Origin of the sequence: Moraxella sp. CTOTU48841, assembly GCF_032061225.1 — a bacterium.
In the GTDB taxonomy this organism is placed as follows: Bacteria; Pseudomonadota; Gammaproteobacteria; order Pseudomonadales; family Moraxellaceae; genus Faucicola; species Faucicola cinerea.
Genome location: NZ_DAMBFQ010000006.1, coordinates 1 through 115343 on the forward strand (window position 1 = coordinate 1; position 115343 = coordinate 115343).

Genomic DNA, 115343 nt, shown 5'->3' on the forward strand with positions numbered 1-115343 from the left:
TAGATTTTAGTTTATTCATGTGGCTATGATACTATATTTTCTGGGTTTGGTATTAGTTTTATTCTTTTTATATGCTGCATTAATAACCTACTTGTTACATAGCTTTACGCATTTTCACACTGTAAATTTTTGAATCCTATATACTAACTACATCAATGTCGATCCTTTTTTAACCTTAGGTGAACATTTGATGTTTTCTAAAAAATTACAAATATAATTAAATATCTAGGATAAAAGATGACACAAAAGCCCGTTAAACCAGAGCCAAATATGAATGTTCAGCAAGGCAATGCTGGTGAAACTCATCAGCAGGCTGATAATAATTCAACCAATTTAACTACGCAGCAAGGTATTGTTATTGCAGATAATCAGAATTCGCTAAAGGCAGGTCGCCGGGGTCCTGCATTGCTGGAAGATTTTATTTTACGCGAGAAAATTACCCATTTTGACCATGAACGTATTCCTGAGCGTGTTGTACATGCTCGTGGTACGGCAGCCCATGGTTATTTTGAATTAACTAAATCATTAGAGCAATTTACCACAGCTAAGGTATTAACAGAGGTGGGCAAACAAACCCCATTATTTACTCGTTTTTCAACGGTAGCCGGTGGTGCGGGATCGATTGATACGCCGCGTGATATTCGCGGTTTTGCCGTCAAAATCTATACAGAGGAAGGTAACTGGGATTTAGTGGGTAACAACACCCCTGTGTTCTTTATCCAAGATGCGATTAAATTTCCCGATATTATTCATGCTGTAAAAATGGAGCCTGATCGTGGTTTCCCACAAGCGGCATCAGCGCATGATACCTTTTATGATTTTATCTCGTTAAACCCTGAAACCTTACATAACTACCTATGGGCGATGAGTGATCGCGCTATTCCTCGCAGTTTACGCATGATTGAGGGCTTTGGTATCCATAGCTATCGCTTTATTAATGCCCAAGGCGAAAGTGTGTTCTTCCGTTATCACTGGCGTCCACGTTTGCAGCTTCAATCACATGTGTGGGATGAAGCTGTGAAAGTTGCCGGTGCTGATCCAGACTATCATCGTCGTGATTTATTTGAAACCTTGTTTGAAAATGGTGACGAAGTTGTTTGGGAATTTGGTGTGCAGATCTTTACCCAAGAACAAGCAGAAAAATTCCCATTTGATCATTTGGATGCAACCAAATTAATTCCAGAAGAATTAGTCCCTGTTGAAATCGTAGGTAAAATGGTATTAAACCGTTATCCCGATAACTTCTTTGCGGAAACAGAGCAAGTGGCTTTCTGCCCAGCAAACATCGTCCCAGGTATCGACTTTAGTAATGATCCGTTGCTACAAGGTCGTTTATTTAGTTACCTTGATACCCAGTTGTCACGTTTGGGCTCACCAAATTTTGCCCAGCTGCCAATTAATGCGCCAAAATGTCCATTCCATAATATGCAACGTGATGGCCATATGCAGATGCAAATTCCTAAAGGTCGCGTCGCTTATGAACCACAAAGTTTAGAACCAGAAAAACCGCGTGAAAATCCCACAGTAGGCTTTAAATCATTTGCTGAGGATTTAAGCCAAGGCAATGATACAGTTAAAGGTCGTATCCGTTCTGAAAGCTTTGCAGACTTTTATAGTCAACCACGTATGTTCTATCGTAGTCAAACCCCCATTGAGCAGGCGCATATTGCTTCAGCGATTGTGTTTGAGCTTTCAAAAGTTGAGACACCCTATATCCGTGAACGCATGGTTGCACAGCTGCTAACGGTTGATGAAACATTGGGTAAACGCGTTGCCGATGGGTTAGGCATGAAACCAGTGCCAAAACCGATTGAGCCGATTGTTCCGGTGCAAGATTTGCCATTATCTCCAGCTTTACAGTTGATTGGCAAAGCTAAACCAACGCTTGAAGGTCGTAAAGTCGCTATTTTAGTCGCAGATGATTCAAATGCAGAAATGCTTGAAAAATATAAAGCGGCGATTACCGCAGCCAAGGCAATTCCCTTTATTGTAGCGCCAAAAATTAGTATTACCTTAAACAATGGTGAAACCATTGCAGCTGACGGTCAATTAGCGGGCTCGCCTTCTGTCTTATTTGATGCAATCGTGAGTATCATTATGCCAGAGCAAGCGAAAAAACTAGCCAAAGTGAGTGAAGCGATTGCGTGGTTTAAAGATGCGCATGCCCATCTAAAAGCGATTGCTTATTGCGGTGCGACGGATGAATTTATTCTAATTCCCCAGCATATTGACAAAGACGCCAGTGTGGTCGCTTTAAAGGAAATAGATACCTTTATCGAGAAGGCCAAATCGCGTGAATGGGAACGTGAACCTAATGTGCGTGATTTAGCGTAATTCATCAACCCAGCAATAAAAAAGCTAGCTTAATAATAAGCTAGCTTTTTATTTGTTTGGCGGAAACGGAGGGATTCGAACCCTCGATACGCTATTAACGTATACACACTTTCCAGGCGTGCGCTTTCGACCACTCAGCCACGTTTCCAATCGAGTTGCAATTCCAAAATATAGGTAATCGCAAAACGGACGCCTATTTTACCCAAAATAATGCCAAATGTCATGTATAATTAATCAATTTTCATCGATGGCTAGAGTTGGTAAGTTATAGCGTATGAGTGGTTATCAGCGTTTTTCCCACAAATCACTGTCACAGACACTAGTAGTGATAGCTTTATCCTTATTGCCCTTATGGGCACATTCTAGCAGCTCTTTAGATTATCGCAAACAGCACCTCAATCAATGCGGCAATACCTATGCTAACCAACAAAGTCCGCAGCCTCTCTCGAATCCACCACTTGAGATTTATTATCTATGTCTAAATGGCTTTGCTGTGGGGTATTCGTCACTGAGTAAAACCGCCTTGTGGTCAGCGGAGTATTTGACGCGAGCGCGTATTGAAAAAGCGAGTGAACTATCTAGGGTTGATAATTTTCACGAAGAAAGTCAGCTGCCTAATCGGGTTAAAGGCTATTTAGCTGATTATCGCAACGTACCTTATGATCGTGGACATCTAGCGCCGAATGCAGATATGAGTACGCTTGAATCACAATATGATAGTTTTAGCCTTGCCAACATTGTACCGCAAAATCCCGTCAATAATCGTAGCACTTGGCGAGACATTGAGTCCCGTACCCGTTATCTAGCGATTAAACACAGCCGTATCTATGTGGTGACAGGGGTGGCTTTTATCGGTAATCGGGTTAAGAAAATCAATAATAATATATTAGTACCTAGTCATCTGTACAAAGCGATTTATATTCCAAGTCTACAACAAGCAGGGGTCTATTTTGCACCTAATGATGATAGTCAGCGAGTGGAAATCATTAGTCTGGATGAACTTGCGGTAAGAATAGGCGTGGATGCCATGCCAGGGTTATCAGGGAAGGTACAAAAAACGGCAATGACGCTGCCTATTGATGATTATTCACCAGCTACAAAAAATAAAAACACGCCAAAATCAGAGCCCGATAACCAGCAAATTTTATTAGTCTTAGTTAATTTAGTTTTGACCATTTTTGAATGGATAATCAGCCTATTTAAGTCCTAAAAATAGTAATTATACACAAATGACTGATTAGTCAGTTTAAGCTTTTGGAATTTTTTAAAAAAATAATTACTTAAAAATCAGTAAGTTAAAATTAAAAAAGCGGATAATTTTACCCTGTAAGGATGTAGAAAACTATTAGAAACTTTTGCGTATCAAAAAATATCTTTACCTCAAAACCATTTTGGCTATAATGATTGTCAATGGCACTGCATCTCACTTCCCTTACTTTTTTGCAGTGCGCTACAGAAGGAACTGTTATGAAAATTTCTCTTAAATCAATCAGCGTTGGTGTTGCTCTTTCTACTTTAAGTGTTGCTGCTATGGCTGCCGATCCAATCGTGGGTACTTGGCAAACTTATGAAGACAATCAACCAAAAGCGCAAGTTCAAATCTCACAAACAGGTGCTACTTTCACCGGTAAAATCGTTGCGGGCAATACTGAAAAAGCAAAATCTTTTGTTGGTAAAACTGTGTTAACAAACGTGAAAGCGAAAGGTAATGGCAAATATGCAGGTAAAGCAAAAGACCCACGTTGGGGTCTTGGATTAGGTGCAGATATTTCATTAAGCGGTTCAACCTTAACTTTATCTGTTCCAGTCAAAGGCAGCCAAACTTGGAAAAAAATTAAATAATCGCCCATGATTTGAAAGCCCAAAAAAGCTAGATATTAATATCTAGCTTTTTTATTTGTCCAATCGCAAGTTTTGTAGAGTCTTTTAGTATGCTTATATAAAAAAATAGGCTGATTGAATCAGCCTATGTTTATCATTCTTTGTCTATTCGATACGTTCGCCATGTACGGCTAAGTCAAGACCGGTGTATTCATCTTCATCAGTGACACGTAAGCCCATGGTTAATTGAATCACTTTAGCAATAATGAAAGTCACAATCGCGCAGTAGATGATAACCGCAAACACGCCTTCTAATTGCACCCACACTTGACCCATAGTCGATAAAGCCAGGGGTTTGCCAGTGATAGCAGGACTCACAAAGACACCTGTCAATATGGCGCCGACGATGCCACCAACGCCATGCAATCCAAACGCATCCAAGCTATCATCGATTTTTAACAGACGTTTGAGATAGTTGACTGCATAAAAGCAAACCAATGAAGTGATGATACCAATCGCTAATGCGCCTGCTACCGTCACAAAACCTGCCGCTGGGGTAATACCGACTAAACCTGCTACTGCACCTGATGCACCGCCCAATACAGAGGCTTTACCACGCACTAATTTTTCGATAGCAAACCAAGTCAATGCCCCTGCCGCTGCCGCTACTTGCGTGACGAGTAGCGCATTACCTGCCAATGCATTTGCTGCTAACGCACTACCGCCATTGAAGCCAAACCAACCTACCCAAATCAAACCCGTACCAATTAACGTTAAAGCCAAGTTTGAAGGTGCCATCGGGTCACGGTTATAGCCATTACGTTTACCTAAAACCGCCGCCAACACAATACCTGCTACACCTGCATTAATGTGCACGACCGTGCCGCCTGCAAAGTCTAGCGCACCATCTGCCATCAACCAGCCGCCGCCCCAAACCCAGTGGCAAATCGGTGCATACACCAATAATACCCAAAGGGCAGTAAAAACCATAAAGCTACTGAATTTAATACGTTCAGCAATCGAGCCTGCTAAGATTGCCACAGTGATAATGGCAAAGGTCATTTGAAAAGTGACAAATAACAGGGTGGGCACGGTACCCGTTAAATCACTTAGCCCAATATTAGATAACAATGCATTATCAAAACCGCCAACAAATTGATTAAAATCGCTGCTACCAAACGCCAGCGAATAACCTAACACTATCCAAACAATAGATACTAATGCTGTGGCACCATAACTGTGCGCCATCGTCCCTAAAATATTCTTTTTGCGCACCATACCTGAGTAAAACAACGCCAACCCTGGAATAGTCATTAGGAGCACTAATGCGGTAGAAATTAATACCCAAGCGGTGTCGCCTGCATTTAGCGTAGGCGTGTCAGCAGCATGAGCCACCAATGGAGATAACAACAATAATGATAAAATTGATTTAGTAGATACTAGTGGCTGTAAAAATTTGGCAAAAGCTGCCCTTGTAATGACGGCATTCATCGTAACCCCCTTAAAATTATTTGAGATAGTCGTTAAGCGGCTTGATAGGTCTGCGTTAATGTTTAAAGGATGGTCGACTTTAAAAGTTAACAAGCGTTGCCACAACGACAGTCATGATAGTGTTAGATAGCGTTAGCGCCTGTTTCACCAGTACGGATACGAATCACTTGTTCTAATGGTGATACAAAGATTTTGCCATCACCAATTTTGCCCGTGCTAGCCACGCGAGTGATAGCTTCAATCGCTGCATCAACCATTTCGTCAGTCACTGCAATTTCTAACTTAACCTTTGGTAAGAAATCAACCACATACTCAGCACCACGATACAATTCAGTATGACCTTTTTGACGGCCAAAACCTTTTACTTCGGTAACAGTGATACCTTGAACACCAATCTCAGAGAGTGACTCACGTACATCATCTAGTTTGAACGGTTTTAAGATAGCCGTAATTAATTTCATAATAATTTCCTTTTAAGTGCCGCTTATGGTTGAGTTAGTTACTATCTGCTGTAGTGGCTTAATAGCGGTTACCCTAAACAGCATTCGTATAGCGTGTTGAAAATGGTAGTTTCGATAATTCAAAAGCTATGCCAACTTTCAGAAATGTCCTATTTTTAAGGGGGTAAAAAATATAACCTATTGAAAATAAAGCAAAAACTTTTTTATGGTTTCAATGCGACCATCACACAGAAAGCGAAATTTTATTATAACCAAAAAATAAAAATTCCTCTAATGTAAATCAGTCATTGCACCAAAAAGGTTATTTGGGTGCCATTAACGATTTTGTAGATAATTTTTAGAATTATTTTAATGATTAGCGATAAAAATAAAATAATTGCACCAAAAAAGTGCATTTTACTGGCTAAAATCGTTAAATTTGTTGGGTAACACAGATACAAAGTATATCTTCATGGCAAAAATCGTAGCATTTAAACCGCCTTTTATTGCGGTCACTACAAAACATGAAAACTCACATTTAATCGCAAAACTTTTTGTCATAAAATGGTATGATAGAAAACGTTTTTAGCTTATGCTGCAAGTATTGTTATTGCCTTAGTTAGCGGTACCCTTATTTAAGTGCTACAAGTTTAAGTATTACAAGTCTAAGTGTTACAAGGAATTCTCGTGAGTCAACTCTCTGCCACTCAATCAGCCGTTTCAGCTGCTTCAACCAACCAAAGCATGCCATCAGCATCGAGCATGATTCAACGTGGCAATGGCTTACAAGTGGTGGTTGGACTTGGCAAATCAGGCTTGTCGGCAGTCAACTATTTACACGCGCTTGGCTACCCCGTAGCTGTCACCGATGCCGGTCTGCCCAAACTTGCCGAGCATTTGCCAACCAATATAGTGACCAAGTTTGGCGCATTAGATGGCGAGCTGTTGTCAGTGGCAGATCGCATTATCATCAGTCCTGGTATCGACCCTTATTTGCCGGTGTTTGATGGCGCGCGTGCGAAAAAAATCGCGATTGTCAGTGATATTCAATTGTTCCATGAGGTAGCTAAACAGCGACATATTCCGATTATTGCAATTACCGGCTCTAATGCCAAAAGCACCGTCACCACACTGGTTGGCGAGATGGTCAAAAATGCGGGATTTAAAGTCGGTGTCGGTGGTAACTTGGGAACGCCCGCGCTTGATTTGCTACTTGAGCCTATACAGATGGCGGTGCTTGAGTTATCCAGTTTTCAACTACAGACCACCACCAATTTGGCTGCCAAAGTGGCCACCGTGCTTAACATGTCGCCTGACCATCTAGATCGCCATGGCAATATGCTCGGCTATCACCAAGCCAAACACCGAATATTCCAAGGCGTGCAATCCATTGTGGTCAACCGCGAGGACTTGCTTAGTCGCCCGTTAGTAGCCGATGATATGCCCACCCTTACCTTTGGTAGTAACGCACCGGATATGAATCAGTACGGATTGATAAAAGATAGCGATGGTGAAATCTGGTTAGCCCGGGGTCGCGAGCGGTTACTCAATGAAAAAGACGTGCCGATCAAAGGTGAGCATAATTTGATGAATGCGCTGTCAGCCTTAGCAATTGGCGAGTTGGCGGGTCTGCCGCTAGACAGTATGTTAACAACATTAAAAAACTTTGTCGGGCTGCCACATCGCTGTGAATTTATCACAACTACCCACCAGCTCGATTGTTTTGACGACTCCAAAGGCACTAACATTGGCTCGACCATCGCAGCAATTTTGGGGCTAGGTAAAGTATATGCGCCCAAAGGCAAAAAACTCGCGGTGATTTTGGGCGGGCAAGGTAAGGGTCAAAACTTTGCTGAACTGGCAAAACCCTTGATGGATTATGCGCAAGTGGTGTACTTTATCGGTGAAGATGCCGATAAAATCGCGGCTGATTTGGCATCAGCGGGGTTAGATACTCACAATCCTGCAGGAATTGTGTTAACCCAATGCCAAACCTTAGAACAAGCGGTCAATCAAGCTTGGCAAGACCAGTCAACATTCCCCGCTTTAGGCGTATTATTGCTATCACCTGCTTGTGCAAGTTTTGATCAGTTTAGTGGCTATGTGGAACGTGGACAAGTTTTTCAACGCTTAGTCAAACCCCAATAATCATTCGCTAGTGTATTTTTAATATTTAGGTTGTGTTATGCCCGCGCCCCATTCGACTTCTTCGTCACTTTCTTCATCCCTCTCAGCTAACAGTGTTTCTGCTAAGAAAAGCCGCCAGTGGATTCCGCCCATTAATTCGGTGCTATTGACCACGGTGGCAACCATCATGGTATTTAGTCTGTTGATGGTGGCGTCCGCGTCAATACCTTTTGCACAAACCAAAAAACTGGGTGATTTTTACTTTTTTTATCACCAATTAGCGTACATGGGAATCGGTGCAGTTCTGGGTTTACTGGTGTATTTTATCCCGCTTCGCAAGACGTTTCGCTTAGATTTTATTATGTATGCGCTACTGGCTTGTCTGTTGCTGATTATTTATACCCTAATCGGTGGGTCAGTGATTAACGGCAGCAAACGCTGGATTGAATTGGGTGGTATCAATTTTCAGCCCTCTGAATTGGCAAAATTGTTGATGATTTTGTACACCTCAGATTATCTGGTGCGCCGATCAGAAGAGATTCGCAACCATTGGAAAGGCTTTTTGCGGCTAACACTGATAGCCATGGGGTTGACCTTGTTTATCATGTTGCAGCCTGACTTTGGCTCGGTGGTGATTATTGCAACCTGTATTGCGGCGATGATTTTTGTCGGCGGGTTACCCATGCGCCAGTTTTTTATCATCATGGGTGCCATGTTTTTGGCAGGTACCATGGCGATTATGGGGGCAAGTTACCGACTAAAGCGGGTAACCTCGTTTTTAGATCCGTTTGATGACTTAAAAAATAGTGACTATCAGCTAGGTCGCAGTATTGTAGCCTTTGCCCGCGGTGAATGGTTTGGTGTCGGTTATGGGGAAAGTATCCAAAAACTCTCACATTTACCGGAGGCGCATACCGACTTTTTGCTAGCGATTACCGGTGAAGAGTTAGGCTTGGTGGGTGTGTCATTTTTACTGGTGTTACAAATTATTTTGGTCACCACGGTTATGCGCATTAGCTACCAAGCGCTAGCACGGCACCAAACACGCTTAAGCTATTTTGCGTTTGGGGTTGGGATTTTGTTCTTTGGGCAAATTTTTGTTAATGCCGGCATGACCATGGGGATGCTACCTACCAAAGGGTTGACCATGCCATTTTTTAGCTATGGGGGTTCTTCTATGGTGGTCAATCTGATTATCGTCGGATTGTTGATGCGCATTATCAAAGAAAGCCCAACAATTCCTGCCAATCAATGTCGTTATTATTAACAGGTTGCCAAAAGATTTTGTAAGCTATCGACTTCAATATGCTGTTTGCCTTGTAGCGGCGTATGATCCCATTGGCAAACCGCTTGTTCGAGCATTGTGGTCGGTTTATCCATATCAATCGGCGGCTGTTGCAATAATTGTAGTGCCGTTTTGATAAGTTGGGGTGCAGGGTAGGCGTGAATCGGCTCTGCTAGCGTTTGTTTAGACAGTTTTTGCCCTTGTGCATTCACCAAAATGGGTAAGTGATAATACTGCTTGATAGGCTGAAAATTTAAATAATCGGCAATGACCATTTGCGGTATCGTCAATGGCAAGATATCCAGACCTCGCACGATTTGATTGACACTCTGTTGCGCGTCATCAATTACTACCGCAAGCATATAATTAATCATGCCTTTGCTGGCTGTTTGAACCTTTGAAAAAGACGGTTCAATGCGCCGCCTTCTGACCACAATATCACCCTGTTCTCGTTGCGGATTGCCTGAAATCACCCCTTGCAGCTGATCAAAAAAAAGCATTGGGTTATCTGGCATTACTAAGCGTATGGCATAATCGCGCGATAACCGCTTATGGACACAGATTCTAGGATAAGGGTATTGGGTATTGGGGTGGGCGAGTTGATAAGTTTGCAGGGATTTACGACTGCAATCACAGCCATAACTTACTGCTTTTAGTTGCTCATCCAATAACGCGTGATATGTGTTTAGGTGTTGCGACTGGTAGCGAATGTTACCATCCCAGTGCAAGCCTAATCGATCCAAATCTGCTAAAATTAAATCGCTAAATTTTGGATGACAGCGCTCAGTATCGGTATCTTCAATGCGTACTAGCCACTTGCCTTGCGCTTGCTTAGCGATACAGTAACTGGCAATCGCAGTCACCAGTGACCCCAAATGCAAAGCTCCCGTCGGAGAGGGAGCAAAGCGACCAATAACAGGAGATGTTGATAAATTAAGCATGACCCCATGCTTGTTTTTCTTTAATCTCTGATAAGGTTTTACAGTCGATACATTGGGTTGCGGTTGGACGGGCTTCTAAACGACGCACACCAATCTCTACACCACAAGTCTCACAAAAACCGTAGTCGCCACTATCAATTTCAGCAATCGATTTATCAATCTTGCGAATCAGTTTACGCTCACGGTCACGCGTGCGCAGAGCCAACGCAAACTCTTCTTCTTGGGTGGCGCGGTCATTAATATCAGGCATCGCCGTTGATTCATCTTGAATATAAGATTTGGTTGATTCAGCTTCGCTAATTAACTGCTCTTTCCAATCTAATAAAATTTTTCTAAAATGCGCAAGTTGTGCGTCATTCATATATTCTTCTTCAGCCGCTGGCTGATATGGGGTAAAGCTTAATTCACGTTCATTTTGGGCAGATGCCATAGCTAATTCCTTTAAAAACCGATAGTGATACAATTTTAAGTTTACAATTTCATTACGAGTTCAGCACTTAAGCCAATGACATCGCGTTATTAACGCTTTAAACACTGCAATTCGCCAGTATATGAAATCAAACTAAAATAAACGCTAAAACCTTAATAAACAAGCTAACCAAACTTTCACGACATTAAGTTTATGAACATAAGTTCAACAACCATGAAAAATTAGTCAGATAGTATCTGTTCTTTTGATACCAGTTGCAAGTAACCCATTGTTATATAAATTTATCCAACGTAAACCAGGGGCAATTTCGTCAATGGTATAATCTTTACACAAGGGTTTAAACTGTAGATTGGTCGATGGGCAGCCAAATACAGATGTCCTATAAGTAATCTTATGCATTTCTTGGTGTATATGACCGACAAATATAGCTTTAATGCGGTCTAGATACGGCATTACCACTTCCCAAAAACGCTCAGAATTTATTATAGTGTACTTATCGAGCCATGCTGAATCGATTAATACCATGGGATGATGACAGAAAATTGCACAAGGCCGATCGGCATTCGCTAACTGTTGCGCCAGCCACCGCAATGACTGCTCGTCAATTTTGCCATGACTGTGCCCCTCACAAGAAGAGTCTAATAACAATAAGTCCCAATAATCGGTGGCAATACTATAGCGGGTTTGCAGGCGAGAATCTGCTTTGACTGGCAAATGACGGCGTTGGGCAAAGGGTAAATGACTATCCAGCTCTAGGGTCACATCATGATTGCCCGGGATAGCTACAAAAGGAATATTGATGTCGTCTAAGGCTGAAAATAAACGGTCATAATTTTGCTGAGTAGGTTCTTGACATAAATCCCCCGTCAGTACCAACAAATCAACATTATCGCGCTGTTGTTTGACCAAGGATAATACCGATTCAAATGTGTCTGCGGTATTAACACCATTCATTAACTTATTAGGGTCATCAAAGAGATGCAGATCACTTAATTCAATAATTGAAAAATAATCGGCATGGTGTTGTGATATCGAACTTGGCAGTAACGTCACTCAGTTATCCTTAGAATAATGACGGTAATCGTGGCAGTACAACTTTATCAAACAACGGTTAATTAAATAAGGCATGTTTTATATCACAAATACTCATAATTGACAAACACAATAGCAAAATAATTTTTAGCCTATCTTCATTCAAATAATTGGATAAAATAGGGCACTATTGGCAGCGCTCACAAACACCTGAAAGCTCAATAATACTCGATTGGGTGGCAAAGTTGGTCGATTGCTCAACCTCAGTTAGCATGGTCTGGATAGATGGATGGCTAAACTCTTGTACCTCGCCACAGCATCGACAGACCAAAAAAGCGGCAACATGGCGATCAGTGGGCTGAGAACAAGCAAAAAATGCCTTGCTGGAATTTAATTGATGAACCAAACCATGCCTAAGCAAAAACTCCAAACTACGATATACGGTTGGCGGTGCGACGACTTTTTCGCTCGCTGCCTGCAGCAAATCCAATAATTCATACGCACCAATGGGTTGGGCGGCAAGTAAAATTAAACGATACACCTGCTCTCGCAATGCCGTAAAACGTAAACCTTGCGCTTGGCAATCTTGTTTTATCTGGGCAATCTGTACTTCAATCTGCTCGGCGGTCATTTGTTGCATACACATGGACATAGATAGGTGGCGACAATTTGCGTCGTAACTATTGGCTGATTGAATAGAACTTCCAGCTGATTGAATAGAAGGTTGGGTCATATCACATAAAATCATCAATAACTATCAAATTACTTTAGCATGAAAACCGCATAATTTGTCTGAGAGATTAGCAGTTTGGCTATAAAACTAGCAGAAAAAATAAAAAGCCTAATAACAGGCTATTCATAATATCTTGCTAGTTAAAATCAGCATAGATAAAACAACCTTTAGCCAAATTTTTAATCAAGATTCTGCTATACTAATTTCATCATTCCTGCCCACAATCAGCTACCCCTTATTTTGCTATGTCAAAACCTGCCAAGCCATTTGACCCACAGTCTATCCAACAATCCATCAACAAGCAGTCATGGCTGGTACTTGGGCTGGTTGCCATCGGGATTGTATGGGATGTTTGGCAAGGCAATAGCCAGTATACCGTGAGTAAAAATCTGCTAGCCGGTAGTGTGCTAGGGTGGGTGAGTCAAATCATCTTTGCTAAAATTTCCCTGAGCAAATCGGGCTATCAGCAGCGTCGTCAAATTGTTCATCGTTTTTACCAAGCGCATATGGCAAAGTGGGTGTTGACCATTATTGGATTTGCACTGATTTTTCTGCTGTTAAAACCGCTAAACGCCATTGCGGTATTCGCGGGCTACTTAATTTTGCAAATGAGTTACCTCATTATCACTTACCGAAATCCTTGGTAAAAAAAGGCTATTTACAATTATTTGGTAATAAAAGAAATAACCTAAACTAAATCACAAATAAATCCATTTAATCCTTTACAAAAAGGTAACAGTTGAATTAATATAGTGAAAATTTTTTAAAGGTGCGATTGCGCAGCGCTAATTGGCTAAAAAGAATTAGTTTTCAAGCAATTGCATATATGTTTTACTGATGACCCACTTATTTGAGTCAAGCAAAACACAGTAGGTCGATAGCCTATATTATTACGTTGATAAACAATCCGTTTATTCACGGTTCATCACCTTAGTTAAGCAGATTGCTTAAACGCCTCGATGTGCCTTTGACGTCATGTTTGCACTTCTCATTGAGTATCATCAGCTCAGTTAGATACGATTATAGTGTTAAGTTACAAATTTTTGTGATTAGACGAAATATCTGACGCTAACTCCCTCTATTATCAGCTCAATATAAAAAAGAAGTTAAGATTATGGCAGAAGCAAACGCAGAAATTACTTCAAATGAGTATATCAATCACCACTTGACAAACTGGACTTTCGGTAATCACCCAACAGAAGGTTGGATAGTTGCCGAAACCAAACAGCAAGCTTCTGAAATGGGTTTCAATGCGATTCATTTAGACTCAATGCTGTGGTCGATTGGTTTAGGGGTGCTTTTTTGTGCCATTTTTTATATGGTGGCAAAAAAAGCAACCTCGGGTGTACCCGGCAAAATGCAAGCTTTTATTGAAATGATTGTGGAGTTTGTTGATAGTAACGTTCGTGATACTTATCATGGCACATCAAAGGTTATTGCGCCATTAGCACTGACTATTTTTGTGTGGATTTTCTTGATGAACTTCATGGATCTTCTGCCAGTTGATTATTTGCCTGTAATTGCACAAAAAATTGGTGGTTTGCTAGGACATAACCCACACCATGTTTACATGAAAGTCGTACCAAGTACTGACCCAAATGTGACGCTTGGTATGTCGTTCTCAGTATTTGCACTGATCATTTTTTATAGTATTAAAGAAAAAGGTTTTGGCGGTTTTATTGGTGAATTAACCCTTCATCCATTTAGCGCAAAAAACCCAATCGCTAAAATCTTATTGATTCCAGTGAACTTTATCCTAGAGTTTGTAACTCTAATCGCAAAACCTATCTCACTTGGCTTACGACTATTCGGTAACATGTATGCAGGTGAATTAATTTTTGTGTTAATCGCCCTTATGCCATTTTGGATTCAATGGGTGTTATCAGTACCGTGGGCAATCTTCCACATTTTAGTAATCACTTTGCAAGCGTTCGTTTTCATGATGCTAACCATTGTCTATCTTAGCCTTGCATCACAAACTGAACATTAATTTCAAAACAGTAATGAGGATACATCAATGACTCTAGAAGGTATGACCGTTCTTGCCGTTGCTTTGCTAATCGGTTTAGGTGCACTAGGCACAGGTATTGGCTTTGCAATCTTAGGTGGCAAATTCTTAGAGGGCGTCGCTCGTCAACCAGAACTAGGTTCACAATTGCAAACTCGTATGTTCATCGTGGCAGGTCTTCTTGACGCCGTACCGATGATCGGTGTTGGTATTGCAATGTTATTGTTATTCGCAAATCCTTTAGCAGGTTAATAGGTACACTATCAGTACAATGTCCACATCATCTTATGTGGACAAGGATTGAAGAAACTTAATTAACGAGGGATTCTAAGTGAATATCAATGCAACCCTAATTGGACAATCGATTGCATTCGCCATCTTCGTGATGTTTTGCATGAAGTTTGTGTGGCCGCCTTTGGTTGCTGCTATTTCGGATCGCCAACGTAAAATCGCAGATGGCCTAAATGCTGCCGAAAAAGCCAAAGCAGACTTAGCAACTGCATCACAAGCTGCAGAGCAAGAGCTTATCGCAGCAAAAGCAAAAGCCGCTTCACTCATTGACCAAGCGAACAAAAGCGCTAATCAAATGATTGAAGATGCCAGAGTGCAAGCACAAGTGGAAGGCGAACGTATTCGTCAGCAAGCGCGTGAAGCAATTGATCAAGAAATTAATAAAGCCCGTGAAGGTTTACGCGCGCAGGTTGCAGAACTTGCCGTACTCGGTGCTGAAAAAATCTTACAAGAAAAGGTCAATCCAGAAACTCATGCCAATATGTTAAACCAATTGGCAGCCAAGTTATAAGTAGCAATAGTACAGTGAGGATATGATGGCTGATTTATCAACCTTAGCAAGACCCTATGCAAAAGCAGCATTTGATTATGCTAAAGAGCATCACGCTGTCAATGAGTGGCAAGATTACTTAAACGTGATGAATGCCATCGTTAGTGATAAAGCATTTGCCGATTATATCAATAATCCAGCAGTTGCTGCACAAGCTAAAGTCGCTACTTTAAAAGACCTTTATAACCAAAGTTCACCTGAAGATAGCAATACTGTGTTTAAAACTTTAAGCACCGCTATTGAGGGTGGGGCACAAGCAGATTCCAATGCTTTTGTTAATTTTTTGACGCAACTTGCAGAGCAAGATCGTTTGGCATTATTACCCAGTATCAATGAGCGTTTTGGTTTATTAAAAGCCGCTGATGCAAAAGAAGTTCATGCGTATGTCACGTCGGCATATCCATTAACGCAAGTGCAAGAGCAACTCATTGAACACCGACTGGCTACCTCCCTAGGCGCGAAGGTCGTACTACATGTCAATGTAGACCCTGCCCTAATTGCAGGTGTGACGATTAAGGTCGGTGACAAAGTAATCGATGACTCTGTACGTGGCAAATTAAAACAGTTAAAAACACAGCTGACGGCATAAATTTCAACAAAATTGATTCTAGTCAGTAAAATTTAAGGAACAGTGCAATGCAACAATTGAATCCAGCGGAAATCAGTAATCTGATTAAGCAGCGAATTCAAGACCTGACTGCGGGTGCCACAGCAAAGAACGAAGGCACTATTGTCATGGTATCTGACGGTATCGTACAGATTCATGGTCTTGAAGATGCCATGTACGGCGAAATGATTGAGTTTGAAGGTGGCGTATATGGTATGGCGCTAAACCTTGAACAAGACTCAGTCGGCGCGGTTGTTCTAGGTGAATACTTGAATCTCCAAGAAGGACAAAAAGCTTACTGTACTGGTCGTATTTTAGAAGTACCAGTTGGACCCGAGCTTTTAGGTCGTGTGGTAGATGCACTGGGTAATCCTATCGATGGTAAAGGCCCAATTAACGCCAAATTAACGGATAAAGTTGAAAAAATCGCCCCAGGCGTTATCGACCGTCAATCAGTTGATGAGCCAGTGATGACAGGTTATAAAGCTGTTGATACCATGATTCCAATCGGACGTGGTCAACGTGAGCTTATCATTGGTGACCGCCAAACTGGTAAAACAGCCATGGCAATCGATGCGATCATCGCGCAAAAACACTCGGGCATTAAATGTGTATACGTAGCCGTTGGTCAAAAACGTTCAACCATCGCAAACGTGGTACGTAAACTAGAAGAAACAGGCGCACTAGCTTATACAACGGTTGTGGTTGCATCTGCTTCTGAACCTGCAGCGCTGCAGTACATCGCGCCATATTCTGGTTGTACTATGGGTGAATACTTCCGTGACCGCGGTGAAGATGCGCTAATCATTTATGATGACTTATCAAAACAAGCCGTAGCCTATCGTCAAATTTCATTGCTTTTACGTCGTCCACCAGGACGTGAAGCTTACCCAGGTGACGTATTCTACCTTCACTCACGCCTATTAGAGCGCGCTTCACGCGTAAACGCTGAGTATGTAGAAAAATTCACCAACGGTGCTGTAACAGGTAAAACAGGTTCGTTAACTGCCTTGCCAATTATTGAAACCCAAGCAGGTGACGTATCAGCATTCGTACCAACCAACGTGATTTCAATTACGGACGGTCAGATCTTCCTAGAGTCAAGCTTATTTAACTCAGGTATCCGTCCAGCGGTGAATGCGGGTATTTCAGTTTCTCGTGTGGGTGGTGCAGCGCAGACTAAAATCATCAAAAAACTGTCAGGTGGTATCCGTACCGCATTAGCACAGTATCGTGAATTGGCTGCATTTGCACAGTTTGCTTCTGACTTAGATGACGCGACACGTAAACAGCTTGACCATGGTCAACGTGTGACTGAATTGATGAAACAAAATCAATATGCACCGATGTCAATTGCTGAACAAGCTGCGGTAATTTATGCCTCTAACGAAGGCTATCTAGCTGATGTCCCAGTGAACAAAGTGGGTGCATTTGAAGCAGGTTTGTTACGTTACCTACGTGACCAACATGGTGATTTTATGGCAGACATTGATAACACTGCCAACTATAATGATGATATCGCAAACCAATTCAAATCAGCGATTGAAAACTATAAGCAAAATCATTCATTCTAAGATTTACTGAAATTTTAGAACTGCATTGTCATAGAACAAATGAACAAAGGAGTTATGATTACTTTGTTCATTTTTCCAAATTTCGTCCATGTTACATCAATGGGCGTGGACTGAAACTAAACATGGCTGTATGGATTATTTATGGCAAGTTTAAAAGAAATTCGAGCAAAAGTTGCTAGTATTAAAAGTACCCAGAAAATTACTCGCGCCATGCAAATGGTTGCAGCGAGTAAGATGCGACGTGCCCAAGAACGTATGCAACTAGGTCGTCCTTATGCTGATAGCATGCGTCGAGTGGTTTCTCATCTAGTTAAAGCTTCACCAGACTACAAACATCCTTACCTAGTGCCTCGTGCGGTTAATCGTGTTGGCTATATTGTAGTCAGTTCTGACCGTGGTCTTGCAGGTGGTTTGAATATCAACTTATTCAAAAAATTGATGCAGCACGTTAAACAACAAAAAAGCCAATCGGTTGAAACCCGTTTTGCGGTGATTGGTCAAAAAGGCGTTAGCTTCTTTAAAACATTTGGTGGTACGGTGATTGCTGCGGAAACTCACTACGGTGACAACCCAAGCTTTGAGCAACTTAGTGTGCCAGTTCAAGTGATGCTTGATGCGTATAATCGTGGCGAAATTGATGAGATTTACATGGTATATAACGAATTCGTGAATGCCATGACCCAGAATCCTAGTGTGCAACGCTTAGTACCGATTGCGGCTGAGTCTTTGGTTGATGAAACGATGGCAAATCGTGAACACAGCTGGGATTACATCTATGAGCCAACTACCAAAGAGCTGCTTGATGGTTTGATGGGACGTTATGTTGAATCAATCGTCTATCAAGGTGTGGTAGAAAATATTGCTTCTGAACAGTCTGCACGTATGGTTGCTATGAAAGCAGCAACGGATAACGCAGGTAACTTAATTAACGAATTACAATTGGTTTACAACAAGCTGCGTCAAGCGGCGATTACCCGAGAAATTTCGGAAATCGTTGGCGGTGCTGCTGCTGTTTCATAATTGACCTACATTCAAGGAGAGCGTAATGAGTAGCGGTCGTATTGTACAGATTATTGGCGCGGTTATTGACGTTGAATTTGACCGTCAAAGCGTACCAAAAATTTATGATGCCTTAAAAGTTGAAGGCACAGAAACTACATTAGAAGTACAACAACAATTGGGTGATGGTATCGTACGTACTATTGCCATGGGTTCTACTGAGGGTCTAAAACGTGGTCTACCAGTTAGCAACTCTGGTGCACCAATCTCTGTGCCAGTGGGTAAAGGTACCCTAGGTCGTATCATGGACGTTTTAGGACGTCCAATCGACGAAGCAGGTCCGGTAGAGCATAGCAACACTTGGGCTATTCACCGTGAAGCGCCAAGCTACGACGAACAATCAAACTCTACTGAACTTTTAGAAACCGGTATTAAAGTAATTGACTTATTATGCCCATTTGCTAAAGGCGGTAAAGTCGGTCTGTTCGGTGGCGCGGGTGTTGGTAAAACCGTTAACATGATGGAACTTATCAATAACATCGCAAAAGCACACTCAGGTTTATCGGTATTTGCTGGGGTAGGTGAGCGTACCCGTGAAGGTAATGACTTCTACCACGAGATGAAAGACTCAAACGTACTTGATAAAGTTGCGATGGTGTATGGTCAGATGAATGAGCCGCCAGGAAACCGTTTACGTGTTGCCTTGACCGGTTTGACCATGGCGGAATACTTCCGTGACGAAAAAGATGAGAACGGTAAGGGTCGTGACGTATTATTGTTTGTTGACAATATTTATCGTTATACACTAGCGGGTACCGAAGTATCAGCATTATTAGGTCGTATGCCATCTGCGGTAGGTTATCAGCCAACGCTTGCAGAAGAGATGGGTGTATTACAAGAACGTATTACTTCAACCCAATCAGGTTCTATTACTTCTGTTCAAGCGGTATATGTTCCTGCCGATGACTTGACTGACCCATCACCTGCGACAACCTTTGCTCACTTAGACGCAACAGTGGTATTGAGCCGTGATATTGCTTCACAAGGTATTTACCCAGCGGTTGACCCACTAGACTCAACGTCACGTCAGTTAGACCCACTGGTCATTGGTGAAGAGCACTATGCTGTTGCTCGTGGTGTCCAAGAAGTGTTACAACGCTTTAAAGAGTTGAAAGACATTATTGCGATTTTGGGTATGGACGAATTATCAGAAGATGATAAATTAGTGGTATACCGTGCACGTAAAATCCAACGTTTCTTGTCACAACCTTTCCACGTTGCAGAGGTATTCACTGGCTCACCAGGGAAATACGTACCAATCCGTGAAACCATTCAAAGCTTTAAAGCAATCTTGAATGGTGAGTATGATGACTTGCCAGAACAAGCATTCTACATGAAAGGTGGTATTGAAGAAGTGGTTGCTGCAGCAGAAAAACTACGCGGCTAATTTCTCAATCAAACCCTGTTAGTTTAAAATAAAGTAACAGGGTTTTATCAACCTAATTTTGCAATACCATAGGAGAGAACTGTGGCAACTTTACAATGTAATGTCGTCAGTGCGAAAGAAACTATCTACTCTGGTGAGATTAGTATGTTAATTGCTACTGGGGTAGAAGGTGAAGTCGGTATTTTGCCAGGACATATTCCTTTTATTACGCTATTAAAGCCGGGCACCATGCAGATCAAAACCAGCAATGGCAATGATGAAATGGTGTATGTATCAGGTGGTGTTTTAGAAGTACAACCGCATTTAGTGACGGTATTGGCAGATACGGCAGTACGTGCGAATGACTTAGATGAAGCCAAAATTTTGGAAGCACGTCGTCATGCAGAACAAAGCTTGCAAAATCAAAAAGCCGATATCGACACCTCTGCGGCTTTGGCAGCATTGGCAGAATCTTTGGCACAATTGCAAACCTTACAAAAATTCAAAAACCGTGCCTAATTTTGATGGTACTATGTTTAAAGACAGTGGCTATGACCACTGTTTTTTTTATGGGTGATTGAAAATATAAGTGCTTAAAAAAAGCGTGATTAAAAAAGGGTACTTAAAAATTTGCTAATTATCTTTTAAACCAAAGGTAGCAAAAAATTTTATCCGTTACCAAACAGATAACCTTATATCGTATGTTTTTAAAGCTTATTATATGTGGTATTTATACTTTTTTTATGTTTAGTTACGTTTTAACAATATTAAATTGGCTATTTTTTCGCTAAATTAATTCAATTATATTGTAGTAGTACAGGTAATGCGTAAACTTTCATTACCTATTGCTGATAGATAAATAAAGATATATTCTGATATAAGTATTAAGAGTATGTATAAAATTTTTTGGAGGAAATTATGTCAGAAGAAGAGTTGATACCCCGAGTATTGATTGTAGAGGATGATGAGCGTCTTGCAACCTTAACCCAAGATTATTTGCGTAAAAATGGTCTAGATGTGGCAATTGAAACTGATGGTAACCGTGCGATTCGTCGTATTGTCGCTGAGCAGCCTGATATGGTGGTGCTTGATGTGATGTTGCCAGGTAGTGACGGTTTGACGGTATGCCGTGAAGTACGTCCTCATTTTCATAACCCTATCTTAATGCTAACCGCGCGTACCGAAGATATGGACCAAGTATTAGGTCTAGAAATGGGTGCGGACGACTATGTGGCAAAACCCGTTCAGCCGCGTGTGTTATTAGCGCGCATTCGTGCACTATTGCGCCGCTCTGATACCGCGCCAACCGATGAAGTGCCACAGCGTCTTGAATTTGGCGATTTGGTTATTGATAACGGCGGTCGTTCGGTTACTTTGAATGATGAGCTTGTTGACTTTACCAGTGCGGAATATGATTTGTTGTGGTTGTTGGCATCAAATGCAGGTCGTATCTTATCGCGTGAAGATATTTTTGAACGTCTGCGTGGTATCGAGTATGATGGTCAAGACCGCTCGATTGACGTACGTATTTCTCGTATCCGTCCAAAAATTGGTGATGATCCAGAAAACCCAAAACGTATCAAAACCGTTCGCAGTAAAGGCTATCTGTTTGTCAAAGAAAACTAACATAGTATTGATAAACACAGTATTGAAAAAAGTCAGCATCAAGCTGGCTTTTTTTATCGCTATCACTGGTAACTTTGCTACCTAGTAATTGGTAGATTTAGCACAACAATTTGCTACGTTACTAGACAATCGCTTCATGAATTTTACATTGTAATATTAATTTTGCTAGGTAATAATACGGCTATTATCTTTCGACCTTAACCCTAGATTTTTATGCCACTATTATCCTCCTTAAACCAATCTATCTTTCTGCGGATTTATGCAGGTCTGTTACTTATCTGTTTGTTGGTTGCGTTGTTTGCGCAATTACTTATCACCACTATCAACGCAGAGCGCGTACAGACTTATCGCGAGGATATGGCATCAGCGGCATTTTATCTCATTGACTCAGGATTGTCGCGCCAAGTAACGGCGCAAGAGCGTAATTTTTGGCTCTCTGATGTCAGTACCTTATTTGATACTAAGTTTGAAATCGAACCGACCTCAAAAGCGGATTTTAAAACCAGCGAAATTAATCGACTCAACAAACAACAAGCCGTAGTACGTTTTAATGGCGATACCAATACCGCAGAGATTTATCATAAAGTCTCGGGTGAGAACAACGTCTTGCATGTCAGCGTCAATAAACTCAATGAGCAACAAATTAAAGGGATAGGCGTGTTGCTGCTCGATGATTTGTCTTACTATCGCACCTTGGCAGAAAAACAGCAACGCTTGCAACAAATTCAAAAATTTTTCCCTTTTAAGCTCACCTTGCAATCCGTTAATAAACTGCAACTTGATACCGACCAAAAAGCGCGACTGTATCGCAAAGATATCGTGATTATGTTCCGTGACAATACCAGTGTAGAGAATTCATCGATTCGGGTACTAGCACCGACTGAACTCCAAGATACTGTGGTGGATTTGGGACCCATTCCACTGTTTAACTGGTTTCCGCTTAATCTGATTATTAGTATCACGCTCATTAGTATGTTCTTAATCAGTCTAGGGGTGTATGCGCTGATTTTCCCATTAGAGCGTAAACTGCAGCTCATTCAAAGCGGTATCACCAAAGTGCGCGAAGGTAAGCTCAATACCAAAGTAAAAGTCGTGGGTGAAGATGAAATTGCTCATCTAGCGGCAACCTTTAATAGTATGACTGAGCACATCCGCCGTTTGATTGAATCACAGCGCGAGTTGACCCGTGCCGTATCCCATGAGTTGCGTACCCCAGTAGCACGTATTCGCTTTGCCGTGGATATGTTGGCTGATACGGATGATTATGACGATCGCATGAGTCAGCGTGATTATATCGATCAGGATATCGAATCGCTCAATGGCTTGATTGATGAGATTTTGACCTATGCCAAGCTTGAAGAAGGCTCACCTAAAATGGACTGGGAAGATGTCGATTTGCAAGAACTCGTTTCACAGATTGTCCGCGAGACCAATGCGCTTGGTAAACCTGTCACCGTCAAAGTAGGTAAGGTGCAAAAAGGTGCGTTTGCACAAGCCGATAGACGCTATTTACACCGCGTGTTGCAAAACTTGGCAGGTAATGCCACCCGTTATGCCGAAAGCACCATTATCATCTCAGCAGGCTTAGAAAAAAATGAAGCCTTTATCAGTGTGGAAGATGATGGGCAGGGTATTCCAGAAAAAGACCGTGAAAAAGTCTTTATCCCGTTTGCGCGTCTGGATGATAGTCGTACTCGTGCCTCGGGTGGTTATGGTCTTGGCTTATCAATCGTGTCTCGAATTGCGTTTTGGTTTAATGGGCGCATGTCAGTGGATGAAAGCCCGACCTTGGGTGGGGCGCGATTTATCATGAAATGGCCGAAAAGCCAGCTAGCTTCAAGTATTGAAGCCGATGAAATTACCCAAAAAAGTAGCGAGAAAAAATACACGGATGAGCAAGGGTCATAAGCTCGTTACGAGTAACGATTGCAAATTTGCTCAGACTGGGCTAAATTTTAGTGAGTTATGCAATAGTTTAGCGAAATTTGCGCACATCAATTAACCGATGAGCGGAATAATCACAAGCGAGGATGGCATGCGTTACCTGTTTTTAGCCTTGGTGGTACTCAACATGGCTGTTTTTGGTTATTATAGTTTTTTGCGCAAACCTACTGAAAGCCAGTCCGTCTCACAGGCGCGCGCAGCATTGGTTCACCCTGTCACAGCCACCAATGTGTCAAGTGAATTACCCCCCATGATTGGTACTAAAAAGTAAAAATGGCTACCCAAACCAAAGCTATCAACACCAAAGTTACTAAGGAATCATGGTTAGCCTAACCTATTAAGCAACCAATTAGTCTTTTGTTAGCTTTATTCTATAATCGGAATATTCACCACCACTACTAAACCGCCGCCATTGGGCTGATTACGAGCGATGACATTACCATTGTGCAGGTGAGTAATGCGGCTTACAATCGCAAGTCCAAGTCCACTCCCTTGCGTGGTACGTGCCGTTTCGCCCCGCTCAAATGGCTGCATAATCCGCTCAAGCTGATCTTCGGCAACACCTTGCCCTTCATCGCTAACTTTAATGGTTAAATATTTTTGTCTAGGGGTTATCTCTGGCGTTAGATTTTCATCGGTGACCACTTGCTCAGTAGGCTGTAGACCATCATCAATGCCAATCTCAATATGAATGGGCGGCTGACCATAGCGACAAGCATTATTGACCAAATTAACGATCAGACGCTTAATGGATAAGGGTCGCAATGGCACACTGGGCAGATCGTCTTGGATATCGATAATAAATGGGGTGGGGGCAAACTGCACCACAATCTCGTTAATGATGGGGCGTAGATTAGTCAATCGCACTGCTTCATCTGAGCCATCTTTCATAAATGAAATAAACTGCTCCAAAATCGCGTCCATGTCCTCAATGTCATACACTAGCCCTTCCCGCAAAAACTCATCAGGTAGCATCTCAGCTGTGAGTCGCATCCGCGTCAGGGGTGTGCGCAAATCATGGGAAATACCAGCGAGCATAATATTGCGTTCTTTTTGGGTTTGGGTCAGGTTATGAAACAGTCGGTTAAATGCCAAATTCACCTGACGAATCTCTGTTGAGCCTCCATTGGTCGTCAAATTGTTAGCATGCCCAAGCGTGATGTAATCAATCGCCACTTTTTGTAGGCGTTTGAGCGGGCGATTTAATTGTCTGACCAAAAACAAAATAGTCAGCAACGTGGCAAGCGGAATCCCCAATAAGAAAAAATAAATCGACGTTGGGCTATATTTGGCATAAAACTTGACAGGCTCTTGCAGCCAAACATCTGGATGAGCGCTGTCTTGAATATACAAAATCGGTACGGGTTTGAATTTAAAATTGACTGATACAGGGCGCTGCATCACGCTTTCCATCTGTGTTGCCATCCGCTGGGTAAAGTAATCCACCAAGGTTTTTTCTTGAAAAGAAGGTATCTGTTGTGGGTCAGTAATCACGTTAATATGCGAGGCGTCAATAATCCAATTTTTAAGCTCGGGATTGTTTTTAAAATCTTTATCCGCTTTATCAATCATCAACAGCTGATGGGCAAGATAAGTCGCATGGTTTTGTAGCTCTGGTAAATACAGACTGCGCCAAAAAAACCACAGCGACAACGCCACGCTCACCAGTACCATCAACATCACCATCAAGGTGGTTTGCCAAGTGTGGCTATAGCCTTTGAGTTTGGGTAAATGCGGTTTCATGCTGGGGTATCCTGATGGTGGGTTTACAGCTGAGCCAAAACGGGCAACGGCACTTGCATCCTGTTATAATACGCAGATAGCTTGGCAAAATTAAAGGGGCAATCATGCAGTTTTCAAAGTTTGGTGAAAAGTTTACCAAAAATAGCGGTATTTTGCAGTTAATGGATGATTTGGGCAATGCGCTTAACAGTGAGCAACCGATTAATATGCTCGGTGGTGGCAATCCAGCACGTATTGATACAGTTAACCAAACCTATTGGTCGGTGTTTAAAACCCTAGCCGAAGGTGAGATGGGCTCAATGGCCATCGAAAATATCGGAAACTATTCAACGCCGCAGGGCGATGCCAAGTTTATTGCAGCATTGGTAGATTTTTTTAATCGCCATTATAACTGGGGACTTACCACAGACAATATCGCCCTGACCAATGGCTCACAAAACGCATTTTTTTATTTATTTAACTTGTTTGGTGGGCAGTTTGACGATACTACACAAGGCAGCATGGATAAAAAAATTCTATTACCACTTGCTCCAGAATATGTGGGTTATGCCGATGCCCATGTGGATGGGCAGCATTTTATCGCAGTGCCACCCAGCATTGACTTTGTGCAACATCAAGGTGAAGACGGCTTTTTTAAATACCGAGTCGATTTTGACACCCTAGAAAATTTGGCTGAATTGCACAACGGCGAAATCGGGGCAATTTGTTGCTCACGCCCCACCAACCCAACAGGCAACGTGCTGACCGATGACGAAATGGCGCGCCTTGAAGCGATTGCTAAGCGTTTTGATATCCCACTGATTATTGACAATGCGTATGGGATGCCATTCCCCAATATCATCTATAGCCAAGCCACGCTCAATTGGAATGAGCAAATTATTTTGTGCTTTAGCCTATCAAAAATCGGTTTGCCTGGGGTGCGTACAGGGATTGTGGTCGCCAATCCGCAGGTGGTCAAAGCGATTAGCAGTCTAAATGCGATTGTTAATTTAGCGCCGACCCGTTTTGGCGCGGCGATTGCTACGCCACTGCTGCAAGATGATCGTCTAAAAGATTTGTCAGACAATCATATTCGTCCGTTTTATCAAGGACAAGCCAAATTAGCCGTGCAGCTGCTAAAACAAGAACTGGGCGACTTGCCAAGCCCCTATAACAATGCGATGAAAATCCACAAGCCTGAAGGCGCGATTTTCTTGTGGGTATGGTTTAAAGATTTGCCGATAACCACGGTGGAATTATATGAGCGATTAAAAGCCAAAGGCACATTGATTATTCCTAGCGAGCATTTCTTTGTTGGCGTGGATACTGAAAACTTTAAACACGCCCATGAGTGCATCCGCTTAAGCATCGCGCAAGATGATGACACGCTGAAAAAAGGGATTGCCACGATTGGGGAAGTGGTGAGAGCGGTTTATGCCAAGCAATAAAAACAAGCAATAAAAAAAGGGCGCACATCGCGCCCTTTTACTGTTGTTTTGAACAACTAAATTTTCCACTCTACAAAATTCTTCAATAGCTGCAACCCTGCGGTATGGCTTTTTTCGGGGTGGAACTGGGTCGCAAATAAATTATCTTTAATCACGCTGGCACAAAACTCGACGCCATAATCACAGGTTGCCGCCACAATTGAGGTATCAGACGGCACACAATAAAAACTATGCACAAAATAAAAGTGGGTATTATCTTCAATCCCTTGCCAGAGCGGATGCGCCAAATCCATATGGGTGATAGTATTCCAGCCCATATGCGGCACTTTAATGCGTTCGTTTTTGTCATCTAGCCAATGATCATCAAAGCGTTTGACGTCACCACCCAATACCCCTAGACAGTTTACCCCATCATTTTCTTCTGAGCGCTCAAACAATGCCTGCATACCAACACAAATCGCCATCACAGGCTTATTAAATACAGCCGTTTTGACGGCATCAGCGATACCTGCTGCCTGCATCTCTGCCATACAGTCGCGCATTGCCCCTACGCCAGGGAAGACGATTTTGTCCGCTGCCGCAATCACCGCAGGGTCACGCGTGATCGACACATCAGCGCCCACTGCCGTCAAGGCTTTACCCGCCGAATGTAAATTACCCATGCCATAATCTAACAATGCAACCTTTGTCATCTCGTATCCTGTTGTCAAAAAAAGCCCAAAACCGCGATTAAGCGCTGATATCACTTGGCGCTAATCTATCGTCAATTACCAAAGAAGTTTTGAAAAATACCAAAATAGCCATTATATTAATATCATCACATTGCTGCGCAAATAGCACTATTTGCAAAATTTTAAGGACAATAATAATGGCAGAAAAAAACTATTATGACATTTTAGGCGTCGATAAAAAAGCCAGTGAAGCAGATATTAAAAAAGCCTATCGCAAACTGGTGCGACAATACCACCCTGATATCAACGACTCACCCGATGCCGATGCCAAAATGGGTGAAATCAATAATGCCTATGAAACGCTCAAGGACGCTGAAAAACGCGCCCAATACGACATGATGCTCGACAACCCTTATATGGGTCAAGGCTTTGGCGGTATGGGGGGTGGCATGGGCGGCGGTCAGGGCTTTAATGCCAATATGAGCCAAGCAGATTTGGATGAAATCCTCCGTCAGTTTGGCGGTGGGGCGGGCGGTCGTCAGTCGCAAGGCGCGGGTGGCTTTAGATTTGATGATATTTTCTCAACATTTGGGGGCAGTGCAGGCGGTTTTTCAGACGGATTTGGTGGTAGACAGTCGCAACGCTCGAGCAAAGGCGACGATCAGCACGCCGAATTATCAATTGATTTAAAAGCCACTTATGAAGGCGATACCCGTAAAATCAGCCTAAATTTACCTGTACAAACCGCGACAGGGCTGGATTATCAAACCAAAACCATTGAAGTCAAAATCCCCAAAGGTATTGCCGAAGGACAACAAATTCGCTTGGCAAAACAAGGCAATCCAAGCCCGTATGGCGGTGATAATGGCGATTTGTACCTAAAAATTAAATTTAATCACCCAGACAATATCCGTGTAGAAGGCAAAGACGTTTTTCAAACGGTAGACGTTGCGCCTTGGGAAGCAGCCATGGGCGGTCAAATCACGGTCAACACGCCTGCTGGCAAGGTCAATGTCAATGTACCAAAAAATAGCCGCACGGGTACCAATCTTCGCCTTAAAGGTAAAGGTATCCCAGCCAAAGAAGCAGGTGATTTATATTTAAGCTTAAATATCGTGTTGCCAAAAATCGATACAGACGCAGACAGCCAAGCGTTTGAAGCGTTCAAGTCGGCATTTGCTTCATTTGTCCCAACGCGCTAATCTATTGATAATTAAGCTCTATTGATAACTAAGCAATAAAATAGGCAATACAATAAAAAAAATGACAAATAGGCAACAAACATAACTATAACTAGACAAAAGGAGTGCAACATGGCTCAAACCACCCATATGGATTTATCGTTACGGTTAACCTTAGATGATTTGATTACGGCGAGTAGTTGGGATAAAAGCTGGGTATTAGCGCTAATGGATGAAGATATTATTTATGCTGAAACGCCTGCCATCGACAGCCAGCCCTATTTTAATAGCGCACAATTGACAACGGTGCGCCTTGCCTCACGCCTACGCCGTGATTTTGATGCCAGTCCGCAAGCGATTGGCTTGATACTATCGCTGCTTGACGAGCTAAGACCGCTTCGGCAGTTACAGCGGCAAATCACGCTCACGCGAATGGTTCATGATGTGGATGACAGCTAGCAGACATCAAGTTAGCCAACATCAATTAAGTGAATTTAATGCTAAAAAAGGGCGGGTTATAGTGTGATAATCCGCCCTTTTTGTTTGCTACAGTAAACGATTATTGGGCATAACCGTGGTTACGAAGCCAATTTTGTAGCAGTTGAATTTCGGCTTGTTGGGTATCGATTAGGGTATTGGTAAGGCTACGCACCTTGTCATCGTTACCATATTTGGCAACCACTTGTGAGAACGCAATCGCGCCTTTATGATGAATCAGCACGGTTTGGGCAAATGCTTGGTCGGCATTTTTAGTCATGACCGTGTCCACCATTTCTTGCTGCATATCATCGATAATGCTATCGATTTCTTGCTGGGCTGCCACACTATCTGCCATCGGCTGATTAGGGTCCGCGGTGTTTTGAATCAGTTGCATGGCAAGCCAATTCTGTAATATTTGTGATTCATTTTGGCGTGAGCTGATAATATCTCGGGCTAAACCTAGCAGTTCAGGATTTTTGCCGTATCGCTGCTCAATACTGGCAAGCGCGATGGTTTCATCAAAATGACTCAGCATAGCTTTGACAAAAATCATATCAGGCGAGATGGGTATATAGTCAAATTGATTGAGGGCAGTTGGCTCACTGGCTGCAACCGCATCGATACTCGGCTGCTTGATGACAGTAAAATACGCTTCTTGATAGTCATTGATGGTACTTGAGGCAGGCATCACATAACCTTGTGCCAGTTGACTGATGGTGAGCATGTTTTTATTGATTGCCTGGGTGTCTAATACTTGGGGCAATGGTTTATCATCAAATTCTTGGGGCGCGCTCACGGCGGCAGCGGTCGGGGGGGCTGGCTGCTGAGAATCAGATTGCTCACAACCAATCAGGCTGATAACTGCGATGACAAGCAAGATTGGTGGTGCGGTGTTGGCCATGTATCGGCTCCCATGCCTTAATTTTTATATGGTGTGTTTTGAAATGATGATTGTAAGCATTAACTGTAAGCGTTGACTGTCAGCATTGATGATCAGTCTTAGGCAAGAGTATAAAGTAGGGCAAGCACAGTGACTATATCAATTGTGTCATGGCAGGTTACTTATCATTTGCTAACTGCTGATTGTGCTAGCTGTCGATTGTGCTAGCTGCCGCTTGCGGGCAATATCCCTGCCAAGGTAAAAAATGCGCGATAAGCGGCTACTTTTTTCTCCAAGCTTTGCGGGTAAGCGCGCGAGGTGGATGGCAACCGATAAATACCAAATGTTCGCCCAAAAGCGTTAACTTCAAGAAACTGATTGGTTTTTGGTAGTTTATAGGGTGTTTGGCTGGGGTTAAAATAGGGTGAAGCGGGGTCACTGATACTTTGGTTGACCAGCGCTATCAGCACTTCTGTGGCTTTGCCACCTGTGGTATAAATCCACTTGACCTGCTCAAGTTGTGCCAAAACTTTACCCAAATCAACCGTAGCAACCACGGTCAAATGTTCGTCAGCCGCATTGCCTTTTTCACGGATGACATGAGTGACTGAGGGACATTCACCGATTTTATAAGTTTGTAAAAATGCTTTAATTTTTTCGGCATCAAAGCGTTTTTCGTCACCAACTCGAAAATAATCGATATCATCAAAAAACACCTTGCCCATGATACGCCACATATCATTATAAAAATTGGGATAATGAAATGCCATGCACCATTTGTCAGGCGTGGGCGGCATGGTACCCATCATCAAAACTTTGGTATCAGCAAAAAAGAAATTACCAAACGGATGGGCTTCGACACGCGGGTCAGTCAATAAATCAGCAGACATATCAGTTTTTATTTCTAATTAAATACACGCCAAGCGCGGCACTGGCAATAATCGGTAACAGCACCATAAAAAACGGTGAAAATCCCGTGCTTAGACTGACAAACCCGACCAAATCTTGCAGATAACTAAATACCAAGCCAAAGAGCAGAGCAATCACAATGCGATAGCCCAAGCTTTGGTTACGCAAGGAGCCAAATACAAATGAACAAGCAACCAACACTAGCGATAGCATGGCAAAAGGCGACAATAGTTTTTTCCAAAAGGCAACTTCATGCTCAAGCGAGCGGCGTTTGTCTTTGGCTAGCAGCTGTTGGTGCTGCCATAATTCGGTCACTGACATGTTATCAGGGCTGCGTGTTAACAGATAAATCGCTGATGGCTCAATGGGTAATTGCAGCGTCATAGTCGGGATGGTAGTCAACTGACTGTGCCCATCGGCGGAAATGGTTAATTGTTTGATTTGTTGCAGCTGCCAGCCCGATGTCTTATCGGCGGTGTTTTGACTGACAAAGCTGCCAGTATCGGCTTGCAGCACTTGCTGGATATGGGCAGTGTCGTCTAGCTGCCAAACTTTGATATTTTTGAGCTCGCCTTTGGTATTGGCATAGTCAATATTGATGATACGGTTGGCTTGTTTGTCCCAATAACCGTTGATGGCACTTGATAGCAAAGGCTTGTCATGTTTGACTTGGTGCGCTAACTGATTGCTAGTTGGCACTACATACTGGCCAAGTAATAGACCGATAATGACAAAAAGAATCGCTGGTTGCATCACCCAACCGACTATTTTAAAGCGGCTGATACCTGCTGCTTGAATCACCGTCAACTCACTGGTGTTGGCAAGCAAGCCTAGACCTACCACTGCGCCTAATAGCGTGCCAAATGGCATATAGTCGAGTAAATCACTGGGTGCACTATAGGCAATAAAACGCAAGGCATCTAAATAATTGTAATGATCATTGAGATCCTGCAACTCTGCCAGATAATCAAAGACGACTTTAAGTAGCCAAAGACCAATGATAGCCCCTGTCATGGCAAAAAGCGCTTGTTTTTTAACGTAACGAGATAAAATCATGGCTGACCGCCTGCGGGCAACTGACGACTTTGGCGACGATAGCGGACACGATGTACCACGCGGCTTTGCCAATTTAACAACAATGCAAATGCGATAAAACCAACGATTAGCCAAATATACGCGTACTCACTAATGCTTTCTTTACCAATGGCAGTGCGTAGCGAAATGATACTAATCGCACAGCTAGCAAATATGAGCACGGAAGGTAACAGACGAAGCCAGCGTCCTTGACGGGGGCGTACCTGTGCAAGCGGGGTAGCAAGCATCGCCGCAATGATAATCAGCCACGGCATGGTAAAGCGATAGCCCAGCTCGGCTTTGACTTCGGGTTTTTGGGTATTGGCGAGCAGTTTGGCAGTAGTTTGGGTTTCGACATTGGTTTCGGTAATTTTTTCACTGGCAGGTTTTTCTAGGGTAATGCGATATTTTTCAAAACTGGCTTGGTTATAGTTGGCCTGATTGGTGCCAAGCTCATAGCGACGACCTTGAAACAAATCCAGCTGCATTGAGCTATCCGTGTCTTTACTGGGTACTTGATAGGCGCGCGTGGCGGTAATGATAACATCGTTTTTGGCGATTTTACCGCTTTTGTCGGTTTGCTGTTGCACCACGTATAGATTTTTGAGTTCACGTTTTTCTTTATCAAATTCATCGACATACAGGTGATAGTTGCCACTGCTGATAAAGGTTTTTGGACGGACTAAATCGAGCAAACTACCGAGCGACTGGGTCTGCCAAATCTGCTCACTGTTAGACAGTCCCCATGGTTTTGCCAAAAGACTAATTCCCATTTGAAATATAAATAACCCAGTAATCAGCGGAATCATCAAACGTGTCAAACGACCACGACTGATGCCACTGGCAAACAGGACGCTCATCTCCTGATCCACGTACATACGACCGAGCACGAGCATCAGTGCGATAAAAAATGACAGCGGTAAAATCAGCTCAAGAAAGGTTGGAATGTTATAGCCAATAATGGCGAACAGCAAACCAACATCCAGCCTGCCTTCTGCAGCGATACCAAAATAGCGGATTAAGCGACCGCCCAGCATTAGCGCCATCAGAAATAACAGCACAATCGCAGTATTAGCGGCGACTTGTTGCGTCATATAGCGTCGTAATATCACAAGTAACCACCTAATATTACTCAAAAATTAATCAATTCAAACAGCTAGGGAAGTAAATGCCAATATTGTACGACATCATACCATTCGGCGCATCTGTTAATCGGCTATTTTAGCGCGTCACCGAGAGATTATGAATATGAATACTGTAAGGTAACATTTCACAATGATTTTTCACCACCACTTTTTACAGCCGCTTTATCAAAGCCATTTTTTACAAAGACTTTTTACAACCGCATTTTACCCTACACAATGACGCCTGCTATCCCATCCCCCAATGTGATAACCCAAATACGATAATAGGTATGCTATGATAATAGTTATTTCTTGATGACAATAATTAAGGAGCTTAAATGAGTTTGACGTTGACACTAGCGACCGCGCTTAAAAAAACGGTCAAGAATAGCTATCACGTGGTATTGGTAGATGACAATAGCCAAACTATGGGGCAACTAACGAGTGAGCTACAAACCGCTGTCAGTAGCCTAATTGAAGCAAGTCGTTTTAAGGGTAAGCTTGCCGACACCGCTATCAGTTATGGCACAGATAACAATACGGGTCTGTTATTGGTTGGCGTGGGTAGTCAAGACAAATTAAATGGCGGTAGCCTGCAAAAAATTGCCAAAGCGATTTATGCAAGTTTGAGCCGTCTTACCAAATCTGCCGTGATTAGTTTAGGCGATAGTATGGATGAAGTGAGTTTTGGTCAGCTAGCATTAGCCCTGTTGAATCAAAGCTATACCTTTGATATTTATAAATCGCAAAAAGCGGATAAACCGACGCTAAAAGACGTGACCTTATTGGTCAGCGCAGACAAACAAGCCGAGTTTGACACCCTGCTACAGCTGCAGCAGGCGACTGCGCAAGGTCAATCACTCACCAAAGATTTGGCAAATCAGCCACCGAATGTATGTTTCCCTGCCTATCTTGCAGAGCAAGCGCAAAGCTTGGCAAATCAATACCCAGAGCTATTGACGGTCAAGGTATTGGGTGAAAAAGACATGCAGCAATTAGGGATGAACTGCTTTTTGGCAGTCGCTCGCGGCTCAGCGCATGAAGCTAAGCTAGTATTACTTGAGTACAATGGCAAAGCCGCCAAAAAAGACAAAAACAGCAAAACCAAAGGCAAAAAATCAAGCCTAGAGCAACCGATTGTACTTGTAGGCAAAGGCATCACCTTTGACAGTGGTGGTATCTCACTCAAACCAGGTCTAGGTATGGGGGAGATGAAATACGACATGGGCGGTGCAGCTGCAGTCATGGGGATGATTAAAGCGCTATGTGAAGCGCGTCTACCGCTGCAAGTCGTTGGCGTACTCGCTTGTGCGGAGAATATGCCATCAGGAACAGCGACTCGCCCTGGCGATATCGTCACCGCCATGAATGGTAAAACCGTGGAAATCCTCAATACTGATGCAGAAGGTCGTTTGGTACTTTGCGACACCTTGGTATATGTACAGCGCTATCAGCCAAAAGTGATTATCGACATGGCAACCTTGACTGGGGCGTGTATCGTGGCGCTGGGTTATGTGCGCTCAGGTCTATACAGTAACAATGAAGATGTGATTTTTGAACTTGAACAAGCTAGCGAATCAGCGTATGACCGTGTTTGGCACATGCCACTAGATGATGACTACCAAGAGCAGCTTAAATCCAACATGGCAGATATGCAAAACATTGGCGGTATGCCGGCAGGGTCAGTCACAGCGGCGTGTTTTTTATCGAAATTTGTGGAAGATATTCCTTGGGCGCACTTGGATATTGCGGGAACGGCATGGCAGTCGGGCAAAGAGCCAACCGCAACCGGTCGTCCAGTACCGCTATTGATGCATTATCTTTATCGCCAAGCTGCCCAAGATGCAGTCTAGGTGATAGGACGCTGACCACCCTATGACGGCATCGCAAATTAGTTTTTATATTTTATCCCCGCAAAAAAAACAGCTGGCGTTCGTCTGCCAGCTGATTTCAACTGTGCTGACCAAAAGCGAGGATAGCATTATCGTGGTGGCAGCGTCCGAGCTATTACCCTCACTTGATGACCGATTATGGTCATTGAGTGATGTGGCGTTTATTCCCCACCAAATTATCCAGCAACTTGATGCTTTTCATCATCAAAAAATCCCTGCCAGTGTGGTACTCACCGATAATATCGAACTTGTCACCCAATTTGATGGCGTCGTTATCAATCTCACTAACGAAGCAATTGTAGATACCCAAGCTAGCCGCCTGCTAGAGGTCATCGACGCCGCCCCCGAACAGGTTGAAAGTGGTCGCCACAAATACCGCGTTTATCAAGCACAATTACAAGCCCTAGCAACTAGCAGCGTACCTGCCATCCAAGTTTTTCAAATCCGATAACCTCTCTACCCAACACTTTGATAACTTTAAATTGACAAGTTGGCGATTTTAAAAATAATTTATGCAAATTGTTAAAAAATGTTAATATATCAGCCATTTTTGCGGTGAAATATTAAGAGGTTATTATGTTAAAACTTATCCAAGCATATCAGCGCGTGGGGTTGGTGCCTTTGATTGTGATAGGGCTGATACTGGGTATCTTAGTCGGTTCATTAGCCAATCCGACTATCATCGGCGGTTTATCCATGAGTGTGGCGCAAACCATCTCAATTTTGGGTGCGTTGTTTGTTGGTGCGTTAAAAGCGATTGCACCGTTGTTGGTGTTTATCTTAATTATTGCCGCTATTAGTCAGCATAAATCAGGCACTCAGGTCAATGTCCGATCAACCTTGGTGCTGTATATGGCAGGTACGTTCTTGGCAGCTTTGACCGCCGTCATGGCAAGTTTTTTATTCCCAACCGAATTGATTTTAAAAGCCGGTGAAGTCAGTCAGACGCCACCGTCATCCTTAGCAGAAGTGATAAAAGTACTCTTGACCAACATGGTGGAAAATCCTGTCAAATCGATCGTCAATGCCAACTACATGGGCGTGTTATCTTGGGCAGCGATTTTAGGTCTTGCCTTGCGCCATGCCTCAGACCATACCAAGCAAATGATTAACGATTTGGCGGAAGCGGTCTCAAGCGTGGTCAAATGGGTGATTTGGTTTGCGCCATTGGGCGTGTTTGGCTTGGTGACACAAACCATCGCTGAAACGGGCCTGTCGGTGTTATTAAGTTATGCCCGTTTGTTAGCGGTATTGGTCGGCTCTATGGCATTTATCGCGTTGGTTGTAAACCCATTGATTGTATTTGTCAAAACCCGCAAAAATCCCTATCCATTGGTATTTACGTGTCTTAAAGAAAGTGGCATCACTGCCTTCTTTACTCGCAGTTCAGCCGCCAATATTCCTGTGAATCTAAACCTTGCGCATAAGTTGGGTTTGCATGAAGATACCTATTCAATCACTATTCCACTAGGTGCCACCATTAATATGGCAGGGGCGGCGATTACCATCAATGTCATGACATTGGCGGCGGCCCATACGTTAGGTATTCACGTGGACTTTGGGTCTGCGCTGTTGTTAGCGGTGGTATCTACCTTAGCTGCGGCGGGGGCATCGGGTGTTGCAGGGGGGTCATTGCTATTGATACCATTGGCCTGTAGTTTCTTTAATATTCCTGACACCATTGCCATGCAGGTAGTCGCGATTGGCTTTATTATTGGGGTAATACAAGACTCGGTTGAAACAGCACTCAACTCATCAACGGACGTGTTATTCACTGCGGCCGCGGATCCCAAATATGCTTATCATCGCTAAAGGTTGCTAAAGATTTTGAGTCATATAACAATAAAAAAAGGTATTCAGATTGTCTTTTTTATTGACCAAATAATCAATCCACTAATTAGCCACAAAAAAAGATGCCACGCAGGCATCTTTTTTTATAAAAATCGTTTAACAATTAACGATTATGGGTTTACTACAACGGGCACGGTCTGTACGTCAACGGGTACGGTCGTCGTTGTTGAGGCAATCGCTGTATTGTCATCAACCGGTTGCACGGTGACCGATTGAACCGCAGGACCTGTTTGGGTAACTTGCGCTACTGGTACCACCCTAGGATTTGACTGGGCATTTCTAGGCGCAGCGGGCGCAACAGATTTGTTGCTGCTTTCGTCGATTTTTAGTTCAGCTGGGATATCAATGTTTACTTCGCTCGTTCTTTTAGTCGCTTTGCTGCCTTTTTTAGCCGTGGCTGAAGCTTTTGCGCTGTGCTTATTTTTTGATGCTTTTGTTGATTTTTGAGTGGTGGCTTTTTGTGGTTTTGCTTTTGCCGTGGCTACATTTTTGTGTGTGGTCGTCGATTTGGTCGTAGTCGTTACTTTGGTCGCTGCTTGGGCACTCACGGTAAGACCTGTTGCTATGACTAATGCAGTAAGTGTTGTGGCTAACTTTTTCATAATTTTTTCCTCATTGTTGATTGCTATACTTGTGTCTATAGTTATATAGGTAGTTAGTATAATTCCCAAATATGACAGTATTATAAAGAGAATCACTGTTAAGGGAATACTAAAAGCCTAGATGCCATTATAAAACAATCATCGGCAGCAACAATGTAAGGATTAGGGACAAAATGTTGAGAATACGTAAACAAATCCTAATGCCATTAAGGAAGTCACTCGGTGGCGTTAACAATCAGTGAGATTGTCAATGCAAGCTACAGCTACATTAACACAGCATTGCAATACTTACTAATGCTTACCAGAAGCATGAACATCATTAACCATGCATGGTTTTTTTTTGCACTTTGTTATACACAGGCTATGAGAAAGCCACAAACCTTACAAAAGTGCTCGTTACAACGCTATAGAATTATTTTAATATGTACTCATGCAATAAAGCATAGGTTAACAGGCTTTAACTAAAACTAAAATGTAAAGTGTTTAAAGTATCTAAATGCAAAATGTCTAACTGCAGCGCATGACATTTAAAACAATAAAAAAAAGGAGAGTTATCATGTTTCGTTGGGCTATTATTTTTGCGGTAATCGCACTCATTGCGAGTTTCTTAGGTTTTGGTGGTGTTGCAGGTTTATCGGCAAACTTGGCATATGTGTTCTTGGCAGTAGCGGTAATTTTATTTATCATCGCCTTTATTAGCCGAAAAGTTTAAATCCGACGTTGCAAAATCGCAAAGTTTTACAACGTTTTAATAAGTTAAGATAGGTCGATTTAACTAAGTATGGTTTTATCGAATACGCTTAAAATAACCTTTTAATATATTAAAACACGTTTGTTTGATGCAAAGTGTTAAAAATTAAAAGGTTATTTTTTTTTATCAGAATTTTCATTCAAATATAGCTTTGCCTCGTACGCCAGCAATGCCAGTAAGGCAACCAAAAATGGCATGATGTAATACAGTAATCTAAAAATCAATAATACCGCCAGCATCTGCGTCCGATCGACTTTTGGCAAAGCCGTAATCATGACCACTTCAAATACGCCCAATCCCCCAGGGACATGACTTAAGATGCCAATTGCCATGGATTGAATAAACGCAGAAAAGGTCGCCCAATAGCTGATATGCTCAGAAGGCGGCAACAGTAAGTACAGTACCAACGCCACGGTACTTAAATCTAAAATGGCAATCGCAATCTGTTGCAGCACAATTTTGGCGGGCGGTAAGTCAAAGCGCCAACCGCGAATCACCACATGTTTGCCTTGCTTGCCAGCATATACAATAATCGCAGCAATCATACTTAACATGGTGATGCCAAGCATCCGTACATATAAAGTATGATCAAAGATGCCAAGCGATTTATCCAGTTCAGACAATAGTTGAATGGTAATCTCAGGATGGCTAGTCAAAGACGCCCCAATCAACGTGGTAATGCCAAAGGTAAACGCCATCGACACCATCCAGACGATGTTGGCAATTTCATTATGAGTCAGATTAAAACGGCGATAGTTACGATAACGGATACCACTCGCGGTGACAAGATTGAGTCCAATGGTGTGACTAATGGCATAAGCGGTAAAAGAGGTGAGGGCGACATGGCGGTAATCAAGTTTTTTGCCGATTTGGCGGAGCGCAATAAAATCATAAATGGTGAGTACTAAATAACCAAAAGCCACCACGATGGCGGCGATAATAAGATGGAAGGTAGGAATATGCGCGATAGCGTCTAGAACGTCTTGATAGTGCACAGTTTTGGTCAAATGATAAAGCGCACGAATTGCCATAAAGAAAATCAATACCGTAATCGCTGTTAATGCAAGTCGCCAAACCTGCTTAAACCAAGAGCTATTCATGCATTCAACCTAATATTTTTTAGTAGACATTACAATCATTTAATCAATTAATCGTCAACATTACTTTCATTATCTTCAAACAATGTTAAATTCAGCTCGTCATCTTGCGCAGTAGGGGTTTGGTGCGCCAAACGCTGAGCACGCAGTCGTTTGAGTCTTCGAATAGTCAATAACTTAAGTACTTGCCGCTTTTGCGAGTCATTCATCATTAGCCAAAGGTCACGCTCGGTACGATTGCGCAAACAGCCTTTACAATACCCTTGTTTATCTAGCTCGCAGACTTGAATACAAGGACTGGCAATCTCAAATAACTCTTGCTGCTCCATCGCGGTGATAACTCCTGACGACGCCATGCAAATGGACGAGTAATCCACCTATGCAGAGATAGGGTTAACTGGGCGGAAAATCAAATAATAGCGGCAAAAACGTACCATCAACTACGGCTATCTAACTAACACGACAAATTTTAACGTGTTGAAACCTGGCACCATGGCTATTTTAGCCAAGCAATGCTAAGATTAAATGTTGGCCAAATCAACCACAGTCGATATGATAATTTACTATAATTAAAAAATAGCGAGAAAACCATGCAAATTGTGTATATTCACGGACTTGATAGTAATCCAAACGCCGAAAAAGCGCAAAAACTCAAAGATTTTTGTGCCAAAAATTTCCCACAAATCAAGGTTGTTGCGCCCGACTTGAATCGTTCACCCAATGAGTCGATTGCTTTAATCCAAGAAATTATTGCCAAAGACCCGAATACAGGTTTGGTCGGTAGTTCGCTGGGTGGATTTTATGGCAATATTTTGGCAAATTTGACAGGTAAAAAAACGGTATTGCTCAATCCAAGTGTGCACAGTGGCACAAGTCTCAAGCGTTTTTTTGGGGAAGATTTTGACAGTTTACCCGATGACTATGTCGGTCACGTCACCCCCGATGGCTGGCATATTAGCAAAAAAGATATTGAGTGGCTGGTAGCAAATCGCCCCGAACAATCGCTCAATCCGCAAAATTTATTGGTAATTTTGAAAAAAGGCGATGAGTTGCTCAATTTCCAAGATGCGGTCAATTATTTTAGTCAAAGCGCTTTGGAAAAAAGCAATGCCCAAAGCCATATCATCGTGGAAGAGGGTGGCGACCATGTGATGAGTGATTTTGAAACCAAATTACCGCAAATTGTGCAATTTTTGTTTGGCTTGCCGTTGATTCAATAAAAAATGTTGGTCAAATTAAAGTTTAGTGTTATTTAATGGGAAAAAAATGAGCAATTATACATCCACCTCACTTGAAGTATTAGAAGGTCTTGACCCGGTCCGCCGTCGTCCTGGCATGTACACTGATACCACCCGCCCCAACCACCTGGCACAAGAAGTCATCGACAACTCAGTGGACGAAGCCCTTGCAGGTCACGCCAAAAACATTACTGTCATTCTACACACCGACGGTTCGTTGTCAGTCGAAGATGACGGACGCGGCATGCCCACCGACATTCACCCCGAATTTAAGCAATCGGGCATTGAACTGATTTTGACACGCCTACACGCAGGCGGTAAATTTTCTACCGACAACTACCAAGTCTCAGGCGGTCTGCATGGGGTGGGGATTTCAGTCGTCAATGCTTTGTCGCACAAAGTCGATGTCACTGTGTGGCGAAATGGCGAAGTGTTCACCATGCAATTTGTCGATGGCAATGCCGTTGCTCCGCTGGCGGTTGCGCCGTCTTCTAACAAGAAAAAACGCGGTACGTTGGTGCGGTTTTGGGTCAATGAAACATACTTTGATTCACCAAAATTTAACATTAAACAACTCAAACATCATCTTAAAGCTAAAGCCGTGTTATCGGCAGGGCTAACCATCACTTTTATCAATGAAATTGACGGCGATAAAGACGTTTGGCAATTTACCGATGGGCTATCGCAATATCTCACCGAGCAACTGGTCGAAGAAATCACCCTCCCAGAACAGCCATTCGTGTTTAATTACGACGCCAAAAAAGGCGAACGAGCAGGGTTAAGTTTTGCCATTTGTTGGCTTAGCGAGGGTGGTACGCCTGTGCAAGAAAGCTACGTTAACTTGATTCCTACAGCACAAGGTGGCACGCACGTCAATGGACTACGCACAGGCATTACTGACGCGTTAAAAGAATTTTGTGAACTGCACAATCTACTGCCGCGCAACGTCAAACTCGCTCCTGAAGATGTGTGGGATGGGGTCAATTATATTTTATCGCTAAAATTCTCCGAACCGCAATTTAGCGGACAGACCAAAGAGCGCCTATCGAGCCGAGAAGCGGCAGGCGTGGTGCAAGCCTTTGCCAAAGATGGCTTTAGCTTGTGGCTCAATCAAAACTCAGAGATTGCCAAACAAATCGCTGAATTGGCGATTAATAAAGCAGGCAAACGGCTAAAATCTGCCAAAAAAGTTGAGCGTAAAAAAATCACCCAAGGACCGGCACTGCCAGGCAAATTGGCGGATTGTCGCGGTGATTTGCGAGATGGGGCGGAGCTGTTTTTGGTGGAAGGGGACTCGGCAGGTGGCTCGGCAAAACAGGCACGTGACCGTCACTTCCAAGCGATTATGCCCCTGCGAGGCAAGATTTTGAACACGTGGGAAGTATCGCCCGATACGGTGCTTGCCAGTGAAGAAATCCACAACATCGCCATTGCCATTGGTGTTGACCCCGATTCGGACGATTTGAGCGAACTGCGTTATGATAAAATCTGTATTTTGGCAGATGCCGATTCGGATGGACTGCATATTGCCACGCTGCTGTGTGCGCTGTTTGTCAAACACTTTAAAGCAGTCGTTGATGCAGGGCATTTGTATGTCGCTATGCCACCGCTATACCGCATTGATATTGGTAAAGAGGTGGAGTACGCCCTTGATAATGACGAGCTTGAGCAAATCTTGAAAAAAGTGGCAAAAAATAAAAAGCCGCAAATTACCCGATTTAAGGGCTTGGGCGAGATGAGTGCCGAACAGCTACGTGAAACCACGATGAATCCTGATACGCGACGTTTGGTGCAGCTAGACCTTGATGACCCAACTGCAACCGATAGCGTGATGGATATGCTGCTTGCCAAAAAACGCGCCAGCGACCGTAAAACATGGCTTGAGCAAAAAGGCGATTTGGCGGAAATTGGGGTTTAATGGCTACGCAAAAATGATTGACGTTAAGCCTACACTGATAGCGTGTACTTTTGAAAGTGCAGGGCTATCAGCTACGTTTAAACATTATCAAGTAGATAAATCCTATGACGCTTTAGAGTTTTCAAAAGAAAGTGACGCTCGTTATATGATTTATCAATTTTCCCCTTCTGCCTAACATCTAACATGGGGCAAATCCGCGAATATGACTAAATTGTTGATTACCCTGCTTTTATTCTTTATTACCGCCATTGCCGAGATTGTCAGTTGCTATCTTGGCTATCTGATGCTCAAACAGCACAAACCGCTTTGGCTCATTGTACCTATGACCATCACGCTCGCCCTGTTCGTATGGTTATTGACCCTTCATCCCACAGCGACAGGGCGAGTGTATGCCGCATATGGTGGCATATATATCGCGACGGCTTTGGTATGGCTGAAATTTGTCGATGGTGTTTCTCTGACGCACTGGGACAGCATTGGCGGTTTGGTAATATTGTTGGGTGCAAGTATTATCATCCTTCAGCCCAAAAGTTTGTTATAAATCTCTCCAATCAACAAATTTGCTAATTTCAGTGAACTAATGTAAACTGAAAATTTTAGCCTAGTATTTTAATTCAATCTAGTATCTCAAAGAGTATATTCATGGATATCAACCAAACGCCAGTAGACCCTAGACAATTTGGGTCTAACGTGCCGCGCCGTCATGACCCAAAAATCGCCAAACTTGCCGCAAAATATTTACAAATAACAGGTTGGCAAGTGGTCGGTGACGTACCTGATGTCAAACAACTGGTGATGCTCGCTGCCCCGCACACCTCCAATGAAGATGGCTGGAATGCGGTCATGGGCATTTTATCGGTTGGCATTGATTTTAAATTGATGGGTAAAAAAGAGCTATTTCGTCTCCCCCTCATCGGGTCTTTCTTAAAATGGGGCGGGATGATTTCGATTGACCGTCAGAAAAAAGGTTCAACTTTGCAGGCCGCCATTGAGCAGTTTAACCAACAAGAGCAGCTTTGGTTAGGGTTGGCACCTGAAGGGACACGCAGTTATACCGAAAAATGGAAAACAGGGTTTTATCATATTGCTGTAGGCGCAGGCGTACCCATTTTACCGATTGCGATGGACTATAACACCAAACAAATGCGCTTTATGCCCTTGTTTTACCCGACAGGCGACTATGACGCCGATTTACCGAAAATTTTAGAAAATTATCGCGGCGTTTTGGGTAAGCATTTTGAAAAAATGTCACAGCCGTTGCAAGATTTGCACCGTTAATAAAATGCCTTGATGACTTATCAAGGCATTTTTTTCAGTGTGGCTATGCACAAAATAACTATGATTTAGGGTTTAAATCATCGCTACTAAAGGTGCTGGTAGGTTGAATAGTCACTTGCTGTGTTTGGGTCGTGTCAGCGGTATCGACGCTTTCAGCCAAATTGTTAAGTGCGGTATGCAATGATGTGGTGGTATCGACAGTGGCTGTTTTGTTGTCAATCCCCGACGCCATGCCTGAACCAATCGGACGCTCAACGCTACCGGTTTGTGTAGGTGCGTACTGAGTGGCAACATCTGTTTCAAACCCTGTCAATTTAGTTGGTTCTTTGACGGGTTGGTTCATCATGTTTGCCAAACCTGAAGTTTGACCTTCCGCTTTGTCTTGGATGTTTTTTAGAAAACGTGCCGCCGCTTCGCGACCACCTAGACCAAAGGCTAGGGCAAACGCAACCGCGACTGCGCCTAAAGTCAAGCCAAATGCCATATTGACAATCGAGTCAGCAATACCCATCGCACGTAAGCCCATCGCAAGCACCAGACCCATGATGAGAACACGCACAAGGTTGGCTAAAAATGCCGTACCGTTTGGTGAGCGTTGTACCGCACTGGCAAGTATGTTTGCCAACCAAAAACCCACCGCCAAAATGACCGCACCCAAAATCACTTGTGAGCCAAAGGCGATAAACACAGTAATCAAGTTACTAACCTGCGTTAAGTTGAGTACTTTTGCGGCTTCCATGACGGCAAATAGCATCACGAAAAATACAATCAAATAACCCACAACGTCTGACACTTTGGCAGAACCTAGCACATTTTGCAGACCAAGTTTGCTTGGCAAAATATTGACGCCAGAATTGTCCAATAAGTTTTTTACAATATCTGCAATAAGCTTTGATACAAAATACGCACCACCCAAAATGACTACAGCGTAAATGATATTTGGTATCGCTAACATGATTTCGTTGAGCATATTGGTCGCAGGACCAGAAATGGCTTGGATATTAAGCACATTTAAACCCATGATAATCGCAGTAATCATTACTACCAAGTAAACTAACGTACCTGCAATATTAGCGATTTGAGTTTGATTACTGATACCCGCCTTGCCTGCTAGGCTTTGAATGTTTAAGCTGGTCACGATGTTGGTGACAATACCACGCAGGATTTTGGCAATGACAAAACCGACAAAAATAATCACACCCGCGCCGATTAAGTTAGGAATGTAAGATAACGCTTTGCTAATCATGCCATTAATCGGGGCTAACAGACCTGTGACGCCCAGTTGTTGCAATACCATAGGTAAGAACATCAACAGAATAAACCAGTAAACCAAATTGGCGATGCTATCACTCATGTGCGGTACGCCTGCTTCACTTGATAGTTTTTCATCAACTGACGTGCGGCTGAGCACGTTTGACAGCGCAGAGCGCGCGACCGTTGCCAGTACCCAACCTAGTAGCGCAAGTAAGCCTGCAGCAATTAGATTTGGAATAAATAACAATACGCTATTGACCATGTTGGCAAAAGGTACTGAAATCGCATCTAGGTGCAAGTAACTTAATGCCGCAGAAATACCGATGATAAACACAAACCAAAAAGCAATACGTGATAATAAATGCGCCAAATCATAGGTTTTACCCGTTGACGCATTCATCTTTTGATTGATACTCAGTTTTTCTAATAATTTGTGTACCACAGAACCGATAATACCGGCGATAATCCAACCAAGAATAAAAATAATCAGTGCGCTAATCATGGTCATCATGGATGAACCGAGCGTTTGGTTAAAGTTGATGAAAAAATTGTCCATGCTACCTCCTACAATTTGATTATATTATTGATGTGGTTGATAAAGGTTGTTAAATACTCGAAAATTGCTAACCATATGCTACTCCATACTATTATTTGTCTATCATCCGTCTAGATAAGCCAATGTTATGCTTATAATTATCATTGTTGTGTGTATATTTAATTAAATAAAGTGCTACAAATACCTTTCAAGTGTTTGCAAATGTTACTGTAGCATTGAAGCTCAACAAGATGACAGTATAAAAAGGTTGTGCAACTAGCTTTTTAGCGCATGAATTGTTAAGAAAAGTATATTAATGTAAAGCCAGTTTTACTATCGCCCAATTTTTTGTTTGGCTATACGTTCACCTCACGATGCCATAGGTTTTACAAACTATTTCTGCTATGATAGCTACAATTTTGAGACGATTTTTTAGTAGTTATTAGACCTTAATTGGATATATCAGATAGGAAATTTTATGAGCAATAATACAGTTCCCGTATTGGCAGCAGTTGTGTTAGGTGCTTTGGCATTATCACCCGTTTTTATCAAAAGTTTTGGCAACGACCCACAAGTAGCCGCCATCGGTAGCCGTCAGTTGGCGGGTAATTCAGCCGCTATCAATGCCCAAAGCAGTGAAGTGGCAAAAGTAGGTTATAGCCTAGGTTATATGATGGGTCAAAACGTCAAAAAAGATGCCAAAGACCTCAATCCTGCTGATATCAATCAAGGTATTAATGACGGTTTTAATGGTAAAGAAGCGACCATGACCCGTGAAGAAATGATTAAAGCGGTACAAACCTATGAGCAAAACCAAATCCAAAAACGCCTACAAGACAACCAAGCCAAAGGCGAGGCTTTCCTAGCGCAAAACGCTAAAAAAGCAGGGGTCAAAACTACTGCGTCTGGCTTACAGTATGAAGTGCTCAAAGAAGGTACCGGCGCGCAGCCAAAAGCCACAGATATCGTAGCGGTACAATATGAAGGTAAATTGCTAGACGGTAAAGTGTTTGATAGCACCGCACAGCATGGCGGTCAGCCCGCGGTATTCCCGCTTAACCAAGTTATCCCGGGTTGGACCGAAGGCTTACAGTTAATGAAAGAAGGCGGCAAATATCGCTTCTACATTCCATCAAAACTCGCTTACGGTGAGCAAGGTGCCCCTCAAGGTGGTATTGAGCCAAATAGTGTGCTCATCTTCGATGTTGATTTGCTAAAAGTCAATCCACCGGCTGATGCTGCACAGCCTGCCGCAGCAGATATCCAAGCCCAACTACAACAACAAATTGAATCCATGCAGTCAGCTTCTCAACCTGCTCAATAGGTGGGGTTGGCGTCGGATAGGTGATCTCAATCAGCTGGGCAAGCGCAACTATCGAATTCGCTCGCCCTACTCATCGGCACGATGGCAAAGGAACATCCCAATGATTTTAGCATATAAAAAAGTAAGTTTAGTGACTGGCATCGCTACTGGCATGCTGTTAGTGGTTACATCAATCAGTGCAAATGCCGCACCGGCCAGCACTGGTGCAAACAAAGTTGCGTCCTCTGTTTATGTACCAAAATCCACAGTGACGGCAGCTAGCCCAGCATTGGCACAAGTCGGCTATAGTTTTGGCTATCTGATGGGTGAGAGCAACAAAGACAGTATTGATGACTTAAATCTTGATGCGTTTTTTCAGGGATTTCGAGATGCATACTCAGCGCAGTCGCCCAATCTTGACAAAAAACAAATGCAAAAAGTATTGCTAGACTATCAAAAAAACAAAGAAATTGCCTATGCCAAAGAAGTACAAGCGTTAGCAGCGAGCAATGCGGCGAAAGGCAAACAATTCTTGCTAGAAAACGGCAAAAAATCAGGCGTGATGACTACCGCGTCGGGTCTACAATACCAAGTGCTAACACAAGGGAGAGGCAAATCGCCTAAAGCGACGGACAAAGTCAAAGTCCACTACGAAGGTCGCTTGATTGACGGTACCATTTTTGACAGCTCTTATAAACGTGGCGAACCTGTGACTTTCCCACTCAACCAAGTAATTAAAGGTTGGACAGAAGGGCTACAGTTGATGAAAGAAGGGGGTAAATACCGTCTGTTTGTCCCCGCTAATTTGGGGTATGGCGAAGCAGGTAATGCCGATATCGAACCCAATAGCGTGTTGATTTTTGATATTGAGCTGTTACAAGTCAATCCACCTGTGACTCAACCTGTCAAACTTTAAATTTTTTCCTATCTTAAAGTTTTCTCCCAGCTTGGCTATAAAAAAACGCTCATATTCCTATTGAGCGTTTTTTATATTAAAGCTTGAAAGGCGATACCTTTAAAGCACCTTTTTTAATACTTTAGAGTTGCGGGTATTGTCATAAAAAGCATAGCGGTCAGCCGGTAGCGATTCAGCAGGGACTTCCATAAACCCATGCTCGACAAACCAATGCGCGGTGCGAGTAGTCAAGACATAGAGTTCATGAATGCCGCGGCTACGCGCTTGTTGCTCTAAGAATGCTATCAAATCTGCGCCACGGCTACCATTGCGATAATCGGGATGGACAGCCACACAAGCCACTTCCGCGGCTTGGTCGTTGAGTGGGTATAAAGCCGCGCAGCCTAATACCATGCCATCACGCTCAATCACGCTAAAGTTTTCGATATCGCTCTCTAAACGCTCACGTGAACGACGCACCAAAATACCTTGTTCTTCGAGTGGCTCTAGCAGTTCAATCAAACCTACCACATCGTCGATATCGGCACGGCGAATTTCTTCATACGGGTCATGGGAAATTAGCGTCCCTGAGCCATCACGGGTAAATAACTCTTCAAGCAGTGCGCCATCTTTGGCATAGGAGATGATATGGGTACGGTGGATACCGTATTGACAAGCATCGCTTGCTGCCCGTAAGAAACGCGCGATTTCTGAGCTTTCAGGAACATCACGTAAGAAGCGTGTCACCTCATGCGGAATCATTTCTTTAAGCAGGTGAGTGCCATCTTTATAAATACCTGTTTGCTCACCCAAGAAAATTAATTTATCCGCTTTTAGGCTAATCGCCGCTTGTAGCGCCACATCTTCAGCCAGCAGGTTAAATACTTCGCCTGTCGCAGAATAGCCCATACTACCCAAAATCACCACATGGTCATGGATTAAATTGTTGTGGATGGCTTCGGCATCAATCGCGCGTACTTCCCCAGTAAATTGATAATCGATGCCATGACGGATGCCATAAGGGCGGGCGGTGACGAAGTTGCCTGAGATGGCATCAATACGAGAGCCATACATCGGCGAGTTGGCAAGTCCCATCGATAGCTGCGCTTCAATTTGCAGGCGAATTGAGCCAACGGCTTTTAGGATGTACGGCATTGCTTCTTTTGTGGTGATGCGCACATCATCTGCCATCGGTGTTTCGATATGGTTCTCAGCGAGATTGGCATCAATTTGCGGACGCGCACCGTGGACGAGTACGAGCTTAATGCCAAGACTATGCAGCAGCGCAAAATCATGAATCAAATGGCTAAAATTGTCGTGATTGACCGCTTCGCCATTGAACATAATGACAAAGGTCTTGCCACGATGGGTGTTGATATAGGGCGCAAAGTTACGAAACCATAATACATAAGGCGGGGTAACATACGCAGGGGTTGTGGCAGCGGCATTTTGTTGGGCAGTATTGGGTAAATCAATCATAGCGTGATAGGCAAGTATAGGGTTATTATCAGTCATCGTTTCGCCATCGGCAAGCGGTGCATTGCCCTGGGTAAAACTTGCTGAAGTGTCGGTTGAAGTTGGCATGATAACAGTAGACATGATAACAGTAGACATGATAAAAAAAGTAGACGTACAAACAGCGCACGATAAAGTTTTTGTCTCTTTTAATTAAACATACATGTAAGTTTAACAGCGTGATTGCGCGCATCGATCAGAGACTAACGATAAGGCTATCAATAAACCTTACAAAATACAATAGCTAATCTTACTGATTTTGGCTGCGCTGTTTGTATTTAGTAAATTCATCCCGCAACTTTCAACTTGCTAGTGAGTTAAAATGTAAAGTTTGTTATGCTAATCTATAGTCGAGCCTTAACCTATTTGACCATCCAATCAGCTGTGTATGCCAACCTGCCAAAAAAAGAGAATACGCTAACACCCGCTGACACAACAATTTTGAACATTTGAAAATCATGATTTAATGGAGAATATTCATGCAAAAGCTTTCAGTATTCGCGCTAATGACCGCATCACTTGGGGCATCAGCCACCGCAATGGCTGTGCTACCAACGGTGGCATTAGACCCTGTTGATAATAATCAAGTAGCGCCTATCTCAGCCCCCGCTGCTGGTCAAGTTCAAACCCGCATTTTAGCCTCTGTTGTTGGTCAGGATCCACAAGGTCAAGAAGTGCTAAGCCCCGTCAATGCCCAAACGCGTCTTGCATCTGGCAATATCGTAGAGTATCGCGGCTACTTAACCAATAACAGCCCTGACCGTATCCGCAACATGAAAGTGACCATGAACATTCCAGCCAATATGGAATTAGTGAGCACAAGCGATGTGGAGCCAACCCGCGCGTTTGGTAGTATGGACGGTGCCAATTTTCAATATATGCCGCTAAAAACTAACATGAATGGCGTGCTACAGAACCTACCGATGGCTTACTATAAAGCCATACAATGGGATGTACCAGGTTTGGGTCTTAATGAAGTAGCGATGGTGAAATATCGTTTAAAAGTAAAATAATAAGCGCTCAACGCCTAGAAGGGCTCAACGCATAAAACCGCTCGAAGCATAGAACCGCTCAATGATTGAGCGGTTTTTTTATTTACAATTTTTGAAACTTGCCGATTTTTTGCTCGATATCGCTGAGCTTTGCTAAAGTTGCGATTTCCCCTGCTTTTATCGTTGTCTCTCTGGCTACGGTATTGGTGGTGCCAATATCACCAACGGCTGGACGTATCACCACGTCCGCTAATTTAATTTCAGCAGCATTTGCTTGATTGGGGATAACGGCAAATGTCTTATCCAGTAGCGCCCAAAAATCTTGTGGATGGCTGTTTTTTGGCGGGCTTGAAACATCTACCGCGATGATAATATCTGCGCCCATCTGTTTGGCAGTTTGCACAGGCACAAGGCTTGTCAAACCGCCATCGCCATAGCGTTTGTTGTTGATACGTGGCGGTATAAAAACGCCATACACGCTACTGGATGCACGCACCGCAAGACCGGTATTGCCTTTATCAAAGACGGCTTTTTGCTTGGTGGTTAAATCGGTGGCGACACTGGCAAAACGGATGGGGAGTTTTTCAATCGGTCGATTATCGACTTGGGTATTGACCCAGTTTTGTAATTTGATACCTTCGATAAAGCCTTGTTTGCTCCAGCTATAATCGAGCAATTCATTATTGCTAACATGGGTCGCGATGTCTTCAAGTTCACTAGCGGACTTGCCACTGGCGTATAAACTACCGACTAGACTGCCGCTACTGGTACCGACGATTAAGTCGGGGGTGATGCCATTTTTTTCCAGTACCTTGATGACGCCGACATGGGCAAAACCTTTGGCACCGCCACCGCCTAATACAAGGGCGATTTTGGGTTTTGCTGATGGTTGAACGGGTGGTTTTATAGGTTGGGTGGTTATCACTGGCGTTTTAGTGCAGGCGGTAACCGTAAAACAAATGCTAGTAGTTATCAGGGCAAAAAAAGAAAGCGGTTTCATAGCAAGCCTAAGTACGTAGAGCAATCATAATGACACTGGGTTGTCTTTTAACTTTTAAAATGGCAATATTTTCTGCCAATTGGGTAAAATTTTTAACCCCAAATTGAGTGGGGTTATAGCCTTTACTCTTAAGCTCGCTGCCAAACTGTCCCATATGTAGCCAACCTTGGTTTTTAGTCAATAATTTTTTGATTATGGGTTTGGCGAAAATCTCATAAATATCATCGAGCAATTTTTGCTCTTGAGTTAGCGTAGTCGCATCGGTTGGCAGATTTTTTGCCTTATTTTCACTCGGTTTTTGCCGAATCATTAACAGATTGTTTTGCATTTGATTGCTAGTCTGCCTTGTTTAAAGTCGCCATAAATTCGCTTGCAGGCGATTGTGCCAAAGGTACTGACTTTAGCTAGAATACTTTCAATATTTTTTGCATTGATATTATCGCCATCAATCAAAACAGCAATATTATTAAATGATAAATTTGTTGAGTTCATCGGTTATAAAGCGTAAATTGTGTCGCTATGTATTCTAACTTAATTTGGTGTTTTTTCATGCTATTTTTATTATAGGCAGATAAGCTAACTTTATAATATGACGCTAAAACCTGACATCTTTAACCTCCCTGTTACTGCGCTTGCTGGCGTGGGTAGCAAAATCGCTGAACAGCTTGACCAACTTGGTATTGAGCGCGTGTTTGATTTGTTGCTACATTTGCCGCGTGATTATGAAGATCGCAGCCGACTGGTCAACATGTGTGATGTCGTCGATGGACAATCGGCATTGCTACAAGGCACCGTTGTCCGCGTCGACAACAAAAAGATGGGCCTCAGCGTGACATTGCAAGATAAGACAGGGCAAACAACATTACGCTTTTTCAAAGTCTATCGTGGACTGACCGATACCATGGCAGTGGGCAATACCTTGCGTGTGTTTGGCGAAATCAGTATCAGTAAGTATGGCACCCAAATCAGCCACCCTGAATATGAAATTATTACTGGACATCAACCCCTGACCAATACAGGGCTGATACCTGTTTATCCAACGGTCAAAAACTTGCATCAAAATAAACTGCGTAGCTTGATTCGACTTGCGCTGCAAACGGTTAAACAAGCCAATCCTGTGATGGCTACTATCAGTGATGCTGAGTGGCAAATCGTACAAAGCGCGCTGAGCCAACAGTTTCCGTTACTGGCAGGTAGCCACAACCCATTTGGGGAATTTAGCTTGCTAGAAGCCATTAGCTTTATCCATCAGCCACCAATTTATACCGATTTGAACAAGCAAATTTTGGTATTAGAGGCATTAAAAAATCGCAGTCATCCGACGTGTCAGCGGCTCATTATCGAAGAAATGCTCGCCCACCAGCTGAGTCTACTGTACCGCAAACAACAGCTTTATCAGCACAAAGCACCGCGCTGCGATGCCACAAGCGAGCTTGCCAATCGCCTGTTAGCCCATTTACCTTTTACCCCGACCCATGCCCAAAATCGGGTCGTAGCGGAAATCGTCAAAGATTTGTCAACGTCAGTACCCATGCTGCGACTCGTGCAAGGCGATGTTGGCGCAGGCAAAACCTTGGTAGCAGCTTTGGCAGCGTGTTATGCGCTTGATAGCGGCTGGCAAGTGGCGGTGATGGCACCGACAGAGATTTTGGCGGAGCAACATCTTAATAACTTTAAAGGCTGGTTTGAACCGCTTGGCATCGGTGTGGGTTGGCTGGCGGGCAAGCAAACAGCCAAAGCGCGTGAAAAAGCCTTGCAACAAGTACAAGACAACGAGGTGCAAATCGTGATCGGTACGCATGCGCTATTTCAAGAGCATGTCAATTTTGCCAAGTTGGGCTTGGTGATTATCGATGAGCAGCACCGTTTTGGGGTGGAGCAGCGAATGGCGCTGGTCGATAAAGGCTTGGCGCATACCACACCGCATCAGCTGATTATGACAGCCACACCCATACCGCGTACCCTTGCCATGAGTGCATTTGGTGATATGGATACGTCCATCATTGATGAACTGCCGCCCAACCGTACCCCCATCACCACCGTCACCATAAGCCGTGACCGACGCGATGAAGTGATTGAACGTATCGCTGCCAACTGCGAGCAAGGCAAACAAGCTTACTGGGTGTGCCCACTGGTCGAAGAGTCTACCGTGCTTGATGCCCAAGCCGCTGAAGCGACCTATGCCGATTTGAATGACAGGCTCAATCTCAACATTGGTTTGGTGCATGGCAAAATGAAACCCAATGACAAACAAGCGGTCATGGCGGATTTTAAAGCGGGTAAAACCGCTTTGCTGGTGGCTACCACCGTGATTGAAGTCGGGGTCGATGTGCCCAATGCTTCGCTGATGGTGATTGAAAATGCTGAGCGATTAGGGTTATCGCAATTGCACCAGTTGCGCGGACGCGTGGGACGTGGCACCCAAAAAAGCTTTTGTGTATTGCTTTATCAAACGCCATTGTCAGAAACGGGTATCGAGCGGCTCAATGTGTTGCGAGATAGCAATGATGGCTTTGTGATTGCGCAAAAAGATTTGGAACTGCGCGGTGCAGGGGAGCTTTTGGGTAAACGGCAGACAGGGTTTGATAGTTACTATGTCAGTGACCTAGCCAGAGATGAAAGCTTGCTAATCGTGGCGCAAGCGATTGCTAAATACCTAATTGCTGATGAAAATCGCAAATCACAAGTGCAGCAATATATCAGTCATTGGACACCCGATGCCATCAAATACATTAACGCATGATAGCCCATAGTAGAGGCTTAAATTCTGATAAAGCGTTGTTTTTACGGATAAAGCGACTATTCACATCCGCAATTTTTTGTTATTTTATGCCATATGACTGATTGATGAATGTACACTTGCATGGCTATGGGTTTTAGTTGATTTTTTATACACGGGGCAATATCACAGTTATTAATTTAGAATTATCAATATTTTAAGGATATATGTTATGCCACAAACCAAATATGATGTACCTATCGCAGACAAAGCGCATGCGGATGAAATCATCAAAAAAACCGAAGACATCAAAGGGGTCAAGTTTGTCAATGTTAACCCTAATGGCACCATCGTTGTGACCCATGGTGACGATTTTGATGAAGCGGCATTTAAAGCGGCTGCAGGTATCTAACTAGTGGGCTTGATAAGCGACTAGGTTTTATGCCTAGTTTTATTGCCTGAATGTTTTATTACATAGATTTTTGACTGCACAAAAGCTGACTTCGGTCAGCTTTTTTATTGGCTAGAATTTGCCGTAAATTGTTCATTCAATCGTCATACGGTTGTCACCTTCGTCAGCTAATGTTTCCTAGCGATAGCGTATCTTTTTATTACAATTTGACTTATCACAATTTGACTTTTCATATTGTGGCTTTGCCTAACCTTGAGGAAATCCCATGACTGACCAACCCGCTGAGCAAACTTCTCCTATCCACAATTTGATTAAAGACACTCAGCCATCAACCCCAAGTATCAACCGTCGCCGTTTTTTACAATCAACATCGCTTGCGACTGCCGCAGGTGCATCGATGTTGCTGGTGGGTTGTAATAATGACAATGATGATAATGATGATAATGATAACACAGCGCAGGTTAGCTTTTTACATGGCGTAGCCAGTGGCGACCCGCTTGCTGATAAAGTGATTTTATGGACTCGGGTGACACCGGTGAGCAGTGGCAGCAGCCTTGATGTCGATTGGCAAATTGCCAGTGATAATACGTTTAACACCATCATCAATAAAGGCACGAGCAAAACAAACGGTGGGCAAGATTATACGGTCAAAGTGGATGCCACGGGTTTACAGCCGAATACGCCTTACTTTTATCGATTTATATGTGGTGGTATCACCAGTCCGATTGGCAAAACCAAAACCCTACCTGTCACGAATGTCAATCAAGTGAAACTTGCGGTAGTGAGCTGTTCAAACTATCCTGCAGGGTATTTTCACGCGTATGCCGATATTGCCAAGCGCAGCGACGTCGATGTGCTGCTGCACTTAGGTGATTATATCTATGAATATGGTCGTCATACCATCGATGACCAAGGTAAAACGGTGCCTGCCTATGCTTCAAGCCAGGCCGCACAGCTCAAGCGCGAAGTCATCCCAGTTGAGGAGTTACTCACCATTACTGGCTATCGCTTGCGCTATGCCCAATATCGTACCGATAAAGATTTGCAAGCGGTACATGCCGCCATGCCAATGATTGCGGTGTGGGACGACCATGAGATTAGTAATGATACTTATAAAGCAGGTGCTGAAAACCACCAATCCAATGAAGGCGATTGGAATCAGCGCAAGATGGACGCGATGAAAGCCTATCATGAATGGATGCCCACGCGTAATAGTGTGATGACGCAAATTTATCGTAGTTTTGATTTTGGTAATTTACTCAGTCTACATATGCTAGACACCCGTGTCATTGCCCGGGACAAACAGCTAGATTACAATAATTTTTTAGTTAAAGACGCCAATGGTCAGCTCACTTTAGATGCCGCAAAATTCACCGCAGCAATGCAAGATACCAGCCGCCAAATGATTGGTTTGTCACAACAAAACTGGCTAGCAGGTCAATTGCAAGCGTCAAAGTCGACTTGGCAAATTCTAGGCCAGCAAGTGGTGATGGGGCAGATGTTTATTCCTGCACCCGTACTGCTCAACTTTATGAATCCTGCTTTGGGCGTAGATGCCGTCACTTATCTGACCCTAATGCAAAAAGCGCAAACCGCCCCAACTACCTTAACGCCGCAAGAGCAGAGGATGGTACAACAGTTGCAGCAAGCGCCATTCATTCCTTATAACCTGGATGCGTGGGATGGTTATGCGGTGGCACGCGAGATGATTTATGGTATTGCCAACGCGATGCAAAAAAACTTAGTGGTATTGGCAGGCGATACCCATAACGCTTGGGCGAATAATCTAGTCAATGTCAAAGGCGAACCCGTCGGGGTGGAGTTTGCGGTACAATCAGTGACGTCGCCAGGTTTTGAAGAATACTTAGCGACAATTGATCCAAAACAGTTAGCACTGGGGTTACCCATGCTGGTCAAAGGTGGTACGTTAAAATGGTGTGACACCTCTCAGCGCGGTTATATGATTGTGACAGTGACCCCTGAGCAATGCACCAGCGAGTGGGTGTTTGTCAGCGATATCACCAAGCCCACCTATACAAGCAGTGCTGGTAAAACCATGCGTGTCAAAGTGGGTGAGCCTTTTTTAGTTTAGACAGCTTTGACAAAACCCAATAAAAAAGCCGCTAACGTTAGCGGCTTTTTTTTGATACATCATTACATATTTGGGTAGTTTGGACCACCACCGCCTTCTGGGGTGACCCAAGTGATGTTTTGTGAGGGGTCTTTGATATCACAAGTTTTACAGTGCACACAGTTTTGTGAGTTGATCACAAATTTTGCGCCGCTGTCACTTTGCACCACTTCATATACCCCTGCTGGACAGTAACGCTGTGCAGGCTCAGCAAAGATTTTGAGGTTACGCTTAATTGGCACCTCTGGATCGGTTAATTTCAAGTGACAAGGTTGATCTTCAGCGTGGTTGGTATTGGAGATAAACACGGAAGATAATTTATCAAAGGTCAGCTTACCATCGGGCTTTGGATACTCAGGGATATAGGCGTGGTCTGCGCGCTCAAGCACATCGTAGTCTGGCATTCTGTCACGAATAGTCAGTGGCATTTTACCCTTAAATATATTTTGCTCTAGGAAGTTGAAGGCACCGCCCATCCAGATACCCATGCGGTGCATCGCATTTGCGAAGTTACGCGCTTGGTACATGTCGTTGTAGAGCCAGGATGCTTTGAATTTTTGCTCATAGGTTGGCACTTCGTCATGTTGACGACCGGCAGCAATCGCTTCATACACGGCTTCAGCGGCTAACATACCTGATTTAATGGCGGTATGAGTACCTTTGATTTTTGCTGGGTTTAGGAAACCTGCATCGTCCCCCACTAACACACCACCGGCAAAATACAGTTTTGGTAATGAGTTTAAACCGCCTTTGGTCAAGGCACGCGCACCGTAAGATAAGCGTTTACCGCCTTCTAAAATATTGCGAATGAGCGGGTGGGTTTTTAAGCGTTGTAACTCATCAAATGGCGATAGGTAAGGGTTGTGATAAGACAAGTCAATCACCATACCAAATGACACTTGGTTGTTTTCATCAAAGTATAACCACCAACCACCATTGCTATGCGTCTCGCTAAGCGGCCAACCTGAACCGTGCAGCACCATGCCTTCTTGGTGTTTGGCAGGGTCAATTTCCCAAAGCTCTTTTAAGCCAATACCGTAGTGCTGCGGGTCTTTGCCTTCTGATAGGTTAAAACGGCTGATTAAGCGTTTACCTAAGTGACCACGGCACCCTTCAGCAAAAATGGTGTATTTTGCCAGTAGCTCATAGCCTGGCTCATAGCCTGATTTTGGTTGACCTTCGGCATTGACGCCCATGTCACCCGTTAATACGCCACGAACAGAACCATCTTCGTTGTAGAGAATTTCAGCGGCAGAAAAACCGGGGAACATCATCACTTCAAGTTCTTCGGCTTGGGTGGCTAACCAACGTACAAGGTTACCCAACGAGATAATGTAATTGCCGTGGTTGTGCATCAAGCTTGGGACGATTTTTTCTGGCAATTCGCGGTATTTGGTCTCATTTTTGAGCATGTAGACGCGGTCACCTTTGGTTTGCACGCGAACGGGCGCACCTTTTTCTTTCCAATCAGGAATCAGTTCAGTCAGTGCATTAGGCTCCATGACCGCACCTGATAAGATATGGGCACCAAATTCTGACCCTTTCTCAACGATACACACGCTAAAATCAGGATTGCCAGCAGCAATGGCAAGTTGACGTAGACGAATTGCCGCAGATAGACCTGAAGGTCCGCCACCCACGATAACTACGTCAAACTCCATTTGCTCGCGTTCGATGTCTTGCATACAAACTCCTTAGAAAAATAAAATTCAGTGATGACAACTTGCTTAACCTTGCGCGCATTGGGTTAAACAATGCGGTTTATCAGCTTACATCTGACAGCCTTTCAACTTAAGTTGCATCACGATGATTTTTGCAAGGCTAGTGATTTGGAAGGTTAGCCTTTGATTATCAGTTCATCAAATAATTGCTGGCGCAGGCTGGCAATGTTATCAATGGTTTTCTTGATTTTAACATATAATGAATCGTTATATGAATTCAGAAAAAATACTACTTAGTATAATAGATTAACTGTTTAACTACCTAATATTTTTGCAGGAGAAAATGACTGCCGGGCTTAATTTATCGCATCCAATCTGACTTGTCTTATGCTATCTGTCACCTTTATATACAATAAATCGACACAGGTACTAACAGCGACTATTTGAAAACCAGCGTTGAATTGACTACTATGTACCACAAAGTGATGTCAACACAGCGCATCATGGCATTCATAAACCCATACAATACTCTAAATCCTAATCTAAATAAAAACTACCATAATACGAGCTATAAAATGACTAATACTGATACTAATAATGTAGCATCTAAACCCAACTTTGATACTAGCTTTGATATAGGCGAGCTAAGCCAACAAATCGAGCAATCGGTCGCTTCGCAAGCGGTAGCAGCCGTAAACCATCCGACACGCCAAATTCCACCGCTTGAAAAATGGCAACCCAAACTCAGCGGTACGATGGATGTGGTGGTCAAAGCCAATGGCGAGTGGTGGCATGAAGGCAGTCAAATCACCCGTCCGCTACTCATTGATCTGTTTGCCAAAGTGTTATGGTCAGAGGTTGATGACAACAACCACGTTGAGTATTTTTTAAAAACCCCTGTTGAAAAATGGCAAATCGAAGTAGAAGACGCGCCACTGCTAGTGAATCAAGTGGACGTCATTAGCCAGCAATTTGGCGACACTACCAAACCTGTGTTGCAGTTCACCACCACGCAAGGCGATGTGGTGATTGCTGACGAGCAGCATCCGATTCGTTTGGGTCTGCCATTTACCCATGCTAGCCAGCATGATGCTGGCTTACAGCAAAAACAAGCCAGCCAGCCTTATTTATTGGTTCGCCAAAATGGTGACTCAGCATTATACGGACTCATTCATCGCAATGTGTTTTACCATTTGATTAAGTTGGGTGAGTTGGTAGAGGGTGAAGAGGGGACGTCATTGATTTTGCACAGTGGTGATAGCATTTTTACCTTGACCATGAGCGCATAAGTCTCAGCGTTAACCAAACTGTTGATAAGTTTTGAGCAAGTAAAGTGACGAATGGGCTGTCAAATTCGGCCCCGCATTTTTTTGTAGTGAGCATCTAAAAATTGGTATAAGATAGTGGTCTGTTTTATGGGTACAGTTATTTTGCGGTTTAAAATAGCAACACCCTGCGAGTTGGACTGATTAGGCTATGGTAGATTTGGCAAGCGCGCCGATAGGCGTATTTGATTCTGGGTTGGGCGGATTGTCGGTATTGACCCATTTGCAGCGGCGCTTGCCATTTGAACGTTATATCTATCTTGCCGATACCCTGCACGTACCCTATGGCTCACGCAGTGAAGCACAGATTCGTGAGCTTACCTTGCAGGCAGTGGACTGGCTACACTCGCAAGGTTGTAAACTTATTGTAATAGCTTGCAATAGTGCCTCTGCGCATGGATTACAGGCGGCAAGGCGGCAGTATCCTCAAGTGCCGATTGTCGGTTTAGTCCCTGCATTAAAACCTGCGGTGATGCAGTCGGCGACCAAGCAAGTCGCGGTGTTGGCAACCCCAGCGACCTTGCACGGGTATTTACTCAATGAAGTTATTGAACAAGTCGCCAAACCGCAGCAAGTGACTGTCCACAAATATAGCTTTAGCAGCTTAGTGCCTTGGGTAGAATTGGGTATGCCAAGCCATCACCCAGCCGTGACTGATTTAGATCATTTGCTAAGTGAGTTACAGGCTAAAAAGGTAGACCAATTGGTACTGGGCTGTACCCATTTTCCTTTTTTTAAAGCCTATTTGGCACAGCGTATCGACGAGCTGATGACCCACCAAGCTATGGGGCAAGTGGCATTGATTGATTCAGGGGATGCCATTGCCAAACGCGTGCATGATTTGCTTGAGCAGGCCAATCAGCTTGCCTCTCATAAAGAGCGACCACGGTTACAGTTTTATGCCACTGCCAACTTACCCACTACTGAGCAGACGGCAACGCGTTTGTTGCAGCGGTTTTTGCCAGAGTTGGGGATTGATTTTTTTACCTTGTGTGTGACTCAACATGGTGCAGTGTATTGAGCTTGTTGGTTAGTCAGCATGGCTTTTTACCCTTTTAGTTTTTAACGATTTAGCTTTTAACGATTGAGCTTTTAATCCTTTACCTTTTTTAATTAATTGCGTTCATTAGAGCGTTATGGAGAAGATAGCATGTCTCAAAAGAAACGTTATCATATTCATATCTCTTTGGTGAGAAATGAAAATCTCTACCTAGAGAACGCGCTAGAGTATGCGTTATCGACGGATTATTTTTTGACTTGGGATTTGCTTGCGACCAATACCAATTTTGTTGAGTACAGCCGCCAACAAATCGACCAATGCGATTATATGATTTTTATTTTGGGTAATGATTACGGTCATTTAAGCCTATCTGGTGTCAGTTATCTGCACTTATCTTATATCTATGCGTCTTCAAAACGCGTCCCGATGATTGCGCTAGTCAATACTCAGCTGAACCAAAATGAGCTATTACGCCAACGGTTGGATTTGTTTAATTTGGTGATTAAAGAACAGGGTTTGCGGGTAATTCACTTCGGTCAGACCCATGATGGCGTGTCAGAATGCGTGCGTATGCTTGGGGAAATCAAAGAGAAATTTCCGCGATTAGGTTGGGTCAAAGACACCCGTTCATTGAGCACGCTACCGGCAGGTGCTAGTGGCGATTTAAAGTCGATGTTTGTCTCAGATAGATTTCATATCCGTAATGGCGTGCAAACCGCCTTAACTGATAGCAGTCTAGAGTGCACTCAACAGTCCCCTGAAGCTGAAGCCAGACCGACCCAGGTTACGCCAAAAGAGCTCAATGAAGCGTTATTGGTCAACTATACCGCACACGCGTTTGAAGGCGGCAATTTGCAAGAAATCAGCGCAACTTACACCTTTAGCTGGGGGAATATTGTGCAAACGCTACAAGCATTACCGCAGCCCTTTACCAGTAATATGATGTTGACCCAAATTAATGATTTCCTCAAAGATGCTGCAATGGCAGAAGCGCTCAAAATCTCACCCAATATCCATGCGGTCTCGCGCTGTCAAATCAGTAGTATCGATTATCAATGGATAAAAAGCCAACTGGTGAAAAAACGATGGTTGTCCTCGGTCAAAGAAGGGCGAAGTATCCGCGAGTTGTGGCAGATTAACATCATTGTACAAGCTTAATCCATCGTTTCTAACACGCCTTTTTTATGGTTTTATGCGCGTTTTATCCCAGCATTTTATATCAGTGTTGACCGACCCGTGATTTACTCATGTCATGACAATATTATACAGACCTGCTATCTAGTGTCACATTCGTTTATGCTATGATAATCTCATAACACACATAACAATAACATTGAGGATAAAAGAGGATAAAATTATGAGTACGCATGTCACCCCGCAAGCGGACGAGCTTGAAAACAAAATCAACCAACTTGAAGATACCATGCACGAAGCGCAGCAGTTTCGCACCCTCGAAGAGCAAGTCGAAGACATGAAACGCCGTGGCATCAACCCACGCGATAACTTCAAAAAGTGGGATGAAGACGAAGAGGACAATTGGGGCAGCAATTCAAAAGGCGAAGTCAAACCGATCCAAATGGATGATGGTGAAGAGCCCACGCCGCCACCTATTGTATAAGGTTTTACAATGCGCGGATATTAACGAAACTTTGTCACTATCAACAAAAAACCCTTAATGCGGACATTAAGGGTTTTTTGTTGGGGGATAAAAAATTGATAAATACCTTAAATGACTAAGTCTCAAATACCTCAGGTTTAAATCATTTAAAGTTTAAATGACTAACGCTTAAATCACTAAGGCGTTGTCATCCCACCTTGCCCATTATCGATACGATAGTAACTCGTGCGACCATTGGCATCGCGTATCACTTTAGTCGGCGTGGCAGTAACCGTTGAATTCGGTACAGACTGGTATCGAACGGGCGTTTGGGTCGGGTATTGGGTTGGATACTGACCATTCACTGGCTGAGTCATTAGCATACGGTATAGCTTCATACCCGCACGACCATCAGGGTTGACACCTTGCTGACGCTGAAAATCTTGAATGGCATAGCGCGTTTTATCGCCAATCATGCCATCGACTTGACCAATATCATACCCACGATTAAGCAGTGCTTGCTGAATTTCACGGGCTTGACGGCGACTAATACCGGCATCATCCGTGGGCCAAGGCGTGACAAAGCCGACATTGCTAGTACGGTTTTGGCTAATCATATCGGACAAATGCGCAATCGCTAGCGCGTAGTTCTCTGACGCATTGTAACTATAAAACGCATCGAAGTTTTTACCCACTAAGAACGCAGGGCCTTTACTACCTGCCGGTAATAGCAATCCTGCACTATCAAGGCTAGAGGGTAGCGGCTGACCATTGGCAAGGGTCAGACCTTGACTGCGCCAGTAGCTCATCGGTTTTTTGGCTTTGCGGTTGCTATCTGCCCAAAATCCTGCAGGCAGCTTGACCTCAAACCCCCAAGGCTCGCCCGTGCGATAACCTGCTTTATCCAAGAAATTGGCCGTCGATGCGAGCGCATCAGCTTGGCTGTTGACCAAATCTTTGCGTCCATCACCGTCAAAATCTTGCGCCAAGCGTAAGAAGGTACTTGGCATAAACTGGGTTTGCCCAAACGCCCCTGCCCATGAGCCAGTCATATCATCACGGCGGATATCACCATTTTGCAAGATACGCAGCGCATTGGCGTATTCCGTGCGAAAGTACGACTGACGACGGTCAAAGCAAGACAAGGTCGCTAACGACTGGATTAAGTCTTTTTTACCCAGCTGCTTACCAAAGTTCGACTCTACCCCCCAGACGCCAAGTACATCCGTCCCTTTCACGCCATAGCGCTGCTCGATGCGGCTTAGCGTGCTTTGCAGTTGGTTTTTGGCATTGATACCGTCTTGCACACGCTCTTCATCGACCAGACCTGAGAGATAGTCCCACACTTCTTTTTGAAACTCAGGTTGATAGTTGAGCGAGACAATCACACTAGGGTCAGGCTCAGTTGGGCGATATTGCTCTAAAGTGCTGGCTACACCGCGAAAAGTGCTGCTGTTTTTGAGATTGGATAAACACTGTTGAAACTGGGCATTGCTAAGATTAGGCGGTGTCGGTGCGGCATTGGCTTGGCTAATCATCGCCACGCCTGCCAGCGCCATAAAAATCGGAAGTAAACGCATAACAAACCTTGAATAGTGACAGAAAAAACATCAACAAACGGGGTGAATTTTGACTAATTCAAGGGTATAAAAAAAGCTTGCTTAGTGAAAGGAGTAAATGCATTTAATTACATTTTTTCACATTGGGTGATAAAGCGTTAATTTTTGCACAGTTGTGGTAAGTTTAATTGTTGAACTCAAAAAAATTGGGCATTAACGCGGTAAAGCCCAATTTTGAAAGGATTAATAAGTATCAATAAGGTATTAACAAAGTATCAATAAAATCACAATACGTGTTATTGTTCAATCATAAAACCGCTAAAATATTGTTTAAGCTTAGCAAGCTTGGGCGGAATCACAAAGTTGCAATAGCTTTGGGTCGGGTTGTTGGCGTAATAATCTTGGTGGTAGTCCTCGGCAACGAAAAACTGCGCAGCAGGATGGACTTCGGTCACCACCTTGATGCCTTGCTCATCACGAAGCTCACCAATCACACGGTCAATGGTCGGTTTTTGCTGCGCTTCATCGGTGTAAAACACCACAGAGGCATATTGTCTGCCGACATCATTACCTTGACGGTCTTGTGTCGTTGGATCATGGGTGGCAAAGAAAATATCCAATACCGTCTCAAGCGGAATAATGGTCTCATCAAAATCGACTTTAATCACTTCGACATGACCAGTATCGCCGCCACAGACGGCTTTGTAGTTGGCGCTTACTTCATCCCCGCCCATATAGCCTGAGGTGACATCGGTCACACCTTTGACATGGCTAAATACTGATTCGGTACACCAAAAACAGCCACCGCCTAAAATAATCGTTTGCATAATACTACCTTTTTATGGTTATCTCATTGGTTTGATATAAGGGTTAAAATAAATTATTAAAAGTAAAACGGGTGAAAATGTTAGAATAGCAAAGTTTACTCGCCATTCAAGTTAGGCAATGTAAACCAAGTTTCCGCTATCTAAAAACCTGACAGTTTAAGCATTTCTTAAGCGTTTCCTCGTTGAAGCGATCATAAAACTGTCAGCGATACTAAGTCAGCGATACTGAGTCTTAGTAACGCTCAATCAGCCATAGTGAGTCAGCCGCATGAGTCAGCCCCAAGCCAAATTACCCCACGATACCTTATTTACCACGCCGCTAGATGCCAATGCGCGGTTTAGCTTTGATGAGCAAGTGGTGGCTTGTTTTCCCGATATGATTCGCCGTAGTGTGCCTGGGTATGGGCAGATGCTCGCCATGTTGCCGATTTTTGCCAAACGCCACTGCCAGTTTCGCCAAACCAATAGCGACGGCAATAAAGTTAGCCGCGTCTATGACTTGGGCTGTTCACTCGGGGCGGTGAGTTTTGCGCTCGCAGGCGAGTTTGCGCCGCAAGATTTGCAAATCAAAGCCATTGATATCTCAGAGCCGATGATTGCCAAAGCGCAAAGTGTACTGATGCAGCATTATCCTGAGCATGATATCGAGCTGATTTGTGCCGATGTGTGTGAGGTGGCGTTTGAGCGGTGCGATATGATTGTGCTTAATTTAACCTTGCAGTTTTTATCCCCTGACAAGCGCGAGCAGTTACTCAAACGCTGTTATGATGCGTTGGTTGAAGGCGGTATTTTGATTTTGACCGAAAAAACCCATTTGCTCGATGAAGCGGACGATGCGTGGCGCGTTGAGCGGTATTATGATTTTAAACGCGCCAATGGCTATAGTGAGATGGAAATCAGTGGTAAACGCAATGCGCTAGAGAATGTGCTTATCACCGATACCCTCGATTTTCATCATCAGCGTTTAGCAACGGTGGGGTTTGACCGCCATTTGACGTGGTTTCAGTTTTTAAACTTCGCGTCGATTATTGCGTTTAAGTGATGATTACCGTTAAACAATGAAAACCTGTCAATCCTAAAAGAGTCCACCATGAATGCTACCATCAAAACTGCCGAAACCGACGTCTATCTTACCTTGCTGCAATTGGCGGAAAAATACCCAGTTGCCAATGCATGGCTTGCCCAGTTGCCCAACTGGTTAGCTACCATCAAAGACAAATCACGCTACGCCCATGCGCCATTTTATCAATCGCTTATTGAGCGCTTGCCCGTGGTTGACAACGCGCAAGTAGAGTTGAATCAACCCTGTATCACCGCAGCATTTGATTGGCAAGACAATGAATACAAGCAGACCCATGCGCTACTCAAACGTCTGATGCCATGGCGCAAAGGCGGTTTTTTACTGGGTCGAGATGACCTGCAAATCCATATTGATACCGAATGGCGCAGTGATTGGAAATGGGATAGGGTATTGCCGCATATCAGCCCACTTCACGGCAAACGCGTGCTAGACGTGGGTGGCGGTTCTGGTTATCACGGCTGGCGTATGGCGGGCGCAGGGGCAAGCACGGTGATTGTGATTGACCCATCGTGTCTGTTTTATCACCAGTTTATGGCGATTCGGCATTTCGTCAGAGACGCTGACCGTAACGATTTTGGACGCAACAGGGTGCACTATGTGCCCGTACCACTTGAAGCCTTGCCCAATCCTAGCTTGACTAGCGGGCAAGCAGGTCTGTTTCATACCGTGTTTAGTATGGGCGTGCTGTATCACCGCGCATCACCGTTTGAGCATCTTGAGCAACTATACAATCAGCTAGCAAAAGGCGGAGAATTGGTACTAGAAACCTTGGTAATTGAAGGGGATGCAACATCCGTGCTAGTGCCAAGTGAGCGCTATGCACAGATGAATAACGTGTATTTTATCCCATCTGTTGCGGCATTGGCGCTGTGGCTGTACAAAGTAGGCTTTGTGGCGGTGCGCTGTGTCGATGTGGATGTGACATCGACGGATGAACAACGCAAAACCGACTGGATGGATTATCAATCTTTAAGCGATTTTCTTGACCCCAATGATAACAGCAAAACCATCGAGGGCTATCAACGCCCGACCCGTGCGGTGATGATAGCCAAACGACCGTAACGGTAACATCAACAAGTAACAAGTGTAGAGCAGTTTGGAGTAATGGCGTTTTAGGCTAGTGAGGTTTAGAGCAGCGTAGTTTAAAGCGTCCTACTAAAATACCACTCCAAGACCATTTTGATGAGAAAGCCAAAAAAACCGCCGCCCAGTGCCAAAAAAATCCAAAATGTGCCTTGTTTGCCTGCATTGTTTTTCTTGGAAATATCGTACATGATAAAAAATAAAAACGCGATAAAGATAGGCAGCAGCACATACATGCCAAGTTTGGTGATTAACTCACTAGAGACTAAAACAAACATGTTATTATCCTATGATTGTCATCAGACATTACAAAATTTTAGCGCATATTATACGCCAAAAAACCGCGTTTCCTTGTAATGGCATGTATCTTTTGACAGGATTATAATGAAAAAACCATCAAAAATTGGTATATTGAACGCCAAAATCCATGCCCATCGATTGTGAGCGAGTGATAGCCTCAAATCGATGGTGATTCATTGATTTATCGTGCTTTTTTAGCTACCAATCCTGCAACAAAACCTGTAAGCCAACAAAGAGAATTTCCATGTCAGAACAACAACCCGTCATTTCGCAAGCCTTAGCATTAGTGGTGGAATCACTAAAACAACAGCAAATTTTGCCAATCGATTGGGTTGATAATAGTACCATCAGCCGTACCAAAGACCAAGCGCACGGCGATTTTGCCAGTAACCTTGCGATGATAGCGGCCAAGACTGCCAAGAAAAACCCGCGTGAACTGGCACAAACCATCGTGGCGATGTTGCCTGCCTCGGACATGATTAGCAAAGTTGAGATTGCAGGACCGGGATTTATTAACTTTTTCTTAGATGATAACGCGCGTTTTGCTATCTTAGACACCATCATGCAGCAAAAAGGCGACTTCGGTACATCCGAAGAATTTGCCGGGCAAAAAATCCAAGTTGAGTTTGTCTCTGCCAACCCAACCTCAAGCCTGCACGTGGGTCACGGTCGCGGCGCTGCGTTTGGCATGAGCGTGGCCAATTTACTAGAGGCGGTTGGCTACCAAGTCGGGCGTGAGTATTATGTCAACGATGCGGGTCGTCAGATGGATATTTTGGCAACCAGTACCTATTTGCGCTACCTTGAGCTGTGCGGTGAGCCAATTGTATTTCCCACCAATGCGTACCAAGGCGATTATGTCAAAGATATTGCCAAACCCATCAAAAAACAGCATGGCGATAGCCTAAAAACCGCTTGGGCACATATGCTACTCAATGTATCTGCCGATGCCGAGTACCAAATCGATGCCAACGGCGAAAAGGTATGTGTCTCAGGTGATAAAGAAGCCCATATTGACGGGCTGATTGCCAATGCCAAAGCCAATTTGGGCGATAACTATCAGATTTTTCATGAAGCCGCACTAAGTACCATCTTGGCAGATATCCAAGATGATTTGGCGGATTTTAACGTCCATTTTGACCAATGGTTTAGCGAAAAATCAATCCAAGATGCCATTGTGCCTGCTTTGGAGTTATTAGAGCAGCGGGGTTTTCTGTACCAAAAAGACGGCAACTTGTGGTTTAAATCCACCGAATTTGGCGATGAAAAAGACCGTGTCGTCCGCCGTGCCAATGGTCAATTTACTTATTTTGCCTCGGATATCGCCTACCACAAAGACAAGCTTGACCGCGGCTATGACAAAATTATTGATGTGTGGGGCTCAGACCACCACGGCTACATCAAACGCGTGAAAGCGGCATTGACAGCGATGGGCTACGATGCCCAGCGTATGGATGTGATTTTGGTGCAGTTTGTCACCCTATGGCGCGGTACAGAGCAAATCCAGATGTCATCACGCTCAGGTCAGTTTGTGACCTTACGTGAACTGCGTCAAGAAGTCGGCAATGATGCCGCGCGCTTTTATTATGTCGCGCGTAAACCAGAGCAGCACATTGACTTTGACTTAGAACTTGCCAAATCCCATACCAAAGATAATGCAGTGTATTATATTCAATATGCCCATGCGCGTATTTGCCGGGTGCTTGAGCGTACTGAAGAGCGTGGTATTAAGGTCGATGACAAAGCCGGCAAAGCCCACCAACATCTGCTGACCCAACCGGTTGAAACGGATTTATTGAGCTTACTGGCTTCTTACCCTGAAGTGCTACGCCGTGCTGCGGTCAACTATGAGCCGCATTTATTGACCAATTACCTCAAAGATTTGGCAAGCTTGTTCCACGGTTGGTACAACGACAACCGTATCTTACCCAAAGATGGCGAAGCCCCGACCCAAGATGAGCTTGACTTGATGCAGGCGCGTCTGCGGTTATCAAAGTCGGTACGCCAAGTGATTCAAAATGGCTTAATTTTGTTGGGATTAACGGCACCGACCAGTATGTGATATGATTAAGATACGCTAAAAACGCTGTAATATTACCGTATCCCATGTCGTAGGAGATGATGATGGCAAGACCCAAAGGAGCGACCCCGCGTAAAGCGCCAAGCACGATGTCGTTTTTTGCTGCCATGTTGGTGGGCATGATATTGACCGTGGGGATTGGTCTGTTTGTTTATTTGTGGAATCCATTTAACCAAGGCAAAACCACGAGCAGCGACGAAGCGCCGATGGTGCAGCCAAAGGTGCAAGACAAACCCAAAACCAATAACTACGAGTTCTATGACTTACTCAAAGAGCAGCAGGTTAGTGCAGTCCCCGACGAGGCAGCTGCCAGTCAGCCAGTCTCGGCGCAGCCTGATGTGGTGTTGACCCAACCTGACAGCATCAGTGCGCCCAAATCAGCGAATGTAAGTGTGGTTGATAATCCGTTGTTGTCTGATGATAACGGTACCAAACCACGCGCTTCAGCCAACAATAGTACGATAGATACCAGCACCGCTGCCGATGACACAAGCAGTGCCGATGCCATTGTGATTGGCAATGAAGAGCCTACGCGGACTTATATCTTGCAAATCAATAGCTTTGATAATGCCGATGATGCCGATAAACGACGTGCTGAAGTGCTAATGGCGGGGGTTGATGCCCAAATCGTCAAAAAACGCTTAAACAATGACCAAACCGTCTATCAAGTCATCTCTCGCGCCATGAGTAGCCCAGAGATGGCGGCACAAGCGCAGCGCCAACTACAAAATAGCCGCATTGATTCACTGATTGTCGAGCAGCGTCGCTAGGCTGATTTGCATGTAAAAAAACCGTGTTATCGCAACACGGTTTTTTATTGTTCGGTAGAATTAAGCTTTTTTACGACTAAATTTGCGTTGCTTTTTGTTTTGCAGTTCAGTCAAGGTGCGTTTGATTTCTTCATCAGTCAGTTGTGAAATTTGCTGTAAGATATGCATCACGTCCATATTAAGGATAAATCGCGCGCTTTTTGCCATTGTATGAATGCGAGCATCAAACTCAATCACCCCGCTGGCCGACACCGTAATATACCCTAGACGCTCTAGCGCATCCATAAAGCTTGCAAACAAGGCACGGTCAAAAAAATCTGGCATGTCATCTTCGTATAGCACGGATAGACGCTGACCGAGCAGATGACCCAAATCAATCACTTGATCTTTGGTAAGTTTGCCTGAGCCTTGCTGACTCAGCAGCGCAAGTACCATAAAGTAGCGCTCTAGACTTTGCTCAACTGAGTTGGCAAGCACTGTCAACTGCTGATAGCTACGGGTATTCGGCTCTGGCGTGGTCAGGATGCGATGACCGTCCGCATTCACTCCTTTGTCCACGATGATGTTTTCTTCGACCAACGTATCGATATGCTCACGCAAAGTGTCATTTAGGGTGCGCAGGGGATATTTCAAAAACAACTCTGCTTGCAAGAAGGGATACATGATACCCACCACCCGCTCAATCGTGTTTAGGCTCATGGTACCATTACGTTGTATCAATGAGGCACACAGTGACGCGATGATATAAATATGCAAAATATTGTTGCGAAAATAGCTCAGTAGCGGCGCTTGACCGTCCGCAATACGAATCAAGTCACCGAGCACATGTGGGGTGCGCTGGATGAGTTTAAGCTTGACACCATAGTTAATAATGGCTTCTGGGCTTTGCTGGGTGATGGACACATCATCATCATACGGGATTTTTTCTGCGATACGTTGATACAGTGCCAACTGTTCACGACAGCTTTGCTCATCAAGTGCGCCATGCGGCGTGTCGAGCAGTACCAAAGATAGCAAAGTGACTGGGTTAAGCACCGCAGAGCGGTTGATACGCTGCATGATTTTGATGCCCAAATTGTCAATCATGTGAGTGACATTGGCAGGCATATCACTATCGGTACGGTCTTTGGGTAGGGTATTTGGGGCAACCTCAAATTTTTTCATAAAATCAGCCAGATACAGCGGCTGACCAAAACTGACGTGCACATGACCGAAGATGCGCTCAATTTTTCGGCTGGCTTTTAACAAACCCAATAGCGACTCAGATTCTTTGGGTTTACCTTTAAGCTCACCCACATAAGTGCCGCCTTCCATAATACGTTCATAACCGATGTAAGTCGGGATAAAGACAATCGGTTTGCCCGCTTGGCGTAGATGGCTTTGTACCGTCATCGCTAGCATCCCTTTTTTTGGCGGTAACAAGCGACCTGAGCGCGAGCGTCCACCTTCGATGAAGTACTCAATCGGCGTGTTACGCATCAGCATACTATGCACGTATTCACGAAACACCGCAGAGTATAGCGGATTGCCTTTAAAACTGCGACGCATAAAGAAAGCGCCGCCATTACGTAGTATTTGACCTAGCACGGGGATGTTTAGGTTCTCGCCTGCGGCAACGTAGGGCACCCGTAACCCACGTTTATAAATTACGTATGACAGCAGCAGATAGTCCATGTGACTGCGGTGGCAAGGCACATAGATGATTTCATGGTCGGATGCCAGTTCGCGTACCCGCTCAAAGTGCGCCACTTCAACCCCGTCATACAACTGTGTCCATAGCCAGGTCAAAAAGCGGTCAAAAAAGCGCACGGTTGCATACGAGTAATCACTGGCTATCTCGTTCAAATATCCACGCGCCAGTTTTCGGCTTTTGGCGAGTTCACGCGAGTTTTCTTTGCTATCGACATTCACGGCATGCTGAATGGCAGGCGTATACAGAATTTTATCGACCACATTGCGACGGTCTGATAAGTCAGGACCCAAGATGGCTTCTTGTTGTTTATCCAGATAACCTTCTAAACGCTGCTGTACCCGTTCAGTAATGGTGTGTAAATGCTGGCGGTCTTCACTAGAAGCATCAGTGGATGCCACGCTATCGGCTTGCAGCACAGGGTTTTTGCTAATCTCCTCTTCGATGATGCCACGCAGGTCTTTGGGTGAGTGAAACTGCACATAGGTATCCCGCCCTTTGACCCCGATATTAAATAGCTGTTTACTGATACTTGGTACTTGCCACTCATCAGCGGTGAGGAGGTTAAACAGCGAATCTTCTTTTTCTGGCGCGCGACCCCACAAGATAGTGACAGGGATAAAATCAATGTGTAGCGTTGGGTATTGCTCGACGGCTTCAATCAAACGTAATAGGCGAGGTGAAAATACGGCGCTGTCATGAGACAGCTTTTCTGTTTTATGGTGATGCAAAAAAATCATTGCGGTATTTTCATCAATACCATGCGCCCGATCGATGACATTGGCTAGGGCAGGGGGTAGGTCGTATTGTTTGGTTTCTAGGTCAATTAAAATACTGTTGCTACGAGAATACTCTTTGAGCACATAAAAGGTGAGTCGCTGGCTTGAGGTATTGGTATTGGCGCTTACTAAGCTATCGCTAGCTGGCGGTAGTTTATTATCACCACCATAGGTGCTAGCTTGGCTAATATTGGGGATGTCGCCGATAAGTTTGGATTTGACGGCGAGCCCCAATAATTTGCCAGAGACTTGTCGGTATAGATTTTTTAACAGCGGGGTCGCAGCAGGATGGGTACCTTTGTTGTTCGCTTGGGTAGTGCCTGAATTTTTCCCTACGTGATTCATAATATGCCTAGTGATTGCGTGAGTTTTTTCGTAAGTTTTTTAAAGATAAATACAAGGTTTAAAAAATGTCTTATCATGCCATAGATTGATGAATTTCTAAACCTTATCACTCAAAAATTCTTGTATAATGAGTGACTTTAATCCATTTTATCTACCCAAAATAACCTTAATCATAAGAGTGTCTATGGCAAGCCAGCAAGATATAAACCATACCCATACGATTATTGATATCACTCACCAACCACAGGTGCCCGTAACAGCCGTAACGCAGCAGCAGTTTGAGCAGCAAGCGAGTTGGCAGCAATTAGTCACGCAGTTATTAGAAACCTTGACCCTTGTGCCGTATCAAGACAGTGTATTTATCGGGCAAAGCCACGACTATGTCGGTGCGCGTATTTTTGGTGGGCAAGTACTGGGACAAGCATTGATGGCCGCCAGCCATACTGTGGAGCATTCAAAACCTTGCCACTCATTTCATGGTTATTTTTTGCGCGGTGGCGATATCAATAAGCCTGTATATTACCAAGTGGAGAAATTACGCGATGGTCGTAGCCTTGCTTCACGTCAAGTGACAGCACGCCAATATGATGACGATAACCAACCGAGCATAATTTTTACCATGATGGCGTCTTTTTCACCCTTTGAAGAAGGGCTTGAGTATCAACAAGCGATGCCAACGTATCCTGCGCCAGATGTGTTGCTGACCGAGCAGCAGCTCAAAGACCAAGTGGTAGGCAAAATCCCTGATGCCCTAAAAGCGCGCTTTATGCGCCAGCGTCATATCGAAATCAAGCCAGTACAGCCGCGTGACCCGATTCATCCAAAAATCATGGAACCTAGCCAAGCCAACTGGCTGCGTATTCCGCAGCTGGGTAAACAGTCAATTCAAGTGCAACAGGCACTGCTCGCATTTTCTTCTGATTTTTATTTGATTGGTACAGGGCTGATGCCACACGGGATTAGCTTTATGACTAAAGGGTTGCAAGCGGCAAGTATCGACCATAGTATGCATTTTCACCGCCCATTTGATATGAATGATTGGTTACTCTATAACATGTGGTGCGATACCACGTCACAGTCAAAAAGCCTAAACCACGGTCAATTTTGGCAAAATGGCAAATTGGTCGCCACAACCCAGCAGCAAGGGCTAATGCGACTGCGCTAGTGATTCAATAATTTTTACCTTGTTTTAAACAGTAACCGTATGAGAGAGAAAAATATGTCCAATCCCCCAATTAGTGATGCCACTCGCCAGGACATCGCCCAACAAGACAATCACCCATTAAAAGGCTTTGCTGTTATCTATGAGCAAAAAGTGGAATGGGGTGATATGGATGCGTTCAATCATGTCAATAACGTGGTGTATTATAACTATGCCCAGCGCGCACGTATCCACTACCTTGAACAAGTCGATATGTTTAACTTACAAACTTATACCGTGCTCGCTTCGTCATCTTGCCAGTATTTAAACTCTGTCACTTTCCCCGATGTGCTTTGGATTGGCATTCGTGCCAAAAAAATAGGCAATACCAGTCTGACCCATGACTATGTTTACTTTAGCACTGCCCAGCAAAAAGTCGTCGCTACCGCCTCCTCAGTCATTGTATTTTTTGACCAATCCGGTAAAAACAAGCAACCGATTTCTGATGGTCAACGCCAACAACTTACCGAGTTAGAAAGTCATAGGGTTTAACTGTTACTAAAATTGTTAAAAAAAAGCCACAAGCATAGCAACTTGTGGCTTTCTTTGTCTGGTAAATTGCTATTTGTGGTCTGGGTTAGCAACGGTTTCGACCAAGTTTAGGTCAAACCCTGATAACGCGTTGAATTTGAGCGGTGATGACAGCAAACGCATATCACGCACGCCCAGATAACGTAAAATCTGCGAGCCAACCCCAATGCTGCGGTAGGGTTGGTGTTTAAGCGGTGAGTTGGGTTTGTCAGCGACAAAGTTATCAAGTGCTTCACCCATATCAATCGCTTGCTGATGCCCAATCCAGACAAACACGCCACGCTCGGATTCGCTGATTTCTTTGAGTGAGGCATGAATATCCCAGTTACTCTTACCGCTGTTGGGTAGCTGCACGGTGAATAAATCGCGTAATGGTTGGAAGCTATGCACCCGCACAGTGCTCACGCCTTCTTGTGGGTTGCCTTTGACCAATGCCAAATGGGTATCCTCTGAATTTTTTTCCTTAAAACGATAAGCAGTAAACTCACCAAACTCAGTTTGCATGGGGTAATTGGCGATGGCTTCTACCGTTTGCTCATTGGCGATACGGTAATTAATCAAATCGGCAATGGTACCGATTTTTAAGCCATGTTCTTTGGCAAAAATTTCTAGGTCATCACGGCGCGCCATTTCGCCATCTTCTTTGATAATTTCACAAATCACTGCCGCAGGTTCAAGTCCTGCCAAACGTGTTAGGTCACAGCCGGCTTCAGTATGACCCGCACGGTGTAGCACACCGCCATTTTGTGCCACGATCGGGAATACATGTCCTGGTTGTACGATGTCTTCGGGTTTAGCAGTCGAAGACACTGCTGTTTGGATGGTTCTGGCACGATCAGCTGCTGAGATACCTGTGGTGACCCCTTCTGCCGCTTCAATGGATACTGTGAAGTTGGTGCTAAATTTAGCGCCATTTTTATCCGACATGAGCGGTAAATTGAGCTGCTCGCTGCGGTCAGCGGTGATGGTCAAACACACCAAGCCACGCGCATGAGTAATCATAAAGTTAATATCTTCTGGGCGTACATGGGTGGCTGCCATCAACAAGTCGCCTTCGTTTTCACGGTCTTCATCATCCATCAAAACGACCATTTTGCCTGCACGGATGTCATCGATAATTTCTGCCGTTGTATTAAATGCCATAAAAGTGCCTTTGTTAGCGATTTATTAAAATAACATTGATTAAAAAATTGATTGAAAAATAGGGACAGAAAATAAGCGCTATCAGCTAGTGTTGTTCAAACTATTGTCCAAATTAACCTTAACAATCACCTCATTGACCTAGTGAAGCTAGTATAGGCGCCCATTTCTTATTTGCGCGCTATTATAGCATTAACTCGGTGAGTCTAAGCAGCGAAATATTGATAGCCATACGCGCTGGTAGCGCACGCAGATATAAGGTTAGGGTAGATTGGTTGAAAAAATTAACAAAAAGGGCTGATTTTGTATAATTTTTGAGCAAAAATTAAAAAAAACTGGTATATTATTACTTAATAATTAATAAAAATTACATTCTTAATACGTTTTGATAAAACGCTATTAAAAAGTCATAGACGTCTAACCGATTTATTTATCTAAGGATCCTGTGATGTCAGTCTTTTATCTTATCTACACGAGCAAAATTACCTTACAAGCAAGTTTGCATACGATGACGTTGCCTGATATCTATCGTCAGTCAGTCGCGCGCAACACCCAGTCAAATGTCAATAGCGTACTATTTCTCAAGCAAGGCAACTTTCTACAATATATGGAAGGTAGTGAGCGCACTATCACCCAGCTATTTGACAAAATCAAAGCCGATAAAAGACACAAAAATATTAACGTCATTGAGCAGGGACAGGCGCCCAATGCGCTGTTTGGGCACTGGAAAATGCACTGCATCAATTTAGATAGCGTCAATGATATGGATGATGTCGATGATATCAGCCCCCTGCTAGACTATTTTGAAACTGCGCGATTTGATAGCGCCAGTGTCCCAAGGTTGCTTGCGGATGTAGAAAATTATTATCGCTCGGGCAAATGGCAAAGACATCAACATACCAACTTTGATAAGGGCAGTTATAGCCATGCCAAGCTGCGCCGATTGGGCTTTAAGCATCGCTATTTTTTGTGGATTCAGCTTGGGTTTTTATTGGTGTTTTTATTGCTGGTGATATACTGGGTATTACAGAATAGGGTTCATTTGGCTGCGCTAAATCATCCGTTGTCTGCTTTGACGGGTTTTTTAGCCACTGCCCTTTAACCACTGTATAAAGGCATAGGTTTGCTGTTCTTTGGCATTATCAGCAAAGTCAAACAACCGTGTGTCCATCAAATTATCAGGCAGATACTGCTGTGGGTGGTAATGGTTGGGGTAGTCATGCGGATAGATATAATTGGCGCCATAACCTTCGGCGCGCATCAGCTTGGTGACGCCATTACGCAAATGTAGCGGTACAGGCGATTGGTCATTTTCAGCCAGTCGCATCGCTTTATTGATCGCCTGATAACTAGAATTGGACTTCGGCGAGGTCGCTAAATACACCACCACTTGTCCCAAAATAATCCGCGCTTCAGGCATACCGATGCTCTGCACACTTCGCAGGGCGGTATCGGCAAGTAGTAACGCATTGGGATTGGCAAGTCCGATATCTTCACTTGCCAAAATCACCAACCGCCGCGCAATAAAGGCAGGGTCTTCGCCCGCTGTCAGCATCCGCGCCATCCAATACAGTGCCGCATCAGGGTCACTGCCGCGGACTGACTTAATCATCGCTGACACTAGGTCATAATGGCCATCACCTGATTTGTCGTAGCGTACCAGGCTTGCACCTGCGACCGCGATGACATTGTCATCAGTCACCACAATCGGTGACTGGCTGCCTTGCTTAAAATTGGGGTTTGATTGAATGGCGAGTTCAAGTAAATTCAACGCCTTACGCGCATCGCCTTGCGATAGCGCAAAAATCGCTTGGCTTGATTGTATTTCAATTTTGAATTGTTTAAAAACTACATCATCACCAATGGCACGTTGTAGTACTTGGCTGATTTCATCTTCGCTCAAGGGGTTGAGCCGATACACTTGGCAACGAGACAATAGCGCATTGTTGACACTAAACGAGGGGTTTTCGGTGGTCGCACCGATTAAAGTAATGTCCCCTGACTCAACCGCGCCGAGGAGTGCATCTTGCTGGGCTTTGTTAAACCGATGAATCTCATCGACAAATACTACCGGTGGCTCGCCAAACAAGCCGTCATCTTTTGCCAGTACTTCACGCAGCTCTTTGACCCCTGCATTGATAGCCGAGAGCGGGCGAAAAGGACGACCCACCGCATCGGCTAATAGCATGGCTAAGGTGGTTTTGCCGATGCCTGCTTCGCCATGCAAAATAATCGAGGGTAAGTAACCTTGCTCAACAATACGGCGAATCGGCGCATTGGCACCGAGCAAGTGGGTTTGTCCGATTACCTGGTCAAGCGATTTTGGGCGGACACGTTGGGCAAGGGGGATTTGAGCGAGTTGATTCATCATTAAGGTATAAGTTTAACTGGATTACTTAGTCGAAGGTCTTCAGCGATTTCACTATTTTTTAAATTGGGATTGTAGCTAAGTGCGGTACCTACTCGGTAAGTGCCATTTAGATTGATCGGAAAATGGCTCTCAGTGATTTGTCGTTCAAAGGTTAGGGTCGCACTCTGTGGGATAATTAAATCTTGTGAGCGACAAGAGTTTGTCACTTCACCCCAATTGTTTTGCGGATTGGCTTTATCAAATAAATTAATACCAATGTAGGCATTACAATTGGTAATATACAAATCTTGGTCTTTTGCCGTAATTGAGATTTTTAATTTCTTATTTGGCAATGGTTCTGCCAGCACATAACTCGTCGTTGTATAAGTTGGAACAGCAGGCTTTGACTCAGATGTAGTAGTTGGATTTGAACTTTGTTGCATAGACGGCACTGAACATGCTAATAAAGTAGCGGCGAACATGGCAACCATCAATAAATGACTAACTTTTAGCACTGTTTCTTTTAGCATCGTTTCTTTTCTTATTAGCAAGGCACCAAGTTTTTTAAATCAAATTTGTTGAATCAAGTTTTTTAAATAACGCCTAGTATTGTAGCGTAGCAAACAAGGACGTGGGCGGCTAAATGAGTTAAGGAGTGATGTTGTGTTTTTTTTGTTAAAACGCAACGCGATTGTTATGTATGGTTTGGCAGAGTTTAAAATCCCTTGTACAAACTGGGATTTTTTTTTAAGAATTTTAGCATGCCTAAACGATAGCGGTAAGCTAACTTGTTTGATTTATGTGACTACTTGGATTGAGAAATATTTTTACTTTGTTAAATAAAAATAAACAGTAATGATGTGAGGCTTAATGAGCCATATTTTTAAAAAAACTACAATATTGTTAATATGACAAGTGTAGATTGACGGGTCAGTTTTTTCTTTTTACAATCTCATACTTTAGTTAATATTCAAACTGACAGTTAGTGCTCACTTTGGTATTTCATTATTATTTAATTAGGCATTATTTAATAAGACATTATTTAACAAGACAGTTTTTTGGTAATACGGGCATCGTAACAGCGACCGCATCAATTACTAGGGTAATTGACGGCTTGCGGGGTTGTTATGTTGCGGCAAAGCCATAGGCAAGTTATTAGCGAGTCGTATGAAATTACATCAATCCATCAAACCATCGACTTACCCAGTAAGCCATCCTCTGCAGCCACTATCACGCGTGCTTACCCTGTCTGCGTTTACAATGGCAATGGTTTCGTTGAATTTGTCCTTATCTTTGGATGCGACTGCTGCGACCACGGTCACCAAACCTAGCACTACCAAAACCACTCCGACAAAAACTACAACAAAAACCACAACCACGACAAAAACTACCAAAACCACCAGTACCCCCACTAAAAATGCTAACAAGCCGCCTGTTAAAACATCAGCTAAAACATCGGCTAAAAATTCTGTTAAAACATCGGCTAAAACCACGCTAGTAGCGCCAACCATAAAGCGCACTAGCAGATTGCAGCCCAGTACCAGTGGTGACACCGCAGAGTTTACGCCGGTAATCAATACACCGCCCAATCCTGAGCCTGTGCTCAATGCTAGACCTGCTACGGACGCACCATCAGCAGACACGCCATCAAAAAAAACCGCGACCCGCTCCAATGAAGTCAAAGGGGGCAAAGCGGCTGGGCTCAGCTACGATCCTACTATCAATAATGGGGTGCCTTATCCGCCAAGTTATGGCTTGGATGTGCCCAGTAATTTGACACTGGCACAAGCGCAGCAGTACCTAGTCAAAGTATCACCCAAAGTTGCGGCAGACAATGCGGCAATCGTGAGTAATGAACTGCGAGCTGAGTCAACCAAAGGCTTAAATAAACCAATTGTGTATCTGGGTGCCAGCGCCACGCATGTACATGTGGATGACAATATAGATACCACGGGCATTAAAAACAACCTAGCCAATGCCATTGACAACGCAGTCAATAACAATATTGGCAATTTACCCATCACCTTGCCACTGCCTACCACGCCTGCAGATATCGGTGGCTTAATCACTGACCCGATTCCCAATAGCATCCCTGTCAATGTCGATAAAAATAGAACAGGCGCAAATGTCACCGTGCTATGGTCTGCCTATAACGGACATAAAACCGAAGCAGTGACCAGTTTGCTCAATGGTATGACTGATGAAAGCCGTGCCGATGCTGATTTGTCACTGGATGAACAATACACCACGCTTACCAAACGCTATTTTCAAACCCAGCTTGCCATCATGGCAGCCTATCTACGCGCCGATGCACTCAATGCGATTCGTGCCACTGACCATGCCGCACAGCGCGCACTCGATGTGGGGCTGATTTCAAAAGTCGAGCGTTTGGAAGCCAAAAAAGCCTTAGCCGATGCCGAATACGAAAATAGCAAAGCGCTGAACGATGCTGAGCTTGCCATGACCGCGCTACAGCGATTACTGCGGACGCCGTATTTTATCAAACCGACATCGCCTTTATTTGTATCCACCAAGCCGTTGCCGCCACTGAGCTACTTTCAGCAGCAGGCTAAAATGCATCACCCAGGTTTTGATAAGGTGGCCGCCAAGTACAACCAAGCCAAAGCCCTGCATGAATTTAGTGAATCCGCCTACAAACCCAATGTCACCGTCTTTGGTCGCTCGGAAATCGACGCTGACCCAAATTGGATTGCTGGGGTGTCTGCCAACTGGAAATTGTGGGGTGGGGTAGATCGCCGCACTAGCACCCAATCGAGCCTTGCCAAGCTGCACCAAGCCGAATTTAGCCAAGTGGATGTCAATGATAATATTATGTTATTGGTAGAAAAAAATTGGCAAACAGTCAACAATGCACGCGATAATTTCATTGCCTTAAATACTAATATTGAGCTCGCCAGTGAGATGCTACGGTTTCGTCAGCTCGGCTTTAAAGAAGGCGTCAACACGGCCGTGGAAGTGATGCAAGCCGAAGCCAATTTGGAAAAAGCCAAAACTGAGCAGGCGAAAGCGGCAAATGATTATGTGCAGGCAATGGCCGACTTGATGCAAAGCTGCGGTACGCCGCTAGAGTTTAACCGTTATATGCAGGCAGCGGACGTCAAGCTACCCGCGATTTATTTTGAACATCGTAAGAACTAATCAATTATTTTAACCCGTGTCTTTATTTCACCAGTAGGCTTACCGTATGGCTGATCCACAAAACCCAACACCAGACAATGCTAAAGGCAACGACAACACTTTGGACAGCGCTGCGGATAATGCTAATGCAGCGATGAACGCCCAGGCTGCCGATGAGCCGCACGCAGAGGATAGCCTGTCAGCCGCTGCAACGGATAGCCGCTACGTGCCGCCTACCAAAAAACCGAGTAAAATTCGCACCATCATTATTGCTTTGATTATCCTTGGGCTGATTGGACTGGTCGCGTGGGGGCTAATCAAAGACAAGCGGGAAACGCGCAGCGAGCCTGTGACGATTCAAGGGCATATGGAAGTAGAGCAAACGCCTGTCGCTGCCAAAGTTGCCGGTCGTATTGCCAATATTTATGTCAAAGAAGGCGATGAAATTAGCGTCGGCACACGCCTGATTGATATGGATAGCCCAGAAATCAATGCCAAAGTCGAAGAAGCACAAGCAGGCAAAGAATTAGCCCAAAGCCAACTGGACAAAGCCAACAATGGCGCAAGACCGCAAGAGATTGAAATGGCAAAATACCAGTACGATGCTGCCCAATCCGCTGCTGACCTTGCCAAAGTCACCTACGAACGTATTAATCGACTAGCAGCAGAAGGCTTGATGTCGCGGCAAAAACGTGACGAAGCCTATACCAACTATGTCGCCAGTGTCGATAAAGCCAAAATCGCCAAAGCCCAATATGAGTTAGCCAAAACGGGCGCGCGCAGTGAAGATAAAACCGCTGCCCAAGCGCAAGTCAGCCAAGTAGAAGGCAAGCTTAAAGAAGCGATGGTTGCCAAAGAAGAAGCCAATCTTAAAAGCCCGATTGCGGGTATCGTGGACAACGTGATTGTCAAATCAGGTCAAGTGGTGGGACAGGGCGTACCACTGATGACCATTGTTGACCCCAAAGACCAATGGGTCGTGCTTAACGTTACCGAAAATAACCTAAACCATTTTGCAGTCGGCAGTGAATTTAGCGGTACGGTTCCTGCGTTATCGCTCAACAATCAGCCTTACCGCCAAGTGTTTAAAGTGTACGCAAGCTCAGTGCTATCAGATTTTGCCACGTGGCGCCCCACCAACAGCAAAGACGGCTTTGATATGCGTACCTTTGAGATTCGTGCGCGCCCGAGCCAGTCAGATACACGCCTAAGACAGGGCATGACCGTATTGGTTGATATACCGGCAAGCCAGCAGCCAACCCAAACACAATGAAGTCAACTATGGCATCAAAACTGACATCAAAACTGACATCAAACAAGCGCTCTAAAGCGTCACCGACATCGTCCGCTGTGCCAAATGCCAGTGACAGTGCTAGTGACAATGACCATGAGCGTCATGCGTATGCGCAGTTTGATAACCGCTCAAGCTTTGTGCAATTCTTTGCGGCGTTTTGGCACAGTGCGCGCCGTGAATGGGATTTTTTGGTGCAAAATCGCTGGGATTTTTCCTTGATGTTTTGGATGCCCATTGTGCTGATATTTTTGGTCTGGTGGATTTTTAGCAAAGGTATGGCAGTCGGGATTCCGATTGCGGTCATAGACAATGACCACTCCGCGCAATCTGCGACGATTATCCGTTATATTGATGCGACGCCTGAGGTTGCGGTGGTCAAAAGTCTTCACAGTGCCGCTGCCGCCCAGCAAGCCATCGAGACTACCGATGTCATGGCGGTGGTTGAAATCCCAGAGAATTTTTCAACCAATCTACTGGCGGGCAAAACCTCGCGCTTGCTGCTCAATGTCAATGCCCAGTATGGCACGCATTCAGGCATGATACAAAAAGCGGTACAGACAGCAGTCACTACCTTTTCGGCAGGGGCAGAGATGCAGCGGCGAGTCGCCATTGGCGAAGATGTCACTCTGACCAAAACCAGTTATGCACCGATACAATCGCAAAGTGTGGCACTGTTTAATACTGCTAATAATTATCAGCAATTTTTGGCGGTCACTGTGGTGCCGGCCTTACTACATATTTTGTCGATGGTGATTGGGGCGTCAACTGTCGGGCGAGAGCTGGTCGACAAGACGCTAGGTGAGTGGTACCGGTCGCTAACATCCCCCAAATTTGCCAGTGACCATGCCAGTAACTATGCCTTTAACCGCCCCTTTAACCATAGCCATCCTGTCACACTGGGGCACGAAAAACCCAAACTATCGCTGATTATCGCAGGGCTCAATGGCAAACTAATTTGGGCGATGTTTGCCTATACGCTTTGGGCAGCGGTGGCATTGACCTTGGTGATGCAAATTTTCCCCATTCGTTTGGCATCCGTGGCGATTACTTATCTGATATTTTTAATGTTTATGATGGTATCGTTCTGGCTTGGGGTGATTGTCACGGTAGGTACGTTTTCGTATCGTCAAGGCTTGTCATTTACCGGATTTATCTCCGCGCCGTCATTTGCTTTTTCAGGGGTGACGTTTCCATTTTTGGCGATGAGTCCTGCCGCGCAGCGTTGGGCAAATGCCCTGCCATTAACCCATTATCTCAACTTGCAAACCGCCCAATTACAAATGGGCGCACCGCCATCGTTTGCCTATAGCAGCTTTATCGGATTTTTTATTGCCGTCATGATTACCTTGTTGTTAGCCGCCTTGTTGACCAAAAAGGCCTTGCTGAAGCCTGAAAAATGGGGGCAACGCTGATGCCCACCCAGACAACGCCCGGCAAAGTCGACGTAAGCAAATCTGCCAACATTTGGGAGCGCGGTTTTTTGCTGCAAGTTTTGCATGTATGGCGCAGCGTGTTTCAAGACAAAGGGGTGCTCAGTATGCTACTGATTGCCCCGATTATTTATGGCTTTTTTTATCCGTGGCCGTATTCAAAAGAAGTGGTGCGTCATGTTCCTGTGGCAGTAGTGGATTATGACCATTCAAGTTTATCGCAGACCATTATCAGCTACGCCCAAGCCAATCCGCGCATCCAAAGCACCATTGTAAACGATGAAAACAGTGCCAAGCAGCTAATGTGGCAAGGCAAGATTGCAGGCTACATGGTGATACCCTCGGGACTGTATCAAAAAGTGACCACAGGACAACCTGCCAAGGTGAGTATCCTTGCCAACGGTAACTATTTTTTGCTCAATAAACAAGTACAATCTGGGTTTTTAGAAGTCATCGGCACCGTGTCCGCCGGGGCGAAAGTACAAAAAAATGTCGCCATCGGGCAAGATATCACGGTTGCCAAAAACAATATTTCCCCTGTTGCGCTGACGATTAATCCGTTATACAACCGTACCGAAGGCTATGGCAGCTACATTGTCCCTGCGGTTGCGATATTGATTCTGCAGCAGATGTTTTTGATGGGCACAGCAATGCTAGTGGGTACTTGGGCAGAGCAAGACATGCACCGCGCTTCGATGAAAACATGGCTTGCGCGAATATTGGGCTTAGCGTGTTTTGGTTTTGTGCTCGGCTGTTTTTATTATGCCTGGGTATTTTCCAACAATGACTATATCCGTAACCAAAATCTGACGGGCTCACTGGTACTGCTTGCCCTGTTTTTCCCTGCGGTTACGGCACTGGGCTGTCTACTTGGGGTGTGGTTTGGGGCGCGAGAACGGGCGATGCAAATCTTGGTCGCAAGTTCAATGCCGATGCTGTTTGTCTCAGGGATTTCATGGCCGTATCAAATGCTGCCTGAGCCACTGCAGTATATACGCTGGGTGTTGCCTAGCACCTCTGGGATGAATGCCTCTGTGATGCTGAACCAAATGGGCGTGCCACTGGCGTATGTCAACGTGTATCTCATGACACTCATGATGATTTTCTTGGTTTGTTTATTGCTGCTACTTTTATTAGCGAGTAAAGAAAGTGAATCGTTAGCAGATTAATCCTTGCCAATGGTTATTTTCTTCCTCATGCGGTTACACAGGTGGTTAGTTGCCAAAGTTGCGATGCGTATAGCGAGCATCTATCATTTGATAAACTTTTCGATAGCACATTGACACACATGGGCAATTCGTGGTTATCTAACACAATGAACACAACATAATTGAATTTTTCAACTGATTGGCATATAGGATTTATCAGTGATCAGTATTTTTGATTTATTTAAAATTGGGATTGGACCTTCAAGTTCGCATACGGTCGGACCGATGAAAGCGGCGAATCTGTTCGTTAGCGCATTATCACAGCAGCAGCTACTGACGCAGGTGGACAGGGTGCAAGTTGAGCTGTTTGGTTCGCTCGGTGCGACCGGTAAAGGGCACGGTAGTGATATAGCGGTGATGCTAGGTTTGATGGGAGAGCAGCCACAGACGACGGATGTCGCCGCTATTTCACAAAAAATTGCCGATATCCAAGCGCAAAACACGCTATATCTAAATCAGCAGCATAAGATTAACTTTGTTGCTGACAAGGATTTAATCCTAAATGGTAGGGTATCGCTGCCCCATCATCCAAATGCTTTGACTATCACTGCTTTTACAGGCAATGACATTGTTTACCAAAATACTTATTATTCAATCGGCGGCGGGTTTGTGCAGACCGAGCAAGAAGCCCGAGCAAAAGAACCGGTGATTGAAAGCGTCAAAAAACCAGTACCTTATCCCTTTAACAACGCCAAAGAATTATTACAAATTTGCCAACACCATCAACTCTCAATCGCCCAGGTCGTTCGAGCCAATGAACTGGCTAACTTGAGTGAAGATGAGCTGCTGGGTGGACTTAACGACATTTGGCAAGTCATGCAAGACTGTGTCAATGATGGTTGTCGCCACGATGGTATTTTGCCAGGGGGCTTACAAGTACAGCGCCGCGCCAAGGCGATTTATCAGCAGTTATCCGCTGCCGATAGCCGAAAAGCGTTTAATGATGCCCTTGCCGTGATGGATTGGGTGAATCTGTACGCGTTGGCAGTTAATGAAGAAAACGCCAGTGGCGGACGTGTGGTGACTGCCCCCACCAATGGTGCGGCAGGCGTGATACCTGCGGTTATGCATTATTATCGAGATTTTTGTCCAAGTTATACGCTGCAAGGTTTGCATGATTTTCTGCTAACCGCTGCGGCGATTGGCATCATTATCAAAGAAAATGCCAGCATCTCAGGCGCCGAAGTGGGCTGTCAAGGGGAAGTCGGCTCGGCGTGTGCGATGGCGGCGGCAGGGTTAACCTATGTGCTTGGTGGTAGTCCTGCCCAATGTGCCAACGCGGCCGAAATTGGCATCGAACATCACCTTGGTATGACGTGTGACCCGATTGCGGGGTTGGTGCAAGTGCCTTGTATTGAACGCAATGCCATGGCGGCAGTAAAAGCGATTAATGCCTCAAGGCTTGCGCTTAAAGGCAATGGGCAGCATGTGGTATCGCTTGATAAAGCCATCAAAACCATGAAAGAGACAGGCAGAGATATGATGTCAAAATATAAAGAAACCGCAATGGGCGGACTTGCTATCAATGTCCTAGATGAGGATTTTGCCGCCCAGTCAAATCTGATTCCGACGCTGGATGTGACGGTCAATTACAGTCAGTGTTAGAGCTACAATAAAAAAACCGATTCGCCAAAGAATCGGTTTTTTTGTGCTTATCAATCAATCGCAGGTTGATAATCCCCTGTGATAATACGGTCTTTGATGTCATCAGCTTGTGCCAATACTTGAGCCAATAAGGCTTTGACATTGTCAAGCGTCGCGATGGGGCTTAACGTGGTCATTTTAAGCGATTGCACATCTTGGTTAGCATCCCCTTGCTTTTGGTAACTGACGCGCGTCACGCCGATATTGGCTTCACCTTTGGCAAATAGCTCATCGGCGACATTTTGGTTCAAGCTATCAATCAACTCAGCAGGGTAGTCTTTGGGTACCACGCGAAATAGCACGGAGGCAAACTGTGGCTCTACCAACAATTCAAGTCCATCAGTCGCTTTGATGTAATCAGCGACTTCACGGGTCAAATCAACGCCATGGTCAATCATCGAGCCGTATAATTCTTCGCCCAAGGCTTCCACCGTGAGCCATAATTTTAGCGCATCAAAACGGCGCGTCGTCTGTAGCGACTTAGAGACTAGGTTGGGTACGCCATGTTCCTCGTCATACGCCGAGTTCAAATACTCAGCTTCATAATGCATGAAGCGATAGTTGGCTTCATCTTTGAGCAAAAATGCCCCGCAAGAGATGCTTTGGAAGTAATGTTTATGGAAGTCGAGGGTGATAGAATCGGCTTGCTCAATGCCTGCAAGTTTATCGCGGTAGTTATTCGATAAAATCAGCGCACCGCCCCAAGCGGCATCAATATGAAGCCATGCACCGTACTCATGAGTAAGCTTACGAATCGCAGGGATTGGGTCAATCGCGCCCGCGTCCGTGGTGCCTGCGGTAGCGACCACACAGGCGATGATTTTGCCTTCGGCTTGCAATTGCGCCATGGTTCGTGCAAGTGCGGCAACATCCATCTGCGCTTGGTCATTGACTGGCACAGTGACCACTGATTGAAAACCCATGCCCATCATTGCCATGTTTTTTTGCACGCTAAAATGCGCGTTTTCTGAGCAGATGACTTTCACTTTTTGCATGGCATCGGCTGGGATACCGTCACGCTGTACTGACCATTCTGACCCATCGTCATTTTTATAGTTTTTAGCGATACACCAATCACGGGCGAGTAACACGCCCATCAAGTTGGATTGGGTACCACCTGAGGTGAATACGCCCGCTTGTCCGCTACCAAAACCGACTTTTTGACGTAGCCAATCAATCAGTTGCACTTCCATCAGCGACCCTGCTGGGCTTTGATCCCAAGAGTCCATCGATTGGTTGGTGGCATTTATCAGCACTTCGGCGATTTGGCTTGTGACCATCGTTGGGCAGTGCAAGTGAGCGAGCGAATGGGGGTGATGCACTTTTAAGCTTTTATTAAGGAATAATTCGACTGAACGTTTTAATGCGGATTCCAAGCCTAAGCCTTCTTTAGAAGGTTGAAAGCTAATGGCAGAACGCAGCTGCTTGATACTACCGCCAGTGTACATTTTGTCGTTTTTGAGCCAGTCGGTGACGGCTTGCACCGCAGTGTTCATGTTTTTTTGGTAATCAGCAATGGATTGGCTGTCATTACAAAATAACGCTTGGCGATGCTGTGATAAGTTTGACATGGTAAGTCCTTGCATTCTTTAAGAGTGAGTTAACTATAAATTGTCATTAAACAGAGTGATACGAGCAAATGGTTAATTTATTTTACAAAACTACGTTTATACAGTTGATGATTTACAATATTGGCTTTGGCATCGTTTTTATCCCAAATTTGCAATTCCCACGGATAATAAAAATTGCTTGCATTTTTAAAATACACATGCACACCGATATACCCGTCGATATCACGTAAATACCAATTTTTTAGACTGTAATCTGTTTTCCAATCATCCAGTTTTTCCATGATGTCTGTCACATCAGCCGATGGCAAAATTATCCGAGCACCAAAAATATCATTTAAGATATTATTGACTGGGTACAGGTTTTCTCGTGCCAAATAGCGATTGACTTTGTCATAGATACTTTCAGCCGTTTTAACACGGTAAAAAAAATCGATATTTTGGGTATCTGCAAATGCCAAATAATCATTAATCGCTTCATGCAAATTAAGCCGATATGACAAGATAGGCTCAATAGGGACGGTTTTGAGCGTATGTGATAGATTGATTTTTGGTACCTTGCCTGTTTCGAAATAATCTTGTGAATACTCACCATGAATCCGATTGATTTCTCGAATCAGGCGTTCGGTCTTGGCGATATTGGTTTCCATATTTTACTCAAAATGACATAAACAGATAATAAAAACGGCAAAGCCACGTCAGTAACTTTACCGTCTTGATAGGCAATAATCAATTACCCACGTACTTTTTGCACGGCTTCAGCCACTGCCTTTTTAAAGCGTTCAAGCACCGCATCACATTCTTCTTGCGTGATGTTAATCGGGCAAAGCAAGCGAATCACTGTACCGCCACGACCGCCTTTTTCCAGCAGTAACTTGTTGTCAAAACACGCTCTTTGAATCGCGTTTGCCATGTCAATATCGGCAGGATACGAGCCGATACGGTCAGCAGGTTTACGCTCATCGACAATCTCAATACCGGTCATCAAGCCGCGACCGCGCACGTTACCGATACAAGGGAATTCTTTAGCGATTTTTTTGAGTTCATCACGCAAGAATTCACCACGGATACGCGCATTTTCTGCCAAGTTTTTGCTGCGGATTTCATCCAATACTTGAATCGATGCCGCCATTGCAAGCTGATTACCACGGAAAGTACCAGTGTGACCGGCTGGTGCCCATGCGTCGAATTTTTTGTTGATGGCAAGTACGCATAGTGGCAAACCACCCCCAACCGCTTTACTCATCACCACCACGTCAGGCACGATGTCGGCATGTTCGAAAGCAAACATTTTGCCTGAGCGTGCAAACCCAGCTTGCACTTCATCTAAAATCAATACGATATCATGCTTAGCGGTCACTTCACGGATTTTTTGTAGCCATTTTTTGGGCGCAGGGACAACACCGCCTTCACCTTGAATCGCTTCTAGGATGACCGCTGCAGGTTTGACCACGCCGCTTTCAACATCTTCGATAAAGTTTTCAAAGTAGTAAGTAAGCGCATCAACACCCGCTTCACCACCAAGCCCAAGTGGGCAGCGGTATTCATGCGGATAGGGCATAAACTGTACCCCTGGCATCAAATTGCCCACTTTCTCTTTGGCAGACAAATTGCCAGTCATGGCAAGCGCGCCATGAGTCATACCGTGATAACCACCGCTAAATGCGATAACGTTGTCACGCCCTGTATAAGTTTTTGCTAATTTAATTGCCGCTTCTGTACCGTCAGCACCGGTCGGACCGCAAAATTGCAATACAAAATCTTTTGGGAAAAAAGACAGCAAGGATTCGGTAAATGCATCTTTGACAGGGGTAGTGATATCTAGGGTGTGTAGTGGCAGACCACTTTCTAACACATCATATAAGGCTTGTTTGACGGCTGGGTGGTTGTGACCCAAGGCTAATGTACCAGCACCGGCTAGGCAATCAAGGTAATCATTGCCTTCAACATCGGTGACCCAAATACCTTGGGCTTTAGCAATAGCTAGCGGTAGTTTGCGGGGATAACTACGAACATTAGATTCCATCGTGCTTTGACGAGTTAAGTAATATTCGTTAGTGGCATGAGAAATAGGGTGTACAGGGGTGTGAACGCTCATATCGGATTACCATCTCAGATAAGGGTTTAAGAAAATTTGCTTGTGGCTATCTTTCTCGAACTTGTGAATAACATATCAGTCAGGATGACTAACACCAAAACAAAAACGTTATACCGCAAAACCCCAAAATGCCATGACACTGCACCCAAGACCTAACAATATAACGTTCAAAATTTATGGGGGCATAATACCCTTTTTTTGTGAAAAATACAGTCTTTTTTGCAAAAAATCGCATGAATCCTCCAAAGTGATAACACAGCGGCGTATTTTGCGATGACAGAGGCAAAAAATCACGGTAAGCGGTGAGCAATGAGCAGCACAACAACACAAGTAAGCGTGGAATGTTTGACTATCGTTGATAGTCTATGCAGTTTATAAAACTCTGCAGTCACAATTTCAGTCACGATAATGATAAAAAAATTACCTAGTTAATACCATGTTAATGAATTATTTGGTACAAAATAGCCAAGTGGTAGCAACGCTAACAACATCCAAGCTTACACCATCAAAATTTTATAAAAGCTAATACTGCTGATTGAGAGCTTTAAACGAATAAACATACAAAAGCTGATTAAAAAAACATAATACTGGCAAAAAAACTAGTAAAAAAATTACCGAAAGAAATTGCCAAAAAAACGGGATGGCTACATACGAAAAAATGACGAACCCTTCTAATGTTACCATCGTGCTTGCGTAGGCAAGGCGTAGCGAATTTTTAGAAATAAGTTTGATAACAGGCGTCAATCCTAGATAACACACTTAAAATAAATCCATAACAACTAGACGAGAAGCAACTTTATGCCACAATCCTTAACACTTACTATCAATCAGCAACAACACACGTTGACGGATCTAGATGTACGCACCACAGTGCTAGATGTCTGTCGCAATCATCTTGGCTTGACAGGCAGCAAAAAAGGCTGTGACCACGGTCAGTGTGGCGCATGTACCATGCTGATTAACGGTCAGCGGGTCAACAGCTGTCTGACCCTAGCGGTCATGCACGAGGGCGATAACATCGAGACCATTGAAGGCATTGGCTCACCTGAAGCGCTTGACCCGATTCAACAAGCGTTTTTGGAACATGACGCCTTTCAATGTGGCTATTGTACCCCTGGGCAAATTTGCTCGACCAAAGCGATGATTGAAGAGCTACGCCAAAACTGGGCAAGTCATGTGTCGGATGATTTGATGCAACCTTTATCAAACGATACAGCGCAATTTAAGCAACAATTAGATAAAGAAATCTCTGAGCGTATGAGTGGCAATATTTGTCGCTGCTCGGCATACCCCAACATCGTGCGAGCTATCAAACAAGTATTACAAGAAACAGGTTTTTCGGCAGAGACAGATAAGGTAACCACTCAGACAGCAGCTACTCAGGCTACAGGAGTGACGCTATGAAAACTTTTGATTATCAGCGCGCCAACTCGGTGGATGACGCAATCAAAATAGCCACTTTAGCTGAGGGGCATTTGGCTGAGGCGCAGCGTCCGTTTTTTATCGCTGGGGGTACCAATTTACTTGACTTGATGAAACTCGAAATCGAACAGCCAACACAGCTGATTGATATTTCACGTTTGCCGCTTAATACAATTGAAGCCACGCCAGAAGGTGGGTTAAAAATCGGCGCTATGGTCAGTAACAGTGAATTAGCGGCTCACCCTGTCATTCGTCAAGATTATGCGGTGCTTGCCCGTGCCTTGTTGTCGGGTGCGTCGCCGCAACTGCGTAACAAAGCCAGTACCGGTGGCAATCTACTACAGCGCACCCGTTGTTACTATTTTTATCAGCCCGATAGTCCGTGTAATAAGCGTGAGCCCAATTCTGGCTGCGGGGCAAAAGCAGGTCTTCATCAGAACTTAGCAATTTTAGGCACGAGCGAGCAGTGTATTGCCACCCATCCATCGGATATGGCGGTAGCAATGCGATTACTTGATGCCATCATTGTTATCCAGCAAGCGGACGGGCAAACCCGCCAAGTGCCTATCGCTGAATTTTATCGCTTACCTGAGCAAACCCCCCATATTGAAACTTGTTTGAATTTAGGTGATTTGATTACCCATATTATTTTACCGCCACCCTTAAAAGGCGTGCATAGCTATGACAAAGTGCGTGACCGTGCGTCTTATGCCTTTGCTTTGGTTTCCGTCGCTGCCGTGATTGAGCATGATAATGACACACTCACCAATGTGCGACTTGCATTTGGCGGTATTGGCAGTCAGCCTTGGCGAACTACCGACATTGAAAAAATACTGATCGGCAGCACGGGCGATGCCGTGAGTATTGAGCTTGCGGTGGCGACCCTATTCAAAGAAGCAAAAACCGATGAACAAACCGAATACAAGACCGTGCTAGTACAGCGTCTTTTACACCATGTTGTGCAGCGGGCGTTACAACAACCCAATCAATCAAGTCCTTTAAGTAGTGGAGTGAGTGCATGAGCCTAACACAAATTTTTGGCGAATCGCCCCTTGAAAAAAAAATGACCATGGACAAGCCTGTCGAGTCACGGTTAGATACGACTGATAGCAAGCTCGTTGGCAAACCACTGAGCCGTATTGAAGGACACCTAAAAGTCGCAGGCAAAGCCACGTATACTGCTGAGCACCAATTTGACGACTTGTGTCATGGGGTGATGGTCGGCGCAACCATTGGTAAAGGCAAGGTAAAAAAAGTACATAAAGATACCGCCTTACAAGTTGCAGGTGTGATTGGGGTGTTTCATGACCCCCTGTTTTTACGCAACCCGCAACAAGGGGGTGTCAAAATGGCACCTGTGCAAGGGGCAAGTGAGGTTTTTTATCATGGACAGCCGATTGCCTTGGTGGTCGCAGAAACCCTAGAAGCGGCTCAAGAAGGCGCGAAGGCGTTACAGATTGACTATGAAAATGATGAAAAACACGGGCATTTTGACTTTAACAAGCAAAAAAAGCATACCCAGTTTATTGATTGGGTAACCGATAAAAGTGAAGACATTGGCAAACCTGAAAAAACGCTTAAGCAAGCAGAAGTCAAAGTCGATGTGACTTATACCACACCAAGCCAAAGTAATATGCCGATGGAACCGCACAGTTCGTTGGCGCGTTGGTTTGAGGGTAAGCTAACCCTTCATACTTCTAACCAAATGCTTGCCTCTTCCAAAATACAACTTGCCAAAGCCTTAGATATGCCCGAAGACGATGTCCGTTTGCTATCGCCATATGTTGGTGGCGGGTTTGGCTCAAAACTGGGTATTTCACCCGAGTCGGTGATGGCAGCCATTGCGGCTAAAGACTTAAAACGCCCCGTACTTGTGAACATGACCCGACCGCAAGTCATGGAAACTACCGTGAGACGCACCAACACCGAACAACGGGTAGCATTGGGGGCGGATAAAGATGGTAAAATCCATACCATTATTCATAATAGCATTGTCACCAATTTACCTTCAGAAACGTTTTTTGAGCCAGTGGCGGTTTCTACCCACTTTTTGTATGGCGGTGACAATCGCCAAATCAAATACGAAATGGCGCGCATGAATTTTACCTTAACAGGTTCTATGCGTGCCCCTGGCGAAGCGGTGGGTCAGTTGGCACTCGAATGTGCCATGGACGAATTGGCGCATGCATTAAAGCTATGCCCAATCGAACTGCGAAAACGCAATGAACCTAGCGAAGACCCAAGCAAAAAAATTCCCTACAGCACCCGAAAATTGCTAGCGTGTATGGAGCAAGGGGCAAAAGCCTTTGGGTGGGATAAACGCCCACAAACGCCCGCGAGTCGCCTCGATGGCGATTGGTTGATTGGCTATGGGATGGCGTGCGCCGCGCGTAGCAACGAATTAAAACCCTCGCAAGCCCGTGTGAGCCTGTTACCCTCTGACAAACCGCTTGGCGTCATGGCTCGTATCGAAACTGACATGACTGATATCGGTACAGGCAGCTATACTATTTTTGCGCAAGTGGTTGCCGATATGCTCGGCTTACCGATTGACCACGTCGAGGTCAAACTTGGCGATACCGATCTGCCGCCGGCTGCAGGGTCAGGCGGTAGCTGGGGAGCTTCAAGCGCTGGTAGTTCTATTTATCTGGCGTGTGAAGCGCTACGAGAAAAGATTGCCCAGAGTGTGGGACTGCATGCCGATAGCATTGGCTTGAAACAAGGCAATTTATATAGACAATTTGAGCATGACCCTAGCCTAGCTGAAAAAATTGGCGAAAAAATTAACCACACGTTAACCGATACGTTGGATAAACTAGCAGAAAAAACAGGGTTTAATTCTGAGGTCTCTGTAGACAATCATGATAATGTACTCGATTGGGAACAAGTCGATACCCAGTTACCGCTGAGCAGTTTTTTGCAGCAATATGCCCCTCATGGTTTGGTAGCTAATGGTGAAATCGAACCTGGTAAAACCAAAAAAGAGTACCGCCATGCAGGTTATGGCGCACAGTTCGCTGAAGTCGCAGTACACCGGGTAACGGGTGAAATTCGGGTTCGCCGTATGCTAGGCACATTTGCCGCAGGGCGTATCTTAAATGAAAAAACAGCGCGCTCGCAGTGCTTTGGTGGTATGGTGTTTGGTATAGGGGCTGCCTTGATGGAGCAAATCCACCATGACAAACGTGACGGTCGTCTATGTAATCACGATTTAGCCGAATATCAAGTGTGTGTGAATGCCGATGTGCCTGACTTAGAGGTAATAATGTTACCCGAAACTGACCCTTATGCCAATCCGCTGCACAGCAAGGGCATAGGTGAGTTGGCATTATCAGGGGCAGGGGCAGCCATTGCCAATGCAATTTTTAATGCCACAGGCGTTAGAGTACGAGACTACCCCATTACCTTGGATAAACTGCTGTACCAGTTGCCATTACTGTAAACGGGTACACTGTAATTTGCTATGAACCACTTGTTTGATATTTTTGATATCCTTGAGCAGTTACCGCCCAACAGTGAGGCGGTACTAGCCACGGTAGTGAGTGTCGAAGGGTCAGCCTATCGGCAACCTGGTGCTAGAATGTTGATTCTAGCCGATGGTCAATCGATAGGTATGGTGAGTGGCGGTTGTCTTGAAAAGCACTTGGTTCAGCGAGCCTTTTGGCTAACGCGGAATGGGGCAACGCTCAAAACCTATCATACCGTAACCGATAGCCAGTTATCACAAGATGAGGTAGCCGATGACAGTGATGAGCAAGAAGGCTTTGGGCTCGGCTGTCAAGGCGTCATCCAAGTATTATTTGAACGTCTGGTTTTAAATGAACAATCTGTATTATTTGCCTGTTTTCAGCGCTTAAAACAGACAAAACAGCCACAAACATTGGCTACAGTTATCACCACAAACTCAGATGAGTTTGTGGTTGGACAGCATCTCCCCTTGACACAGTTGTCGCAATTGGGTCAGCAAGATTGGCAATTAGTTAATCAAGTCGCTGCCAGCCGTAAAAGTCGCTTTATGCTGCATGTTTATCAAAAACAATCGCAACAACTGAGCCTCTTTGTAGAAACGCTACACCCACCGCTACAATTATTAATTTTTGGGGCGGGGCAAGATTGTTTACCCTTGATGACCATGGCAAATTTGCAAGGCTGGCAGGTGACGGTGATTGATAGTCGTTTGGATGTGATTACCCGTTATCGCGGGCAGGCTCACGCCAATTTTGTGCAGATTGCCCTTGATGAGGCTGAGTCTGTACAGACTTTTTTTGAGTCACCGCAGCCAACTGCTGTGGTGATAATGACCCATAGTCTGAGTCAAGATAGAGTATGGCTCAGTCAAGCCTTTAAAGCACAAAATTCACCTTTTTTTATTGGGCAATTAGGGCCGAAATATCGCACTGAGCAGTTGCTTGGCGAGATTGAGGATGGTTATCAACTGGTGAAACTTGCTAATTTGTTCTATCCTGTGGGTTTAGCGCTCGGTGGGGATACGCCCGAATCAGTGGCTTTATCTATCACTGCCCAAATTCAACAGGTATATCATGAGCGTCACTCCTAGCAATTTAACCGTGGTGATTTTGGCGGCAGGATTGAGCCAGCGTCTTGGTTTTGCCAAGCAGCTGATTGTAAAAAATCATCAAACCTTGCTGGCTGAAAAAATTCAACTGGCACGCCAATTGCAGCCTTATCAAGTGTTGGTGGTTTTGCCAAAACTTGATAACCCAATTTCTAAAGCGTTATACAACGAAGTTGCACCATTTGCCGTCACAGTCGTCGATAACCCAACGCCGCAAACAGGGATGGCGCAATCGATTCAGTATGCAATGACAACATTACAACAACAGTCAGTAAGTGCTACGATGCGGATTTTGTTTTTGACTGTTGACCAAGTGGCGGTAACCCTCGATGATTTGAGGCTATTAAGCCAAAATGTTGAGGACCATCAGCTGATTGTGAGTGAGTATGGTGATAATAATCAACCAATTTGGGGGATTCCCGTCAATTTACCTTGGGGTTTTTTGCAAGCATTTGGGCATCAGTTGCAAGGCGATAAAGGTTTTCGGGCGTTATGGCAACACCAAACGGCTATCGTTTCGCCCGCCGACCGCACGGTTTATCAGCTTTATCCGATACCGCTGTCGCATTTAAGCCAAGATATTGATACCTTAGAACAATTTGAGCAGCTAAAAACAGCCTATCACCTTTTAGCGCCGACCCAACATTTTAATTGAGATAACCTGATGATTTCTGTCAATGAACTAAAACAAGCGATTAATGAGCGCCTAGAGAACTATTTAACGTTGCGTCTGGGCGAGGTAAAGACCATAACAGTGGGTTTGTTGGAGGCGCAAAACCACATCTTAGCCCAAGATATTGCCGCATCCTTTGATATTCCCCGCCAAAATCTATCATCCATGGACGGTTTTGCGATAGCTGCGCGTAGCTATCTTGACCACGATAGCCAACTTGAAATCATCGGTGAATCGGGGGCAGGTAAACCTTTTAACGGTCGTTTAAAACCCAATCAAGGCGTGCGAATTTTTACCGGCGCGGTGGTGCCAAATGACTGCGACACGGTAGTGATGCAGGAAGACACCAACCTTAGCGACATTCAGCCCAGTTTGGATAACAGCCAAGCCTATCACATTCGCTTGACCCAAACCGCTAAAGTGGGCGCAAATATTCGCCGCCAAGGCGAGGAAGTGCAAGCAGGCGAAACCGTTCTAACGATTGGTAAACGCCTAAACCCCACCGATATCAGCTTACTTGCCAATTTGGGCGTGGATAGCGTTCCGGTATTTCAGCCACTCACGGTTGGTATTATTGCCACCGGCGATGAGCTGGTCGAGGTGGGGCAACCGCTGGCAACGCTCGCCCAAATTTATAATTCCAACACGCCCACGCTAAAAGCGTTATTAAAGCAGTTGCCGATTGCCATTCAAGACTATGGCATTGTCCCTGACAACCTTGAGACCACTCGCCGCACTGTTCAGCAAGCGATAGCCGAATGTGATGTGATTATTTCTACGGCGGGTGTATCGGTGGGCGATTATGATTTTTTAACCCAAATCATTCAGGCGCTTGGCAAAATTCACCATTACAAAGTAGCGATGAAACCAGGTAAACCTTTTATATTTGGGGAATTTGAGCAAGATAAAAAAACGGTCATGTATTTTGGGTTACCTGGCAATCCGCTATCTACCGTGGTGTGCTGCCTTAATTTTGTCAAACCTGCGCTATGGCAACTATCGGGCGTGATACAATCAGATATCCCAAAACCGCTGCAACTGTTTGCCAAAACCACCCACGACATCAACAAGCGAGCAGGACGCCAAGATTATCAGCGAGCGGTTTTTTGCCAAAATGAAGACGGCAGTTTTAGCGTCACCCCTTTATCTGCCCAAGACTCCCACCGTGTAAAACAGCTTAGCCACGCCAATTGCTTGCTTGTATTGCCCCAAGACAATGCAGGGGTAAAAGCAGGCGAAATAGTGACAGTGCAGCCGTTTAGTTGGAATTTTAGCTAACGATGACTCCGCAACATTCTTCATTAAATTTGGTGGACAATTTTCATCGCCAGTTAAGCTATTTACGCCTGTCGATTACCGATTTTTGTAACTTTCGCTGTCATTACTGTCTGCCCGATGGCTATACTGCCAACGCGGGTAAACGCCCTGACAACGAGCTTTCTGTATCCGAAATCGATGTTTTAATACAAGCCTTTGCCAAACTAGGTACCACCAAAGTGCGGCTGACGGGGGGTGAGCCATCGATTCGACAAGATTTACCGCGCATCATCGAACTTGCTAAACAGACCCAAGGCATCCAAACAGTGGCGGTTAGCTCCAATGGCTATCGGCTTGCCAAGCATTTATCCGACTGGCAAACAGCAGGGCTAAATCAGCTTAACATCAGTATCGACAGCTTTGACCCCACCATTTTTAAACAAATCACCGGCTTTGATATATTGCCAACGCTGTTAAAAGACATCGATACATTGCTAGCAACCACCGATATTAAGCTAAAACTCAACGGTATTTTGATGGCAGACACCGCCTTTGATAACTTGCAGTCCGTGTTAAGTTTTGTCAAAAATCGCCCTGTCACTTACCGTTTTATTGAGTTTATGCAAACCTCGGATAATAAAGCTTTATTTTTTGCCCAACATAGCAGTGGTCAGCGTATCAAAGATTTTTTATTACAAAATGGTTGGCAATCGCAACGTCGAGCAAGCGATGCAGGCCCTGCGATTGAATATCGCCATGCCGATTATGTCGGTGGCATTGGGCTAATTGAGCCTTACGCCCCGCAATTCTGCGACAGTTGTAATCGCCTGCGAGTGAGTAGCCAAGGCAAAGTACATTTGTGTTTGTTTGATAATGGCAGTTATGATGTGCGTGCGTTTTTGGCAAATGGCGATGTCGATGGATTGGTTCATGCCTTGCAAAGCTTAATGCCGATTAAGCCCGAGCATCATTTACTCAAGCAAAACGACAGTGGTATCATGGCGAATTTGTCGATGATTGGCGGTTAATCGATGGCGGGTTTTTTTAAAATATAAAATAGGCAAATTTAATCATTCAAGCGCAGCTTGATAAGCGTATACGTTTATGTAATTTTGTGCCACATTTGAGGGGTGAAAATCCAAAACATGACAACACAATTAACTTCCTTAGCGCTGTCGCATTTAGACGCACGCGGCGATATCGCCATGGTCGATGTGTCAGGCAAAGCGATAACCCAACGCACCGCCACCGCCGTAGGGCAAGTCATTTTCCCTAGCGACAGTTACCAAGTGATAAAATCCGCCGATGGTATCACCAAAAAAGGCTCAATCACCCAGACCGCGCACATCGCAGGGGTCATGGCAAGCAAACGCACCCACGAGCTGATTCCGCTTTGCCACCAGCTGCCACTCGACGGGGTAAAAATCGGCTTTGAGTATGATGATAACAACTGCTCAATCCACGTCACTGCCACCGTCAAAGTCACCCACAAAACAGGCGTGGAAATGGAAGCCTTAACCGCTGTGTCGGTGGCTTGCCTAACGATTTACGACATGACCAAAGCATTATCTCACGACATCACCATCAGTGATATTAAGCTACTCACCAAAACAGGGGGTAAATCCGACTATGCCAACACCTAGCGCGTCTGAGAAAAATTTAGCCATCTTATACTTTGCAAGCCTTGCTGAACAAGCAGGGAAAGATGAAGAAACAATCCGCTTTGACGGTGATAACTTGACCGAGCTTTATCAAACGTTAAGCGCACATTACGGTTTTAAAATCGCCCAAACCAAACTTGCCGTGGCAATCAATCACCACATTGCCAACTGGCAAACGCCGCTCCAAGATGGCGATATCGTCGCCTTTATTCCGCCTGTGGCGGGCGGTTAAATATCGCATACACCCTTTGAAAAATATAGAGAAAACCATGAATGCATTGCATAAAGGCTCATCCACCATTAGCTTCAGTGAAGACCAAGCCTACCAAACCGTGATTGCTAGCGGCTTTGCATTGACTGACCGAGCCATTGACGATAGACGGCTTAAACACGCCTTAATGAGCGATACTTGTGGGGCGTTAGCGACATTTGAAGGCTGGGTACGTAACCACAATAACGCTCGCCCTGTTACCAAACTCACTTATTACGGCTACGAGCAACTGGCACTCAATCAAGGCAAAAAACTGGTTGAACAAGCCAAAGCCCAGTTTGATATCGAAAACGCCATTGCCATACACCGTATTGGCGACCTTGCGATTGGTGAGATGGCGGTGTGGATTGGGGTGGTGGCTGCCCACCGTTATCCTGCGTTTGATGCGTGTCGTTGGCTACTTGATGCGATTAAAGCGGATATCCCTGTGTGGAAACAAGAATTTTATGCCGACAGCACTGAGAGTCTGTGGCTTTCTAATAATGGTTAACAAGCAATGACAACTACCGTATTAAGCGTGCTGTTTTTTATTTCTGCCTTGCTTTATTCATCAGTCGGGCATGGCGGTGCATCGGGTTATCTTGCGATGATGGGGTTAGTCGGCGTTGCGCCAAGTATGATGAAACCCACCGCATTATGTCTTAATATTTTGGTGTCAATCATTGCGTTTTGGCGATTTTATTCTGCAAAAAACTTTTCTTGGCAAATTTTTATTCCCCTTGCTATTACCGCGGTACCGATGGCGTTTATCGGGGGAATGACCCATTTACCCAGTCATTTATATAAGCCGATTGTTGGGATGGTACTGATTTTTTCGGCTATTTATTCATTTATCTTTGCCAAAAAACTCACCAGCGAGCAACCATTAAAACAGGTGTCAAAATGGCTTTTGGCAATCGTGGGGGCGGTTTTAGGGTTGCTTGCGGGATTGACGGGAGTGGGTGGTGGTGTGTTTTTAAGTCCAATTTTATTGTTTAACCGTTGGGCAAGCCCTAAAGTTGTCGCAGGCGTAGCGTCGGGGTTTATTTTGGTGAATTCAATTTCAGGCTTGTTTGGTGTGTTATCGACAGGGGCAAAACTGCCAAATCAACTACCAATTTGGCTTGTAGCAGTGTGTGTAGGGGGTTTTATTGGCGCAACTTATGGTAGCAAACGCCTTGCCGACCCCATGCTCAATAAATTATTATCTCTCGTATTAGTCATTGCAGGGCTGAAAATGCTGGCAAATTTTTAATGCTTAGGTAGATACCAACCGATGCATCTAGTACCAACCTAAAAAAGTACCAATCTAAAAAATGCGATGAATTGCAACATCTAATCATTTCAAAGCTTAAGCTATAAAAAAAACCCATTGCAGGAGGTGAGCAATGGGCTGAGGAAAAGCACAAGTAAGTGTTAAAAGTCTGAAAATTTTTGACAATAAACGCGGTTTATCAAAATTGTCCAATCACTATATGATAAAAAAATTCGCAAGTTGATACGCTATGATTAATGAATTGGGTACAAAATAGTCAACTTTCAAAAAACCTGACCACAGCAAAATTTGCTAATAGCGAAAATAAGTCTTATTGTTATTATTATTTCGTTGTCGGACGTTATGATATCAATAAAAGTCTAAATCTTTGACTGTCTAATTACACCCTGTTACTTTTGAAGTGTTTTTTATACAATGACATATTTAGTAAAAAATATCATGAAATCAATAGTATAAAGTGGCTTAATTGTTGAAAAATATGACAAGAACAAGCACTATTGGCAAAAAATAATGACATTGCTTTGAGAACCGTTATAATTATTTCAACTAAAACTAGCGTTACGCCGCGCCCTACAACAATAATGAACGAAAAATCCCATGACCGATAAGCCAGTGACCGACGAGACAGCCAACCCCCCTGTTGCCTCGGGCAGTATTTTTAACTTGCCCAACAACTTGACTATTGCGCGCATCGTGATGATTCCGCTGTTTGTGGCGATTGCTTATTGGCCGCCTGCGATGGGGATTGGGCAAAGCGCCATTAGTGACAATGCAATTGCCAACATCGGCATGTATCAGTTTAGCGATAGCCTACTACGCCACTTTTTATTGACGGCTGTATTTATTTTGGCGGCAATTACCGATTGGTTAGATGGCTACTTTGCCCGCAAGCTCAATATGACATCGGCGTTTGGGCGGTTTCTTGACCCTGTGGCGGATAAACTGATGGTTGCTGCCGCGCTAATTATTTTGGTGCAGTGGCATCCTGACATTGTCATGGCGATTTCAGCGATTGTTATCATCTCACGGGAGATTGCTGTCTCTGCCTTGCGTGAGTGGATGGCGGAGCTGGGCAATCGTACTAGCGTTGCAGTGTCATATGTGGGCAAGATGAAAACCACTTTTCAAATGGTGGCAATTACGGTGTTACTGCTCAATTGGGAATCGCTTGAAATGACGGGGTATTTACTATTGGTCATTTCAGTGGTGTTGACGTTATGGTCAATGTTTATTTATCTAAAAGCAGCATGGCCCTATCTAAAACAGCCTTAATTGATAACTTTAAAAAAAGCTAATGACTTTAAAAAGCTGATAACGTTAAAAAAATGGATTATTCTAAAAAATTGTTAGTTCAAAATTTACCATAAAAAACCCCAGTTAAAAAACTGGGGTTATATTTTTTTAAAGCCAATAATTAAAAGGTTACGGCATGGTTTTCACCCATGTTTTCTGCGGTTTTCCCTTCTTGGACAGCCGCTGATACCATCTTAAACATATCCACCACCGTATTACCGCTTAGCCAATACTGCGCACCGTTACATTCAATACAAAGCACTTGCACGTTAGGATCTTCTTTACCTTTTTCATAGAACGCCGCATAAATTGGGCTCCAAAGCTCATCTAGTTTGGCTTTGTCATTAACCAGCTTAGCCGTACCGTTGATAGATACAAAGTCTTTTTGGTCGCTTGAGGTATAAGATAAGTTGACTTGTGGATTTTTTTCCAAGTCTTTAATAGTTTCTGATTTGCGATCGCCGATGAACCAAATTTTACCATTTTCTAATTCATTTTTATTGGTGGTCATTGGGCACGCATGTAAATGTTTTTCGTCTGCAGTAATAGTGGTCATCATTGCATATTTGACGCCTTTAATCACTTTATTAATATTTTCAATATGTTGCGCTTTGGTGAGATCTGCCATGAGAATATCCTTGTTATTATATGGTTATTATACGTCTCAAATTTAATACTAAAAAATTTATTGCTAACTGGTTAAGAATTTATTTTAAAACTCGGTTAAAGTCATTAACTTGGACGATAATATCGGCTTTTGTTGTTTAAGTCTGTCTAAAAGCTGCAAATAATTGGTATAAAACCGTTAACGATGTTATCGCAAGGTAACGCAATTGAAAGGCACTTTAGAAAAAACACAGGGTGAAATGACAGTCTATCTCCACCAAGACAAGTGATACGCCCGTGGGTTTAATGCTATAATAGCCACAAATTTTTCTGTTATTTTCCCAACTTTTCCCGAAGCAAGCGGAACTTTCTATGACTATCATCGCTGGATACCCATTTTTAACCGATTTTCAAACCACCAAACTGCTAAATTCCCTTAGCCAAAAAACCAATCTCAAAATCACTCACTTAAAAAGCCAGCAAGTTTATATTTTTTCTAAAGATTTGGCAGAACACGATTATAAGAAAGCGGTAGATTTGCTCAATCACGGTGACGAAATCGCGCTCAATCAAGCAAGCCAACATGAAAACCAAGGTGAGAATCAAAATGAAAACCAAGAGGCGCTACAAATCATTGTCAGCCCACGTTTTGGTACGATTAGCCCTTGGGCAAGTAAAGCGACGGATATTTTTAACAATTGTGAGATAGCGATTGAGCGTGTTGAGCGCTTGGTGGTGTATACGCTCATAGGCAAAAATTTGCCTGAAAAGCTCCCGCATGATATCGAGATGATGTTGTACGACCGCATGACCCAAAGCCTATTTTATGACTTGGCAAAGGCTCAGCACTTATTCGATGACCACGAGCCAGCACCGCTCAACCATGTCGATGTGATGGGCAAAGGGCGTGAGGCGTTAGAGTCGGCGAACCGTGAGTTTGGGTTTGCGTTATCGAGCCAAGATATTGATTACTTAATGGATGCTTACGTTAATGCGCTGAAGCGCAATCCGACCGATGTTGAGCTCATGATGTTTGCCCAAGCCAACTCGGAGCATTGCCGCCACAAGATTTTTAATGCTCAATGGACGATTGATGGCGAAGTACAGCCAAAATCCCTATTTGGCATGATTAAAAATACCTTCGAGCAAAATCCCAACGATATTTTATCGGCGTATAAAGACAATGCCGCAGTGGTAAAAGGACATGAAGGACAGCGTTTTTATCCGCTATTAAATAGCGACAACAATCATTTAGCATACGATTTTCATCAAGAGCCGATTGATATTTTGATGAAAGTCGAAACTCACAATCACCCAACGGCGATTGCACCCTATGCAGGCGCGGCAACAGGCTCTGGCGGGGAAATCCGTGACGAGGGCGCGACAGGTCGTGGTGGTAAACCCAAAGCAGGCTTGGCAGGATTCCATGTGTCGCATTTGCAGCTGCCTGATATGCCAGAAAAATGGGAGCACAGCGGGAAAATCTCCACGGCTGACTACGGCAAGCCAGCGCGTATGGCGTCCGCATTAGAAATCATGACCCAAGCACCGCTTGGTAGTGCGGCGTTTTCCAATGAATTTGGTCGTCCAAATCTGGTCGGTTATTTTCGCTCATTCCAATTGGATACCTCAAAAGACCAAGATGGCAGCCAAATGCGGGGCTATCACAAACCTATTATGATTGCCGGCGGTTACGGTAATATCAAACGCAATTTGGTAGAAAAAAATCCGATTCAACAAGGCGATTTGCTGATTGTGCTAGGCGGTCCTGCCATGCAAATCGGCTTGGGCGGTGGCGCGGCAAGTTCGGTGGATAGTGGTGAGCTTGATGAAGGCTTGGATTTTGCATCAGTGCAACGTGACAATGCCGAGATGGAACGCCGCTGTCAAGAAGTCATTGACCGCTGTTGGGCGATGGCAGGCAACCAGCCAAATGAAGATAATAATCCGATTGTGTCGATTCATGACGTGGGGGCAGGTGGTTTGTCAAACGCCATGCCTGAGCTTGTGAATGACCATGAACTTGGTGCGGTGTTAAACTTGCGTAAAGTGCCGTCGCTTGAGCATGGCATGTCGCCAATGGCGATTTGGTCAAATGAAGCCCAAGAGCGTTACGTATTGGCAATCCGTCCACAGAGCCGTGAGCTATTTGATAGTATCTGTGAGCGCGAGCGTTGCCCGTATGCGATTTTGGGTGAAGCGACTGACGTGCGTGAGTTGGTGGTTAATGACCCACTACTGAACACCAAAGGCGACCAACAACCGGTCGATATGCCCCTACAAGTGCTACTTGGTGGCACGCCAAAAATGCAGCGTAGCTTTAGCCGTAGTACGCCAGATTTGACAGCGTTAAACCTTGATAAAGTCGATTTGGCTGAAGCAGTCAAAGACGTGCTGCGTCACCCCACAGTTGCCAGCAAATCTTTCTTAATTAGCATTGGCGATCGTTCCATCACGGGTATGGTAGTACGTGACCAATATGTTGGACGTTACCAAGTGCCAGTGGCGGACTGTGCTGTTACCGCTTCTGCTCTCCTTCCTATCGATGGCAAACCGATGACAGGCGAGGCCATGAGTATGGGCGAGCGTACCCCGGTGGCTTTGATTAATCCTGCTGCATCTGCGCGCCTTGCTGTTGCTGAAGCCATTACCAATATCGCAGGGGCAAATATCGCCAAGCTATCAGACATTACCTTGTCGGCGAACTGGATGGCAGCCTGTGGGGAGGACAAAGAAGACCAAGCCTTGTTTGATGCGGTGTATGCCGTGGGCGAAGCGCTTTGTCCGGCACTTGGTATTGCCATTCCTGTGGGTAAAGACAGCTTGTCGATGCGGGCGAATTGGTCAGATGAGCAAGCAAACAAATCTGTGGTGTCACCCATGTCGCTCATTATCACTGCCTTTGCCCCTGTGCAAGATGTCACCAAAACCTTAACCCCAGAATTGCTAACCAGCTCAGCGCTTGGCGAAACCGCTTTTTATCGTTTAGACTTATCAAAAGGTCAGTTCCGCTTGGGTGGCTCAATCCTTGCCCAAACCCTAAGCCAACTGGGTGATACTTGCCCAGATTTGGATAATCCGCAAGATTTAATCAACTTTTTTGACTTTATCCAGCAAGCCAACAACCAAGGCTTAATCACCGCATATCATGACATTGGTGATGGCGGTTTGCTTGCCACCATTGCTGAGATGCAATTCACCAGTCGTCAAGGCGTAAAATTGGTGTTAACTGATGACAATTTGCTCGGTCAATTGTTTGCTGAGGAACTCGGTGCGGTGATTCAAGTCAAAACCCATCAAGTGGCTCAATTGCTAGCGCTTGCCGAAACCACAGGCGTTAGTGAGCTATTAAGCTTAATTGGTCAAAGTACCGATGAAGACAGTTTACTCATCCAAACAGCCACGCAAAATTTACGTTTTGAGCGTAGCGAGCTTGAGCAGGAATGGAGCAAAGTGGGCTACCATATCGCCAAAAACCGTGACAACCCCGAATGCGTACAACAGGCCTTTGATTTGATTGGTGATAAATCCCATCAAGGCTTAATCGCCCAAGCCAATTATGATCTCAACCAAGCGATTGAAGCCCCCTATATCAATAGCCGCAGCACACAGCCTAAAGTCGCCATTTTGCGTGAGCAAGGCGTAAATGGTCAGCTAGAAATGGCAGCAGGCTTTAAACGCGCAGGACTAGAAGCTGTCGATGTGCATATGAGTGACTTGCTTAAAGGGCGTGTCAACTTGCGTGACTTTGATGGGCTCGTGGCTTGCGGCGGCTTTAGTTATGGCGATGTGCTTGGCGCTGGCGCTGGATGGGCAAAATCGGTACTGTTCCATGATGAATTACGCATGCAATTTGTGCGATTCTTTAACCGACCAGAAACCTTCTAGCTTGGCGTATGTAACGGTTGTCAGATGATGAGCCAGCTTAAAGACTTGATACCTGGCGCAGAGAATTTCCCCCGTTTTATCGCCAATAAATCGGCACGGTTTGAAGCGCGCACGGTGAATGTGAAAATTGAACGTACCAAGTCGGTGCTGTTAAAAGGCATGCAAGAGAGCATTCTACCGATTGCGGTGGCACATGGCGAAGGCTTTGCGACGTTGAGCGATACCGATATCGCAGGGATGAGCGCACATGGGCAAATTGTGATGCGTTATGTGGACAGTCTTGGCACAGCAACCGAGCATTATCCGCTCAATCCAAATGGCTCACCGCAAGGGGTGACAGGGATTTGTAGCACCGATGGGCGTGTGACCTTGATGATGCCACACCCAGAGCGCAACTTAATGGCATATAACCACAGCTGGAAGCCTGAAGCTTGGGACAATGACGGGGCGTGGATGCGGATGTTTAGAAATGCTCGGGCATTTTTAAGATAAAAGTTAAGATAAAAGTTAACATAGTTGATTTTTTTATAAAAGGATGGCAAAAGCTGTCCTTTTTTAATGCCCCAACCTAACCCGACTAAGGCAATAAAGGCTGTCACGATAAAAGCCTGGGCTCGGTCAAACACTAGCAACAATTTACAAACAATACACGATAACAAGGGAAAGGTATATGTTATAATAACTTAATCCTAAATAGACTAAGTTAAGTTTCATTAACAATGTTTTGTAAGCCCACACAGTTCTTATAATATATCGAGGAAAATTTCATGAATAGCAAACTTTTAGCCACTACCGCTATCGCAGCGTTGTTAGCCACACAATTTGCCAATGCAGAATTGGTTATCTCGCAAAACGGTGAAACGCAAAAAGTTGGTGAAACCGCGGCTCAACCTGCAGCGGTCACAAAAGCCCCTAAAACCGCCAAAGTAGAAAAAGTTAAGCCAAGCAACAGCACCAGCTACAAACTAGACCCAAACCACGCCAATGTACGTTTTGCGATTGACCACTTCGGTACAACGACCAACCAAGGTGGTTTTTACGGCTTAACCGGTGACATGGAATACAACCCTGCCAAGCGTATGGGTAGCATCAATGTTGATATTCCTGTCAATAGTCTTGACACCGGTAACGAACATTTTACCAACCATTTAAAATCAGCTGAATTCTTCAACGCTGAAAAATACCCAACGGCTAATTTTAAATCCACCAAATTTCATTTCAAAAATGGCAAAGTAACGAAAGTTGACGGTAACTTGACGCTATTGGGCAAAACCAACCCAGTCAGCTTAAAAGCCACTAAATTTAATTGCTACAACAGCCCAATGCTAAAAAATGCGCAAGTATGTGGCGGTGATTTTGAGACTACCATTGACCGCACCAAATGGGGCATGGATACCTATGTCAAAATGGGTTTTGCTAAAGACGTCAAACTCAATATCCAAGTTGAAGCGGTACAACAATAAGCTTGCTTAGCGTTACCCAAAAGCCAATGTTAACACATTGGCTTTTTTACGTTTCTACGATAGATAATTTCACAAATGCTGAACTTTGCCAACACTCTTTGCACAGCTTGATGCAATTGATAAGTTAAAATGTTCAAACCGATGCAACTTTTAACGACTCATAATAAGGAAAGTTCATGACAGATAAAACTAACAACTTAGGGACACTTGCCAAACTTGCAGGCGTGGCAACCACTGCCATTTTGACCAAAAAAGTCTTGGCTAAAACTTTCAGCTTAGGCGCAAAAGCAGTAAGCAAAGAAATCGTCAAATCTGATTCAATCAACTATAAACTCGACCCGATGCACACCAATGTGCGATTTAGCATTGACCATTTTGGTACCTCAACCAATTATGGTGGGTTTTATGGCTTGGAAGGCGACATGGTATTTGACCCCGACAATCAAACAGGGCAAATCAACCTGGATATTCCGTTGGAAAAATTGCAAACAGGTCATAAAGCGTTTGATGAACACTTAAAAAGTAAAGACTTTTTTAATGCAGATAAATATCCAACTGCCCACTTTACCTCTACCAAATTTATCTTTAAAAAGGGTAAATTACACCAAATTAAAGGCAATTTAACTTTGCTCAAAAAAACTCGCCCTATTACGTTGACAGCGAGCAAATTTAATAGCTATCCAAGTCCGTTACTCATGGCATATGTGTACGGTGGTGATTTTGAAACCACGATTGACCGTACCGATTGGGGGATTGATGGTTATGTCAAAATGGGTGTGAGTAAAAAGGTGAAATTAGTCATTCAAATTGAAGCTGCCCAGCAATAATTTTTTAGCGAATGATGTAAGTAATCAAAAAGATCAGCGTTGGCTGGTCTTTTTTTATGGCACGCGATTGCAAATTTTTAACTATTCAATTTTTAGCTATTCGATATTTAACTATTCTAAGCCGCTAAGCCGGCTTTAATAAGTCTGCGGTTTGATACAAAACCATACAGCACTATACAAAACGTAAATTTACAGTATACGCACATAGCTTCATAATTTTCAAAAACCTAGACATCGCTTTATTTAATTTATTTTTGAGGAAAACTTATGAAACCATTCAATACCACAGTAAAAAACACCTTATTAGCCGCAGCGTTGGTGGTAGGTTCTGCCAATCTGACCGGTTGTGGTTATAACTCTATGCAAGCGCAAGATGAGCAAATCAACGCTTCATGGTCAGAAGTAGTCAACCAGTATCAGCGCCGTGCTGACTTGATTCCAAACTTAGTTAAAGTCGTTGAGCGTTATGCCCAGCACGAACAAGCGACCTTAACCCAGGTCACACAAGCGCGTTCACAAGCGACGACTATCAATGTGAGTGCTGATGTACTCAATGACCCAGCAGCTTTTCAACGCTATCAACAAGCGCAAGATCAATTGGGCAGTGCGTTATCGCGCTTAATGGCAGTGTCAGAGCGCTATCCTGATCTAAAAGCGGACAAACAATTCCAAGAGTTACAAGCACAGCTTGAAGGCACCGAAAACCGCATTACCGTGGCACGTGGTCGTTATATCCAAGATGTTCAAACTTATAACACTACCGTACGCCAATTCCCAACCAATGTCACCGCAAAAGTGTTTGGTATGCATACCCGTCCAAACTTTACCGTGGCCAATGAGGCGCAAATCTCCACTGCACCAACCGTTGATTTCGGCAATACCAATACCGCAAATGCGGGCGGTCAGCCAGTGCAAAACAATGGGAACACGGCCAATGCCGGTGGTCAGCCTGTAAATAATTCGGCTACCGCGACAGCGAAACCTTAATTCACCATTGTTAACTGTATAGTTAAAGTTTGAGAGTTAAGAAGATTTTTTTAAATAGTCTGCCATCAGTCGGTGGCAGGCTCATTAGATAAGATTTGCATCAATTGTCAGACTAATTTTTTAATTTTTTAAAATAGTTGTTGAGTTGACTACATCATAATAAAAAAATTGCATACTTTGAGGAAACACAGGTGTCATTGAATATTGCACAGACACAGCCCAATTTACAGCGCTCGCATAAACAGCCGAAAAAATTGGTGTCTCGTTTGTTAGCCAAGCGATTGGTAGTAAGTACTTTTACTGCACTGACCATCGGCATTGGGCTGGCAATGCCTATGGCAGCCGTCGCAGAAACTGCCACAGCGACAGCCAATTCCGCAACCGTTACCGCTAAGCCCACATTACAAGATCATAGTGTTGAGGACATGGTTGCGATTGCCAAAACCGCACAAACCAATGAAGCGCTCAATGATGCTGTACTCAATAATGATGCAATTAAAGAGCCGTTAGGCAATGATGCACTGCCGGTACCAGGGGTCAATACTCAAGCAACTGGCAATCAGGCAACAGCTACCGCCAATGCCCAGACAACCACGACTACCACATCCAAGCAATCAACCCAAGCCCCTGTAGCAGCTGATAAGCTAATCCTAAATAACCCTGTCATTGATGAAGCAAAAATTCTATCTGCCAGTGATAAACAGGCGATTGAAACCAAACTGCGTAGTCTTAATGACCGCGGCTTAGCGCAAGCAGCCGTGGTCATTGTACCAACCACCAATGGCGAGGATATTTTTGACTATTCAATGAAAGTTGCTGATCGCTGGAAACTGGGCAAAAAAGACACCGATCAGGGGCTGTTGATGGTTGTTGCCGTCAATGACCGTAAAATGTATATTTTAACAGGCTATGGACTTGAAGGTACCATTCCTGATGCCGTCGCTAAACGTATTATTAGCGACGATATAACCCCAAGATTTAAACAAGGCGATTATGCCGGGGGTATCACAGCGGGAATTAATCGCATTGAAGAGCGCTTGACGACCGATCCTGCTATTTTAAAGCAAGCGGATGCCAATCGAGTCAATACCAATACCAATGCCCAGTCAAATCAAGAGGGCGGCATACCGCTTATCTTCCTAGGCTTTTTTGGCTTTGTGGCTGGCATGATTTTGACCAGTATATTAGGGCGGTTTTTTGGTTCTATCGCTACCGCAGGTGGCATTGTAACGCTTGGTACAATCTTTGGTGCAGGGTTACTGGGCAGTATGTTTGTGGCATTTATTGTCTTTTTATTTTTGCTATTTCGTGGTGGTGGTCGCGGTGGCAGAGGCGGCGGTGGAGTTGTTTTCCTACCGGGTGGCGGCTTTGGCGGTGGTGGATTTGGTGGTGGCGGCTTTGGCGGTGGTGGATTTAGTGGCGGCGGTGGCGGCTTTGGCGGCGGCGGCGCTGGGGGCGATTGGTAATCAATAGTCGGCTAGTTATTAAAAAATTATTGAAAAAATTGTGTTAACTTTACCCCTTATCATCAACTATATACTTCATTATTTTTTATGGAATTTTCATGAGCACAAATGACCCAATAACTGCAACGAATGGTGCCAACGAAGAAACCATTGCTTACACCTCACCGATGGCGACAGTGACTTCCACTGTGCCAAGTTGGGCTAGATGGTGGCGTCAAGTTGCGTTTATACCTAGCCTGCACAATCGCTGGTTAACGCCTACTGCCCAACAACAGCTAAATCAAGCAATTACCGAAGCTGAGCAAGGGCATCGCGGCGAAGTGGTGCTAGTGATTGAGAATCATTTGCCTATTTCGTCCGCACGGCTACAAAACAGCCGAGACAGAGCAATCGAAGTTTTTGGGGATTATCGCGTCTGGGATACGCAGGATAATACTGGGGTATTGGTGTATCTTAATATCTGTGAGCGGCGCCTGGAGATTGTCGCGGATAGAGGCATCAATAGCCATGTGATGCCAACCATGTGGCAAGCGATGTGCGACAAGGCTATCGAAGGTATTAAAGATAATCGACACATTGATAGCTTGGTTGCGCTATTGGGCGATGTCGGACAATTGCTTCGTCAATATTACCAATTGGACAATGACCCAAGCGGCAACGAAATCGCTGACAAGATGATTTTTATAAAGTAGTTTTAAACTTAATTAGCATATTGCAATGATGCAATCCTACCAAAAGCGATGTCACCCATCGCTTTTTTTTAACTGCTCAGCTTTTATTGCTAAACTTTTAATGCCCAACAGTAAACGGGTAAACTTCAAAATTTGGTATCAAAAATTATTAAGCATTATCTTTTTGGCGCTAAAAAATTGCGTTAAGGCTCGACAAAAGAATCGACAAATTTTGCTAGGCGAAATGATAAAATTTTACATATAATGAAACCGACATACCGCCACTCAGCTTGTTAGACAATTAGACCAGTCGTCATGTTGGCGATAAATCATTACTTATAAAAATTTTGAGGGAATCCCATGCCAACGCTCACCAATAATATTGCTGATAGTATCGGTCAATTTTATCTCGGTCAAGACGTGTACCCAGAGCCTACACAAGGTCAAGCAACCCTATATGATGCAGCTGACTTAACAACCCATGCGGTGATTATCGGGATGACGGGCTCGGGTAAGACGGGTTTGGGGATTAGCTTATTGGAAGAAGCCGCGCTGGATAATATTCCGGTGATTGCGATTGACCCCAAAGGTGACTTGGGCAATTTGGCATTGACGTTCCCAAATTTGGCAGCCAGTGACTTTGAGCCGTGGATTGATAGCGGCATGGCAAGTCAAGCAGGTATGAGTGTGGCAGAGTTTGCCAAGCAAACCGCAGAAAACTGGCAACAAGGGCTTGGCAACAGTTTTCAAACCCCGGAGCGTGTGCAAGCACTCAAAGCCGCCAATCGTGTCAGTGTCTATACCCCAGGTAGCGAGAATGGCTTACCGATTGCACTACTTGGCAATCTCGTCCCACCGCCCGATAGTGTCAAACAAGATAGCGAAGGTTATGCTGAGTATATCGATGCGACAGTGTCGGCACTATTGGTGCTATTAAAAGTCGATGGGGATAACCTTGCCCCAGAGCATGTGTTTTTGGCACAGCTACTCAAAAATGCCTGGGACAATAACCAAACTTTAACCTTGGTGGATTTGATTACCCAAATCCAAACGCCACCGTTTGACAAAATCGGTATCCTGCCGCTGTCACAAGTATTTGCGGATAAAGACCGTAGCGCACTGGCGATGAAGCTCAATACGCTTTTGGCATCATCGAGTTTTGCCAGCTGGCTCAAAGGCATGCCGCTGGATGCTGGCGCACTGTTTTATGATAAAAATGGCAAAGCGCAAACCAGTGTGCTCAATATTGCCCATCTATCCGATGATGAGCGTTTATTTTTTGTCACCTTGTTACTCACCAATTTATTGGGCTGGATGCGCCGTCAGCAAGGCACCTCAACCTTGCGGGCAATTTTGTACATGGATGAAGTGTTTGGCTATCTACCGCCGATTGGCAATCCACCGACCAAAGTATTGCTGTTGACCCTACTAAAACAAGCGCGTGCATTTGGTTTGGGGATTGTATTATCGACCCAAAATCCAGTGGATTTGGACTACAAAGCCTTATCCAATGCGGGTACTTGGTTTATCGGACGGTTGCAGACTGCCCAAGACCGTGAACGGGTGATGGATGGCTTGCTCTCTGCCAGCGGCAGCAGTGGACTGGACAAAGCGGCGCTTAATGCGTGGTTTGATAAACTCGGTAAACGCCAATTTTTGCTGCACAATGTGCATGACGCCAGCCCTGTGATTTTTAGCACCCGCTTCACGCTCAACTACCTATCAGGACCGCTTAGCAAACAAGCCATAGCACAGCTCAAAGCCAATAGCCAAGCCGCTGCTCCTACCGATCCAGCGCAAGCTCAAGCCACCACGCCTGCCATCAATCCATTAGCAAGCACCATAAGTCAGCCGCCCGCCTTGCCCAAAGATGTGGGCTTGTATTACGCACCCAAAGACATGGCGGGCGATGGGCAAACCTTCTATGAGCCTACTGCCTTTGCCTATGCGCGGGTATTTTTTAATGACAAAAAATCAGGCGCCCAAAGTCAGCAGCAGCTATTATTAACCACAGCATTTGGTGAGCCGCCGTTGGTGGTAGATTGGCATCAAGCGATTTTAAGTGATTTGACCTTTGAGCAATTACAATCGTCACCGCACCAACCCGCTGTGCTCAAACAACTGCCTACCCAAGCGCTCGACAAGGCATCATGGAAAACTTGGGAAAAAGCGGTGAAAGAAGCCATCCGTCAGCAGCAAGTGTTAAATTTGTGGTATGTCGATAGTTTAAAGCTGTATAGCGAAGTGGCAGAGAGCGAAGACGCCTTCCGCAATCGGCTCATCGTACCGCTGCATGAGCAGCGTGATATCGCCATTGCCCAGCTGCGTGATAGCTTTGCTAAAAAACAAGATGCGCTAGCCAAAAAACTGCAAGCCGCCAATGAAAAATACCAACAACAAGCCGCCGAGTCGAGCAAAGGCTGGCTGGATGCAGGGGTCAGTATTGGTTCTGCGGTCTTAGGCGCATTTATGGGTCGCAAAGCGTTGTCACAGACCAATATCAATAACGTCAAACGTGCCATGAACTCGGTGGGCGATATTAATGCCAACAAACAAACCGTCGCAGAGCTTGATGCGATTCGTCAGCAGCTGCAGCAGGAGTTAGATAGCATTGCGCAGCAGTTACAAAGCCAAATCGACGCCTTAGCAAGCACGTATGATGCTCAATCAATAGCACTTGATACTGTACAGATTGCCCCAACAGCGAAGGATATCACGGTGTTGTTGGTCGGCGTGTTGTATCAGCCGCTATAAACAGACGCAATGTAAACCTTTTGACCCCATCAAATTTCGCGGA

At 44.4% G+C, this 115343-nt stretch carries 99 protein-coding genes, 1 tRNA gene and 1 pseudogene; 69 read left to right on the forward strand and 32 right to left on the reverse strand.

The features are described 5' to 3' along the window. The first annotated feature begins 270 nt into the window (after positions 1 to 270). Positions 271 to 2334 carry a catalase gene (locus RT034_RS07420; RefSeq protein WP_409566344.1) on the forward strand — a complete coding sequence of 688 codons (2064 nt, stop codon included), beginning with the start codon at positions 271 to 273 and terminating at the stop codon, positions 2332 to 2334. A 57-nt stretch (positions 2335 to 2391) separates the two neighbouring features. On the opposite strand, the gene RT034_RS07425 is transcribed toward RT034_RS07420, so the two are convergent. Further along, positions 2392 to 2482 (reverse strand) — tRNA-Ser (locus tag RT034_RS07425). 126 nt (positions 2483 to 2608) lie between these two features. Here RT034_RS07425 and RT034_RS07430 point away from each other — a divergent pair. After that, the gene (locus tag RT034_RS07430; RefSeq protein WP_313015642.1) at positions 2609 to 3544 is read left to right on the forward strand and encodes a DNA/RNA non-specific endonuclease; all 936 of its coding nucleotides are present in this window, start codon (positions 2609 to 2611) and stop codon (positions 3542 to 3544) included. 257 nt (positions 3545 to 3801) lie between these two features. Next, positions 3802 to 4176 carry a DUF2147 domain-containing protein gene (locus RT034_RS07435; RefSeq protein WP_188875943.1) on the forward strand — a complete coding sequence of 125 codons (375 nt, stop codon included), beginning with the start codon at positions 3802 to 3804 and terminating at the stop codon, positions 4174 to 4176. A 144-nt stretch (positions 4177 to 4320) separates the two neighbouring features. On the opposite strand, the gene RT034_RS07440 is transcribed toward RT034_RS07435, so the two are convergent. After that, positions 4321 to 5646: an ammonium transporter gene (locus tag RT034_RS07440; RefSeq protein WP_409566338.1), complete on the reverse strand. Its 1326-nt coding sequence runs from the start codon at positions 5644 to 5646 to the stop codon at positions 4321 to 4323. Positions 5647 to 5768: 122 nt separating this feature from the next. Then, the gene (locus RT034_RS07445) at positions 5769 to 6107 is read right to left on the reverse strand and encodes a P-II family nitrogen regulator (protein ID WP_007115809.1); all 339 of its coding nucleotides are present in this window, start codon (positions 6105 to 6107) and stop codon (positions 5769 to 5771) included. A gap of 741 nt (positions 6108 to 6848) precedes the next feature. Between RT034_RS07445 and murD the strand changes: the two genes are divergently transcribed. Together murD and ftsW are read left to right on the forward strand one after the other, a co-directional pair. Further along, positions 6849 to 8234, forward strand: a complete 1386-nt coding sequence (gene murD, locus RT034_RS07450; protein WP_313015824.1) for a UDP-N-acetylmuramoyl-L-alanine--D-glutamate ligase — start codon at positions 6849 to 6851, stop codon at positions 8232 to 8234. Positions 8235 to 8271: 37 nt separating this feature from the next. Next, positions 8272 to 9480 carry a putative lipid II flippase FtsW gene (gene ftsW, locus RT034_RS07455; RefSeq protein WP_313015647.1) on the forward strand — a complete coding sequence of 403 codons (1209 nt, stop codon included), beginning with the start codon at positions 8272 to 8274 and terminating at the stop codon, positions 9478 to 9480. Here ftsW and gluQRS read toward each other — a convergent pair. The 4 genes from gluQRS to RT034_RS07475 all read right to left on the reverse strand — a co-directional run bounded on the left by gluQRS (position 9477) and on the right by RT034_RS07475 (position 12541). Beyond that, the gene (gluQRS, locus tag RT034_RS07460; protein ID WP_313015650.1) at positions 9477 to 10439 is read right to left on the reverse strand and encodes a tRNA glutamyl-Q(34) synthetase GluQRS; all 963 of its coding nucleotides are present in this window, start codon (positions 10437 to 10439) and stop codon (positions 9477 to 9479) included. The genes ftsW and gluQRS overlap by 4 nt on opposite strands. After that, entirely contained in the window at positions 10432 to 10869 is a 438-nt protein-coding gene (gene dksA, locus RT034_RS07465) for an RNA polymerase-binding protein DksA (protein WP_007115815.1), read from the reverse strand. The genes gluQRS and dksA overlap by 8 nt, the downstream gene beginning before the upstream one ends. 225 nt (positions 10870 to 11094) lie before the next feature. Further along, positions 11095 to 11922 carry a metallophosphoesterase gene (locus RT034_RS07470; RefSeq protein WP_313015653.1) on the reverse strand — a complete coding sequence of 276 codons (828 nt, stop codon included), beginning with the start codon at positions 11920 to 11922 and terminating at the stop codon, positions 11095 to 11097. A gap of 166 nt (positions 11923 to 12088) precedes the next feature. Continuing rightward, positions 12089 to 12541 carry a Fur family transcriptional regulator gene (locus tag RT034_RS07475; protein WP_313015656.1) on the reverse strand — a complete coding sequence of 151 codons (453 nt, stop codon included), beginning with the start codon at positions 12539 to 12541 and terminating at the stop codon, positions 12089 to 12091. Positions 12542 to 12879: 338 nt separating this feature from the next. Here RT034_RS07475 and RT034_RS07480 point away from each other — a divergent pair, with 338 nt between their 5' ends. From RT034_RS07480 to RT034_RS07535, 12 genes are all read left to right on the forward strand, one after another. Beyond that, on the forward strand, positions 12880 to 13281 hold the full coding sequence (locus RT034_RS07480; RefSeq protein WP_313015659.1) for an ATP synthase subunit I: 402 nt from the start codon (positions 12880 to 12882) through the stop codon (positions 13279 to 13281). A 467-nt stretch (positions 13282 to 13748) separates the two neighbouring features. Continuing rightward, positions 13749 to 14624, forward strand: coding sequence for a F0F1 ATP synthase subunit A (atpB, locus tag RT034_RS07485; RefSeq protein ID WP_219300284.1), 876 nt, complete (start codon positions 13749 to 13751; stop codon positions 14622 to 14624). 27 nt (positions 14625 to 14651) lie between these two features. Next, a complete protein-coding gene (atpE, locus tag RT034_RS07490; RefSeq protein ID WP_007115820.1) occupies positions 14652 to 14894 on the forward strand; it encodes a F0F1 ATP synthase subunit C in 243 nt (80 codons plus the stop codon). A 79-nt stretch (positions 14895 to 14973) separates the two neighbouring features. Further along, complete coding sequence (locus RT034_RS07495) at positions 14974 to 15444, forward strand: F0F1 ATP synthase subunit B (RefSeq protein ID WP_036594652.1); 471 nt, start codon at positions 14974 to 14976, stop codon at positions 15442 to 15444. 25 nt (positions 15445 to 15469) lie between these two features. Continuing rightward, positions 15470 to 16072, forward strand: a complete 603-nt coding sequence (locus RT034_RS07500; protein WP_076775457.1) for a F0F1 ATP synthase subunit delta — start codon at positions 15470 to 15472, stop codon at positions 16070 to 16072. A 47-nt stretch (positions 16073 to 16119) separates the two neighbouring features. Further along, complete coding sequence (gene atpA, locus RT034_RS07505) at positions 16120 to 17664, forward strand: F0F1 ATP synthase subunit alpha (protein ID WP_007115823.1); 1545 nt, start codon at positions 16120 to 16122, stop codon at positions 17662 to 17664. 141 nt (positions 17665 to 17805) lie between these two features. Beyond that, the gene (gene atpG / locus RT034_RS07510; RefSeq protein WP_065253550.1) at positions 17806 to 18684 is read left to right on the forward strand and encodes a F0F1 ATP synthase subunit gamma; all 879 of its coding nucleotides are present in this window, start codon (positions 17806 to 17808) and stop codon (positions 18682 to 18684) included. Positions 18685 to 18709: 25 nt separating this feature from the next. Next, positions 18710 to 20110, forward strand: coding sequence for a F0F1 ATP synthase subunit beta (gene atpD / locus RT034_RS07515; RefSeq protein WP_219300278.1), 1401 nt, complete (start codon positions 18710 to 18712; stop codon positions 20108 to 20110). Between the two features lie 81 nt (positions 20111 to 20191). Continuing rightward, positions 20192 to 20608: a F0F1 ATP synthase subunit epsilon gene (locus RT034_RS07520; RefSeq protein ID WP_007115826.1), complete on the forward strand. Its 417-nt coding sequence runs from the start codon at positions 20192 to 20194 to the stop codon at positions 20606 to 20608. Positions 20609 to 21007: 399 nt separating this feature from the next. Continuing rightward, a complete protein-coding gene (locus tag RT034_RS07525; RefSeq protein WP_007115827.1) occupies positions 21008 to 21715 on the forward strand; it encodes a response regulator in 708 nt (235 codons plus the stop codon). A 213-nt stretch (positions 21716 to 21928) separates the two neighbouring features. Then, positions 21929 to 23623, forward strand: a complete 1695-nt coding sequence (locus tag RT034_RS07530; protein WP_312535433.1) for an ATP-binding protein — start codon at positions 21929 to 21931, stop codon at positions 23621 to 23623. Positions 23624 to 23750: 127 nt separating this feature from the next. Beyond that, positions 23751 to 23930, forward strand: a complete 180-nt coding sequence (locus RT034_RS07535) for a hypothetical protein (protein WP_065253579.1) — start codon at positions 23751 to 23753, stop codon at positions 23928 to 23930. A 95-nt stretch (positions 23931 to 24025) separates the two neighbouring features. On the opposite strand, the gene RT034_RS07540 is transcribed toward RT034_RS07535, so the two are convergent. Beyond that, on the reverse strand, positions 24026 to 25402 hold the full coding sequence (locus tag RT034_RS07540) for an ATP-binding protein (protein ID WP_313015669.1): 1377 nt from the start codon (positions 25400 to 25402) through the stop codon (positions 24026 to 24028). A 104-nt stretch (positions 25403 to 25506) separates the two neighbouring features. Here RT034_RS07540 and RT034_RS07545 point away from each other — a divergent pair, with 104 nt between their 5' ends. Then, positions 25507 to 26829, forward strand: coding sequence for a valine--pyruvate transaminase (locus RT034_RS07545; RefSeq protein ID WP_313015671.1), 1323 nt, complete (start codon positions 25507 to 25509; stop codon positions 26827 to 26829). Between the two features lie 56 nt (positions 26830 to 26885). On the opposite strand, the gene hisH is transcribed toward RT034_RS07545, so the two are convergent. Beyond that, positions 26886 to 27521 carry an imidazole glycerol phosphate synthase subunit HisH gene (hisH, locus tag RT034_RS07550; RefSeq protein WP_313015672.1) on the reverse strand — a complete coding sequence of 212 codons (636 nt, stop codon included), beginning with the start codon at positions 27519 to 27521 and terminating at the stop codon, positions 26886 to 26888. 176 nt (positions 27522 to 27697) lie between these two features. Here hisH and RT034_RS07555 point away from each other — a divergent pair, with 176 nt between their 5' ends. After that, the gene (locus tag RT034_RS07555) at positions 27698 to 28702 is read left to right on the forward strand and encodes a DnaJ C-terminal domain-containing protein (protein WP_313015674.1); all 1005 of its coding nucleotides are present in this window, start codon (positions 27698 to 27700) and stop codon (positions 28700 to 28702) included. A 111-nt stretch (positions 28703 to 28813) separates the two neighbouring features. Beyond that, the gene (locus RT034_RS07560; protein WP_309596459.1) at positions 28814 to 29140 is read left to right on the forward strand and encodes a chaperone modulator CbpM; all 327 of its coding nucleotides are present in this window, start codon (positions 28814 to 28816) and stop codon (positions 29138 to 29140) included. A 100-nt stretch (positions 29141 to 29240) separates the two neighbouring features. On the opposite strand, the gene RT034_RS07565 is transcribed toward RT034_RS07560, so the two are convergent. The 4 genes from RT034_RS07565 to lptF all read right to left on the reverse strand — a co-directional run bounded on the left by RT034_RS07565 (position 29241) and on the right by lptF (position 33118). After that, positions 29241 to 30062, reverse strand: coding sequence for a DUF305 domain-containing protein (locus tag RT034_RS07565; protein ID WP_313015676.1), 822 nt, complete (start codon positions 30060 to 30062; stop codon positions 29241 to 29243). A gap of 203 nt (positions 30063 to 30265) precedes the next feature. Further along, on the reverse strand, positions 30266 to 30931 hold the full coding sequence (locus RT034_RS07570; protein WP_313015679.1) for a DNA glycosylase: 666 nt from the start codon (positions 30929 to 30931) through the stop codon (positions 30266 to 30268). A gap of 1 nt (position 30932) precedes the next feature. Continuing rightward, positions 30933 to 32006, reverse strand: coding sequence for an LPS export ABC transporter permease LptG (gene lptG, locus RT034_RS07575; protein ID WP_313015681.1), 1074 nt, complete (start codon positions 32004 to 32006; stop codon positions 30933 to 30935). Then, positions 32003 to 33118 carry an LPS export ABC transporter permease LptF gene (lptF, locus tag RT034_RS07580; protein WP_409566339.1) on the reverse strand — a complete coding sequence of 372 codons (1116 nt, stop codon included), beginning with the start codon at positions 33116 to 33118 and terminating at the stop codon, positions 32003 to 32005. The genes lptG and lptF overlap by 4 nt, the downstream gene beginning before the upstream one ends. Positions 33119 to 33486: 368 nt before the next feature. Between lptF and RT034_RS07585 the strand changes: the two genes are divergently transcribed. The 3 genes from RT034_RS07585 (at position 33487) to sstT (ending at position 36852) form a co-directional block, all read left to right on the forward strand. Further along, the gene (locus RT034_RS07585; RefSeq protein WP_313015686.1) at positions 33487 to 35001 is read left to right on the forward strand and encodes a leucyl aminopeptidase; all 1515 of its coding nucleotides are present in this window, start codon (positions 33487 to 33489) and stop codon (positions 34999 to 35001) included. 22 nt (positions 35002 to 35023) lie between these two features. Then, positions 35024 to 35491: a DNA polymerase III subunit chi gene (locus tag RT034_RS07590; protein ID WP_313015689.1), complete on the forward strand. Its 468-nt coding sequence runs from the start codon at positions 35024 to 35026 to the stop codon at positions 35489 to 35491. 125 nt (positions 35492 to 35616) lie between these two features. After that, positions 35617 to 36852, forward strand: a complete 1236-nt coding sequence (sstT, locus tag RT034_RS07595; protein ID WP_313015691.1) for a serine/threonine transporter SstT — start codon at positions 35617 to 35619, stop codon at positions 36850 to 36852. 149 nt (positions 36853 to 37001) lie between these two features. Here sstT and RT034_RS07600 read toward each other — a convergent pair whose 3' ends face one another. Further along, positions 37002 to 37493, reverse strand: coding sequence for a hypothetical protein (locus RT034_RS07600; RefSeq protein ID WP_313015694.1), 492 nt, complete (start codon positions 37491 to 37493; stop codon positions 37002 to 37004). 556 nt (positions 37494 to 38049) lie between these two features. On the opposite strand from RT034_RS07600, the gene RT034_RS07605 reads away from it, so the two are divergent. After that, positions 38050 to 38205, forward strand: coding sequence for a DUF1328 domain-containing protein (locus tag RT034_RS07605; protein ID WP_007115844.1), 156 nt, complete (start codon positions 38050 to 38052; stop codon positions 38203 to 38205). 152 nt (positions 38206 to 38357) lie between these two features. Here RT034_RS07605 and RT034_RS07610 read toward each other — a convergent pair whose 3' ends face one another. Together RT034_RS07610 and RT034_RS07615 are read right to left on the reverse strand one after the other, a co-directional pair. Further along, positions 38358 to 39344: a putative bifunctional lysylphosphatidylglycerol flippase/synthetase gene (locus RT034_RS07610; protein ID WP_203171285.1), complete on the reverse strand. Its 987-nt coding sequence runs from the start codon at positions 39342 to 39344 to the stop codon at positions 38358 to 38360. 47 nt (positions 39345 to 39391) lie between these two features. Beyond that, positions 39392 to 39697, reverse strand: coding sequence for a DUF1289 domain-containing protein (locus RT034_RS07615; protein WP_309593768.1), 306 nt, complete (start codon positions 39695 to 39697; stop codon positions 39392 to 39394). A gap of 234 nt (positions 39698 to 39931) precedes the next feature. Here RT034_RS07615 and RT034_RS07620 point away from each other — a divergent pair, with 234 nt between their 5' ends. From RT034_RS07620 to RT034_RS07635, 4 genes are all read left to right on the forward strand, one after another. Further along, entirely contained in the window at positions 39932 to 40561 is a 630-nt protein-coding gene (locus RT034_RS07620; RefSeq protein ID WP_313015698.1) for a YqiA/YcfP family alpha/beta fold hydrolase, read from the forward strand. A 46-nt stretch (positions 40562 to 40607) separates the two neighbouring features. Further along, positions 40608 to 42497: a DNA topoisomerase IV subunit B gene (parE, locus tag RT034_RS07625; protein WP_313015701.1), complete on the forward strand. Its 1890-nt coding sequence runs from the start codon at positions 40608 to 40610 to the stop codon at positions 42495 to 42497. Positions 42498 to 42699: 202 nt separating this feature from the next. Continuing rightward, entirely contained in the window at positions 42700 to 43038 is a 339-nt protein-coding gene (locus RT034_RS07630) for a YnfA family protein (protein ID WP_095356453.1), read from the forward strand. Positions 43039 to 43139: 101 nt separating this feature from the next. After that, entirely contained in the window at positions 43140 to 43775 is a 636-nt protein-coding gene (locus RT034_RS07635; protein ID WP_313015705.1) for a lysophospholipid acyltransferase family protein, read from the forward strand. 58 nt (positions 43776 to 43833) lie between these two features. Here the strand turns inward: RT034_RS07635 and RT034_RS07640 are convergent, their stop codons facing one another. Beyond that, positions 43834 to 45585, reverse strand: coding sequence for a mechanosensitive ion channel (locus RT034_RS07640; RefSeq protein ID WP_313015707.1), 1752 nt, complete (start codon positions 45583 to 45585; stop codon positions 43834 to 43836). A gap of 457 nt (positions 45586 to 46042) precedes the next feature. Between RT034_RS07640 and RT034_RS07645 the strand changes: the two genes are divergently transcribed. Both RT034_RS07645 and RT034_RS07650 read left to right on the forward strand, forming a co-directional pair. After that, on the forward strand, positions 46043 to 46888 hold the full coding sequence (locus RT034_RS07645; protein ID WP_313015709.1) for a BamJ family beta-barrel-assembly machinery protein: 846 nt from the start codon (positions 46043 to 46045) through the stop codon (positions 46886 to 46888). A gap of 151 nt (positions 46889 to 47039) precedes the next feature. Then, on the forward strand, positions 47040 to 47783 hold the full coding sequence (locus RT034_RS07650) for a BamJ family beta-barrel-assembly machinery protein (RefSeq protein WP_472796520.1): 744 nt from the start codon (positions 47040 to 47042) through the stop codon (positions 47781 to 47783). Positions 47784 to 47882: 99 nt separating this feature from the next. On the opposite strand, the gene argA is transcribed toward RT034_RS07650, so the two are convergent. Beyond that, entirely contained in the window at positions 47883 to 49241 is a 1359-nt protein-coding gene (gene argA, locus RT034_RS07655; protein ID WP_036595096.1) for an amino-acid N-acetyltransferase, read from the reverse strand. Positions 49242 to 49756: 515 nt separating this feature from the next. Here argA and RT034_RS07660 point away from each other — a divergent pair. Beyond that, on the forward strand, positions 49757 to 50290 hold the full coding sequence (locus RT034_RS07660) for a hypothetical protein (RefSeq protein WP_313015712.1): 534 nt from the start codon (positions 49757 to 49759) through the stop codon (positions 50288 to 50290). A gap of 82 nt (positions 50291 to 50372) precedes the next feature. Here RT034_RS07660 and RT034_RS07665 read toward each other — a convergent pair whose 3' ends face one another. Then, the gene (locus RT034_RS07665; RefSeq protein WP_313015713.1) at positions 50373 to 51269 is read right to left on the reverse strand and encodes a patatin-like phospholipase family protein; all 897 of its coding nucleotides are present in this window, start codon (positions 51267 to 51269) and stop codon (positions 50373 to 50375) included. A gap of 7 nt (positions 51270 to 51276) precedes the next feature. After that, entirely contained in the window at positions 51277 to 51597 is a 321-nt protein-coding gene (locus RT034_RS07670; RefSeq protein WP_313015715.1) for an OST-HTH/LOTUS domain-containing protein, read from the reverse strand. Between the two features lie 261 nt (positions 51598 to 51858). Between RT034_RS07670 and recG the strand changes: the two genes are divergently transcribed. The 3 genes from recG to RT034_RS07685 all read left to right on the forward strand — a co-directional run bounded on the left by recG (position 51859) and on the right by RT034_RS07685 (position 56492). Then, the gene (gene recG / locus RT034_RS07675; RefSeq protein WP_313015717.1) at positions 51859 to 54012 is read left to right on the forward strand and encodes an ATP-dependent DNA helicase RecG; all 2154 of its coding nucleotides are present in this window, start codon (positions 51859 to 51861) and stop codon (positions 54010 to 54012) included. A 208-nt stretch (positions 54013 to 54220) separates the two neighbouring features. After that, a complete protein-coding gene (locus RT034_RS07680) occupies positions 54221 to 54400 on the forward strand; it encodes a hypothetical protein (protein ID WP_095356461.1) in 180 nt (59 codons plus the stop codon). Positions 54401 to 54665: 265 nt separating this feature from the next. Further along, positions 54666 to 56492: an alkaline phosphatase D family protein gene (locus RT034_RS07685; protein WP_313015719.1), complete on the forward strand. Its 1827-nt coding sequence runs from the start codon at positions 54666 to 54668 to the stop codon at positions 56490 to 56492. Positions 56493 to 56554: 62 nt separating this feature from the next. On the opposite strand, the gene RT034_RS07690 is transcribed toward RT034_RS07685, so the two are convergent. After that, a complete protein-coding gene (locus tag RT034_RS07690; protein ID WP_007115862.1) occupies positions 56555 to 58216 on the reverse strand; it encodes an electron transfer flavoprotein-ubiquinone oxidoreductase in 1662 nt (553 codons plus the stop codon). 551 nt (positions 58217 to 58767) lie between these two features. Here RT034_RS07690 and RT034_RS07695 point away from each other — a divergent pair. The 4 genes from RT034_RS07695 (at position 58768) to RT034_RS07710 (ending at position 62135) form a co-directional block, all read left to right on the forward strand. Continuing rightward, on the forward strand, positions 58768 to 59481 hold the full coding sequence (locus RT034_RS07695) for a DUF1285 domain-containing protein (RefSeq protein ID WP_313015723.1): 714 nt from the start codon (positions 58768 to 58770) through the stop codon (positions 59479 to 59481). A gap of 187 nt (positions 59482 to 59668) precedes the next feature. Further along, on the forward strand, positions 59669 to 60538 hold the full coding sequence (gene murI / locus RT034_RS07700) for a glutamate racemase (RefSeq protein ID WP_313015725.1): 870 nt from the start codon (positions 59669 to 59671) through the stop codon (positions 60536 to 60538). Positions 60539 to 60667: 129 nt separating this feature from the next. Then, entirely contained in the window at positions 60668 to 61675 is a 1008-nt protein-coding gene (locus tag RT034_RS07705; protein WP_313015726.1) for a DUF4062 domain-containing protein, read from the forward strand. Positions 61676 to 61874: 199 nt separating this feature from the next. After that, positions 61875 to 62135, forward strand: coding sequence for a hypothetical protein (locus RT034_RS07710; protein WP_144918669.1), 261 nt, complete (start codon positions 61875 to 61877; stop codon positions 62133 to 62135). Between the two features lie 176 nt (positions 62136 to 62311). Here the strand turns inward: RT034_RS07710 and RT034_RS07715 are convergent, their stop codons facing one another. Further along, positions 62312 to 63694, reverse strand: coding sequence for a lytic murein transglycosylase (locus RT034_RS07715; RefSeq protein ID WP_313015728.1), 1383 nt, complete (start codon positions 63692 to 63694; stop codon positions 62312 to 62314). Positions 63695 to 63969: 275 nt separating this feature from the next. Beyond that, entirely contained in the window at positions 63970 to 64500 is a 531-nt protein-coding gene (gene msrA / locus RT034_RS07720; RefSeq protein WP_050325183.1) for a peptide-methionine (S)-S-oxide reductase MsrA, read from the reverse strand. A gap of 268 nt (positions 64501 to 64768) precedes the next feature. Between msrA and cmoA the strand changes: the two genes are divergently transcribed. Further along, entirely contained in the window at positions 64769 to 65542 is a 774-nt protein-coding gene (cmoA, locus tag RT034_RS07725) for a carboxy-S-adenosyl-L-methionine synthase CmoA (RefSeq protein ID WP_313015729.1), read from the forward strand. 48 nt (positions 65543 to 65590) lie between these two features. Further along, positions 65591 to 66643 carry a tRNA 5-methoxyuridine(34)/uridine 5-oxyacetic acid(34) synthase CmoB gene (gene cmoB / locus RT034_RS07730; protein WP_313015731.1) on the forward strand — a complete coding sequence of 351 codons (1053 nt, stop codon included), beginning with the start codon at positions 65591 to 65593 and terminating at the stop codon, positions 66641 to 66643. 80 nt (positions 66644 to 66723) lie between these two features. Here cmoB and RT034_RS07735 read toward each other — a convergent pair whose 3' ends face one another. Next, positions 66724 to 66942: a DUF2788 domain-containing protein gene (locus tag RT034_RS07735; protein ID WP_007117392.1), complete on the reverse strand. Its 219-nt coding sequence runs from the start codon at positions 66940 to 66942 to the stop codon at positions 66724 to 66726. A gap of 266 nt (positions 66943 to 67208) precedes the next feature. On the opposite strand from RT034_RS07735, the gene argS reads away from it, so the two are divergent. After that, positions 67209 to 69026: an arginine--tRNA ligase gene (gene argS, locus RT034_RS07740; RefSeq protein ID WP_313015732.1), complete on the forward strand. Its 1818-nt coding sequence runs from the start codon at positions 67209 to 67211 to the stop codon at positions 69024 to 69026. A 62-nt stretch (positions 69027 to 69088) separates the two neighbouring features. Next, positions 69089 to 69814 carry an SPOR domain-containing protein gene (locus tag RT034_RS07745; RefSeq protein WP_313015734.1) on the forward strand — a complete coding sequence of 242 codons (726 nt, stop codon included), beginning with the start codon at positions 69089 to 69091 and terminating at the stop codon, positions 69812 to 69814. Positions 69815 to 69874: 60 nt separating this feature from the next. On the opposite strand, the gene plsB is transcribed toward RT034_RS07745, so the two are convergent. Beyond that, positions 69875 to 72628: a glycerol-3-phosphate 1-O-acyltransferase PlsB gene (plsB, locus tag RT034_RS07750; RefSeq protein ID WP_313015736.1), complete on the reverse strand. Its 2754-nt coding sequence runs from the start codon at positions 72626 to 72628 to the stop codon at positions 69875 to 69877. 184 nt (positions 72629 to 72812) lie between these two features. Here plsB and RT034_RS07755 point away from each other — a divergent pair, with 184 nt between their 5' ends. Then, on the forward strand, positions 72813 to 73793 hold the full coding sequence (locus RT034_RS07755; protein WP_313015737.1) for an acyl-CoA thioesterase: 981 nt from the start codon (positions 72813 to 72815) through the stop codon (positions 73791 to 73793). A 54-nt stretch (positions 73794 to 73847) separates the two neighbouring features. After that, positions 73848 to 74321 (forward strand): acyl-CoA thioesterase, encoded by a 474-nt coding sequence (locus RT034_RS07760; protein ID WP_313015739.1) that lies wholly within the window; start codon positions 73848 to 73850, stop codon positions 74319 to 74321. 69 nt (positions 74322 to 74390) lie between these two features. Here the strand turns inward: RT034_RS07760 and ribBA are convergent, their stop codons facing one another. Further along, positions 74391 to 75503, reverse strand: coding sequence for a bifunctional 3,4-dihydroxy-2-butanone-4-phosphate synthase/GTP cyclohydrolase II (gene ribBA / locus RT034_RS07765; RefSeq protein ID WP_313015741.1), 1113 nt, complete (start codon positions 75501 to 75503; stop codon positions 74391 to 74393). Positions 75504 to 75948: 445 nt separating this feature from the next. Between ribBA and RT034_RS07770 the strand changes: the two genes are divergently transcribed. After that, positions 75949 to 76602 carry a BLUF domain-containing protein gene (locus RT034_RS07770; protein ID WP_313015743.1) on the forward strand — a complete coding sequence of 218 codons (654 nt, stop codon included), beginning with the start codon at positions 75949 to 75951 and terminating at the stop codon, positions 76600 to 76602. Here RT034_RS07770 and RT034_RS07775 read toward each other — a convergent pair. Both RT034_RS07775 and RT034_RS07780 read right to left on the reverse strand, forming a co-directional pair. Next, positions 76585 to 77868 (reverse strand): replication-associated recombination protein A, encoded by a 1284-nt coding sequence (locus RT034_RS07775; RefSeq protein WP_313015826.1) that lies wholly within the window; start codon positions 77866 to 77868, stop codon positions 76585 to 76587. The genes RT034_RS07770 and RT034_RS07775 overlap by 18 nt on opposite strands. A gap of 2 nt (positions 77869 to 77870) precedes the next feature. Further along, the gene (locus RT034_RS07780; RefSeq protein WP_313015744.1) at positions 77871 to 78380 is read right to left on the reverse strand and encodes a hypothetical protein; all 510 of its coding nucleotides are present in this window, start codon (positions 78378 to 78380) and stop codon (positions 77871 to 77873) included. Between the two features lie 637 nt (positions 78381 to 79017). Between RT034_RS07780 and RT034_RS07785 the strand changes: the two genes are divergently transcribed. The 5 genes from RT034_RS07785 (at position 79018) to RT034_RS07805 (ending at position 86525) form a co-directional block, all read left to right on the forward strand. After that, positions 79018 to 81009, forward strand: a complete 1992-nt coding sequence (locus tag RT034_RS07785; RefSeq protein ID WP_313015745.1) for a TolC family protein — start codon at positions 79018 to 79020, stop codon at positions 81007 to 81009. 46 nt (positions 81010 to 81055) lie between these two features. Then, positions 81056 to 82261 (forward strand): HlyD family secretion protein, encoded by a 1206-nt coding sequence (locus RT034_RS07790; protein ID WP_313015746.1) that lies wholly within the window; start codon positions 81056 to 81058, stop codon positions 82259 to 82261. Between the two features lie 8 nt (positions 82262 to 82269). Continuing rightward, positions 82270 to 83694: an ABC transporter permease gene (locus tag RT034_RS07795; RefSeq protein WP_313015748.1), complete on the forward strand. Its 1425-nt coding sequence runs from the start codon at positions 82270 to 82272 to the stop codon at positions 83692 to 83694. Continuing rightward, positions 83694 to 84881 (forward strand): ABC transporter permease, encoded by a 1188-nt coding sequence (locus RT034_RS07800; protein WP_313015749.1) that lies wholly within the window; start codon positions 83694 to 83696, stop codon positions 84879 to 84881. Before RT034_RS07795 ends, RT034_RS07800 begins: the two co-directional genes overlap by 1 nt. Positions 84882 to 85079: 198 nt before the next feature. Beyond that, a complete protein-coding gene (locus tag RT034_RS07805; protein ID WP_313015751.1) occupies positions 85080 to 86525 on the forward strand; it encodes an L-serine ammonia-lyase in 1446 nt (481 codons plus the stop codon). A 50-nt stretch (positions 86526 to 86575) separates the two neighbouring features. Here RT034_RS07805 and RT034_RS07810 read toward each other — a convergent pair whose 3' ends face one another. The 3 genes from RT034_RS07810 to RT034_RS07820 all read right to left on the reverse strand — a co-directional run bounded on the left by RT034_RS07810 (position 86576) and on the right by RT034_RS07820 (position 90230). Beyond that, on the reverse strand, positions 86576 to 88135 hold the full coding sequence (locus RT034_RS07810) for a pyridoxal phosphate-dependent decarboxylase family protein (protein ID WP_313015753.1): 1560 nt from the start codon (positions 88133 to 88135) through the stop codon (positions 86576 to 86578). A gap of 77 nt (positions 88136 to 88212) precedes the next feature. Further along, complete coding sequence (locus tag RT034_RS07815; RefSeq protein ID WP_313015755.1) at positions 88213 to 88782, reverse strand: nucleotidyltransferase family protein; 570 nt, start codon at positions 88780 to 88782, stop codon at positions 88213 to 88215. An 83-nt stretch (positions 88783 to 88865) separates the two neighbouring features. Further along, entirely contained in the window at positions 88866 to 90230 is a 1365-nt protein-coding gene (locus RT034_RS07820) for a diaminobutyrate--2-oxoglutarate transaminase (protein ID WP_060995331.1), read from the reverse strand. 798 nt (positions 90231 to 91028) lie between these two features. Here RT034_RS07820 and RT034_RS07825 point away from each other — a divergent pair. From RT034_RS07825 to pgsA, 12 genes are all read left to right on the forward strand, one after another. Beyond that, a complete protein-coding gene (locus RT034_RS07825) occupies positions 91029 to 91634 on the forward strand; it encodes a 2Fe-2S iron-sulfur cluster-binding protein (protein WP_313015758.1) in 606 nt (201 codons plus the stop codon). After that, complete coding sequence (locus RT034_RS07830) at positions 91631 to 92674, forward strand: FAD binding domain-containing protein (protein WP_313015759.1); 1044 nt, start codon at positions 91631 to 91633, stop codon at positions 92672 to 92674. Before RT034_RS07825 ends, RT034_RS07830 begins: the two co-directional genes overlap by 4 nt. Continuing rightward, positions 92671 to 95094 carry a molybdopterin cofactor-binding domain-containing protein gene (locus RT034_RS07835; RefSeq protein WP_313015760.1) on the forward strand — a complete coding sequence of 808 codons (2424 nt, stop codon included), beginning with the start codon at positions 92671 to 92673 and terminating at the stop codon, positions 95092 to 95094. The genes RT034_RS07830 and RT034_RS07835 overlap by 4 nt, the downstream gene beginning before the upstream one ends. A 21-nt stretch (positions 95095 to 95115) precedes the next feature. Beyond that, the gene (locus tag RT034_RS07840) at positions 95116 to 96210 is read left to right on the forward strand and encodes an XdhC family protein (protein ID WP_313015762.1); all 1095 of its coding nucleotides are present in this window, start codon (positions 95116 to 95118) and stop codon (positions 96208 to 96210) included. Beyond that, positions 96194 to 96883 carry a nucleotidyltransferase family protein gene (locus RT034_RS07845; RefSeq protein WP_313015764.1) on the forward strand — a complete coding sequence of 230 codons (690 nt, stop codon included), beginning with the start codon at positions 96194 to 96196 and terminating at the stop codon, positions 96881 to 96883. The genes RT034_RS07840 and RT034_RS07845 overlap by 17 nt, the downstream gene beginning before the upstream one ends. A 9-nt stretch (positions 96884 to 96892) precedes the next feature. Beyond that, entirely contained in the window at positions 96893 to 98179 is a 1287-nt protein-coding gene (locus tag RT034_RS07850; RefSeq protein WP_313015766.1) for a molybdopterin molybdotransferase MoeA, read from the forward strand. A 2-nt stretch (positions 98180 to 98181) separates the two neighbouring features. Then, positions 98182 to 99186, forward strand: a complete 1005-nt coding sequence (gene moaA, locus RT034_RS07855) for a GTP 3',8-cyclase MoaA (RefSeq protein ID WP_313015767.1) — start codon at positions 98182 to 98184, stop codon at positions 99184 to 99186. A gap of 117 nt (positions 99187 to 99303) precedes the next feature. Continuing rightward, on the forward strand, positions 99304 to 99801 hold the full coding sequence (moaC, locus tag RT034_RS07860) for a cyclic pyranopterin monophosphate synthase MoaC (protein ID WP_313015769.1): 498 nt from the start codon (positions 99304 to 99306) through the stop codon (positions 99799 to 99801). Further along, positions 99788 to 100051: a molybdopterin converting factor subunit 1 gene (gene moaD / locus RT034_RS07865; RefSeq protein WP_313015770.1), complete on the forward strand. Its 264-nt coding sequence runs from the start codon at positions 99788 to 99790 to the stop codon at positions 100049 to 100051. The genes moaC and moaD overlap by 14 nt, the downstream gene beginning before the upstream one ends. Before the next feature lie 37 nt (positions 100052 to 100088). Beyond that, positions 100089 to 100580, forward strand: a complete 492-nt coding sequence (locus RT034_RS07870; RefSeq protein WP_313015771.1) for a molybdenum cofactor biosynthesis protein MoaE — start codon at positions 100089 to 100091, stop codon at positions 100578 to 100580. Positions 100581 to 100586: 6 nt separating this feature from the next. Then, positions 100587 to 101324 (forward strand): sulfite exporter TauE/SafE family protein, encoded by a 738-nt coding sequence (locus RT034_RS07875; RefSeq protein ID WP_188874816.1) that lies wholly within the window; start codon positions 100587 to 100589, stop codon positions 101322 to 101324. Between the two features lie 618 nt (positions 101325 to 101942). Further along, positions 101943 to 102617, forward strand: a complete 675-nt coding sequence (gene pgsA, locus RT034_RS07880) for a CDP-diacylglycerol--glycerol-3-phosphate 3-phosphatidyltransferase (protein ID WP_188874815.1) — start codon at positions 101943 to 101945, stop codon at positions 102615 to 102617. 142 nt (positions 102618 to 102759) lie between these two features. Here the strand turns inward: pgsA and RT034_RS07885 are convergent, their stop codons facing one another. After that, on the reverse strand, positions 102760 to 103266 hold the full coding sequence (locus RT034_RS07885; RefSeq protein ID WP_313015774.1) for a pyridoxamine 5'-phosphate oxidase family protein: 507 nt from the start codon (positions 103264 to 103266) through the stop codon (positions 102760 to 102762). Between the two features lie 350 nt (positions 103267 to 103616). Here RT034_RS07885 and purL point away from each other — a divergent pair. The 7 genes and pseudogenes from purL (at position 103617) to RT034_RS07920 (ending at position 115300) form a co-directional block, all read left to right on the forward strand. Then, positions 103617 to 107624 (forward strand): annotated as a pseudogene (gene purL, locus RT034_RS07890) (phosphoribosylformylglycinamidine synthase). 275 nt (positions 107625 to 107899) lie between these two features. After that, positions 107900 to 108595, forward strand: coding sequence for a YceI family protein (locus RT034_RS07895; RefSeq protein ID WP_313015776.1), 696 nt, complete (start codon positions 107900 to 107902; stop codon positions 108593 to 108595). 176 nt (positions 108596 to 108771) lie between these two features. Then, positions 108772 to 109422, forward strand: coding sequence for a YceI family protein (locus tag RT034_RS07900; protein ID WP_313015778.1), 651 nt, complete (start codon positions 108772 to 108774; stop codon positions 109420 to 109422). Positions 109423 to 109689: 267 nt separating this feature from the next. After that, complete coding sequence (locus RT034_RS07905; RefSeq protein ID WP_313015780.1) at positions 109690 to 110409, forward strand: LemA family protein; 720 nt, start codon at positions 109690 to 109692, stop codon at positions 110407 to 110409. Positions 110410 to 110600: 191 nt separating this feature from the next. Beyond that, complete coding sequence (locus RT034_RS07910) at positions 110601 to 111875, forward strand: TPM domain-containing protein (RefSeq protein WP_313015782.1); 1275 nt, start codon at positions 110601 to 110603, stop codon at positions 111873 to 111875. A gap of 98 nt (positions 111876 to 111973) precedes the next feature. After that, positions 111974 to 112567, forward strand: a complete 594-nt coding sequence (locus RT034_RS07915) for a TPM domain-containing protein (RefSeq protein WP_409566341.1) — start codon at positions 111974 to 111976, stop codon at positions 112565 to 112567. A 339-nt stretch (positions 112568 to 112906) separates the two neighbouring features. Continuing rightward, positions 112907 to 115300 carry an ATP-binding protein gene (locus tag RT034_RS07920; protein ID WP_313015784.1) on the forward strand — a complete coding sequence of 798 codons (2394 nt, stop codon included), beginning with the start codon at positions 112907 to 112909 and terminating at the stop codon, positions 115298 to 115300. Positions 115301 to 115343 lie beyond the last annotated feature (43 nt).

What these genes read in the sequence shown, in the direction of transcription:
- RT034_RS07420 (WP_409566344.1), top strand. Translation starts at nt 271, where the DNA reads ATGAATGTTCAGCAAGGCAATGCTGGTGAAACTCATCAGCAGGCTGAT.
- RT034_RS07430 (WP_313015642.1), top strand. Translation starts at nt 2,609, where the DNA reads ATGAGTGGTTATCAGCGTTTTTCCCACAAATCACTGTCACAGACACTA.
- RT034_RS07435 (WP_188875943.1), top strand. Translation starts at nt 3,802, where the DNA reads ATGAAAATTTCTCTTAAATCAATCAGCGTTGGTGTTGCTCTTTCTACT.
- RT034_RS07440 (WP_409566338.1), bottom strand. Translation starts at nt 5,646, where the DNA reads ATGAATGCCGTCATTACAAGGGCAGCTTTTGCCAAATTTTTACAGCCA.
- RT034_RS07445 (WP_007115809.1), bottom strand. Translation starts at nt 6,107, where the DNA reads ATGAAATTAATTACGGCTATCTTAAAACCGTTCAAACTAGATGATGTA.
- murD (WP_313015824.1), top strand. Translation starts at nt 6,849, where the DNA reads ATGATTCAACGTGGCAATGGCTTACAAGTGGTGGTTGGACTTGGCAAA.
- ftsW (WP_313015647.1), top strand. Translation starts at nt 8,272, where the DNA reads ATGCCCGCGCCCCATTCGACTTCTTCGTCACTTTCTTCATCCCTCTCA.
- gluQRS (WP_313015650.1), bottom strand. Translation starts at nt 10,439, where the DNA reads ATGCTTAATTTATCAACATCTCCTGTTATTGGTCGCTTTGCTCCCTCT.
- dksA (WP_007115815.1), bottom strand. Translation starts at nt 10,869, where the DNA reads ATGGCATCTGCCCAAAATGAACGTGAATTAAGCTTTACCCCATATCAG.
- RT034_RS07475 (WP_313015656.1), bottom strand. Translation starts at nt 12,541, where the DNA reads ATGCAACAAATGACCGCCGAGCAGATTGAAGTACAGATTGCCCAGATA.
- RT034_RS07480 (WP_313015659.1), top strand. Translation starts at nt 12,880, where the DNA reads ATGTCAAAACCTGCCAAGCCATTTGACCCACAGTCTATCCAACAATCC.
- atpB (WP_219300284.1), top strand. Translation starts at nt 13,749, where the DNA reads ATGGCAGAAGCAAACGCAGAAATTACTTCAAATGAGTATATCAATCAC.
- atpE (WP_007115820.1), top strand. Translation starts at nt 14,652, where the DNA reads ATGACTCTAGAAGGTATGACCGTTCTTGCCGTTGCTTTGCTAATCGGT.
- RT034_RS07500 (WP_076775457.1), top strand. Translation starts at nt 15,470, where the DNA reads ATGGCTGATTTATCAACCTTAGCAAGACCCTATGCAAAAGCAGCATTT.
- atpA (WP_007115823.1), top strand. Translation starts at nt 16,120, where the DNA reads ATGCAACAATTGAATCCAGCGGAAATCAGTAATCTGATTAAGCAGCGA.
- atpG (WP_065253550.1), top strand. Translation starts at nt 17,806, where the DNA reads ATGGCAAGTTTAAAAGAAATTCGAGCAAAAGTTGCTAGTATTAAAAGT.
- atpD (WP_219300278.1), top strand. Translation starts at nt 18,710, where the DNA reads ATGAGTAGCGGTCGTATTGTACAGATTATTGGCGCGGTTATTGACGTT.
- RT034_RS07525 (WP_007115827.1), top strand. Translation starts at nt 21,008, where the DNA reads ATGTCAGAAGAAGAGTTGATACCCCGAGTATTGATTGTAGAGGATGAT.
- RT034_RS07530 (WP_312535433.1), top strand. Translation starts at nt 21,929, where the DNA reads ATGCCACTATTATCCTCCTTAAACCAATCTATCTTTCTGCGGATTTAT.
- RT034_RS07535 (WP_065253579.1), top strand. Translation starts at nt 23,751, where the DNA reads ATGCGTTACCTGTTTTTAGCCTTGGTGGTACTCAACATGGCTGTTTTT.
- RT034_RS07540 (WP_313015669.1), bottom strand. Translation starts at nt 25,402, where the DNA reads ATGAAACCGCATTTACCCAAACTCAAAGGCTATAGCCACACTTGGCAA.
- RT034_RS07545 (WP_313015671.1), top strand. Translation starts at nt 25,507, where the DNA reads ATGCAGTTTTCAAAGTTTGGTGAAAAGTTTACCAAAAATAGCGGTATT.
- hisH (WP_313015672.1), bottom strand. Translation starts at nt 27,521, where the DNA reads ATGACAAAGGTTGCATTGTTAGATTATGGCATGGGTAATTTACATTCG.
- RT034_RS07555 (WP_313015674.1), top strand. Translation starts at nt 27,698, where the DNA reads ATGGCAGAAAAAAACTATTATGACATTTTAGGCGTCGATAAAAAAGCC.
- RT034_RS07560 (WP_309596459.1), top strand. Translation starts at nt 28,814, where the DNA reads ATGGCTCAAACCACCCATATGGATTTATCGTTACGGTTAACCTTAGAT.
- RT034_RS07565 (WP_313015676.1), bottom strand. Translation starts at nt 30,062, where the DNA reads ATGGCCAACACCGCACCACCAATCTTGCTTGTCATCGCAGTTATCAGC.
- RT034_RS07570 (WP_313015679.1), bottom strand. Translation starts at nt 30,931, where the DNA reads ATGTCTGCTGATTTATTGACTGACCCGCGTGTCGAAGCCCATCCGTTT.
- lptG (WP_313015681.1), bottom strand. Translation starts at nt 32,006, where the DNA reads ATGATTTTATCTCGTTACGTTAAAAAACAAGCGCTTTTTGCCATGACA.
- lptF (WP_409566339.1), bottom strand. Translation starts at nt 33,118, where the DNA reads ATGACGCAACAAGTCGCCGCTAATACTGCGATTGTGCTGTTATTTCTG.
- RT034_RS07585 (WP_313015686.1), top strand. Translation starts at nt 33,487, where the DNA reads ATGAGTTTGACGTTGACACTAGCGACCGCGCTTAAAAAAACGGTCAAG.
- RT034_RS07590 (WP_313015689.1), top strand. Translation starts at nt 35,024, where the DNA reads ATGACGGCATCGCAAATTAGTTTTTATATTTTATCCCCGCAAAAAAAA.
- sstT (WP_313015691.1), top strand. Translation starts at nt 35,617, where the DNA reads ATGTTAAAACTTATCCAAGCATATCAGCGCGTGGGGTTGGTGCCTTTG.
- RT034_RS07600 (WP_313015694.1), bottom strand. Translation starts at nt 37,493, where the DNA reads ATGAAAAAGTTAGCCACAACACTTACTGCATTAGTCATAGCAACAGGT.
- RT034_RS07605 (WP_007115844.1), top strand. Translation starts at nt 38,050, where the DNA reads ATGTTTCGTTGGGCTATTATTTTTGCGGTAATCGCACTCATTGCGAGT.
- RT034_RS07610 (WP_203171285.1), bottom strand. Translation starts at nt 39,344, where the DNA reads ATGAATAGCTCTTGGTTTAAGCAGGTTTGGCGACTTGCATTAACAGCG.
- RT034_RS07615 (WP_309593768.1), bottom strand. Translation starts at nt 39,697, where the DNA reads ATGGCGTCGTCAGGAGTTATCACCGCGATGGAGCAGCAAGAGTTATTT.
- RT034_RS07620 (WP_313015698.1), top strand. Translation starts at nt 39,932, where the DNA reads ATGCAAATTGTGTATATTCACGGACTTGATAGTAATCCAAACGCCGAA.
- parE (WP_313015701.1), top strand. Translation starts at nt 40,608, where the DNA reads ATGAGCAATTATACATCCACCTCACTTGAAGTATTAGAAGGTCTTGAC.
- RT034_RS07630 (WP_095356453.1), top strand. Translation starts at nt 42,700, where the DNA reads ATGACTAAATTGTTGATTACCCTGCTTTTATTCTTTATTACCGCCATT.
- RT034_RS07635 (WP_313015705.1), top strand. Translation starts at nt 43,140, where the DNA reads ATGGATATCAACCAAACGCCAGTAGACCCTAGACAATTTGGGTCTAAC.
- RT034_RS07640 (WP_313015707.1), bottom strand. Translation starts at nt 45,585, where the DNA reads ATGGACAATTTTTTCATCAACTTTAACCAAACGCTCGGTTCATCCATG.
- RT034_RS07645 (WP_313015709.1), top strand. Translation starts at nt 46,043, where the DNA reads ATGAGCAATAATACAGTTCCCGTATTGGCAGCAGTTGTGTTAGGTGCT.
- RT034_RS07650 (WP_472796520.1), top strand. Translation starts at nt 47,040, where the DNA reads ATGCTGTTAGTGGTTACATCAATCAGTGCAAATGCCGCACCGGCCAGC.
- argA (WP_036595096.1), bottom strand. Translation starts at nt 49,241, where the DNA reads ATGATTGATTTACCCAATACTGCCCAACAAAATGCCGCTGCCACAACC.
- RT034_RS07660 (WP_313015712.1), top strand. Translation starts at nt 49,757, where the DNA reads ATGCAAAAGCTTTCAGTATTCGCGCTAATGACCGCATCACTTGGGGCA.
- RT034_RS07665 (WP_313015713.1), bottom strand. Translation starts at nt 51,269, where the DNA reads ATGAAACCGCTTTCTTTTTTTGCCCTGATAACTACTAGCATTTGTTTT.
- RT034_RS07670 (WP_313015715.1), bottom strand. Translation starts at nt 51,597, where the DNA reads ATGCAAAACAATCTGTTAATGATTCGGCAAAAACCGAGTGAAAATAAG.
- recG (WP_313015717.1), top strand. Translation starts at nt 51,859, where the DNA reads ATGACGCTAAAACCTGACATCTTTAACCTCCCTGTTACTGCGCTTGCT.
- RT034_RS07680 (WP_095356461.1), top strand. Translation starts at nt 54,221, where the DNA reads ATGCCACAAACCAAATATGATGTACCTATCGCAGACAAAGCGCATGCG.
- RT034_RS07685 (WP_313015719.1), top strand. Translation starts at nt 54,666, where the DNA reads ATGACTGACCAACCCGCTGAGCAAACTTCTCCTATCCACAATTTGATT.
- RT034_RS07690 (WP_007115862.1), bottom strand. Translation starts at nt 58,216, where the DNA reads ATGCAAGACATCGAACGCGAGCAAATGGAGTTTGACGTAGTTATCGTG.
- RT034_RS07695 (WP_313015723.1), top strand. Translation starts at nt 58,768, where the DNA reads ATGACTAATACTGATACTAATAATGTAGCATCTAAACCCAACTTTGAT.
- murI (WP_313015725.1), top strand. Translation starts at nt 59,669, where the DNA reads ATGGTAGATTTGGCAAGCGCGCCGATAGGCGTATTTGATTCTGGGTTG.
- RT034_RS07705 (WP_313015726.1), top strand. Translation starts at nt 60,668, where the DNA reads ATGTCTCAAAAGAAACGTTATCATATTCATATCTCTTTGGTGAGAAAT.
- RT034_RS07710 (WP_144918669.1), top strand. Translation starts at nt 61,875, where the DNA reads ATGAGTACGCATGTCACCCCGCAAGCGGACGAGCTTGAAAACAAAATC.
- RT034_RS07715 (WP_313015728.1), bottom strand. Translation starts at nt 63,694, where the DNA reads ATGCGTTTACTTCCGATTTTTATGGCGCTGGCAGGCGTGGCGATGATT.
- msrA (WP_050325183.1), bottom strand. Translation starts at nt 64,500, where the DNA reads ATGCAAACGATTATTTTAGGCGGTGGCTGTTTTTGGTGTACCGAATCA.
- cmoA (WP_313015729.1), top strand. Translation starts at nt 64,769, where the DNA reads ATGAGTCAGCCCCAAGCCAAATTACCCCACGATACCTTATTTACCACG.
- cmoB (WP_313015731.1), top strand. Translation starts at nt 65,591, where the DNA reads ATGAATGCTACCATCAAAACTGCCGAAACCGACGTCTATCTTACCTTG.
- RT034_RS07735 (WP_007117392.1), bottom strand. Translation starts at nt 66,942, where the DNA reads ATGTTTGTTTTAGTCTCTAGTGAGTTAATCACCAAACTTGGCATGTAT.
- argS (WP_313015732.1), top strand. Translation starts at nt 67,209, where the DNA reads ATGTCAGAACAACAACCCGTCATTTCGCAAGCCTTAGCATTAGTGGTG.
- RT034_RS07745 (WP_313015734.1), top strand. Translation starts at nt 69,089, where the DNA reads ATGGCAAGACCCAAAGGAGCGACCCCGCGTAAAGCGCCAAGCACGATG.
- plsB (WP_313015736.1), bottom strand. Translation starts at nt 72,628, where the DNA reads ATGAATCACGTAGGGAAAAATTCAGGCACTACCCAAGCGAACAACAAA.
- RT034_RS07755 (WP_313015737.1), top strand. Translation starts at nt 72,813, where the DNA reads ATGGCAAGCCAGCAAGATATAAACCATACCCATACGATTATTGATATC.
- RT034_RS07760 (WP_313015739.1), top strand. Translation starts at nt 73,848, where the DNA reads ATGTCCAATCCCCCAATTAGTGATGCCACTCGCCAGGACATCGCCCAA.
- ribBA (WP_313015741.1), bottom strand. Translation starts at nt 75,503, where the DNA reads ATGGCATTTAATACAACGGCAGAAATTATCGATGACATCCGTGCAGGC.
- RT034_RS07770 (WP_313015743.1), top strand. Translation starts at nt 75,949, where the DNA reads ATGTCAGTCTTTTATCTTATCTACACGAGCAAAATTACCTTACAAGCA.
- RT034_RS07775 (WP_313015826.1), bottom strand. Translation starts at nt 77,868, where the DNA reads ATGAATCAACTCGCTCAAATCCCCCTTGCCCAACGTGTCCGCCCAAAA.
- RT034_RS07780 (WP_313015744.1), bottom strand. Translation starts at nt 78,380, where the DNA reads ATGCTAAAAGAAACAGTGCTAAAAGTTAGTCATTTATTGATGGTTGCC.
- RT034_RS07785 (WP_313015745.1), top strand. Translation starts at nt 79,018, where the DNA reads ATGAAATTACATCAATCCATCAAACCATCGACTTACCCAGTAAGCCAT.
- RT034_RS07790 (WP_313015746.1), top strand. Translation starts at nt 81,056, where the DNA reads ATGGCTGATCCACAAAACCCAACACCAGACAATGCTAAAGGCAACGAC.
- RT034_RS07795 (WP_313015748.1), top strand. Translation starts at nt 82,270, where the DNA reads ATGGCATCAAAACTGACATCAAAACTGACATCAAACAAGCGCTCTAAA.
- RT034_RS07800 (WP_313015749.1), top strand. Translation starts at nt 83,694, where the DNA reads ATGCCCACCCAGACAACGCCCGGCAAAGTCGACGTAAGCAAATCTGCC.
- RT034_RS07810 (WP_313015753.1), bottom strand. Translation starts at nt 88,135, where the DNA reads ATGTCAAACTTATCACAGCATCGCCAAGCGTTATTTTGTAATGACAGC.
- RT034_RS07815 (WP_313015755.1), bottom strand. Translation starts at nt 88,782, where the DNA reads ATGGAAACCAATATCGCCAAGACCGAACGCCTGATTCGAGAAATCAAT.
- RT034_RS07820 (WP_060995331.1), bottom strand. Translation starts at nt 90,230, where the DNA reads ATGAGCGTTCACACCCCTGTACACCCTATTTCTCATGCCACTAACGAA.
- RT034_RS07825 (WP_313015758.1), top strand. Translation starts at nt 91,029, where the DNA reads ATGCCACAATCCTTAACACTTACTATCAATCAGCAACAACACACGTTG.
- RT034_RS07830 (WP_313015759.1), top strand. Translation starts at nt 91,631, where the DNA reads ATGAAAACTTTTGATTATCAGCGCGCCAACTCGGTGGATGACGCAATC.
- RT034_RS07835 (WP_313015760.1), top strand. Translation starts at nt 92,671, where the DNA reads ATGAGCCTAACACAAATTTTTGGCGAATCGCCCCTTGAAAAAAAAATG.
- RT034_RS07840 (WP_313015762.1), top strand. Translation starts at nt 95,116, where the DNA reads ATGAACCACTTGTTTGATATTTTTGATATCCTTGAGCAGTTACCGCCC.
- RT034_RS07845 (WP_313015764.1), top strand. Translation starts at nt 96,194, where the DNA reads ATGAGCGTCACTCCTAGCAATTTAACCGTGGTGATTTTGGCGGCAGGA.
- RT034_RS07850 (WP_313015766.1), top strand. Translation starts at nt 96,893, where the DNA reads ATGATTTCTGTCAATGAACTAAAACAAGCGATTAATGAGCGCCTAGAG.
- moaA (WP_313015767.1), top strand. Translation starts at nt 98,182, where the DNA reads ATGACTCCGCAACATTCTTCATTAAATTTGGTGGACAATTTTCATCGC.
- moaC (WP_313015769.1), top strand. Translation starts at nt 99,304, where the DNA reads ATGACAACACAATTAACTTCCTTAGCGCTGTCGCATTTAGACGCACGC.
- moaD (WP_313015770.1), top strand. Translation starts at nt 99,788, where the DNA reads ATGCCAACACCTAGCGCGTCTGAGAAAAATTTAGCCATCTTATACTTT.
- RT034_RS07870 (WP_313015771.1), top strand. Translation starts at nt 100,089, where the DNA reads ATGAATGCATTGCATAAAGGCTCATCCACCATTAGCTTCAGTGAAGAC.
- RT034_RS07875 (WP_188874816.1), top strand. Translation starts at nt 100,587, where the DNA reads ATGACAACTACCGTATTAAGCGTGCTGTTTTTTATTTCTGCCTTGCTT.
- pgsA (WP_188874815.1), top strand. Translation starts at nt 101,943, where the DNA reads ATGACCGATAAGCCAGTGACCGACGAGACAGCCAACCCCCCTGTTGCC.
- RT034_RS07885 (WP_313015774.1), bottom strand. Translation starts at nt 103,266, where the DNA reads ATGGCAGATCTCACCAAAGCGCAACATATTGAAAATATTAATAAAGTG.
- RT034_RS07895 (WP_313015776.1), top strand. Translation starts at nt 107,900, where the DNA reads ATGAATAGCAAACTTTTAGCCACTACCGCTATCGCAGCGTTGTTAGCC.
- RT034_RS07900 (WP_313015778.1), top strand. Translation starts at nt 108,772, where the DNA reads ATGACAGATAAAACTAACAACTTAGGGACACTTGCCAAACTTGCAGGC.
- RT034_RS07905 (WP_313015780.1), top strand. Translation starts at nt 109,690, where the DNA reads ATGAAACCATTCAATACCACAGTAAAAAACACCTTATTAGCCGCAGCG.
- RT034_RS07915 (WP_409566341.1), top strand. Translation starts at nt 111,974, where the DNA reads ATGAGCACAAATGACCCAATAACTGCAACGAATGGTGCCAACGAAGAA.
- RT034_RS07920 (WP_313015784.1), top strand. Translation starts at nt 112,907, where the DNA reads ATGCCAACGCTCACCAATAATATTGCTGATAGTATCGGTCAATTTTAT.